This window comes from Nocardia sp. NPDC051990, from assembly GCF_040680755.1.
GTDB lineage: Bacteria > Actinomycetota > Actinomycetes > Mycobacteriales > Mycobacteriaceae > Nocardia.
On the sequence record NZ_JBFAXH010000004.1, the window covers coordinates 1 to 115,343 of the forward strand.

A 115,343-nucleotide genomic window follows, 5' to 3' on the forward strand; every position below is an offset into this window, starting at 1 on the left:
GAGTTCGCGGCCCGTCTCGCGTCCGAGTCGTCGAAGCGCATGCGCCGCAGGCGCGAGTCTCGACGGCTCGGACGCGAGACAGCAGGGGGCCGCGAACACGCCGCGCCCGCGCGGCAAATCCAACACAGCCCGCGCGGCCAAAAACCAGTAGCCTCTGGGCGTGTCTACTGGTCGCCCCGAAGGCTCCACTCCCGCGGATGAACGGCCGGTTTCGCTATCGACGGCGCTGCGCGAGAGTCCCGGCGTAGTGCGTTTGGCGCTGATCCGCTTTACCGGTCAGTTCGGTGACGGCATGTTTCAGGCGGCGCTGTCGGGTGCCATTCTGTTCAACCCGGAACGGGAGACCGATCCGCTCGCCATCGCGGCCGCATTCGCGGTCTTGTTGCTGCCGTATTCACTGATCGGGCCGTATGCCGGTGCGCTGCTGGACCGCTGGGATCGGCGGGCGGTGCTGCTGGTGGCCAATGTGGTGCGGGCGGTGCTGATCGGTGCGGTGGGCGTCGGGCTGTTGGCAGTCAGTAGTGCGACACCGTTGTTGTTGCTCGCGCTCGCCGTTGTCGGGGTCAGCAGGTTTGTGCTCGCTGGCGTGTCCGCGGCGCTGCCGAGGGTGCTCGATCCGCACTGGCTAGTGCCCGCGAATTCGGTGCTCGCCACGGTGGCGTCCGGATGTGCCGGTGTCGGTGCCGCCGCCGCGGTCGCGATCATCGGATGGATCGGCGCGGGTAATTTCGCGTCGGCAGTCGCGGTGGCTATCAGTGCTGTGTGGTCGGTTTGCGGTGCGGTATTCGCGGTGGGATTCGGGGCCGGGGTGCTCGGTCCGGCGCCGGGGACCGCGGCGCGCGAAAGTACGGTGCACGCGATCGCGACCGGTCTGCGTCACGGTGCGGCCGCGGTCTGGGGAGCGGTTCGGGTCACCACCGCGATGATCGGCATCGGCACACATCGGATCGTATTCGGCACCAATACGCTGATCATGGTGCTGGTCCTGCGACAGGCGCCCGTCGACGGCGGTGGTGCGAATACCGGGCTGACCCGGTTCGGGCTCACTATCGGCTGTACCGCGGCGGGGATGCTGGTGGCGGCGGTCGTAGCACCGGTGTTGATTCCGCGGCTCGGCCGGTCGCGCACGGTGGTGCTCGGGCTGTTGACCGCGACCGTGGTGCAGTTGGCGCTGGTCACGCCGACCGCGATCGCGACGGCGGGGACCGCGGCGCATCGGGCGCATCAATTGCTGCTGGTCGCGGCATTCCTGTTCGGGCTCGCCGGGCAGACCATCAAACTGACCGGCGATGCGTCCATGCAGATGGATATCGATGACACCAGGCGTGGTCAGGTATTCGCATTGCAGGACACCGTATTCAATATCGCGTTCGTCCTGGCGATCGCGCTCACCGCATTGGTTATCCCGGCAGATGGGCGGTCGATCACGGTGGTGCTGGTCGGCGCCGGAATCTATTGCGCGGGAGTAGCGGCCATTGCCGTGAACAATAGACGCGCGCCGGTCACTCGCTGAACGGCCGTGTCGGGTAGCCGGATTCATCGCCCGACCAGGTGCGATGATCCCGCAGCGCGGCGGCCTGTTCGATCGGGGCCGGCTCCGACCAGCGCGAATCCGGTGTCGGCTCATCGTTATCGGACAAGGCCGCGCCGAATTCGTTGGCGGCGAGATGGTCCGGCTCCGGCTCGGTGCGCTCGATCCAGGCCAACTGTTCGCTGCCCGCATCGTCCGGGCTGCCGGTGATCTGGTGATTCCAGGTGCCGTTGCCGGTCGGATCGGTGAAGAAATGGTCGGGCACACCGTCATCGTCGAGATCCAGCCCGGCCACATCGGCAATGCCGGTGCCGTGCGAATCCCACAGCACGTCATCGACCAGGCCATCGCCGTCGAAGTCGAGTGCCACCGCGTCGTTCATGCCGGACCCGGATAGATCCAGATCCGCCGGACCGGTCCAGACGTGCACCGTGCCGTCACCGGTCCCGAATACGTACTCGATCTCGTTCATATTCGTTTGGACGCGACTGCGCACCGTCCGGTTCCACCCCCAGCGCGATTCGGTCGGGTAAGTTGATCTCCCATCGACCCGAATCGACAGGGAGTCAACCAGGGATGGGATTTCGGCCGAGCGGTACGCGCGTGTACGCGTCGGCGGCCAAATATCCCTGTGCGCCCGCAATCCTCGGTGTACTGCTGGCCGGTGCACTGACTGTACCGACTCCCGTCGCGCAGGCCGCACAGCATCCGTGGGCGCCGCCGCCGATGAACAGTTGCGGCGAGATCGGATTCGACCCCTTGAACCGGGAGCCGGACCCGAACGCACCGCCGCCTCCGCCGCTGCCCCAGCTGCCGCCGCAGATCGATATTCCGGTGCCGGTTCCCGAGATCACGCCGGTTCCGGTCCCTGATCCGCCGCCGGACAACACCCGGATCGATCCGGAGCCGCTGCCGACCGACCCGTGCCGCAACCCGTGCCCGGATATCCGGGATACGCCGAAACCGCCGGATCCCGCCACCGATCCGGACCCGAAGGGCGCGCCCGACACCGGGTCGCGCTCCGGTTCCGGATCCGGATCGAGCTCGGGTTCCGCCGCGATCCGCCTGCCGCGCATAGAAATCCGTCCGGAGATCGAACCCATTCCGATCCCGGTGCCCGGCGGCGAGGTACCCGAACCGCAACCCGCGCCGCCGCCGGTCGTGCACCCGGCCGAACCCGGAACGCTGACCGCCGCCATTGCCCCACCGCTGGTGGAGTCGGTGGCCCTGGTCGGTCAGGTGACCGGGCACGGTTCGGCGAACCGCACCGATATGCGCTGGCAGGTCGACGGCACCGACCTCGGCATCATCTGGGAGACCAAACCGGGTGAGGTCGCCGTGGCCTTCGGCGACACCTTCGGCGATGGTTGGACCAGTGGTGGCGTTGGCGGACCCGACTGGCGTAGCAATGTGCTCGGCTACAGCACCGACCGCGACCTCTCCGACGGCCTCACCATCGACACCATGGTGCAGGACAGCCGTTGTCACGCGACCGAACTGCTGTCCAGTCGCAAGATCAAGAACTGGGAGACGACCACCATCCCGACCTCCGGGTTCGCGATCGGACAGCGCCAGTTCATGAGCTATATGTCGGTGAACCACTGGGGCCGCATCCCCGGTCTGTGGTCGACCAATTACGGCGGGCTCGCCTACTCCGACGACAACGGCCGCACCTGGGTCAAGGATCAGTACGCCAGGTGGGACAACGTCTTCGGACTCGGCCGGTTCCAGGTGGCAGCCATGGTGCCGCAGGGCGATTACGTCTATATGTTCGGCACGCCCAACGGCCGGGTCGGCGTAATCGGTCTGGCCAGGGTGCCGAAGACGGAGGTGCTGAACAAGTCCGCCTATCAGTACTGGGTCGGCGGCACCTGGGCACCCGCGGCCGAAAACCAGGCCACACCGTTGGTTGTCGGTATAGCCAGCGAGTTGTCGGTGCGCTTCGACTCCGGCACCGAACAGTGGCAGATGGTTTACCTGGATTCGGCGCGTGGTGCGATCGTGATGCGGACCGCGGCGAGCCCGCAGGGCGCCTGGACCGATGGTGTCGCGCTGGTCTCGACCGACGACTATCCGAAGGCCTACGGCGGCTTCATCCATCCATGGTCGACCAGCGAGGATCTGTACTTCACCATCTCGGCGTGGGATAGCTACAACGTGTATCTCATGCACGCGAAACTCGATCCGCCGCACTGATCGGGCCCGGATCCGCGCCTACGGTGATTCGGTATGGTGCGGATGTGATCGACCAGCGCATACGCATCCCACACCGGCGGCTCCGGTGACCGGCGCGCCCGGGCCGGGCTGGCAGTTCTGGATCGATCGGGGCGGCACCTTCACCGATGTGGTGGCCCGACGCCCCGATGGCACACTCGTCACACACAAGCTGCTCTCGGAGAATCCGGCGCGCTACGCCGACTCCGCGGTGGCGGGCATTCGCGAAATCCTCGCCGACGCGGGCGGCGCCGCCGCGATCGATGCCGTCCGGATGGGTACGACGGTCGCGACCAACGCGCTGCTCGAGCGCAAGGGGGAACGCACGGTGCTGGTCATCACCCGTGGCTTCCGTGACGCACTGCGCATCGCCTATCAGAATCGGCCGCGGATTTTCGCGCGGGAAATCGTGCTACCGGAGTTGTTGCACGAGCACGTGATCGAGGTGGACGAGCGCGTCATGGCGGACGGCACGGTGCTCGCAGCACCGGATCTCGACGCCCTCGCCGCAGAACTGAAGCCGCTGTACGACAGCGGTATTCGTGCCATCGCCGTCGTCTGCATGCATTCGCATCTGTATCCGGAGCACGAACAGGCGATCGGCCGGGTCGCCGCCGCGATCGGATTTCCGCAGATCTCGCTGTCCAGCGAGGTGAGCCCGCTGATGAAACTGGTGCCGCGCGGGGATACCACGGTGGTGGACGCCTATCTCTCGCCGGTGCTGCGCCGCTATGTCCAACAGGTCGCCGACCAACTCACCGGCGTGCGGCTGATGTTCATGCAGTCCAATGGCGGACTCACCGAGGCCGGACAGTTCCGCGGCAAGGACGCCATCCTGTCCGGTCCGGCGGGCGGCATCGTCGGCATGGTGCGGATGTCCGAACTCGCCGGATTCCACCGGGTCATCGGTTTCGATATGGGTGGAACCTCCACGGACGTATCGCATTTCGCTGGTGAATACGAGCGGGTGTTCATCACGCAGATCGCCGGTGTCCGGTTGCGCGCGCCGATGCTCGATATCCATACCGTCGCGGCGGGCGGTGGTTCGATCCTGCACTTCGACGGCAGCCGCTACCGCGTCGGACCCGATTCCGCGGGCGCGGCACCCGGACCGGCCTGTTATCGCGGCGGCGGGCCGCTGACCGTCACCGATGCCAATGTGATGCTCGGCCGCATCCAATCCGCACATTTTCCGCGGGTTTTCGGACCGGACGGCAATGCGCCGCTCGATGATGCGCTGGTGCGCGAGCGATTCGTGGAACTCGCGGCCGAAATCACGAAGAGCACCGGCGACGATCGCACCCCGGAGCAGGTCGCCGAGGGCTATCTCGACATCGCGGTCGCCAATATCGCGGCCGCCGTCAAGCGAATCTCGGTGCAGAAGGGCCACGATGTGACCCGGTACGCGCTGACCACCTTCGGCGGCGCGGGCGGCCAACTCGCCTGTAAGGTGGCCGATTCCCTCGGCATTCGCACCGTGGTGGTGCCGCCCATGGCCGGTGTGCTCTCGGCCCTTGGAATCGGTCTCGCCGATACCACCGCCATGCGCGAACGTTCGGTGGAGTTGCCGCTGCGCGATGAGTCGATGGACCGTGTCGTCGAGATCGCCGATGATCTGGAGGCCGTCGCGCGCGCCGAACTACTCGGTGAGGACGTGCCGGCGCACCGGGTGCGTATCGCGCGGCGCGCCCAGCTGCGCTACGACGGCACCGACACGACGCTCACCATCGAACTCACCGAACCGGCACGGATGGCAGCGGATTTCGTCGAACGCCACCGCAGCACCTACTCCTTTGTACTGGACCGCCCGATTGTGATCGAGGCGCTTTCGGTCGAGGCGACCGGACTGACCGAACCCCCCGATCTCGCCGACCTGGCCGGGCCGCCCGCGACCGCCGGCGAACCGGAAGCGGTGCGACTGCATACCGGTGGCGCTCTGCGCGAGGTATTCCTTTATCGGCGTGCGGAATTGGTGCCAGGTCGGGCGGTGCGCGGGCCTGCGATCATTACCGAGGCCAACTCGACCACAGTCGTCGACAACGGCTGGCATGCCGTGGTGAACGACCTCGGACATCTGATCATGGAACGGGTCGAGGCCGCGGCCGGACCGGAGGCCGGCGCTGTGTCGATGGGGGTGTCCGCGGAACCCTCCGTGGTTACGCAAGCTACCTCCTCCAGGACCGTCGCTCCCGCCACCGAAGCGGATCCGGTACTGCTCGAGGTTTTCAACAATCTGTTCATGTCCATCGCCGAGCAGATGGGCGCGCGTCTGGAGTCGACCGCGCAATCGGTCAATATCAAAGAGCGCCTGGACTTCTCGTGCGCACTCTTCGATCCCGACGGCAATCTCGTCGCCAATGCCCCGCATATTCCGGTCCATCTCGGCTCGATGGGCACCAGCGTCAAGGAGGTCATCCGGCGCAGGCAGGCCGAGGGCATGCGCCCCGGCGACACCTATGCGGTCAACGATCCCTACCACGGCGGCACCCATCTGCCCGATGTCACGGTGATCACGCCGGTCTTCGACACCACGGGCACCGAAATCCTCTTCTATGTCGCCTCGCGCGGCCATCACGCCGAGATCGGCGGTATCGCGCCGGGTTCGATGCCGGCGAACAGCCGTCGCATCGAGGAGGAGGGCGTCATCTTCGACAACTGGCTGCTCGTCGAGGACGGCAGGTTCCGGGAGAACGAAACGCTGCGATTGCTGACCGAGGCGCCGTACCCGTCCCGCAATCCGGCCACCAACCTCGCCGATCTGCGCGCCCAGATCGCCGCCAATGCCAAGGGCGTCGAAGAAGTACGGAAGATGATCGGGCACTTCGGACTCGATGTCGTCGAGGCGTATATGCGGCATGTGCAGGACAACGCCGAGGAGTCCGTACGGCGCGTCATCGATGCGCTCGACGACGGCGAATACGCCTATGTGACCGATCTGGGTGCGACCATTTGCGTTCGGGTCACCGTGGATCGGGAAAACCGCAGCGCCACCATCGATTTCAGCGGCACCTCGGCGCAGCTCGACGGTAACTTCAACGCGCCGTACGCCGTTGCGAACGCGGCAGTTCTCTATGTCTTCCGCACCCTGGTCGCCGACGATATCCCGCTCAACGACGGCTGTCTGCGACCACTGCGGATCATCGTGCCGCCCGGTTCGATGCTCGCGCCCGAACCGCCCGCCGCGGTCGTCGCGGGCAATGTCGAAACCTCCCAGGCGATTACCGGCGCGCTGTACGCGGCGCTCGGGGTGCAGGCCGAGGGTTCTGGCACGATGAACAACATCACCTTCGGCAATGATCGCAGCCAGTACTACGAGACGATCGGATCCGGATCCGGCGCGGGCGACGGCTTCGACGGCGCGCCGGTGGTCCAGACCCATATGACCAACTCCCGGCTCACCGATCCGGAGGTGCTGGAGTGGCGGCTACCGGTGCTGCTCGAGGAGTTTTCGGTACGCGCGGGCAGCGGGGGCACCGGTCGATGGCGCGGCGGTGACGGTGCGGTGCGTCGGCTGCGGTTCACCGAAGCGGTAGCGGTCTCGACGCTGTCGAGTCACCGTCGGGTGCCGCCGTACGGCATGGCGGGCGGCGCGCCCGGTGCACTCGGACGTAACCGGATCGAGCGTGTCGATGGCACCGTGCAGCACCTGCGCGGCGCGGATTCGGCGCACCTAGAGCCCGGGGACGTGCTGGTCATCGAGACGCCCGGTGGTGGCGGATACGGGAACTGAAAGCCCGATGCCGCCTACGACATCATGGACGACGCCCCCGCTCAGCTTCCGCGGACACGTCCGGCTGGTCGCCGAAACCTTCGGCACGCCAAAGCCATTGACCGTGCACGCCTGGATGATGCGGCCCATGGCGGAACTCGGGTGGACAGCGCACTATCGGTCCTGCGCGGATGACTGAAGGCGTTTGCCGCCACCCGGCACAGCCAGCCGTACACCAGCCCAGCTCGTAGCGGTAACGCCAGCTCAGACTATGTCCTGCGCCGACGCGGCTGGGCCGAATCGGGCGGCGACCAGCGGATCAACACGGGTAGACCTGAACCTCCGCCGCCTTGACCGCGAAATACACCGAACGGCCAGGAGCCAGGTCGAGCTCGGCGGCGGCCGCCGGGGTGACATCGGCGACCAAACCGGCAGAGCCGTCCGGTCGATTCGTCGCCTGCACGCGAATGATCCCACCACGATCGGTGAGTTCCGCGATCTGGACACCGAAGGTATTGCGCGCGCTGCCTTCCGGCGCTGCCCGATGCACCGATACCGCGGTGGGGGAGAAGACCGCCGCGGCCCGCCCGTCCGGCGGCCAGGCGTCTTCGGCCCGACCGTATACCGCCACGTCCTCGGCGAGCACCACGCCCTCGCGCTCGGCACTGCCCGCACCGGCCGTACCGACGATCAGATTGACCCCGGCGATGCGAGCCGCGAAGGCGCTGCGGGGCCGCGCCAGAACCGTTGCCACCGGACCGGATTCGACCACGCGACCCGATTCGATCACCAGCAGCCGATCGGCCAGGGTCAACGCGTCGATGATGTCGTGGGTGACCAGCATCGCGCCGCGCCGCGCACCATCGCCCGGTGCGCAAAGCACCCGGCGCAATAGCGCCCGCATGGCAGGAGCCACCGCCACATCCAACGCCGCCATCGGTTCGTCCAGCAGCAGTAATTGCGGATCGACCGCCAAGGCCCGCGCCAACGCAACCCGCTGTGCCTGCCCACCCGACAGTTCACCCGGCTTGCGCGCGGCCAACTCCACCGCGTCGACAGCCGTCAGCCACTCCAGCGCGACCGCACGCGCGGCCCGCGCCGACAACCCACCACTGCGCGGTCCGAATGCCACATTCTGCGCGACGGTCAGATGCGGAAATAGCATTGCCTCCTGTGCGAGTAGCGCGACGCCGCGCCGATGTGGCGGCACCGCAATGTCTTTCGCGGTATCGGTCAGCACCCGGGTGGCGAGTCGCACCCGTCCCGCATCCGGTCGCACCAGGCCGGCCACGACCTCCAGCAAGGTCGACTTCCCCGCACCGTTCGGTCCGAGGACCGCGAGCACCTCACCATCGGCCATGTCGAATTCCACGTCGAAATCGCGGTCGGCCAGTCGCGCCGAAACCGCGAGTCCGGACCCCTCGGCCACCGTCGATACCGGCGACTCGCGACGCGCATTCGCGCGCCGCAGATACCGCATCATCGGTCGACCGCCGCTCGACGACCGCACACCGAGGAGATCGGGTATCTCATCGCCCCCACCAGCCCGGTATTCGCACCATGCGCAACGACCCGTGAGATTCGACCAGCGCGCATCACCGATCAGTCCCCGCAACCAGCTCGGGCGGTGCCGCGCGGTTGTTCAGCGAACTGCTCCGCAGCACCGTCCCCGGCCCTGGCATCACCCCTGACCTGCGGTAAGCGATGAGCACGATCAACACGGCAACGACAACCAGCACGAATGAAAGCGCCACCGCCGCGGCCGGATCCGCCTCGCGTTCGAGGTAGATCTCCAATGGCAAGGTGCGGGTACGCCCCTGCAGACTGCCCGCGAAGGTGATAGTCGCACCGAATTCGCCCAGGGCACGGGCGAAGGCCAGTACCGCACCGGAAATCAGCGCGGGGCGCAGCAGGGGAAGGGTGACTCGCCAATAGACCGTCGTCGGACCGGCACCGAGTGTCGCGGCGATCTGTTCGTAGCGCGACCCCGCGGTCCGCATCGCCGCCTCCAGCGTGAGCACCAGAAACGGCAATGCCACAAAGGTCTGGGCAAGCACCACGGCCGTCGTACTGAAGGCGATGTGGATTCCGGCCACCTCCAGATGCTTGCCGATCAATCCTTTCCGACCGAACGTGTACAACAGCGCGATGCCACCGACCACCGGCGGTAACACCAAGGGCAGCAACACCATTGCCCGCAACAGCGGCAGCCCGCGCCACGTTCCCCTGGCCAGTACCGCGGCCATCGGCACCCCGAGCACCAGACACAGCACCGTGCTCGCGAGCGCCGTGCGCAGGCTCAACCACAGCGCGTCCTGGGATGCCTTCGTACTCACCGAATCGAAGAAGCGCGACCATTCGACGCCATAGGCCAACGCGAACAAAGGCACCACGACCAGCGCGAACCCGGCCGCGGCGGGCAGCAGCAGCCAGCGCGGCAATCCGGTGGTCACCGATCGTCGGCGCATCACGGTGCGCCGAATCCCGCTCCCGCCAACGCTTCCCGGCCCTTCGGCCCGGTCACCAGGCTCTCGAAATCATGCGCCAGCTGCGCATGTTTCGAATCCGCGAGTACCGCGATCGGATACGTATTGACCGCCGCGGCCGCCTCCGGCATCGGCACCATGGCCACCTTCGCACCCGCTGACGCCGCATCGGTCACGTACACCACACCGGCATCGGCCTGCCCGGAAGTGACCTTCGCCAGCACATCGGTCACCGACGATTCCTCGCTCACCGGCGCGAGCGATACCCCGGCGGAATCGGTGACCTTCTTGGTGGCCCGCCCGCATGGCACCTGCGGCGCGCAGACCACGAGCTGCAAACCAGGCTGTGCCAGATCCCGCAGTCCGGCAAGGTGTTTCGGATTCCCAGGTGCCGTCACAATGGTCAGCACATTGGTGGCGAAGTTCCGCGTCGGCTCGGTAATCCGGCCCGTGTCGACCGCCTTCGCCATCGTCACCGGATCGGCCGCGGCGAAGATATCGGCGGGCGCGCCCTGCGAGATCTGCGCGGCGAGATCCGAGGAGCCCGCAAACGAGAATTCCACTTTCGAGCCCGGATGCGCCGCCTCGAACTGCTGGCCGAGCCCGGTGAACACCTGCTTCAACGAAGCGGCAGCGAAGACCGTCACGGTCCCGGAATCCGTACTCGCACTATCACTTTCACCGGATCCGCAACCGGCCACGAGCAGCACCGCCGAAATCGAGGCAAGTGCGGCAAGTCTCAGTCGGCGGCCGTTTCGACCACGACCGTGGTCGCCTTCACACTCGCCATGGCGACACTGCCCGGCTCCAAACCGAGTTCGCGCACCGCCTCGCTGCTCATCAACGACACCACTGTGAACGGTCCGCATTGCATCTCCACCTGAGCCATGACCGTATCGGCCACCACACGGGTGACCAATCCGGGAAACCGATTGCGTGCCGAACTGGCACTTCCGAGGCGAGTCCGGGGGGTCCGAGCCTGCTCGACAGCCAGGGCCGCGAGTTCCCTGCCCTCGATCACCAGACGACCGGAGGCATCCTTATCCGCCGCCAGCACGCCGGAATCGATCCAGCGCCGCACGGTGTCATCGCTGACCCCCAGCAGTTCGGCCGCATCACGTATCCGGAGAGTCGCCATCCGGTCAGCATAGTTCCGCAAATACGGACAGACCAAGCAATTCTATCCGTATCTACGGATGAAGTCGGCATCAACCGAGGCACGTCATTCCGTGGATACACACGATTGCCCACTGTGCGACCGTGGTCGTGTTCATCGACGCCAAGTACGCTCGGACAATCATGGCCACGTACTTCGATCCGATGTCATGGTCACCGATGCGGGCCGTCGACATGGGTAAACGCCTCTTCGATCAATCACTGCTCGAGCAGTGGCTCGCCTACACCACCGCCTGGGTGGACCCATTGGCCGACTTCGGCGCGGGCACCGTGACCGCGCTCATGCCGGACGTGCTGATGACCGTGCTCAGCGAGGGCATTCTCAGCCGATTCGGCGGCCAAGAGGTCAGCGCCACCCTGCTCGGCCACGATCTGCACGCGACCTTGCGGGTGCTGAAGGTGCGTAGGCGCGGCGCGCATTTCCAGACCAAGACCGTGCTGTCCCGGCTGCACTGGGACGATTACGCGATCGAGCAGGTCACCGTGACCGCACACGGCGTCCGGCTGGTGCCCGGCGTGCCGACGAAGGCGCGGGCGCAACAGCTGGACCTGACCGGAACGGTCGCCACCGAGGCGCTCGTCGGCTGGCTCGATACCCAGCAGCGCGATTGGAAGCTCGGCGTGGACGCGAGCGGATTGATCCGAGCGAAGCATCGAAAACGCCCGATCAGCGTGCTGCTGGAGGCGCAGGTGCGCGACAACCTGCTCGCTGTCGATATCCACCGGGCGAACTGGCTGGGCATCCGGATCCCGCGCATGCTGGTGACCGCGCCGCCGATCCTGCTGGATCGGCTGCCGTACGACGCGCACATCGTGCACGCCACCTGCGAAGGTGATCTGGTCCGGTTCCGAGTAGAGCTGCTGGGCATCACCGGATCGTTCGATTTGGCCCAGATCCGCTCGGCCATTGTGGCGGGCACCACACTGGTCATCTTCTGATCGACCGGCGAACTCCGTTCAGACCTGGGTTTTCCACCATTCCAGCAGCGCGGCCTCGGCCTCATCCCTGGTGAGCGGTCCGCGATCCAGGCGCAACTCCTTCAGGAATCGCCAGGCCTTGCCGACCTCCGGACCTGCCGGAATGCCGAGCAGTTCCATGATCGCGTTACCGTCCAGGTCCGGACGTACCCGATCCAGATCCTCTTGTGCCAGCAGTCCGGCGATCCGCGTCTCCAGCTCGTCATAGGTGCCGCGCAGTGCGGCGGCGCGACGCTTATTGCGGGTGGTGCAGTCGGCGCGGACCAGTTTGTGCAGCCGTGGCAGCAGGTCACCGGCATCGGTAACGTAGCGTCGCACCGCCGAATCGGTCCACTGGCCCTTGCCGTAGCCGTGAAAACGCAAGTGCAGGAACACCAGTCGCGCCACGTCCTCGGTGAACTGCTTTGGGTACTTGAGCGCGCGCATCCGCTTGCGCACCATTTTCGCGCCGACCACCTCATGGTGATGGAAGCTGACCCCACCGCCCGGTTCGTTGCGCTTGGTATCGGGCTTGCCGATGTCGTGCAGTAGCGCGGCCCAGCGCAGCACCAGATCGGGATCGCCCTCTTCCAGGTCGATGGCCTGCTGCAACACGGTCAGCGAATGCCAGTAGACATCCTTGTGCTGGTGGTGCTCGTCGATCTCCAGCTTCATCGCGGGCACCTCGGGCAGCACCAACTGGGCCAGACCCGTCTCGCACATCACATTGACGCCGTCGATCGGATGCGCGGAGGCGATGAGCTTATCCAGTTCGGTACGCACCCGCTCCGCGGTGATCCGCTCGATCTCACTTGCCATCGCGACGATCGCCGCGCGCACCCGCGGCTGTAGTTCGAAGCCGAGCTGCGCGACGAAACGCGCCGCCCGCAGCATCCGCAACGGATCGTCGCTGAACGAATCCTCCGGCGCCGCCGGTGTATCCAGCCTTCCGGCCAGCAGCGCATCCATCCCGCCGAGCGGATCGACGAACTCCAGCGACCCATCGGCCCCGATCTTGACCGCCATCGCATTGACCGTGAAATCACGCCGCACCAGATCACCCTCGAGCGAATCACCGAAGGTGACCTCGGGATTGCGCGACACCCGATCATAGGTATCGCTGCGGAAGGTGGTGATCTCCAATTGCTGATCGGCCTTCGACGCACTCACCGTGCCGAATGCCAACCCACCGGTATCCCACAGATGATCGGCCCACCCCCGCAACAACTCCTGCACCTGCTCCGGCCTGGCATCGGTGGTGAAATCCAGATCCGTGCCCAACCGTCCGAGCACCGCATCCCGCACACTGCCCCCGACCAGGTACAGCGCAAACCCCCGCGCGGCGAACAATTCGCCCAACGGCGTCAACACATCGGACAACCGTCCCAGCGTGACCGCGGCCGCGGCCAGCAATCGGGTACGTCGATCCAACGCTGCATCCTCGGACTTGGGCGAAACCACGAAGTAGCAGCTTACCGAGCCCACACAACCGATATTCCAGCGCAGCCGGACAGCCTGCGCATCCACCTACCGGGACGTCCTGCGCACCTCCCTATATGCACCTCCCTATATATGGAACGCATTTGGCACAAGCCGAGCTGATAACACCACGCAACCACGACGGAGCGGGTCTTACGAGCGAGGAGTTCGCGGCGCGCCGGAGGCACGGCAATTCAGCACAGTAGGATTGCGTGGTGTCTCCGGCCGATCGCGCGAACAGTCGACGCCGCCAGCCCCGGCGCCGCGGTTCGGCCGCCAACGCGGCAAAACCGCGCATGCGCACGGTACGGGAAACCTCGGCGGGTGGACTCGTTGTCGACGGGTTGGACGGGCCGAGCGATAAGCGCAGCGCGGCGCTGATCGGGCGAACCGATCGGCGTGGCAGACTGCTGTGGTCGCTGCCCAAGGGACATATCGAAGAGGGGGAGACGCCCGAGCAGACCGCGATCCGGGAGGTCGCCGAGGAGACCGGAATCAATGGGATCGTGGTCGCCGAACTCGGCAGCATCGATTACTGGTTCGTCACCGAGGGTCGCCGGGTACACAAGACCGTGCATCATTATCTGCTGCGCTCCATCGGTGGTGAGCTCTCCGACGCCGACGTCGAGGTCACGCAGGTCGCGTGGGTTCCGTTGAGCGAGTTGGACTCTCGGCTCGCCTATGCCGACGAGCGGCGCCTGGCCGAAGTGGCGAACCGGATGATCGACCGGATGGAGACCGGCAAGCGATGACCCAGACTTTCCGGCATCGCGCAGCGATTCCGTGGGGGGTGGTGGCCGGGCGACGGGTGGCCCTGTTCCGGATCATCGCGACGGTCCTGACCATTCTCGGCTCGGCGACGGCGGTTCCGGTCTTGCTCGCCCAGCCCGTCGCCGCCCAGCCGACGACGCCGAATAGTTCGTCGTCGCCGAAATTCCTGAAGCTGACCCTGGATTCGGTGAATCCGTCCGCGGTGACCACCACCAGCGATCCGACGCTGACGGTCGCGGGCACCGTCACCAATATCGGCGATCGGGTGGTGCAAGACATCAGCGTCCGTATCCAGCGGGCCGCCGCGGTGTCGACTCCGAGCGGGCTGCGCTCGACCCTGCGACTGGACCAGGTCAATTACGACCTGACCGGTCCGTTCGAAGATATCGCCGATCGGTTGAGTCCCGGCCAGCGCAAACAGTTCACGATCAGCATCCCGTTGCGCTCCAACAGCGGTACGGCGGCGCTCGATATCACCAAGCCGGGCGTTTATCCGTTGCTGATGAACGTCAACGGGGAACCGGCCTATGGCACCCAGGCCCGCCTCGACGACGCGCGGTTCCTGCTTCCGGTGCTCGGCGTGCCAGCCACCGTCGACGGTAGTTCGCCGGTACCCGCCGCCCCCGATACCCCGGTGGCGACAACTCTGCTGTGGCCGCTGGCCGACCGTCCCCGGCTGGTCGCAGGGGTCACCGGGCCACTCAACGGGAAAGCCGAGCTCACCGACGACGAACTGGCCGCATCGCTGGGCAAGGGCGGGCGGCTGGATCAATTGCTCGGGGCCTTGGAATCGGTGCTCGGCACCAACCAGGCCAGTCGTGATCGGACGCTGACCTCGGCGGTCTGTGTCGCGATCGATCCCGATCTGTTGATCACCGCACAGGTGATGACCAAGGGTTATCGCGTGCTGGCCAGCCCTTCCGATCCGGACGGTGCGACCAGGGCGGGCACCGGCGCCGATCAGGCTCGGACCTGGCTGGACCGGTTGCGCGCGGTCGCCGCGTCGACCTGCACGGTCGCGCTGCCGTTCGCGCAGGTCGATGTCACGGCACTGGCCGCCGTCAACGATCCCGAGCTGTCCACCCGGGCGCTGAACGAACCCGCCGAGATCGTCGATTCGATTCTGGCCACCAAGTCGGTGCGCGGGGTGAGCATCCCGGATTCCGGCAGTATCGATGACAGCGCGGGAATGTTGTTGCGCGGCCACGGATTCGGGACCGCCGTACTGGCCGATACCGGTGCCGTCCCGCTCGGCACCGCCGGTACCTGGACGGATTCGCAGCCGATAACCACCGGACGCGGCGGCATCGGTAGTCAGAGCACCGCCAACCAGAGCAGCTCGAGTCCGCCGCTGCCAGAGACGAGCACGCCGGATGTGGTCCGGCTCGCCGAGATCGCCCCGGTGCCCGTCACCGCGGTGCAGACACCGGAACCGCAGACCAGCGCGACACCGACCCCGTCCGCCACCAGTACACCGACCACAAGCACGTCCGCCCCGACCACGAGCCCGGCGCCGGCCAGCGCCCAGACCGCGCCCACCGATCCGGCATTGCACGCGGCGACCTTCGATATCTGGTCCGCGACCGCCCTTGCCGCGGTCGGCTCCAACCCGCCCACCCCGTCTTTCACCCCGGCACACGTCCGCTACGACGTCACCAACGACTCCAGGATGGCCCGCCTACAGGACGCACTCGGCGCCATCACCTGGACCGCGTTGAACCCGGAGCCGAACCGCCCGCGCTCGCTCTTACTGGCTCCGCCGCAGCAGTGGAGCGCGAACCGGGAAGAGGCCACCGCGATCCTGAAACAGGTCGACCTGCTGCTGCGCAATAACCTCGCGACTCCGCGTACGCTCCCCGAACTGGTCACCGAATCGCCCGACCCACAGCCCTACGAACCCGACTATCTGCCGCAGGCCGCGCACGACGCGGTATCGGAGAGTTTCCTGCTGCCGGTCCACGACCAGGCCCGCCGGATCACCGATCTCATGCGCTCGCTCGTCGAGGTGCCCGCGGCCGAGCCGTCACCGAATCAATATCTGACCCCGCTGCGCGACGATCTGCTGCGCGTGCTCACCCTGTCGGACCGGCGCTCCGGCGATTCCGCACAGCCGGATACCTATGCCCAGCGCCGGCTCGACCAGACGACCCGCACATTGGACCGGCTCTACGGTTCGGTCACCGTGCTGCCGCCCGGTGGGGTGTACACCTTGGCCTCCGAACAGAGCCCATTGCTATTGGTCGCGCGCAACAATCTGCCGGTCGCCATCCGGGTGCGGTTCCGGATCGAGGCGCCGACGGAGACAAAGATCACCGATCCGGGTGAAGAGACGCTGCCTCCCACCGGAAGTCGGTCGTTCCAGATCCCGACCGAGGTCACCGACAGCCGTAACCTGGTCATTCCGATCTCCCTTACCACGTCAGACGGTGTCCCACTCGGCAATCCCACCTCGGTCTCGGTGCGTTCGAACGCATACGGTCAGACCTTGGCAATAATTACGGCGTGTGCCGGAATACTGCTGCTCCTGTTGGCCGGGCGCCGGTTGTGGCGTCGGTTCCGCGGACAGCCGGATCCGGCCGACGAGGGTTTCGATCCAGGCACCCGGCGCCGGGTGAACAGGTACCGACGTGCGCGCAGGCGCGTACTACAGCAGGAGCAGCAGGAGGTGGGATGAGTACGAGGACACCTCGCTCGTGCTCGGCTGTCGTCGCTGTGTTCGTTCGGTCGCCCGGCAAGCAGTCGGCCGCCGCCGATCGATACCGACCCGGCACCCACTCATGGCATCGTGGAGGACAATCGCGTAACACCGTGGACGGCATCGGCCCGGCGACGGGGGCTGGCATGGCGCAGGAGGCACGATGAGCGACGATGAACTATCGGCTCATCGGCAACCACCTGTTGATCGGCCCGACGGACCCCCGGTCCGCCGGGCGCCTTCGGCACCATGGGAACGCCCGCTCGCGCAGCCACCGGCAGAACCGGAGGACGCGGAGATGACTCCCGAGGCACGTTTCGGTGATTCACCGCGCGTACCGCAGGTGAGCCGTCCCGGTCAGCCGCAGCGACCGATGCCGCCGCCCCGTCCGACACCGCGCGTCTCGCAGCCGCCCACCGGTCCGATGGCGCCGCCCTCCGGCGCATTGCCCAGGCAACCTGCGCCGCAGCGACCGGCACCGCGTCCCCAGCACTATCCAGACCCGCAGCAATATCCCGAACCCCGGCCGCATCCAGGTCAGCAATCGCATCCGGGCCAGCGCCAATACCCGGTGTCGCCGCAACAGCCCGGTCCGGCTCGGCCGCGGCCGATGCCGTCCGGCCAGCCGATACCGGGACCGCCGGGCGCACCGCCTCGGGTCCCGCCCCAGCGTTTCGCGCCGCCGCCGAACTATCAGGCGCCGCGACCGAGCTATCAGACGCCACCGCCACAGCCTCCGGTGACGCGGCATCCACCGATCGAACGACAGCGGCCGGTAGAGCATCAGCAACCCGTCGAACGGCGGCAACCGGTAGCACGACAGCACCATCCCGCTCCTCGGGAAGGGGCCAAGCCGCGTACCCAGGAATGGCCCGCCGCACCCGCATCGGGCGCGGTCGCCACCGAAACCAAACAGAACGCGGGTTCGCGCCTGCTGCGCGACTCCGGATCTATCGCGATCGCCACCCTGATCAGCCGCGTCACCGGCTTCGGCAAACAGCTGTTGCTGCTGACCGCGCTCGGCCCGGCCGTCGCCAGTGCCTACACCTCGGCCAACCTGATCCCCAATATGATCACCGAGCTCGTTCTCGGCGCGGTGTTGACCGCGATGGTGGTGCCGACATTGGTGCGCGCCGAACAGGAGGACGAGGACGGCGGCGTCGCATTCACCCGTAGGCTGGTCACCGCCGCCTTCGTAGTACTGGCCGCGGCCACACTCTTCGCGGCGGCGGCGACGCCGCTGCTGGCGACCCGGGTCTTCGTCTCCTCGGACGGCAAGGTCAATACCGAACTGACCACGGCGCTGACCTATCTATTGGTGCCCGCCATCCTGTTCTACGGCATGTCGGCGCTGTTCACGGCGATTCTCAATACCCGCCAGAACTTCAAACCCGGGGCCTGGGCGCCGGTACTGAACAACCTCGTCGTGCTGGTCGTGCTCGGTCTCTATGCCCTCACACCGGGCGAGATCACGCTGGATCCGGTTCGGATGAGCGATCCGAAACTGCTGGTCCTCGGCGGCGGCATCACCCTCGGTGTGGCCACCCAGGCGCTGACCCTGTTGCCCGCGATCAAGCGCAATCAGATCGATCTGCGGCCGCTGTGGGGTATCGACGCGCGACTCAAGCAGTTCGGCAAGATGGGCTCGGCCATCATCCTGTACGTGGTGATCAGCCAGATCGGTCTGATCGTCTCGAATCACATCGCCTCGACGGCGGATGAGGCGGGCCCGGCGATCTATACCAACGCCTGGCTGCTGCTCCAGCTGCCCTACGGCGTACTCGGCGTCACGCTGCTCACCGCGATCATGCCGCGGTTGAGCCGCAACGCGGCCGCCGATGACACACCCGCGGTCGTGGACGACCTGTCCGTCGCGACCCGCTTGACGATGATCGCCCTGGTTCCGGTGGTCACCTTCTTGACGCTGGCCGGTCCGCAGGTCGGCGAGGCGCTGTTCGGCTATGCGCGGTTCACCGGCGACGCCGCACGGCTCGGCACCGCGGTGAGCTGGTCCGCCTTCACGCTGATTCCGTACTCCCTTGTGCTCATCCATCTGCGCGTGTTCTACGCCAGGGAGCAAGCATGGACGCCGACCTGGATCATCCTCGCCATCACGACCATCAAGATCGTGTTCTCGGCACTGGCGCCGGTGCTGGCGAGCGACAGCGGTCAGGTCGTGATCATCCTCGGTGTCGCGACCGGACTCGGCTTCCTGGCCGGTGCCGTCATCGGCGGCTATCTGCTGCACCAGAGCCTCGGCGATCTACGCATGGTCAATGTCGGACGCACAGTGACCCGCGTTCTGCTCTCCTCGATCGCGGGTGGCGCGGTCATGCTGATCGTGGACAAGGTGCTCGGCATCGACCGGCTCTCCGGCGGCCCTGGCTCGCTGATCCGGGTGATCATCTCAGCCATCGTGATGTTCGCGGTCGCCTTCGGGCTGATGCGCCTGGCCGGCATTCCGGAGATCGTCGCGATCACCGTCGCCATCTCCCGGCGCCTCGGCTTCACCCCGCCCGCCCCCGATCTCGACCTCGAGGGCCCGGTCGAGGACGAGTACGCGACGCAGGTGTTCCGGCGGCCCGAACCGTATGTGGCATACCCTGGTTTCGACCCGTACATGGATGCCCAAACCATGGTGCTACCCGTGATCCGAGCTCATACCGTTGACAGCACCGGTATGGGTGAGTTCCCGTACCCTGTTCGGCAGAGAAGCACAGGTGGCGAGTTCGCCGAAACTTCGACATATCAGGGCGAAGGAGGAACGAGGGTGAGCGACGACGCGGCGCTGGGCGGCGTCCCAGCCGCCGAATCTGCTACGACCAAGGCAGGCGGGCTCTCCACAGATGTTCCGCCCGCCGGGGAGGCCTCCGATCCCGCGTACGCGAATCAGGGTGCCGATAGCGGTCCGCCGGAGCACGATTCGGCGGACGGATCCGGTGAGCAACCGCTGGAGGCCCCGCAGCGCGATCCGATGTACGACACCGGGATGATCCCGATCCCGCCGCAGCTACCGCCGATGGACGATGCGGGCCGAAGAACGCCGCGCGGCCCCAAGCTGCTTCCGGGCGCTTCGGTAGCGGGCGGCCGTTACCGGCTGCTCGCGAGTCACGGCGGATCCCGCGGACTCAGGTTCTGGCAGGCGCTCGATATCAAGCTCGACCGCGAGGTCGCACTCACCTTCGTCGATGCCGATCAGAAGGCCACCGACAACTCCGGTCACGACGGTCCGCAGGCCATCCTGTCGCGCACACTGCGCCTGGGCCGGATCAACTCGCCGGGCTTGGCCCGCGTGCTGGATGTGGTGCGTGGCAGCTCCGGCGGCATCGTGGTGGCCGAGTGGACGCCGGGCCGGTCGCTGCGTGAAATGGCCGAAACGGTGCCATCGCCCATCGGTGCCGCCCGCGCCGTCCGGGCGCTGGCCTCGGCCGCCGAGCTGGCGCACCGCGGCGGTGGCTCGCTATCCATCGACCATCCGGATCGGGTCCGGATCAGTGCCACCGGTGATGCGGTACTCGCATTCCCTGGCACGCTGTCCGATTCCGACGCGCAATCCGATGTGCGCGGCCTCGGCGCCATGCTCTACGCGCTGATCACTGCCCGCTGGCCGATCCGCGCTGGTGGCATGACCGGCAACGCCGCTACGGTCGGCGGGTTGCGGCTCGCCGATTTCGGTTCCGATGGCACCCCCGTCGAACCGCGGCAGATCCGGCCCGAGGTGCCGTTCGAGATTTCGGCGGTCGCGGTCCGTTCACTGGAATCGAATAAGGGTGTGCGCACCGCGGCGACCGTGCAGCATGTGCTCGAACAGGCCTCGGTGGTCGATCAGAAGACCGATTTCATCCCGGTGCTTCGCCTCGGTCAGCGTCCGCCGAGCAGCGTCGAGGAATCGCTCGCGGATCCGGAATTGCTTGCGGCGGAACGGGAACGCTCGCAGCGGATGATGTGGATCATGGTCGGGCTCGGCATCCTGGCCGCACTTGTGGTCGGCATCATCATCTGGTGGATGGTCAGTGTCTTCGCACCGAGCGCCTCGAACGCACCGCTCAATGAGCAGCGCAATATCGGTCTCACCACGAACAGCTCACCTGGGCCCGCACCCACCTCTGTCGGCACGGCGGATACGGCCGCGAGCGGGGTGCCGGTTCCGGTGACGAGCGTGTCGGTCTTCTCCCCGGAGGGCACTCCGGACAATGTCAGTGGTACCGGTGCGGTGCTCGATCACGATCCGGGCACCGTCTGGCGCACCGATCAGTACTTCCAGCAGTTCCCGGCGCTCAAGAAGGGCGTCGGGCTGCTGGCCACCCTGCCGAGTCCGGCCAAGCTGACGAGCGTCTCGATCGAATCGCCGAGTCCGGGCACCTCGGTCGAGATCCGCACTTCGCCGACGGCCGCACCGACCCTGGACCAGACCCAGCTGATCGGCTCGGCCCGATTAGAGAACGGCATCACCGAAATCCCGGTCCACGGCGATCAGGCGGCCCGCTATGTACTCGTCTGGATCACCGGACTCGGCAATTCCGGTGGGCAGTTCCAGACGTCGATCGCCGAAATCCGCTTCGACGCCGCGGCTTGACCGCTCTGGCGAGTATTCGGACCGAACACCAAGCGCAGCTGGGGCCGCATTCAGGTCCTAAGTGAAGTGCCCGTTGACTTTTGGGCTTGCTCGACGAGTTACCAATGTTCTTGCGAATGTTCTCGCATCGCGCCCGCCGGTGTCGATTCCCCGGGCATACCGCACCGATTCAGCCCTGACTGGTCTGGTTGCTGTCAAATCTTTACTGACGATATGATCTAGCCGCGCTCTCACAGCAGGGGGAGCCCCCCGGGTTCTGGTTTTTCGATCCTGGATGCTGCGAAATTCGATGGTGGTCGCTCATGTCCGTCGTCGCCGTGAGAGCTGTCCAAGGGGTTGGTTTTGCCGTCCGAACTGAACGAGGATTCCCACCGGGGGAAGTCACGGCCTGTTGCGTTCGACGAGCGTTCTTTCGTGCCCGACGAGCTCACCGATGTCGAATTGCTGCAGGCCCATGTCCGCGGTCAGCGGCATGCCTTCGCCGAGTTGCTGCGCCGCCATAACGACCACCTCTGGCAGACCGCCCTGCGCACCTCCTATACCCGCGAGGACGCGGCCGATTCACTGCAGGACGCCCTGCTCTCGGCACACCGGACCGCGGCCACCTTCCGTGCCGAGGCCGAGGTGCGCAGCTGGCTGCACGCCATTGTGGTGAACGCCTGCCTGGACCGGATCCGGCGCAACAAGACCCGCCGCGCGGTACCGCTGTCGCCGGAGACCATGCCGGAGCCGAAGGACACCAGGGACGATATCGCCGAACTGGAAATGTCCCTCGTCATCGACCGCGCGCTGTTCACGCTGCCGGAGGAGCAGCGGGCGGCGCTCGTCGCGGTGGAACTCGAGGGGCGTAGTGTCGCGGAGACAGCCGCGCTGCTCAACGTTCCGGAGGGCACCATCAAGAGCCGATGTGCGCGGGGTCGGCTGCGGCTTCAAGAACGTTTGGAATTTCTGCGTGATCCGGGGAACCGGAAGTAGCTGTGATGCGTCATTAATAGTGACGGACAACCAGACGATATACAGCAGTGCCCGTGATGTGCGGTGGGCATCTACTCGAGAACCCGGAGGTGCGATGGCGACGCAATCCGTTCCGCAGCCTCCGTTCTCGCCCGAACTGCTCGCCGATCTGCACGCCGACAATCTGGCGCCGGAGCTGAGTGAACAGTTATGGCCGGTGGTTCGCAATGATCCGGATGCCCTGCGGTTCCTGAACTCGCTCGATGACGTCAGCGCCGAACTACGCGCGCTCGGCCGGGACGAGCGTGTCATCCACGCCATGCCCGCCGATATCGCGGCACGGCTGGCGGAGTTCGTCGAAGGTCTGGATGCGGCGTGGGAGCCCAGCGAGCGGGTCGCACCCCTCCATCGACTGCCCTCGGTCACCGCACGGCCGGAATCAACGGCCACGGTGTGGCCCGAATCCGCCGATGACGCAACGGATTCCGAACCGGTGAACCCCACACCCGGCACCGCTTCCATCCCGCTGCCGCAACGCCGTACCCGCGCACTCCGCTGGCTCGCCGCCGCGGCTGCCGTGGTCGCGGTCGCGGCCAGTGTCGCGGTCGTTGTGGACGCACTGCGCGGGCACGAGGTGTCCCCCAGCGCCCAACCGAGCACCGGCAATGTCCAACTCGGTGACGAACTCGACACCACCGTCGCACTGAGTGCCCTGGGTCGCAATGACGTCACCGGCGCACTCGGCGCGCCAACGGCCCTGAACCGCTGCGTCCACGCCAACGGCCTGGACCGCACCGTCCTCGGCTCGACCAACACCACCTTCCAAGGCAAGGACGCCGTGTTGATCCTGCTCACCGGGCCGCGCCCACACAAGATCACCGCACTGGTCGTCGGAATCGGTTGCGGCGGCGACGATCCGCAGCGGTTGGCACTCACCGATATCGGTTGACGAGTGGGCGGCTCCTCCGCCTCCTCGAACCTGCGCCGGCACCGTGGGGTGCGCCGAAGCTATGTTGCCGACCGGCGGTTCAGCCGTGGACAGTGCTGGACGTACCCCGTTACCCCCGTACATCCGAAATCAGCGTGTGGATGGCTGACAGCCGATCGTAGGAAGCGGGCGCGAGCGCGGGAACATCTGCGTTTACCCTGTTGTTGACCGACACGTCTAATGAATCTCCCTCGGAAGGGTCACATGAGCAACGCAGTTCGCGACTTGATCATCGTCGGCTCCGGACCCGCCGGCTACACCGCCGCCGTCTACGCAGCCCGCGCCGAACTCCAGCCCCTGCTGTTCGAGGGCACCCAGTTCGGCGGTGCACTGATGACCACCACCGAGGTCGAAAACTTCCCCGGTTTCCGGGCCGGCATCATGGGCCCGGATCTGATGGAGGAGATGCGCGAACAGGCCAAGCGGTTCGGCGCCGATATCCGGACCGAGGATGTGGACGCCATCGACCTGACCGGCCCGATCAAGACGGTTACCGTCGGTGACGAGACGTACCAGGCCTACGCCGTAATCCTCGCCATGGGCTCGGCAGCGCGCTATCTGAACGTCCCGGGTGAGCAGAAACTGCTCGGCCGCGGTGTCAGCGCCTGCGCCACCTGTGACGGCTTCTTCTTCAAGGGCCAGGACATCGTCGTGGTCGGCGGCGGCGACTCCGCGATGGAGGAGGCGACCTTCCTCACCAAGTTCGCCAACACAGTGACCATCGTGCATCGGCGCGAGGAATTCCGCGCCTCGCGCATCATGCTGGAGCGCGCCAAGGCCAACGAGAAGATCAAGTTCGTCCTCAATGCCGAGGTCGCCGCGGTCAACGGCGATACCGGCGTGACCAGCCTGACCCTGCGCGATACCCGCACCGGCGAGACCTCCGAGCTGGCCGCGACCGGCCTGTTCGTGGCGATCGGTCACGACCCGCGCAGCGAGCTGGTCAAGGATCAGGTGGCGCTGGACGACGAGGGCTATGTGCAGGTGCTGCACCCCTCGACCGCCACCAAGGTGCCCGGTGTCTTCGCCGCGGGCGATCTGGTCGACCACACCTACCGCCAGGCCATCACCGCCGCGGGCACCGGCTGCCGGGCCGCAATCGACGCCGAGCGCTGGCTGGCCGAACAGGGTGACATCACCTCGAACACCCTGGATCACGCCGGCAACTCGATTGCCGTGCCCGCCAACTGATCTCATCATTTTTGCACTACCCGCGGCGTGAGCGACGGGCCCGGAGGCAGTAGCTTGCGTGACCACGGAGGGCCCCGGGAGCGCCGAAGTTCAACAAAGGAGATACCCATGTCCGAAAACACGGTCACCGTGACCGACGCGTCCTTCGCCGACGATGTGCTGCTCAGTGCGAAGCCCGTACTCGTCGACTTCTGGGCCGACTGGTGCGGCCCGTGCAAGATGGTCGCCCCGGTACTGGAGGAGATCGCGGGCACGCACGCGGATAAGCTGACCGTGGCCAAGGTGGATGTGGATGCCAATCCGGGCGTCGCCCGCGATTATCAGATCCTCTCGCTGCCAACTATGATGCTGTTCTCCGGTGGCAAGCCGGTCAAGCAGATCGTCGGCGCAAAGGGCAAAGCCGCCCTGCTGCGTGAACTCGACGGCATTATCTGACGTATTCGTCAAAGGAACGCCGTCATTCGACGACGCGCCGTAGGATGCCTGGACGCCGGGAATTGCTGAATTCCGGTCCGGGTCTGAGACAATCGACCGACCTCCGGTCGTGCGACGGTGTGAGCCTTCGCATGAGTGGGTACCCGGGTGGACGGAAGGAAAGGGCTCTCACGCATGCACCGACTTCGTCACGGCGATACCGGTCCAGCCGTCGCCGAGGTTCGGAGCACCCTGGCAAGTCTCGGGTTTCTGCATACGCACTCCGCCGCAGCAGATCACGCTGATGCGCGAGAGTACTGGATGGACACCGACGCTTCCTTCGATCGCCAGCTCGACTCGGCGGTTCGCGCCTTCCAACAGCACCGCGGACTGCTAGTCGACGGGGTCGTCGGACCGGCTACCTACCGTGCGCTCAAGGAAGCCTCCTATCGCCTCGGTGCCCGCACGTTGATCTACCAGCTCTCCGCGCCGCTCTACGGCGACGATGTGGCAACGCTGCAGCGCAGGCTGCAGGACCTCGGTTTCTACGTGCACCGCGTCGACGGTTACTTCGGCCCGCACACCCATGAGGCGCTCACCGCATTTCAGCGGGAGATCGGCTTGGCGGCGGACGGCATCTGCGGTCCGGATACGCTGCGCTCGCTGGAGCTGCTCGGGGCGCGCGTCACCGGAGGCAATCCGCATCGCATCGCCGAGGAAGAGGTCGTGCACCGGGCCGGGCCGCAGCTCACCGGCAAGCGGATCGTCATCGATCCCGGCCTCGGCGGCCCGGATAAGGGCTTCGCGGTGCCGACCGAGTACGGCGATGTCTACGAGTCGGAGATCCTCTGGGACCTGGCCAGCAGGCTGGAGGGCCGAATGGCCGCCACCGGCATGGAAACCTTCCTGTCGCGGCCGTGGGGCGCCAATCCGACCGATGCCGAGCGCGCCGATACCTCCAATGCCTTCGACGCCGATCTGATGATCTCGCTGCGGTGTGCGACCAATCCGAGCCCGTCCGCGAACGGTGTCGCGGGCTTCCACTTCGGCAACTCGCACGGGTCGGTATCGATGATCGGCCAAGTGCTCGCCGGCTTCATCCAGCGTGAGGTGGTTGCGCGAACTTCGTTGCAGGACTGCCGAACCCACTCGCGCACCTGGGATCTATTGCGGCTCACCAAGATGCCGACCGTCCAGGTCGATATCGGTTATCTCACAAACGAATACGATGCATCGGTTCTCACCAACCCACGGATGCGCGATGTAATCGCCGAGGCGATCCTCATCTCGGTGAAGCGGCTGTATCTGCTCGGCCAAGACGATCAGCCAACGGGCACATACACTTTCGCTGAACTATTGGCCGAGGAAATGGCTGCTGCCGACCGGATGTAGCGAACTTCCTTCTGAATCAATAGATTACGAACAACCAATACTTCCGATACGAATGCGCTCCTGCCGACGAAACTGTCAGCAGGAGCGCACCGTTATCTGTGCTTGGTCTCAGGGAGCTCCGACGCGGAAGGGAACGGTCAGCGAGGCCGCGGCCAGTAGCTGATCGAGCGCGCGCTCCACATCTTCCTTCCAGCCGTGATCGGAGTTCAGTTCCAAACGCAGCCGGGGAAAACGATGATGCGGCGCCACCACTTCGAAGCCCACGTCCTCCAGGAAGTCGGCCTCGATCATGCAGGTCTCCGGCGAACATTCGGTCGCCTTACCGGCCGAGGCCACATCCCGGATCGGTGAGCCGATCCGCTCCATCAACCGCATCGAGCCGAGCGAACGGTCCGACATCGCGGTCGCCGGGGGATCGGTGCGAATCCCGAAGGCCTCCAATGCGCGGACGCCGCGACGCACCAGATCGGCCACCACAGCCGTAATGAGGCGATGGGCTATGTCGGCATCCTGGTAGGGGAATTCGGCCCGCAGCGTGGTCAGCAAGACCGCGTCCGGGCTGACCGGCGATGTGGGGAAGAGGCCGGCACGCGGTACGGTGCTCGGTGGCGAGTACAGCGCACACCCCGCGACATTGCCGTCCACGTTCGCGACCTGACCGCACGAACCCCACTCCAGCATGACCGTGGAGAGCCAGGCCTCCTTCTCGAAGACTGGATCACTGAACTCACGGGAGGTCGCGGCCACGGCCGGATCGATCTCCCAGAACACGCAACGCCGCGCATGCGCGGGTAGCTTATCGAGTCCGCCCAGGGTTAGTGCTGTGACGCTGGTCGACACCGCTCTGCTCAGCCTCCAGCTATCCGATTCATCCACGCTCACGCTGCATTCACTCGCCAGCAAGAATAAGCGATCAAAGCGAACCCGCCTCATTCCACGTCGCTGTGCTGTTGCTAAGAAGCCGCGCCGTAGGCCGTTTCCGCGCCGTCACAGTGACGTTTCGACGCCGGACCGGTTGCCTACTGGAAACACACGGCTATTTTGCCACTTCTTTCACTTGCCGAGCTGCTGCTGCTCCATCATGCCTACGATGCGTTCGAGGTCTTCGACCGAACCGAATTCGACAACGATCTTGCCCTTCCGCTTGCCGAGGCTCACGGTGACGCGCGTGTCGAATGATTCCGACAACCGCTCGGCCACATCCTGCAAACCCGGCATATGAATCGGCTTGCGCCGGGGTGCGGGGGGAGCGGCCGTATCCGGATCCCGGTTTGCCAGGGTGACGGCTTCCTCGGTGGCCCGGACCGACAATCCCTCGGCGATGATGCGGGCGGCGAGTACCTCTTGAGCGTCGGCGCCTGCCTCGAGGCCGAGCAGCGCGCGAGCGTGTCCGGCGGAAAGTACGCCGGCCGCGACCCGGCGCTGCACCGGGATCGGCAGTTTCAACAGGCGAATCATATTCGTCACCACCGGTCGGGATCGACCGATTCGCGTGGCCAATTCCTCATGGGTGACATCGAATTCCTCGAGCAGCTGCTGATAGGCCGCCGCCTCTTCGAGCGGGTTCAGCTGCACCCGGTGGATGTTCTCCAGCAGGGCATCCCGCAGCATCGCGCCATCCGCGGTCTCGCGGACAATGGCCGGAATGGCCGCGAGTCCGGCCTCCTGGCAAGCGCGCCAACGACGCTCGCCCATCACAATCTGATACTTGTCCACCCCCGGCTCCAGCCGACGCACCACGATGGGCTGCATGAGGCCGAATTCCTTGATGGAGTGCACCAACTCGGTGAGCGCGTCTTCTTCGAAAACATGTCGCGGCTGCTTAGGATTCGGCTCGATCTGCTCCGGCGGAATTTCCCGATAGGTCGCACCACCATCCGACAGCTGCTCATCGTTGGGGTCAGGGACCCGGTGCAGGAAGGCGGAAGCCGGCTGCGGTCCGATCGGATCGATGCCGATGACGACATTGGCTGCGGCACTGCCGAGTCCCGGTGTGGCACCGAGCCCTGGTGTGGCCGCCGGCCCCGTCGGAATCAACGCGGCAAGTCCGCGGCCTAGCCCGCCCTTCTTCGCCTGAGTCATCGGTTACCGACCCTTTCCTCGTTCGTCACTGCGCGCGCTCTGCCGCACCCGGCCGAACAACCGGCCGCGCAGCCATCTCGCGACCGGCGTCCAGATAACTCATCGCACCCCGGGAGCCTGGATCATAATCGAGCACCGTCATGCCATAGCCCGGCGCTTCGGAGACCTTCACACTGCGGGGGATGACCGACTTCAACACCACATCACCGAAGTGCCCACGTACCTCCTCGGCGACCTGGTCGGCCAACTTGGTTCGACCGTCGTACATCGTGAGAATCACCGTCGACACATGTAGTTCGGGATTCAGATGCGCTTGCACCAGACCGATATTGCGGAGCAACTGCCCGACACCCTCCAGCGCGTAGTACTCGCACTGGATCGGGATCAGCACCTCCTTGGCCGCGACGAGCGCATTGACGGTGAGCAGACCGAGCGACGGCGGGCAGTCGATCATGACGTAATCGATGTCGTACCCAGCGATATTGGCCTCCTGGATGGCGGCCTTGAGCCGCCCCTCCCTGGCCACCATGGAAACCAATTCGATCTCGGCGCCGGCCAGATCGATGGTCGCCGGAATGCACAGCAGGCGCTCGCTATGCGGACTCCGCTGAATCGCATCCCGCACCGACACCTCGCCGATGAGGAGTTCATAACTCGACGGGACACCCGAGTGATGTTCGACGCCCAGGGCGGTGCTGGCATTGCCCTGAGGATCGAGGTCGATCACGAGAACCGTCATCCCGGTATGCGCCAGGGCGGCCGCGAGATTCACGGCGGTTGTCGTCTTACCGACGCCCCCCTTTTGATTGGCGATGGTGATGATCCGTTGCTCGCGCGGTTTCGGCACTGTCACCTTTCCTGGATGCAATATCTGGCTTGCACGTTGGGCTTCGGCCGCTATCGGGGTCTCGCTCGGGGAGATGTGCCCGAACGGTGTGCTTCCAAATGCCTCCGCATCGAAGGTGCTGGAGTCCAGCATCCCCGGCACGCGCGACGCTGTTTCCCGTGAAACATTCGCCGGACCGCTCGACATAGACAGCTCCTAACGCGAGAACCTCAGATCACAAGCGCCCGACCGAATTCGACGCCGTGTCATCACTAGCCGTGTCGGATCGAACTTGATGCTCAATCGGAACCGCGGCGCCCGATCGACCGAGCGAAGCTCTTGCCGCTGCGGCACCCACATCCCTCCGTGGCACCAACGCTCACGCCCGACGCCCACTAGCTTGCCAGTACTCAGCGCGATAAGAAAGCTGAATCGCGGCATCACGCAAAGGACACGCAAATCAGCACCGAATCGCGTTGCCACGAACAAGATTGACGGACTCGATTCGCTGTTTCACATGAAACATGAAGTCCCGGACCGACACCGAAGTTCTGTTTCACATGAAACATCGAATATGGCCCGAGGGAGCGAGCGGCCCACGTCGGGCGCTCTCGCATCCAATGAGCCTGGCGGAATGGAGATCATCGTGTTCCCCATCCACGGGCATCGGATTCGAAACGTCACGTGAAGTTTCGCGTTTGCAGCCCGCCGAGATGCAGGCGCTCAGAAGCGTCGTTTCACATGAAACATTGTCGCGAATCGGCCACTGCTACTTTGACTTCCGCGTCGACCTGCCGGCCCGACGCGACGGACGTTCGGCGCGCGGCAACCGCTCCGCGCTAATCACCAGGGTCGGGGTGGAGACGAGTCCGGCACCGCATTCCAGCACGGCCGCATTCCCCGCGCCCGCCTTCGTCAATTCCTCGCCATCGCGCTCGAGTTCCTCGGCCGCGCTGATTCCCTTCAGCGCGAGCATCCGTCCATGATCACGCAACAAGGGGACGGACCATTGCGCCAACTTCGCCAGCGGGGCGACCGCGCGAGAGGTCACCACATCCGCGCCGCCGGCTTCCTTCAGCACGCCCGACTGCTCCGCCCGACCGCGGACCACGGTCACATCGAGTCCGGCCGCCTCGATGAATTCGCTCAGAAAGATGGTGCGGCGCAACAGCGGCTCCACCAAGGTGATCCGAAGATCGGGACGCGCGATCGCCAGTGGAATTCCAGGCAGTCCGGCACCGCTGCCGATATCGACAACAGTGGTGCCCTCCGCCATCAACTCACCGACCACCGCACAGTTGAGAATGTGCCGATCCCATAGCCGCGGCACCTCACGGGGACCGATCAGTCCGCGCTCGACGCCGGCGGCGGCGAGGGCGGCACAGTACCGACGCGCGAGATCCAGCCGGTCTCCGAATACCACCGTGGCCGCGGCCGGGGGCTCCAGCTCATTCGGCAACGCGGTGATGCCGCCGAGATCTCGTTCCACGTGAAACATCCTTTCGAACTCGAGTCGATCAGTGTGGCGATGGGGCCAGGAGCAGGGGAGCGCATCCGAGACATGAAAAGGGCCTCCAGTCCGAAGACCGGAGGCCCTAATCCAATCACAGTGCGCGATTCAGGCAGGCACCACGACAACGTGCCGATTCGGCTCGACGCCCTCGCTCTCGCTGCTGACACCATCGACGGCGGCGACCGCGTCGTGCACGATCTTCCGCTCGAACGGAGTCATCGGCGCTAACGGCTCCGGCTTACCGGATTCCAGCACTCGCTGCGCGGCGGCGGTGCCGAGCGCACTCAACTCGGAGCGACGCTTGGCGCGCCAGCCCGCCACGTCGAGCATGAGCCGACTGCGCACTCCGGTGGCCTGCTGCACGGCGAGGCGGGTCAGCTCCTGCAGCGCGTCGAGCACCTCGCCATCGCGGCCGACCAGCTTGGAGAGATCACGGCCGCCATCAATGCTCACGACGGCGCGGTCGCCCTCGACATCGAGATCGATATCGCCGTCGAAGTCGAGCACATCGAGCAACTGCTCGAGGTAGTCGCCCGCGATTTCGCCCTCTTCGATGAGAGCTTCCTCGGCATCGTTCGCAGCGTCGGTGGAGTCGGCCCCCGCATCGGCTTCGCGACCGTCCGCATCGTTCACCATCGTCGTCGTCGCCACAGTGGCGTCCCCTCCGTCGGTTTCAACAGTCATTTGATTTCCTCTTCATCTGCTCATCGCGCGCGACCGGCGACCAGCGCCAATCGGAGAACGCGAACAGGGTTGCTCAGAGATCCCGCAGGCGCGCTGAGGTGTCAGCGCCGTCGCTTCTGGTTGGGGCGCCCACGGTTGCCCGGTCGCTTCTGCCCGCCGGAGCGCCGCTGTCCCGCCTTGGTCGGCGACTTCGCGGTGCCATTGGTCGACGGTGCCGCGTCGACCGCATCTACGGCATCGGCATTCGCATCGACCGGTGTCGCGTCGGAGGGTGACTGCTTCTTCTTGACATTGACCGGTTTCGCACCAGGCTTGGGCGCGTTCTGTGCGCGCTGCTCCAGCTTCTGCTGCTTCTTGATTTCCTCTTCCTTCGCCATACGGCCGAAGACGAGGTGCTGCTGTCCGTAAGTCCAGATGTTATTGGAGACCCAGTAGAGCAGGATCGCGATCGGCAGGAACGGACCACCAACGAGCACGCCGAGCGGGAACACCCACAGGGCGAGTTTGTTCATCATGGCCGACTGCGGGTTGGCCGCGGCTTCCGGACTCTGCCGGGCCACCGAGGCGCGGGCGTTGAAGTGCGTCGCCAGACCGGCGATCACCATGAGCGGGATGGAGACCAGTGCGATGCTCAGCTTGGTCGGCACGCCGCCGTAGTCGGCGAAGGCCTGCAGCTGACTCGGCGGGCTGGTGATGTAGGCCGAGATGGGGGCGCCGAGGATACGCGCGCTCAGGAAGGACTGGACGTCGACGGCGCTGAAGACGTAGTTCGGCGTATGCGCATTGTCGTAGACCGACATGCCGAGCTGGCCGATACCGGTGCCGGTGCGGTTGAACGAACGCAGCACATGGAACAGACCGAGGAAGACCGGCACCTGCGCCAGGATCGGCAGGCAGCCCATCAACGGGTTGAAGCCGTGATCCTTCTGCAGCTTCTGCATCTCGGTCGCCATCTTCTGGCGATCGTTCTTGTACTTCTTCTGCAGCTCCTTGATCTGGGGCTGCAGCTCCTGCATCTGCTTGGTGGTGCGCACCTGCTTGACGAACGGCTTGTAAAGCACCAAGCGCAGCGTGAACACCAGGAACACCACGGCCAGTGCCCAGGTGAGTCCGTTGTCCGCGCCGAACGCGAACCCGAAGACCCGATGCCAGAACCAGAGGATCCAGGACACCGGATAATAAATGAAGTCGAGCACGGCTCTATGCACTCCCGTCGTTCGTATCGCCGATCACCGCGCGCGGTGATCCTTTACAAGCGTGTGGCGCCGATGGCTGCTGGTCGGCGGCTGTCTCGTTCCGTTCGCGTGTTTTCCGCTCCGGAACGGGATCCCACCCACCAGGGTGCCAGGGTGCGCATTTCGCCAATCGCACGACCGTCAATCCGAGGCCGACGAACAGGCCGCGGGTGCGTAACGCGGTCACCGCGTACTCGCTACAGGTCGGGGTGAAACGACACACCGGCAGGCGCATGGGGGAGACATACGTCCGGTAGAGCTCGATCAGGAAGATCACCGTGTTCGCAGGTAACCGAGCAATGGTGGAGCGCGCACTCATCCCGCACCGGCCACGGTAGCCGATGGGCGGATGATATCGAGCTTGCGCAGCGCGCCACGCAGCTGGCGGAGCAACTCTGTCGAGTCGGTGGTCGCGGCGCCGGGCAATGCGCGGATGACGATATCGGCATCGGCGGGCAGCTCGGCGATCACCTGACCGCACATATGACGCAGGCGGCGGGCGACGCGGTGTCGAATCACCGCGTTGCCCACCGCCTTGCTGACTATCAATCCGAACCGCGGACCGCCCACGCGGACCAACGATCCGGCCTCTGCCGCATCGCTTCTTCGTCCACTCTCGCCCACAATTCCGTCATACCCGTGCATGAGCACGTGTACGACCAGATCTCGCCTCCCGATTCGCTGGCCGCGGCGCACCGTCCGGGAGAAGTCGGCACGATGATGCAACCGATACGGCTCAGGCAACACCGGAGCGTCCGAGAGCGAGGATCAGGCAGTGAGGGACTTGCGGCCCTTGCTGCGACGCGCGGACACGATGGCGCGACCAGCGCGAGTGCGCATACGGAGACGGAAGCCGTGGACACGCGCCCGACGACGGTTGTTCGGCTGGAACGTCCGCTTGCCCTTGGCCACGGTCGACACTCCTCCAGTAGGTGGGCCCCGTTCGGCGCCCAAAGCTTGTCAGTGATACGTCTTTGCGCGATGAATCACGAGGTGGTCATCATCGATGCGCGTCGGTCCTGGCGCACGAGGTCGATACGACCTGACACGGTCAGCACAGGACCGCCACCGCACCAAGGGGTGACTGTACGAGGGTACTGATCGGCAAAGTGCGGGTCAAACTCGGCCCATCCGTATCGTAGACTGCTCGAAACCGCCGCACCGGAGTCATCGCATCCTGGGTATAACCGTGAGTTCGTCCACACCCCGAGCCGGCGGCCGCCGCACCGGCCAAGGTGCATAGCCAGGGGATTGCTGCAGAACCGCAGGTCCAGGCCGTATAGCCGCAGAGCGCAACCTCGTTTCACATTTCCCCAGGGTTCTCCACATCTGTGGATAATTGTGTGGAAAGACCCCTGAAGTGGCATATTCGTAGGGCCGACGGTGCCACGCCGCCGCCCGGATGGGGGACCTGGGCTGCGTCCGAACCGGTTACGGACGTACGCGGAATCACAAACATCGACTCAGCCATGGCCGATACTTCGCAGAATCCGACCGTCTGCTCCTATCGCCTACTTCCGGGGAGGAAACTGCATGGACGACGAGCAGAACGTGTTGGCCACCGTGTGGCCGGAGGTGGTTACTGAACTCACCACCGGCTCGGCCGATGGTGCCATCCCGCCGGTGTCCCGGGCCCAGCAGGCCTGGCTCAAACTGGTCAAGCCACTGACCGTGGCGCAGGGGTTCGCCTTGCTCTCGGTGCCTTCGTCGTTGGCCCAGGAGGCCATCGAACGCGATCTGCGCGAACCCATTCTGCGTTCGCTTGGCCGTCGTCTCGGTCCGCAGGTCGAGGGCCTCGGCGTCCGGATCGCGGCGCCGGCGAACCAGCCGACCGAACGTCTCGGCAATAATCCGCGCCACGCGCGTATGACAAGTCGGCCCGAGCGTGGCCGCGACAGCGGGCGCGGTCCGGCCGGCTACCCCGCGCCCGACTATCCCGGACGCAACGACTACGCCCCGCCGCGTTATGCCCAGCCCAGTGATTACCCGGCGGCGCCCGACTACCCGGCGGGATCGGATTACTCGGCGACACCCGACTACGAGCCCGCGCCCGAATACGCGAGCGCACCGGAGTACCTGCCGGTGCCCGGATACGAAGTGGCGGGGGGATACCCGACCGACGAGTACCCGCCCCGTGGGGACTATCCGAGCCAGACCAATGGCGAACGGCAGGAGCCGTCGCCCGCGCCCCGGCGCGAATCCGGACTCCCGCCGCGCCGCGATTCCATACCGCCCGGACAGGAGTCACTGTTCAATCCGGAGCCGGCACCGGAACCGGTACGGGCGCAGGGCCGGGCGCCGCTGCGGGAGGCGGCATCCGCGCGAGAATCCCGCCCGAGCAGCGATCCCGCCATCGCGGCCGCGCACGAATCGGTCCGCGAGCCGATCTCGGACAACTCGCACGATGACGAACCGGTCGTCAATGTCCGCAATTCGTGGCCTACCTACTTCACCAAGTCGCAGGAGAATCCGGCGCCGTCGAATTCCTCGGCGAGCCTGAATTCGAAGTACACCTTCGAGACCTTCGTCATCGGCGCGTCCAATCGCTTCGCGCACGCCGCGGCGGTCGCGATCGCGGAGGCACCCGCACGTGCCTACAACCCGCTGTTCGTCTGGGGTGCCTCGGGTTTGGGCAAGACCCATCTGCTGCACGCGGCCGGACACTATGCCCAGCGACTGTTCCCCGGTATGCGGGTGAAGTACGTATCGACCGAGGAATTCACCAACGACTTCATCAACAGTCTGCGCGACGACCGGAAGGTGGCATTCAAGCGCCGCTACCGCGAGACCGACATTCTGCTGGTCGACGACATCCAGTTCATCGAGGGTAAGGAAGGTATCCAGGAGGAGTTCTTCCACACCTTCAACACCTTGCACAACGCCAATAAGCAGATCGTGGTGTCCTCCGACCGGCCGCCCAAGCAGTTGGCCACGCTGGAGGAGCGGCTGCGGACCCGGTTCGAATGGGGCTTGATCACCGATGTGCAGCCGCCGGAGTTGGAGACGCGCATCGCGATTCTCCGCAAGAAGGCCCGGATGGACCGGCTCGACGTACCGCACGATGTGCTGGAGCTGATCGCCAGTCGGGTCGAGCGCAATATCCGCGAGTTGGAGGGTGCGCTGATCAGGGTGACGGCCTTCGCCTCACTGAACGGCCAGGCGCTGGACCTGCCATTGGCCGAGGTCGTACTGCGCGATCTCATGCCGGATACCGCGACGCTGGAGATCAATGCGGCGACGATCATGGCCGTCACCGCCGAATACTTCAACACCACGCTCGAGGAGCTGACCGGCCCGGGTAAGGCCCGGCCGCTGGCCCAGGCCCGTCAGATCGCCATGTATCTCTGCAGGGAACTAACGGATCTATCGCTGCCCAAGATCGGCCAGGCCTTCGGTCGCGACCACACCACGGTCATGTACGCGGAGAAGAAGGTGCGCAAAGAGATGACCGAGCGGCGCCGCGTCTACGACCAAGTACAAGAACTAACAGCCCGGATTAAACAGCGTTCGCGCTGACCAGCACTAACACCTCGGCACCGCCCCTGACCTGGGGCGGTGCTTTTTTGTGCCCTGTGGACTCCTCGAGGAATTCCTGTGGAGTCCTCGAGGAAACTCCGAGTTGTGCACCGGTTCGTCCACAGGCTGTGCGCATGATCGTGGATCCGTCGCTAACAGGGGTGGAATCAACAGAGTCCACAGCCATCGCAACACACAGGCCCTGACCAGCACCGGGCTCGGTCAGCGGCTTGTGGAATCCTCGAGGAGTCCCTGTGGAGTCCTCGAGGATTCCTCGAGCTGTCCACGATTCGGTGCACAGGTGTGAACAACCTGGTGAATCTGGTGGAACAACTCGAGGAGTGCTCGAGGATGAATGAGGAACAAATCCGCGACATCCACAACCCCTCTCCGTTCATCCTCGAGTCACCCAGTAGTCATCCCCACCGCACCACACCCCCGGACCTGCGGATTCGGCCGCAGTCCACAGATTCCACAGTGCCTACTACTACTTCAGTTCTTCTTCTTGAAGATCTCTCTTCAAAACAGGATGTGTGGAAAGTCGATCGGTGAGCATCGGCATCCGAACCACTCGCCGAGACAAGCAAGGAGAAGAGCGCAAAGACATCCGCGTGACCCACCCGCACCTGCTGTCCTTGCTCGATATTTCGGAGCGCGGTTCATGGGCGCTACACAGAACAACCGGAGGGTCGGGCTAGGTTCAGCTGGTCCGGACGAGTACGGTTCAATGTCGGTCGCCTATGCCAGACTGCAAGGCGGCAGGTACAGCACCCCCTTTTTCGAGAATCAACGCTGACGAGCCGACAGAGATCACGGAACCGGGAGAGGACAGATCGGGCGATGGAGCTGGCGAGTATGAAGTTTCGGGTCGCCCGAGAGGATTTCGCCGAGTCCGTTGCATGGGTGGCACGCAGCCTCCCGTCGCGGCCTCCGGTGCCCGTACTCGGCGGCGTACTACTCGTGGCGGGCGAGAACGGACTCACCGTTTCCGGCTTCGACTACGAGGTCTCCGCGCAGATGCGCGTCGCGGCCGAGGTCGCCGGCCCCGGCGAGGTGCTCGTCTCCGGCCGACTCCTCGCCGATATCACCAAGGCGCTGTCCAATAAGCCCGTCGATGTCGCCGTCGACGGCACCCGCGTGCTGATCACCTGTGGTAGCGCGAAATTCTCCTTGCCGACCATGCCGGTCGAGGACTATCCCCAGCTGCCCGAGGTGCCCCAGCAGACCGGGCAGCTGAGCGTCGATGTCTTCGCCGAGGCGGTCGGACAGGTCGCGGTCGCCGCGGGCCGTGACGACACCCTGCCGATGCTCACCGGTATCCGGGTCGAGATCGAGGGGCCGCAGGTCGTACTCGCGGCCACCGACCGATTCCGCTTGGCGGTCCGGCACATCGAATGGCAGCCCGCCCGCACCGATATCGAGACCTCGGTGCTCATTCCGGCCCGGACGCTGTCGGAGGCCGCGAAGACGCTCGGCCCATCGGATGCTCCCGTACAACTTTCGCTCGGCACCGGAAGTGGCGCGGACGGTCTGCTCGGCATCGTGAATGGGGGCCGTCGGACCACCACCCGACTGCTCGACGCGGAATTCCCCAAGTTCCGGCAATTGCTCCCCAAGGAGCACACCTCGATCGCCACCCTCCCGGTCGCCACGCTGACCGACGCCATCAAGCGCGTCGCGCTGGTCGCCGAGCGCGGTGCCCAGGTACGGCTGGAATTCACCGGCGAGGGGCTGCTGCTCTCGGCCGGCGGCGATGACGCGGGCCGTGCCGAGGAGTGGCTGGAGGCCGAGTTCCGCGGTGAGGCACTGACCATCGCGTTCAATCCGGGCTACCTCATCGACGGACTATCCGCGCTGCACGCCGATCGGGTCACCTTCGGCTTCACCACGCCGAGCCGGCCCGCGGTGCTGCTGCCTGCGAGCGACGAGGAACCCAAGGTGACGGAGTCGGGTGCGTTCGCCGCACTGGAGAGCCCGTACATCTACCTGTTGATGCCGGTTCGGTTGCCGGGCTGAGCATCGGCGCCGATGCGTTTTATCCACAGTCCGTCCACAGACAGTGGATGGACCACAAGATGTTGTGGTCTGCGCCCGATTCGTCGCCAACAGCGGCGAAAAACGGCAATGACGACGGCCGGAGCGGAGTAGACGGGTGTTCATCCGGACGCTGTCACTGCGCGACTTCCGCTCCTGGGAGCACGCCGAGCTCGAATTATCCCCAGGCCGAACGGTTTTCCTCGGGTCCAATGGGAATGGCAAAACGAACCTGCTCGAGGCGGTTGGCTACCTCGCCACTCTGGGCTCACACCGAGTCGCCGCGGACGCACCGCTGATCCGTATCGGCACCGAACGCGCCAGGATCGGCGCGACCGTCGTGAACGCGGGCCGGGAACTGCGCATCGATATCGAATTGAACCAGGGCGCCGCGAATCGCGCGCAGATCAACCGATCTCCGGTGCGCAGGCCGCGAGAAATCCTCGGCATTCTGCAGACGGTGCTGTTCGCACCGGAGGATCTCGCCTTGGTCCGCGGCGATCCGGGGGAACGGCGCCGCTTCCTGGACGAGTTGGGCACAGCCCGATTGCCGCGGCTGGCCGCCGTGCGCGCCGACTACGACCGGGTGTTGCGGCAGCGCTCGGCCCTGTTGAAATCCGCTGGGCGCCAGGCCCGCTCGAAGGCGGAACTCAGCACCCTGGACGTATGGGACGGACATTTGGCGACCCACGCCTCGGTGCTGCTCGCCCAGCGGCTGCGCTTGGTGCACGATCTATATCCCTATCTCGCACACGCGTACTCGTCGATCGCGCCCGAATCACGTCCGGCGACAATCGGCTACCGCAGCGCGAGCCTGCCGCCGGAGTTCCTGGATCCCGGGCGCGCACCGCAGCCCGATGACGTCGAGGCGCTCGAGGCGATCATGGTGCGCGAGTTGGCGGCGGCGCGGCCGAAGGAATTGGAACGCGGGGTCTGCCTGGTCGGTCCGCACCGCGACGAACTGGATCTGATGCTCGGCACCGCCCCGGCGAAAGGCTTTGCCAGCCACGGTGAGTCGTGGTCGTTCGCGCTGGCGCTGCGGCTGGCGGCCTTCGAATTGCTGCGCGCCACCGGCGCCGAACCGGTGCTGCTGCTCGATGACGTATTCGCCGAACTCGATCGTCGCCGACGCACCGCACTCGCCGAGGTCGCGGCCGGCGCCGAACAGGTGCTCATTACCGCCGCGGTCGCCGAGGATGTACCCGCGGAACTTTCCGCGGTTCCGCTGCGGGTGGAAACGAACGGCGGTGCGGACGGTCGGATCTCCCGGATCGTCGACCGGGAATCCGACGCCGCTACCGGTTGATCGGACCCGTCGGGTCCTGGCCCACGTCGTAAGATCAGCCGCGATTGCACAGTGACGCGTCGGCAACCGACGCGCGAACGGCTGCGGGGAGAGGCGGACCTGGTGAACGACCCAACAGCGTCGAATGCTTCCGCATCCGAGCCGGAACCGGAACTGCGCGGTATCGATCTGGCACGGCGCGCGCTCGAGGAGGCGCGGGCGGCTGCCAAGGCCAGCGGTAAATCGGTGGGGCAGGGCCGGGCATCGCCGCGTCGGCTGCGCACCGGAGCCCGCCGCCGCACCGGCTGGTCGGGCGCGCGGCCCGATGACCGCGACCCGCAACTGCTTTCGACTCTGGCCGGCGCCATTGCGAAGAACCGGGGCTGGTCGGCCAAGGTCGCCGAGGGCATGGTGTTCGGCCGCTGGGCCGGTGTGGTCGGCGAGGACATCGCCTCGCATGCGATTCCGGTGACATTGAAGGACGGCGTGCTGAGCATCACCGCCGAATCCACGGCGTGGGCCACTCAACTGCGCATGCTGCAGGGCCAGATCCTGGCGAAGATCAATGCGGCGGTGGGACAGGGCGTCGTCACATCCTTGAAGATCGCCGGTCCGGCGGCACCGAGCTGGCGCAAAGGGGAGCGGCATATCAGAGGCCGAGGTCCGCGGGATACCTACGGATAAGCGGCGGTCGGCGACGCATCGATCAGTTTCACGTGGAACGCCGCGGGCCGCGAGCCATGGAGTCCGCTCCGTAGACTGAAATATGCAGTGGGCCGCGGCGCGCGTGGCCACGATTGCGACTCCGCCTCACAGGTAACTCTCAGGCCAAATCTGATGGACTCAAAGGGGTTGAAGGCGGAACCGACCCGCGATCGACCGATTTCTCTCAGCCACGGAGCCGTTAGGGGTGTCGTAGGTGCATTGTGGCTTGGGTCTACCAGTAGGATGGTGGCGTAACTAGCGGCGAACTTTCGGCGCGTTCCGTACAGCTCGCGCGTGGACCCGTACTTCACGACCAGAAATCTGAAACCCGGGCCCCACGTCTGCTGTCCGATCGCTGCGCCAAGGATCAGCAAGTAAGGAGAGCTACCGACCAGTGGCTGCCAAGGACTCCAACGCATCGAGCTCGACCAACGCGACGTCGGGCAAGCAGGACTACGGTGCCTCCTCCATCACCGTTCTGGAAGGCCTGGAGGCGGTTCGCAAACGCCCGGGCATGTACATCGGCTCCACCGGCGAGCGCGGCCTGCATCACCTGATCTGGGAAGTCGTCGACAACTCTGTCGACGAGGCGATGGCCGGCTATGCGAGCAAGGTCGAGGTGACCCTGCTCGCCGACGGTGGTGTCGAAGTGGTCGACGACGGCCGCGGTATCCCGACCGATATGCATGCGCAAGGGGTGCCCACCATCGAGGTGGTCATGACCCAGCTGCACGCCGGTGGCAAGTTCGACGGCGAATCCTATGCGGTGTCCGGCGGTCTGCACGGTGTCGGCATCTCGGTGGTGAACGCGCTGTCCACCCGACTCGAGGCCGACGTGAACTACGGCGGTTATCACTGGACACAGGAATACAAGGACGCGAAACCCGGCAAGCTCATCCAGGGCGAACCGACCAAACGCACCGGTACCACCATCCGGTTCTTCCCGGACCCGGACATTTTCGAAACCACCACCTTCAGTTTCGAAACGGTCGCGCGTCGCTTGCAGGAGATGGCGTTCCTGAACAAGGGGCTCACCATCACCCTCACCGATCAGCGAGTGCATCAGGGCGATGTCACCGATGAGGTGGTCAGCGAAACCGCAGAGGCGCCCAAGCACCTCGACGAGGGTGCCCCGGCCGCCGAGCCGAAGGTGAAGGCCCGGACCTACTACTACCCGGGTGGCCTCGAGGACTTCGTCAAGCACATCAACCGCACCAAGCAGGCGATCCACAACTCGCTGGTCTCCTTCACCGGTAAGGGCACCGGTCACGAGGTCGAGGTGGCAATGCAATGGAACTCGGGTTATTCCGAGTCCGTCCACACCTTCGCCAACACCATCAACACCCATGAGGGCGGTACCCACGAGGAGGGCTTCCGCGCGGCGCTCACCACGGTGGTGAACAAGTACGCGAAGGATAAGAAGCTGCTCAAGGAGAAGGAGGGCAACCTCACCGGTGACGACATCCGGGAGGGGCTGGCCGCCATCGTGAGCGTGAAGATCGCCGACCCGCAGTTCGAGGGCCAGACCAAGACCAAGCTCGGCAATACCGAGGTGAAGTCGTTCGTCCAGCGGACCTGCAACGAGCACATCTCGCACTGGTTCGAGGCCAATCCCGCCGATGCGAAGACAATTGTGCAGAAGGCGGTTTCGTCCGCGCAGGCCCGCGTGGCGGCGCGCAAGGCCAGGGAGTTGGTTCGGCGCAAGTCCGCCACGGATATCGGCGGCCTGCCCGGCAAGCTGGCCGACTGCCGGTCCAAGGATCCGAGCAAGTCCGAGATCTACATCGTGGAGGGCGACTCCGCCGGTGGCTCGGCAAAATCCGGCCGCGACTCGATGTACCAGGCGATCCTGCCGTTGCGCGGCAAGATCATCAATGTCGAGAAGGCCCGCATCGACCGCGTCCTCAAGAACAACGAGGTGCAGTCGATCATCACCGCCTTCGGCACCGGCATCCACGATGAATTCGATATCGCCAAGCTGCGGTATCACAAGATCGTGCTGATGGCCGACGCCGATGTGGACGGCCAGCACATCTCGACCCTGCTGCTCACGCTGCTGTTCCGCTTCATGCGGCCGCTGGTGGAGCACGGGCATGTGTACCTCGCGCAGCCGCCGCTCTACAAGCTCAAGTGGCAACGGTCCGATCCGGAGTTCGCCTACTCCGATCGCGAGCGCGACGGCCTGCTCGAGGCAGGTCTCGCCGCGGGCAAGAAGATCAACAAGGACGACGGTGTCCAGCGCTACAAGGGTCTCGGCGAAATGAACGCCAAGGAGCTGTGGGAGACCACCATGGATCCCTCGGTGCGGGTGCTGCGTCAGGTCACCCTCGACGATGCCGCCGCGGCCGACGAGCTGTTCTCGATCCTGATGGGTGAGGACGTCGAGGCACGCCGCAGCTTTATCACCCGCAATGCCAAGGACGTTCGCTTCCTCGACGTGTAACCGGCGTGACGCGTAATTCCACGTCCGGTGCCAAAGGAGACTTTTAGATGACTGAAACCACCCTGCCATCCAGCGGCGGAGCGGGTGACCGGATCGAGCCGGTCGATATCCAGAACGAAATGCAGAGCAGCTACATCGATTACGCGATGAGCGTGATCGTCGGCCGCGCGCTGCCCGACGTCCGCGACGGCCTCAAGCCGGTGCATCGCCGCGTGCTCTACGCGATGTACGACAACGGCTACCGGCCCGACCGCGGCTATGTGAAGTCCGCCCGTCCGGTCGCCGAGACCATGGGCAACTACCACCCGCACGGTGACGCCTCGATCTACGACACCCTGGTCCGCATGGCCCAGCCGTGGTCGCTGCGCTATCCGCTGGTCGACGGCCAGGGCAACTTCGGCTCCCGCGGCAATGACGGCGCGGCCGCCATGCGGTACACCGAATGCCGCCTGACCCCGTTGGCCATGGAGCTGCTGCGGGAAATCGACCATGAGACGGTCGATTTCACGCCGAACTACGACGGTCGCTCACAGGAGCCGACGGTTCTCCCCAGCCGGGTGCCCAACCTGTTGATGAACGGCAGCAACGGCATCGCGGTCGGTATGGCGACCAATATCCCGCCGCACAACCTCAATGAGTTGGCCGAGGCGATCTACTGGGCGCTGGCGAACTACGACGCCGATGAAGAGGCGACCCTGGCCGCCTGTATGGAACGAGTCAAGGGTCCGGACTTTCCGACCCACGGCCTCATCGTCGGTAGCCAGGGCATCCAGGATGCCTACACCACCGGTCGCGGTTCGATCCGGATGCGCGGTGTTGTCGAGATCGAGGAGGACAACCGCGGCCGCACTACGATCGTCATCACCGAGCTGCCGTACCAGGTCAACACCGACAACTTCATCAACTCCATTGCGGAGCAGGTGAAGGACGGCAAGATCGCGGGCATCTCCGATATCCACGACGAGTCCTCGGATCGCGCGGGTATGCGGATCGTGGTCACCATCAAGCGCGACGCGGTCGCCAAGGTGGTGCTGAACAACCTCTACAAGCACACCCAGCTGCAGACCAGCTTCGGTGCCAATATGCTCTCGATCGTCGACGGCGTGCCGCGCACGCTGCGCCTGGATCAGATGATCCGGCTCTACGTCGAGCACCAGTTGGAAGTCATCGTCCGGCGTACCAGGTACTTGCTGCGCAAGGCCGAGGAACGGGCCCACATCCTGCGCGGTCTGGTCAAAGCACTGGACGCGCTGGACGAGGTCATCGCGCTGATCCGGCGTTCGGCCAATACCGACACTGCGCGCACCGGCCTGATGCAGTTGCTGGATATCGACGAGATCCAGGCCACCGCCATCCTCGATATGCAGCTGCGCAGGCTGTCGGCCCTGGAGCGGCAGAAGATCGTCGACGAGTTGGCCAAGATCGAGGCCGAAATCGCCGACCTCAAGGACATTCTCGAAAAGCCGGAGCGGCAGCGCGCGATCGTGCGTGACGAACTGGCCGAGATCGTCGAGAAGTACGGCGACGAGCGGCGCACCAAGATCGTGGCCAATGACGGCGATATGGCCGATGAGGATCTCATCGCCCGCGAGGATGTGGTCGTCACCGTCACCGAGACCGGTTACGCCAAGCGCACCAAGACCGACCTGTACCGCAGCCAGAAGCGCGGCGGTAAGGGTGTGCAGGGTGCGGGCCTCAAGCAGGACGACATCGTCAAGCACTTCTTCATCAGCTCCACGCACGACTGGCTGCTGTTCTTCACCAATAAGGGCCGGGTGTACCGAGCCAAGGCCTACGAACTGCCCGAGGCCAGCCGGACTGCGCGCGGTCAGCACGTCGCTAATCTGCTGGCGTTCCAGCCGGATGAGAAGATCGCCCAGATCATCCAGATCAAGGGTTACGAAGATGCGCCCTACCTGGTGCTCGCCACCAAGAACGGCCTGGTCAAGAAGTCGAAGCTGTCGGATTTCGATTCCAACCGCAGTGGCGGCATCGTCGCGGTGAACCTGCGCGACGACGACGAATTGGTCGGCGCCGTACTGTGCTCGGCCGATGACGATCTGCTGCTGGTCTCGGCGCGCGGCCAGTCGATCCGCTTCTCCGCCACCGATGAGGCGCTGCGTCCGATGGGCCGCGCCACCTCCGGTGTGCAGGGCATGCGGTTCAATGCCGACGATGAACTGTTGTCGCTCAATGTGGTTCGCGCCGATACCTATCTGCTCGTCGCGACCTCCGGCGGTTATGCCAAGCGGACCGCGATCGAGGAGTACACCCCGCAGGGCCGGGGCGGTAAAGGCGTATTGACTATTCAATACGACATCAAGCGTGGCACCCTGGTAGGTGCCCTCATCGTCGACGACGAGGATGAGTTGTATGCGATCACGTCCGGTGGTGGCGTTATCCGGACGGCGGCCAAGCAGGTTCGTAAGGCTGGACGACAGACCAAGGGCGTGCGATTGATGAACCTTGCCGATGGCGATACGTTGCTTGCTATCGCGCGCAATGCCGACGAACCCGATCCTGATTCGATCGTCGGCGGAGACGGCGACACCGGTTCCTCTGAGCAGTAACCCCACAGCGGCGGCAACGAACGGATCTAAGGATTCCCATTGACCACGAATCAGCCGAACGACGAGCGGCACCAGACGAACGGTGTAACCGAACGGATCGCACCGTCACCGATTCCGCCGCGGCCGATCCCACGGCCGGTCGCATCGGCCGAGAACGGCCAGCCGAGTGGCCCGCAGGGAGGTGCCCAGCCGCACGAAATGCACAGCCAGCCAGGCGAAGTCGCGTTCAACGCGCCGGAGTCCAACTCGGGTGCCGCCGAGCGCCCGGCTCGGCCGGGTAACTCCGGCGAGTCGGCCGCTCCGGAGGCGGGCGACCGCTCGGCATCGAACGGCGGCGGTCAGTCGCCCTTCCAGGAGGGCTGGTCGCAACTGCCGCAGCGGGAGCCGCAGTCGAACCTGTACCGCCCTGGGCAGTCGCCGGTGACCGGTCGCCCGAATTCCCCGGGTGGTGGACTCGGTGGTGGGCTCAGCGGTGGCGGCCTCGGTAGCGCCGGTCTCGGTAGCGCCGGTCTCGGTGGCGGCAATGCCCGCACCACCGCGGATCTCGCGGCCAAGGCGGCGCGCAAGGAAGCGGCGATGGTGAAGTCCGTCGGCATCGACGGACCGACCCGTAGCATCGCGCGCCCGGAACTGATCAAGGACATGCCGGACCTGTCCGAGATACGGCACCCGCTGCCGGTCGAGACCCCGGGCCCGAAGGCCGCCGCACCGGTCTCACCCGCGGTTCCGGTCACCGTCGCGGCGGCCGTCGCCACGGGTGAGCCATTGCGGGCCACCGTGCAGATTCGCCGGATCGACCCATGGTCGACCCTGAAGATCTCGCTGGTGATCAGCGTGGCCATGTTCTTTGTGTGGATGCTCGCGGTCGGTCTGCTCTACATCGTGCTCGAGGGCATGGGTGTGTGGGAGCGGCTCAACAGCACCTTCACCGATATGGTCTCCTCCGACAGCGGCTCAGTCGGTTTGGTCGACGCCGGTTCGGTATTCGGCTATGCGGGTGTCATCGGGCTGATCAATGTGGTGCTTTTCACCGCATTGTCGACCGTTGGTGTCTTCATCTACAACCAGTGCTGTGACCTCGTCGGCGGTATCCAGGTAACCCTGGCCGACCCCGACTAGAACGGCGTCGACGCGGCAGGTCCCCGTCCTCTCGTAGGGCGGTGACCGGCCGTTTTGGTTAACGGCGGGCGGGTAAGGTAATCTCGTGCCTCGGTTCGGTTAGCAGCTCCGGCAGGTATCCGAACGAGAATTAGGGGCCTATAGCTCAGGCGGTTAGAGCGCTTCGCTGATAACGAAGAGGTCGGAGGTTCAAGTCCTCCTAGGCCCACTCCCGGACATCACAAGTAGGGTGGGATTCATGAAAATTCTTCTCACGGTCGGTCTCGTAGTCGCGGTTCTCATCGGGATCACCAAGCTGCGCAAGCGCGACGATGCGGACCTGTGGCACGAAGTCACTACCCGCTGAACTGTCTTCGGACAGTAGGGAATTCGGGGCCTTAGCTCAATTGGCAGAGCACTGCCTTTGCAAGGCAGGGGTTAGGGGTTCGATTCCCCTAGGCTCCACCACGAAGACACAGGCGGGGCAAGATCGATGATCTTGCCCCGCCTGTGTCACATCCGGTTCACAAATCGAATCTGAGAGGATTCGCCGCCTGACTGAATAGGTCGCGTGCCCGGCGGGTGATGTTTTCTAGACCAACTCAACCTCGTCGAATCCGACGGTCAGGCTGTGGCGCCGCTCTCGCAGCACGCCTCCTTCGCGGTGGACAATGCCCTCGCCGAAGTCGATGCGCAGCTCGGCGCGACGGGCGTTGACTTCCCGCACGACCCCGCAGATTCCGCTGAACGGTCCCTCCGGGAAGTAGACGACATCACCCGGTCCGTATTCGGTAAACCCCACGCCGCCACAGTAATCCAAGTCAACGATCTTCGGCCGCAGGTAGCGCTGAGGTCACCTCCCGCTCATCTGCCGCCTGGCGCGCGGTTCGGAGGTCGACGTGCCTCAGCCAAAGATCAACTAGCTGTTGTTGGACAGGACATTGTTGACGGTCGCCGATAGGCAGGGGCGCAGCCACCAATGGCGTCGGGTCAGTGGTCCTGCACTGAAGGCGTGGGGCGGGGACATCTCGCGGCACCATAGAGAGACGGCCTGTTACTCTTGCGCCATGCGTTGGCAGCAGCGATTTAGCGACCCCCGGCCGGATGGCGGCCGCGGGGTCCTCGACGTGCGCCAATAGCTCACCGGGTCTCCGCAGGCACGGCCGGGGGAAGTTCTCATCCTTCGCCGGCCCGAAACCTTCTTGGAGACCCTGCCATGGCTCATGCCGACTACCTCACCCCCGAACAGCTCTGTCGTGCACTCAATTTGCGCGATCTGACCGATCCGGCTCAAGGCGACCACGCAATCCAGGCACTTCTCGACGCGGTCGTCACCGCATTGCGAACCGCATGGGGCAGCACAGTTCGATACGTGCGCAACTCGCCCATCGTGCCGGTGCGCGAGAACTACGACCGCCTCGGCTACGACCTCGGCGACGTCACCCGTGCCCGTCGCTACACCCGCTACATCAGTCCGACGGTGATGCTGCGCAGCCACATGAGCGCGGAGCTCCCCACTGCCATCGGGGACTACGCGAACCGCGCCGACATCGACGAGCTGATCGTCGCGCCGGGCTTGGTTTACCGGCGGGACGCGGTCGATCGCAACCATGTCGGCGAACCTCACCAGGTGGACCTCTGGCGCCTTCGCAGCATCCGTGACACCGGGGACGGCGACATTCTCGAGATGATCGGCCTGCTGGTCGACGCCATCCTTCCGGGTGCGGACTGGATGGTCACTGACGTCGAGCATCCGTACACCGTCAGAGGGCGTCAGATTGACGTGCGCCACAACGGCCAGTGGCTGGAGCTCGCTGAGTGCGGGCGCATCCATCCCGATGTCCTGCACGGCTCGGGCCTGGATCCGGACCGCTGGTCGGGTCTGGCGCTCGGCCTGGGGTTGGAGCGTGCGCTGATGCTGCGAAAGTCGATCCCTGATATCCGCTACCTGCGAGCCAAGGATCCTCGGATCGCTGAGCAGATGTTGACGTTGGAGCCCTGGCAGCACGTCTCTCCTCTGCCGTCGGCCAGACGCGACATCTCCGTGGTCGTCGCCGACGACGAGGACGATGAGACGCTGGGCGACCGAATCCGCACCGAGCTGGGGGCCGACGCGGACGTTGTCGAATCGGTCGAGCTGCTGAGCCGCACTCCCCACGAGTCTCTACCTGATACCGCACGGTCACGCCTCGGCACCCGCCCCGGCCAGGTCAACCTGCTGCTGCGGATCGTCCTCCGGCCGATCGACCGCACCCTCACCTCGCGCGAGGCCAACGCAATCCGCAACACGATCTACCGCGCCGTGCACGAAGGACCAGTGATGGAGCTGATCTGAGCGAGAGGGGCGACGAAAGAAACGCCATGAATCCACACGTTCATCGCAATGCACAACGTCCTGGCCTCGTACAACTGACCGTCGCCTTGTCCGGATGCCGAACCGGGCCCCTCCTGGTCGGGTAGACATCGGCACTATGGGGTGCGCCAGAGGGCGGCAGGCACTAGACCACAGAGAACTGTGGCTCGTCGAGGCTGTGGGCTCCGCCCCAGGTGGTTGTCCCGTCGGCGGCGTTGTCCTTTGTGGTGGTGGAGAGTCGGACGAGGAGGGTGGTGAGGTCGCGGATCGCCAGGTCGGCTCGTTGGCCGGTACGTCACGTGACATTGCCGGGATGCGGCAATAGTGCGGTGGCATGCTTCCATGCGGGCCAGGGCGCCGCCTGTCCGGCGCCGCGCCCGGCCACGGGCTCCTCATACCTCGTTCGTCTGTCCGCACGGTGAGGCTGGTCCCTCGGTTGTGGTCGCGTGGATGTTTGGTGGATCGGCACTTGGTGGGCACAGCGGGCTACCGGGCGCTAGACCATTGAGAACTGTGGTTTATAGAGGTTGCCAGGCTTCGTCCAGGGGGTGTGCCCCGTCGGCGGCGCTGTTCTTTGTGGTGGTGGAGAGGCGGACGGGGAGGGTGGTGAGGCCGCGGATCAGCAGGCTATTTCGCCAGGTCAGCTCGTGTGCCGGTGTGTCGAGTGACATTGCTGGGATACGGGCCAGTAGGCGCGTGAGTGCGATGGTTGCCTCCATGCGGGCCAGGGCGGCGCCGATGCAGTAGTGGATGCCATGGCCGAAGGCGATGTTGCGGTTGTCGCCGTGGTTGGGGTCGAAGCGGTCGGGTTCGGTGAATCGCTTCGGGTCGCGGTTGGCTGCTGCGATCGAAATAATGATGAATTCGCCCGCATCGATGTCTTGATCTCCCAAGGTGATCGGGGCGGTGGTGTAGCGGGCCGTGCCGAAGTGGACCGGGCCCTGGTAGCGCAGGGTCTCTTCGATGAAGCCGGGAATTTTGCTCGGGTCCGCACGCAGGTGGTCGGCCGCTCGCGGGTCGATCAGCAGCTCGTGCAACGCGTTGCCGATCAGGTTGACCGAGGTCTCATGGCCGGCGGTCAACAGCAGGAACAGCATGGATATGAGTTCTTGCTGGTCGAGCCGGTCATTGTCGTCCTTCGCGACAATGAGCTCCGAAAGCAGGTCGTCGAGGGGGTTTTGGCTGCGCTCGGCGATCAACTCCGTCAGGTAGGTGAAGAATCTCACACCGGTGCTGGTGCGCTCCTCGATGTCGGCCGAGTCATCGACAAGGACTGCCGTCCAGGCGCGGAATTCGTCCTTGTCCGCGTCCGGCACCCCGAGCAATTCGCAGATCACCGAGATCGGGACCGGGAATGCATAGCTGTCCAGCAGGTCGGCGGACTCGCGGGTGGTCAGGTCATCCAGCAGCGCGTCGGCGATCTGCTCGATTCGAGGTCCGAGATCCCGGATGGCGCGGCTCGCGAACGCCTTTGCGACCAGGCTGCGCAGGCGGGTGTGCTGCGGCGGGTCGGCGAAGAGCATGTTGTCGTTGATGGCGCCGTTGTACCGGCCCTCTGCGCCGTGTTCGGCCATGACAGCCTGTCCCTGCGGCGAGCCGATCTTCTTGCTGATGGTCGGCTCGACGAAGGCCTGCTTCGCCACCTCGTGATCGACGATCATCCAGCCGAGCACCCCCTCCAAGCGGACACGATGGATCGGGCCGCGCTTACGCAAGGTCGCGTAGACCTCGTGCGGGTGTTGGTGGAACTCGTCGGTCAGCTCGAGGATCTCGTCCGCGGCCTTCATGAGCGACTACCGACCGTTGACGCACCGTGCGATGCTGAACAAGAATCCAAATAGCTCATTGTTCGTACATCCTTTCCAGGTGGGAACGGTTGCGCCCTTCGCATTCCTTGGATGTAATGTGCATCAACAGCTTCGAATGGTGTGATGCGCGGTGGCGGGTCGCTGCTCGGATAGTGCGGGTGTCCGCCAAGTGGGCGGACGGCCAACGCATGGAGCTCTGCGCGTAATCGACTAAGCCTGCATCGAACAAGGTCGAGCGAGGTGCGAACCCAGAGAATGCCATCTTTGCACAGGTTCGCCGTCGGCGGGCGGAAATCCGGACCGATTCCCGGCCTGATTCACAGGGTGACCGAGGCTCGCTTCAACTGGGTGAGCATCGTTTCATCGGGCCAGAAGCGGGCCTCGAAGCGGATGGGGGACATGGCGGGAATCAGTGTGAGGCCGGTTATTTCGAGGGCTGCGGTGAGCGGGACCGTGCAAAAGGGAACGGCATTGTTGTCGGCGTCGGTGCTGGCGAAGCTGATGTAGTCGGCGGCCGGGAGCAGGTAGTCGACGCTTTGGCCCCAGACGGTGTAGGTGAAGGGGTGGGTATCGGTGCCTGCCAGCTTTATCTCGCCGACGATGGCCATCTCCAGGTCGTAGCGGGTGAATTCGAGGTCGCGTTGGAGCGCCCGGTTGAGCCAGTGGGCCTGGACGGCGTATTCCCACATTGCCAGGCGGTATCCCGCGCGGACGGCGGTTCGATGCTGTTCGTGTCGGCCCGCGCGGTCGAAGGAGACGACGGTGTCGTCCGCGTCGAGGGTGTAGCACTGGGGCGAGAGGCGATGGCGTGCGTCCACATACTGTTGCTCGACCTGGCGGTAGATGCGGGCGAGCAGGTGTGGGATATCGGGGACCACGATCAAGGTGTCGATATCGGGAATGAAGACAACAAGGCGGCCGGCGTAGCGCCGGCTGAAGCTCGCCAGCCAACCCGGGGCGAGCGGCCAGGAGGTGAGGTAGGCGCTGCCATCGCGATCGGTGCGGGTGAGGATGGCGTTGCCGCGTGGATCATGGGGCTGCACAAGGGATTCCAGATTTTCGCGGGCGGCCGCGAAGACCTCGTCGGCCGAGACCGACCAGAGTGCCAGGGTCGAGTAGTTGATGACCGATCGCGCATCCGGCAGGTCGATCGCGACCAATTCGTCGACGAACGGGAAGGCGGGGCGGCTGAGGAACCGGGTGTCGATCTCGGCGGCCTCGGGCCAGCGGTGCAGCAGATCGTCTCTCGCTGCCTGCTTATAGGTCGTCGGACACAGAATCGGCCGCAATAGCGGCCGGACTTCGGCCCAGGTGCCGTGTTGTGCAAGTGCCGAAAGGTGATCCGGCGGTGGATCATCGAAACTCCCCACCGCACAACCGCATCCGTCGCCTCGACGGTGCGCACAAGGGTCAGCTCGTCGCGGGCGGTCCGTGGCGGTCCAGGTGCAGGTAGGTGTAGAAGGTAGTGATCAGGCACACCACGGTGGCGGCGATGAGCATGGCCCAGCCCGCGACGATCTGGCTCAGCAATCCGCCGAGCAGCGCTCCCGTGCAGAAAGCGGCATAGAGCAGGAAGTAGCCGAGCCAGTCGGCGTAATCGCCACCGCTGATATGGCGTTCGATGCCCTGGGCCATTTTGACCAACGTGCCGGTGACGTAGCTGAGCGGAACAGAGACCTCGCCGTCCTTGACGAATGAGGTGTTGAGGGCGCCGACGCCGAAGGTGACGAACAGGATGGGGATGAGGTCGATATTGGTGACATTCGTTGCCCAGTAGCCGATGCCGTCCACCAGGGATGCGATGGCGAGGCTGAGCGTAGTGAGCAGGGTCGGGCCGTGCGGATGGCCGGACCAGTAGCGCCTGCGGCACCAAGACGCCACCACTACGCCAGCGAGGAACGAGAGCAGCAGCAGCGCCGCGGCGATGGCGAGATGGGGTTCGCCGTGGAAGTAGCCGAGCACGCCGCGTTCGGTATTGCCGGTCATGAACGTCACGAAATAGCCCTCAGTATGCATGAAGGCCGCGGCTCCGATGAGACCGGCCAGTGCGGCGAGTACCCACGACAACCGTGCCTCGGCGTTGTACAGCGCCTTTCGGCGCGCGAGATCCGGTTTCATCACTGGTCAGGCTCCTAATACGGGGATGGCGAGTCAGTGATACTTGGCGATCCTGAGATTCTGCTGCTGCATCGCCGACGTTGCGGATAACGATTGCTCGGTAGTTGCTGTTTTGCTGGGTGCTGGCCAGGTGCTGTTCTCGGTTAGCGTGCACGAGTGGACTCTGTGTTCGACTATCTGCTGACCGAGGCGCTCGATCCGACACCGCTCGAGTCGATCACCGACGCGTGGACGCGGCATCGGGCTGCCGCCGCGCGTTTCGACACCACGATCGATATCGCGATCGCCGGTGGATTCGGTGCGGACCGACTGGGTTTCGCATTCCTGTCCGGATATCAGCAGGCGCTGCGCGCGTTACTGCCCGAACTCCCGGCCGATGAGCTGGTCGCGGTCGCCGCGACCGAGGCGGGTGGCGCGCATCCGTCCGCGATCGCGACCGAGGTGACCGAGACCGACGGCGGTTGGCGGGTGAACGGCACCAAGACCTTCACCACATTGGGGATACTCGCGCGCCGGCTGTTGGTGATCGCCAGCACGGGCACGGTGGCCGACGGTCGGAACCGGCTGCGCGCGGTCCTCGTCGATGCGGCCCAGCCCGGTGTCGGTGCGACGAATCGGCCCCGGACACAGTTTGCCCCCGAAATCCCTCACGCATCCGTGACATTCACCGATGCGGCGGCCGAGCCGCTGCCCGGCGACGGGTATTCGGATTACCTCAAACCATTCCGCACCATCGAAGACGTCCATGTGCTCGCGGCCACGCTCGGCTGGTTGGTGCGGATCGGGCGCGCGTCCGGCTGGCCGCGGGCGACGCTACAGCGGATGCTCACGGCGGTGGCCTTCGTGCGCGGCCTCGATATGGATCGGCCGACCTCCCCAGGGGGACATATCGCACTGGGCGGCGTATACGCGTATTTCGAGCAGGTGCTGACCGAATTGGAGCCGCTGTGGGCACAGGCCGATCCGGTCGTTCGCGAGCGGTGGGAGCGGGATCGTCGATTGCTGGCGACCGCCGGAAAGGTTCGGGCACAACGGTTGACGGCAGCCTGGCTATCGGTGGGCGCTGCAGAGAATCCAACGGTGCCGACAGATAGCTGAGCCGGGGTGATCTGCCCCCGGAAATGGGGAGCGGGCCTCGGCGAAGGGGGGGAGTTAGCCGAGGCCCGCGTAAGGTCGGCCCGGGGGGGAGGGGCCGACGTGAATGATCCTACGCGATGATCCGGGATTGTGTGTGCGTGGGGATCGCCACTTTCCAAGATTTTTCGAGATGGCTCACCTGCGACGGGCGCGGGCACGGTCCGAATAGCCGGACCGGTCGGGTGTCGGCCTGTTCAGCGATTCTCTGACTGTTGTCAAAAATGTTGTCGCGCAGGGATTTACGGCTCGGGCTCGAACACGTAGCCCGGTCGAGATGAATGTGAAAACCATGCCGACCGGTTGCTGCCTGCCGAAGTCGCTGCTCGGGTCTGTCGTCCGTACGACAGATTCGGCCGGATTTGTCGCGTGTCGTTCGGGTGCGGGCATGTCGGGCACATGGATTCCGAGTACCGGCCGGGCCCGAATCGGGTAGTGCGCTACCCGCGATCGGACGGATACCGGGCGCGATGATCGAACCGGTCGCATCCCGATCCGGCACCCCCGAGCATCGCCGGAATGGGATGCGGCCGTTTGTGTTCGGTGGCTACTGGTGTCCGTCAATTTCGGGGCAAGCCCAGGTCGACGAAAAATCACCGGAAATTGTCGGTGCCCAGGGCAATACTGACTCGAGTACTGGTCACCTCGCCCGAGCGAGCGAACCTCAGGAGAAGTATGCCCGACGCAATCGTCGCCGAGGGTCTGGTCAAAAGATACGGCCAGCTGGTCGCCCTCGACGGACTCGATCTGGCGGTGCCCGAGGGCACCGTCACCGCGTTGCTCGGACCCAATGGTGCGGGCAAGACCACCACCGTCCGGGTGCTCACCACCCTGCTCATTCCGGATGCCGGCCGCGCGATTGTCGCGGGTATCGATGTGCTCCGCAATCCACAGGCCCTGCGCTCACGCATCGGCGCGTCCGGGCAATATGCTGCCGTCGACGAATATCTCACCGGATTCGAAAACCTGGAGATGGTCGGTCGGCTTTATCACATGGGCGTGCAACGCAGTAAGGAGCGCGCCCGGGAACTACTGGAGCGCTTCCGGCTCAGCGATGCCGCCGACCGACCGGTCAAGGGCTATTCGGGCGGTATGCGCCGACGGCTCGACTTGGCCGGCGCGCTGGTGGCCAATCCACCGGTGCTCTTCCTCGACGAGCCGACCACCGGGCTCGATCCGCGGGCGCGCCTCGACCTCTGGGATGTCATCGAGGAACTGGTGGCCGGTGGCACCACCCTCCTGCTTACCACGCAGTACATGGAGGAGGCCGACCGCCTGGCCGATGCCATCGCGGTGATCGACCACGGCAAGGTGATCGCCCGCGGCACCGCGGATGAACTCAAGACCCTGGTCGGCGGCGACCGCATCGAACTCACCGTCGACCACGCCGACAATCTCGCGGCCGCCCAGGAGGCGCTACAGGGTTTGGCGGATGGGGAGATCCATCTCGAACCCGGACTGCGCCGGATCATCGTTCCGGTCAGCGACGGATCGCAGGCGCTCGTCGCCGCCATCGGCCGGCTGAGCATGCACAATGTGCAGATCCACGATGTGGGTCTGCGTCGTCCGTCGCTGGACGATGTCTTTCTCACCCTCACCGGTCACGAGGCCGAGGAGTTGGTCAACGGCGATGGGCGCAATGGCGACAGACCCGCGGATCGGCTCGACAAACCCGCGGATCGGCTCGAAGTAATGCAAGGACGCAAGCGATGACCGCGGCGATCGTGCACACCGGAACAACCCGAATGCCGCTCGGCGAACGCCTCGTCATCGTCTGCACCGACAGCGTGACCATTGCCAAGCGGAATGTCATCAAGATCAAGCGCGTACCCGACGTGCTGATCTTCTCGACGCTGTCGCCGATCATGTTCGTGCTGCTGTTCGCCTATATCTTCGGCTCGGCGATCGAGGTGCCCGGCATGTCGGGCGGCTATCGGGAGTTCCTGATCGCGGGCATCTTCGCGCAGTCGGTGGTGTTCGGCGCGACGTTCACCGGATTGGGCCTGGCCGAGGATATGCAGAAGGGCATTATCGACCGGTTCCGCTCGCTGCCGATGGCGCCCTCGGCCGTGCTGGTCGGGCGCACCATCAGCGATGTGGTGATCAATGTGGTCAGCCTGGTGGTCATGTCGCTGACCGGTTATGTGGTCGGCTGGCGGATTCGCGGATCATTGCTCGACGCGGTTCTCGCTTATGTGCTGTTACTGCTGTTCGCGTACGCGATCTCCTGGATCATGGCCGTGGTCGGCCTACTGGTCCGCGCGCCCGAGGTCTTCAACAATGCCAGCTTCATGGTGATCTTTCCGCTGACATTCCTGGCCAACACCTTTGTGCCGCTCGAGAATCTGCCGACGGCGCTGCGAGTATTCGCCGAATGGAATCCTGTGTCGGCGGTCACCAAGGCGACTCGCGATCTATTCGGCAATACCAATCCGATGACACCGAAATCGGACGCCTGGTCCATGCAGCATCCGGTGGCAACCACGCTGGCGTGGGTGATGATCATCCTGCTGGTGTTCATCCCGCTCGCGCGGCGACAGTACAAGCGCACCGTCAGCCGCTGACCGTATCCGAGCGGCCGTCAGCGACCGTTGTCCGCGCCGGCGTCCGCCAATGGGGTCGGCGCGGAACCGTTGCGGGAGTATCCGATTCGCGGCGGCGCCGGTGCCGGCTCCGGCGGTTGTGGGCGCTTGCTGCGGACCAACCAGGCCGCGCCACCGGCCAGTGCGACGACGACCGTGGCGATCAGTCGGTTACGAGAACGTGTGGAGGTGAGTAGGCGCCCCAAGGTCATGGCACAACTGTGGCACATACCCGAGCATCACGCAGTAGGGCTTGTCCGCCTGGCCTTAGGCGCCAGACTCGAGTGCCATGAGATCAGCGTTGGCGACCACCGGTACCGATGGAGTTCAGTCAGCCCGTCCCTGACGAGTTACCCATGTGCCCGCGAGATCAGTTTTTCCGGTGCGCAGAATCGGTGATCCCTGCGTGCCGAGGGACCGGTGTGGCGAGCATGGATGTCTCGCTGGCTAGCATGACGGTGTGACCTCACCGAATCAGACCGCCGTGGCCACGTTGCACACCAACCACGGCGATATCAAGATCTCGCTCTTCGGTAACCACGCCCCGAAGACGGTGCGGAACTTCGTCGGCCTGGCCGACGGATCGGAACCGTACAAGACGGAGAACGCCAGCGGCGGCACCTCCGGTCCCTTCTACGACGGCGTGCGCTTCCACCGGGTGATCGACGGGTTCATGATTCAAGGTGGTGACCCGACCGGCACCGGACGCGGTGGACCCGGCTACGAATTCGGCGACGAATTCCATCCGGAGCTGCGCTTCGATCGCGGCTACCTGCTTGCGATGGCGAATGCGGGACCGGGCACCAATGGTTCGCAGTTCTTCATCACCGTCGGCCCGCAGCCGCATCTGAACCGCAAGCACACCATTTTCGGGGAGGTCGTAGACCCCGATTCGCGCAAGGTCGTCGATGCCATCGCGACCACGCCGACCGATCGCAACGACCGTCCCAAGGAAGCCGTCACCATCTCCAAGATCACTATCGAATAATCCGATGAATGCTCAACCGCCCGCACCGACGTGCGTCCGCCACCCCAATCGTCCTACGGGCCTGGCCTGCACAAGGTGCGGGCGGCCGGCCTGTCCGGAATGTCTGCGACCCGCGGCGGTCGGACAGCACTGTGTCGACTGTGTCCATCAGGGGCAGCGTGCGGTCCGGCCGGTGCGAACCGTCGCCGGTGCGCAGATGGCGCGTACCCCGATTCCGTATGTCACCTACGCGCTGATCGCGCTGAGTACGATCGTCTTCGCGGTCACCGCGGGGCAATCGAAGAGTCTGCTGGAGAACACCGGGCATTCGGCGCTGTACATCGACTGGGTGCTGTATCCGCCCGCGGTGGCGCACGGTCAATATGTGCGACTGGTCGGATCCGGTTTCCTGCACTACGGTCCGATCCACCTGCTGCTCAATATGTTCGCGCTGTACGTGGTCGGCCGCAGTGTCGAGCCGGTGCTCGGACGGGTGCGCTATCTAGCGGTCTACCTGGTGTCACTGCTCGGTGGTTCGGCCGCCGTCATGGTTTTCGCGAAGGACACCCTGACCGCGGGCGCATCGTGTGCGGTGTACGGACTGTTCGGCGCGATTACCGTGGTCCTGATCCGGGTGCGACAGAATCCGAATCAGATGTTGATCCTCATCGGCATCAATGTCTTCATCAGCTTCTCGCTGCCCGGTATCTCATTGGCCGGACACCTCGGTGGACTCGTCGCAGGCACTCTTGCCGCACTCGGAATTCTGTTTCTGCCGCAGTGGTTGCGCGCGAAATCGCAAGAGAACGCACGGCTGATCGGGTGGGCTGCCGTAGCCGCCGTCGGTGTGGCGGCACTTGCCGTCATCGTGGCCGCGGCGATAACACTGCGGTAGATGCTTCACGTGAAACGTTGCCGCCGCGCACATCCGGCGCGCGGCTAATGCGCCAGTCCGTGTGCGACAAGGGATTCGAAGACCTCGTCCGGACTGGTGCCGAGGTCCCATCGGCCGAAGATCAGCAGGCGTTCGTCGCCGTGGTGCTCGACATCGATTTCGAGCATGGGATTCTTGCGACCGAGGCGGCGATAGCCGACGACTCGGGCCCGGATTATCTGATCGCGGGTGTACTCGGTTGGCCCGGTGAGGGTGCGAATCACCAGCCGCGGCGGTGGGTCGGCGGTGATGCTCAGGCGTGGGCGCTGTCGGAATCCGAGTCCGGCCAAGGCGAGCAGGCCGACCGCCGCCAATCCGATGAGCAGGCGACTCGGTCCGTCCTTGGCGAGGATGGCGGTACCGGCCAGCACCACGCCACCGATGGTGACCGCGATGAGCGCTGCTATCGGCGTGGTCCAGGTGGTGCGTGGTTCGGGAAACGGATCAGGCGAATCGGATTCGGGATCCACGTGTCACTTTCCCCAATCGTTCCTCGAGTTGTCCACACGGTTATCCACAGGTGTGCATGAATGACACGTCTGTGATCCCACCGCTACCGACTGCTTGCAAGGTCGCTCGAAAGACCCAGCTATTGCCCGGGTCAACGCCACCGCATGGTCATGATCAGGCCGATGACCATCAGACCGAAGCCGATCAGGAAGTTCCACGCCCCGAGATCCGCCATCCAGGTGATCCGGTCGTTGGCCAGGTAGTAGACGAGCAGCCAGACCAGCCCGGCCAGCATGAAGCCGAGCATGATCACGACATACCAGACAGGGGACGGACCCGCCTTCACCTTGACCGGCGTGCGGCTGGCGGGATTGATCGTGTAGTCAGTCTTCTTACGGACCTTGGACTTGGGCATGTCGTCCTCGTGTTCGGCGTTCAGGTCGGTACCGGCGGGCGGGTTCGGTTGAATTATGGCCGAGCTCGCGCACCACAGAACCCGATCCGGCGGAAGCCGAGACGGTCCGGGTGAGGGCTCAGGTCCCCTCCGGTCTGTCTCTAGGCTATCCCAACTGGTAATGCGCGCGACGGTCCGCCGGGTGGCCACGTAATCTCGACAGCATGCGTGTACTGGTCGTCGACAACTACGACAGCTTCGTGTTCAACCTGGTGCAGTACCTCGGCCAGTTGGGCGCCGAGGCCGTGGTCTGGCGCAATGACGACCCGAGGCTAGCCGATGTGGACGCGGTCGTCACCGAATACGACGGCATTCTGATCAGCCCCGGTCCTGGCACTCCCGATCGGGCCGGGGCGAGCCTCGACCTGGTACATGCCTGCACCCGGCACGGCATTCCGCTGCTCGGGGTATGCCTCGGCCATCAGGCCATCGGCGCGGCGTTCGGCGGCACCGTGACTCGTGCGCCGGAGCTGCTGCACGGCAAGACGAGCTCGGTCTTCCATCTCGGCGTGGGCGTGCTGGCCGGTCTGCCCGACCCGTTCACCGCGACCCGATACCACTCGCTCACCGTCCTCGAGCACACCCTGCCCGCGGATATCGAGGTGATCGGGCGCACCGAGTCCGGGATCGTGATGGCCATGCGGCATCGGACCCTGCCGATCCATGGCGTGCAGTTCCATCCCGAATCGGTGCTGACCCAGGGCGGGCACCGGATGTTGGCGAACTGGCTGGAGGTATGCGGCGAGCGTCCGTCCGAGGGGCTGGTGGAGATGCTGGAGGCGGAGGTTGCGGCACTGGTGACCCAGTGACGCGACGACCCTATGTCCTGCTGTCCGTCGCGGTCAGTGTCGACGGATATATCGATGATGCCAGTCCGCAGCGGCTGCAGCTGTCCAATGCCGCGGATTTCGATCGGGTGGATCAGGTGCGCGCGGACTCCGACGCGATCCTGATCGGTGCGGAGACGCTGCGCCGCGACAATCCGCGGTTGCTCGTCAACAGTGCGAACCGGCGGGCCGCGCGCATCGCAGCCGGAAAACCGGAGTACCCGGTGAAGATCGCCGTGAGCGCACGCGGCGATCTGGATCCCGAGCTGCGGTTCTGGCAGTCCGGCGGCGAGAAACTCGTGTACACCACACACGCCGGTGCGGCCAAGCTCAGCGATCGGCTGGCGGGTCTGGCGGAAGTCGTCCCGCTCGGTGCCGATATCGACCTGGGTGCGATGCTCGACGATCTCGGTCGCCGCGGCATTGCCCGGCTCATGGTCGAGGGCGGCACCCGCGTCCATACGGAGTTTCTCTCGGCGGACCTGGCCGACGAATTGCAGATGGCGGTCGCGCCGATCGTCGTCGGACATGCCGCAGCGCCGCGCTTTCTCGGGCCCGCGAGCTATCCGGCCCGCAGGATGCACCTGGCTGATGTCACTCAGGTCGGTGATGTCGCATTGCTGCGCTACCTGCCGCGCGCCTGCGGCGGTACCTCCGAACAGACCGATATCCGATTCATGCGCCGGGCCATCGAACTGGCGCGGCTGTGCCCGCCGAGTCCGACCGCGTTCTCCGTAGGCGCGGTCATCGTTGCCGATGGTATCGAGATTTCGACCGGCTATTCGCGCGAGACCGATGAGAAGGTCCACGCGGAGGAGTCCGCGCTCGACAAGCTCGACGCGGACGATCCTCGGCTAGCCCGCGCGACGATTTACAGCACCCTCGAACCATGTTCCCAGCGCGCGACCGCGACCCGGCTGCCGTGCACCGACCGGATTCTGCGGACCGGGATTCCGCGTGTCGTCATCGCCTGGCGGGAACCATCGACCTTCGTGACCAACTGTGTCGGCGTGGAGCAGTTGCGCCTGCGCGGCGTCCAGGTGGTCGAATTGGCGGAGCTGGCCGAGGAGGCGATGTCGATGAATCGCCACCTCGATCTTTCCTGATCGGAGTCAGGGACGGACCGCGGTGACGAATTCGCCGGGCTGATTGTCGTCGAGGTGGCCGGTCAGGTCGGCCGGGCCCCGGGTTTCATGATGTCCCTGGCAGTGGTCATGGGGTTGCCTCCGGTTCCACGGTGGGTTGATGGGCAGCCCCTTCGCCCGCCCATCGGACCCGATGGTCCGCCTTCAAAGCGCTATCACGGCGGACCGAGGACGTAGGTGGTGATCGACACCATCCCGGTCTTCGCGATTGCCGATCCGGCCGCCGGCTGCTGGCTGACGATCCGGCCGACGGCGTTCGTATCGAAGGTGCCCTGGGTGGCTTGGGTTATCTGTGCCGAGGTGCCGGTCCATCCGGCCTGCCGCAGCTTTTCCACCGCCTGTGCCGCGGTCAGGCCGATCAGGCTCGGCATGACAATGTCGCCGCTGGAGACCTGCACGGTGACCGTTGATCCCTTGTCCGCGGTGGCGCCACCTGCTGGGGTGGTCGCGATCACCTCACCCTTGGGCTTCGAGGACGGCACCTCCTGAATGGTGATCTTGAATCCGGCGCTGTCCACCAGATTCGGCTGCGCGACGCTGATGTCCTGACCGATCACATTCGGCACTCGGATCTGCTCCGGCCCGGCGCCGAAGATCACAATAATGGCCCGGTCGATATCGACGCGGGAGCCGGCCGACGGATCGGTGCCGATCACCTTGTCCGTCTCCTGTGCACTCGACGGCTTGCGCTGCACATTCGAATCCATCCGCAAACCGCTGGCGTTCAGCTGCTGTTCGGCCTGCTCCTGGGTCATCCCGTCGAGTCGGGGAATCTGCACCTGCGCTGGTCCGGTGGAGACCTGGACGGTAATCGTGCTGCCCTTGTCGACCTGGGATCCGCCTAGCGGCTGGGTGGAGATGACATTGCCGGTGGCGACCTTGTTGTCCGCCCTCTGCTGGATGGCCACCGTGAAGCCGAGCTTCTGCAGTGAGTCCTGGGCCTGCTGCGCCGATTTGTTCGAAAGGTCGGGTATCGCGACCTGATCCGGACGCGCACCCGGTCCGATCAATACCCAGAACAGGGCGAACGCGACGATGACCGCCGCGGCGGCGCCGAGCGCGATATAGAGATTGCGCCGCGGACTCGCCGGTTCGGCGCGCTCTTGCTCGGCGGTGTCGTCATTGCGCTCGACGGTGCGGAAGCTGCGCGGTGCCGGTTCGTTCGAGCCGAGGATGGTGGTGCGGTCCTCATCGGTCATCACCATCGGCGCGCTGGGCTTCTGGCCGCCGAGCACCCGGATCAGATCGGCGCGCATTTCCGCTGCGGTCTGGTACCGGTTGGCCGGATTCTTGCTCATCGCCTTGAGCACAACCGAGTCCAGCTCGCGTGGCACTCCGTTGTGCACATGCGATGGCAGCCGCGGATCCTCCCGGACGTGCTGGTAGGCCACCGCGATCGGCGAGTCGCCGGTAAAAGGCGGCTCGCCGGTGAGGATTTCGAACAGCACGCAGCCGACGGAGTACACATCCGAGCGGGCGTCGACGGTTTCACCGCGCGCCTGTTCGGGCGAAAGATACTGCGCGGTACCGATGACGGCCGCAGTCTGGGTCATCGGGTTGGAGCTGTCGGCGATCGCGCGCGCGATGCCGAAGTCCATCACCTTCACCGCACCGGCTCGGTTGATCATGATGTTGGCGGGCTTCATATCGCGGTGCACGATTCCGGCCTTATGGCTGAAATCCAGTGCCGCACAGACGTCGGCGACGACTTCCATGGCCCGGCGCGGCGGCAGCGGGCCGTTGCCGCGCACGATATCGCGCAGCGTATCGCCGTCGACGTACTCCATCACGATGTACGGCAGCGGGCCGCCGTCCACCTCCGCCTCGCCGGTGTCGTAGACCGCGACGATGGCCGGATGGTTCAGGGCAGCGGCGTTCTGTGCCTCGCGTTTGAAGCGCAGATAGAACGTCGGGTCGCGGGCCAGGTCGGCGCGCAGCACCTTGATCGCCACGTCCCGACTGAGCCGTAGATCGCGCGCCTTGTGGACTTCGGACATGCCGCCGAACCCGATGATCTCACCCAGCTCGTAGCGGGAGGAGAGATTCTTCGGGGTCGTCATGGTTGTCCTTGCGGAGTAGCAGCGCCTGGAGTGGCCGAGGGTCCTCGGACACCGGGACTATCCGGAAATGGTAAATCGAGCGTAGGGAACCACGAGCCTCTGGTGGTGGTGGATGCACTCGATGTCTTCGACGACTTCGTGGTAGTCGGCGTCTGCGTTGTCGTCGTGGTCGGCGTCTGCGTAGTCGTAGTCGTAGTCGTAGTTGTAGTCGGCGCCGGTTCCGCGCTCGGCGGTGGTAGCGGGGCCGGTCTGGTCGCGGTGTCGACGGTCGTCGGTGGTTCGGTTGTCGTCGTGGTCGATGGCTGCGTGTTGACCGGCGGCGGCGCGATCTTGGTGGTGGTGGTGGGGCGCACGGTATCCGGATTGGTATCGCCGCCGAAGAGCAGCCACAAAACGAGACCGACGAGTAGCACCGCGCCAACGGCGACCGCCGCGCCGACCTTTTGGCCGGTGGTGAATTTCGAGGTCTCCGGATCGGGCGCCGGGTTGCCGCGGGTGGCACCGGAACTCATCACGGTCCTCGGCGCGGCGGGCGATTGTCTGGTCGGACCGGCGCCCGCCACACCCATCGGGGTGGCCGGGGTGTTGTACCGGACCGTCGGACCCTCGTGGTCGTGCGCCGGCAGAATCACCGTCGGGCCGGGCGGCAGCACCCGGGTCGCACCGGTCGCCATCGGTCCGCCGGTGGCAACCGGCGGTGGTGGGCGGCGTCCGGCACGCACAGCGGCGATGGCGTCGGCGAATTCGCCGCCGCTCGCGTAGCGCAGGGTCGGATCCTTGCCCATGGTGATCTCGATCAGCTCGCGCACATTGGGCGGCAGATCGGATGGCATCGGCGGCGGGGCCTCGCGCACATGTTTCATCGCGACGGTGATCGCGCCGTCGCCGCTGAACGGCCGCTGCCCGGCCAGTGCCTCATAGCCGACCACACCGAGTGCGTACACATCGCTGGCCGCGGTCGCGTCCTCGCCGACCGCCTGCTCGGGCGCGATGTACTGGGCGGTGCCCATCACCATGCCGGTCTTGGTCACCGGGGAGGCGTCGACCGCCTTGGCAATGCCGAAATCGGTGATCTTCACCTGCCCGGTGGGTGTGACGAGGATATTGCCCGGCTTCACGTCACGGTGCACGACACCGGCGGCGTGCGCGACCTCGAGTGCGCGACCGGTCTGCTCCAGCATGTCCAGACCCTGGGCCACCGAAAGCCGGCCCAGCCGGTTCAGCACCGTATTGAGCGGTTCGCCCTGCACCAATTCCATGACCAGATAGGCGGTTTCCCCGCCATGCGGATCCATGGTCTCGCCGTAGTCATAGATTCCGGCGATACCCGGGTGATTCAGCTGGGCCGTCGTCTTGGCCTCGCTGCGGAACCGATGCCGGAAGGTCGGGTCGGCCGAGAACTCGGATTTGAGCACCTTCACCGCGACCCGGCGGTCCAGCCGGGTGTCGAGTGCCTCCCATACCTGACCCATACCGCCCGTGGCGATCAGGCGTTGCAGCCGATATCGGTCGGCGATCATCGCGCCGTTGTTCAACATCCCGGCCCCCGTAAATCCACTCGCACGTTCATATCTCTCAGCGCCCTCGCAAACCGGCATCCAAGACCGCGCGGGCAATCGGCGCGGCCACTGAGCCACCAGTCGCGGCCAACGCCCGGTCGCCGCCGTTCTCCACGATCACCGCGATGGCGATCTTGGGGTTCTGTGCGGGCGCGAAGGCGATGTACCAGGCGTGTGGTGGCGTATTGCGCGGATTGCTTCCGTGTTCGGCGGTTCCGGTCTTAGAGGCGATTTGATACCGGGTCTGGCCGTGTCCGACGGTGTTGTCCTCCGACGCGATCATCAGGTTGGTCAGCGTTGACGCTACCTGGGCGCTGACAGCTTGGCCGACCGAGACCGGTTTATTTTTGGAAAGCTCGCTCAGATCGGGTCCCTGCAGTTGATCGACCAGGTACGGCTCCATGCGGACGCCGTCGTTGGCGATGGTCGCCGCGATGACCGCATTGTCCAGTGGGGTGAGTGCGACATCGCGCTGGCCGATGCTGCTCTGGGCCAATGCGGCATTGTCCGAAATCGTGCCGACGGTACTCTCCGCGACCGGAATCGGGATGTTACGGCGCTGGCCGATGCCGAAGGCGGCGGCCTCGTCCTTGAGTCTCGCGGCGCCGACCTTGAGGCCGAGTTCGACGAATGCGGTATTGCAGGATCTGCGGAATGCCTCGGTGAGCGTCGCGGTAGGGCCGCTACCGCAGGTGGTGCCGTTGTAGTTCTCCAGGGGGGTGTTGGTGCCCGGCAGCATGATGCTCGGCGCTGCGGTGAACTGGTCATCCGGGGTTGCGGTGCCGTTGGCCAACGCGGCGGCGGTGACGACCACCTTGAAGGTGGAGCCCGGTGGATAGGTCTGCGACACAGCACGATTCAACATGGGTTGGCGTTGGTCCGCACTCAGCTCTTCCCACGATTTGGTGCCCTGGGCGCCATCGTGCCCGGACAGCAGGTTCGGGTCGTAGCTGGGGGTGGACACCATGGTGAGAATCTTGCCTGTGCTCGGCTCGATCGCCACCACGGAACCGGTGAAACCCTTGGCGGTCAGCTGCTCGTAGGCGACCTGCTGCATCATCGGATCCAGCGTGGTGAGCACATTGCCGCCGCGCGGATCACGACCGGAGATCATATCGATCAGGCGGCGTCCGAACAGCGAATTGTCCGAACCGTTGAGCACCGTATCCTCGGCGCGCTCCAGCCCCGTGCTGCCGTACTGCATCGAGTAGAAGCCGGTGACCGGTGCGTAAGCCTCCGGATCGGTGGGGTAGGTGCGCAGATACTTGTAGCGGTCGTCGGTGGCGACCGAACTGGCCAGCACCGTGCCGCCCGCGGAGATCTGCCCGCGCTGGCGGGCGTATTCGTCGAGCAGCATGCGTGAGTTGCGTGGATCGGTGCGATAGTCGTCGGCCTTGATGACCTGCACATAGGTGGCGTTGAGCAGCAGCGCGACGATCATGAGCATCACCGCGACCGCGACCCGTCGTAGCGGTGTGTTCATTCCTGCGGCCTCGCTTCCGGTTTGCGCAGAAGCTCGGTGGTCGCATCCGCGATCGGGGCCACCGGATCCTTCTTGCGCACCGGCGCCGGGGCACGTGCCGCGTCGGAGACCTTGATCAGCAATGCCAGCAGCGCGTAGTTGGCCAGCAGTGACGAACCACCGTAGGACATGAACGGAGTGGTCAGACCGGTCAGCGGAATCAGTTTGGTGACACCACCGACCACTACGAACAGCTGGATCGCGATGGTGAACGCCAACCCGGCGGCCAGCAGCTTGCCGAAGCTGTCGCGCACGGCGAGCGCGGTCCGCAGCCCACGCACCACGAACACCAGGAACAGCAGTAGCACCGCGGCCAGTCCGAAGAGGCCGAGTTCCTCACCGATGGTGGTGATGATGAAGTCGGTTTTCGCGAAGGGCACCTGCGAGGGCCGCCCGCTGCCGAGGCCGGTGCCCGCCAATCCGCCGGTAGCCAGACCGAACAGCGACTGCGAGATCTGGTAGCCGGTGTTGTTGTAGTCCGCGAACGGGTGCAGCCAGGTCTGGGTGCGCACCCGCACATGGCTGAAGGCCTGGTAGGCGAAGAAGAATCCGATGGTCAGCAGCGCGCCGCCGATAATGAGCCAGCCGACCCGCTCAGTCGCGATATAGAGCATCACCAGCACCGTGCTGAAGATCAACAGCGAAGTGCCGAGGTCCTTTTCGAAGACCAGCACACCGATGCAGACGATCCAGACCACCAGAATCGGTCCGAGGTCGCGGGCGCGCGGGAACTCCATGCCGAGGAAATGCCGACCGGCTGCGGTGAACAGATCGCGCTTGGCGACCAACACCGAGGCAAAGAAGATGATCAGCAGGATCTTCGCGAATTCACCCGGCTGCACACTCAAACCGGGCAGCCTGATCCAGATCTTGGAGCCGTTGGTCTCCGAATACGCCCCGGGCAGCAACGCCGGAATCGCCAGCGCGACCAGACCGACCAGGCCCAGGGTGTAGTTGTAGCCGGCCAGCGTGCGGTAATCGCGCAGTACGACCAGGAGCGCGATGAAGATGATCATCCCCAGACCGGTCCACAGGATCTGTTGATTGGCGTCGGGGGAGGGGATCGGCCACGAGTTGTAGGCGGCGGTCTGCGCATCGGCGAGATCGAGCCGATGGATCAGTACCAGGCCGAGTCCGTTCAGCAGCGCGGCGATCGGTAAGAGGAGTGGATCGGCGAACGGTGCGAAACGCCGCACCGCGAGATGCGCCACCGCGAACAGGGCCAGGTAGGCGAGACCATACTTCGCGATATCCCAGGTGATTGATTGTTCCTGACTCGCCTCGACCAGGAACAGCGAAACGGTGACGATGCCGGTCGCACCGGCAAGCAGGACGAGTTCGGCATTACGCTTCGTCGATGGCGGCGGCGCTGGCGCGAATCCGCCGGGAGGACTGGGAAATGCCCCAGCCGACGATGATGCCGGAGCAGACATCAGTCCGTCACCCGGCAAGGCTCCCCCGCCGTCTGGGGGTTCGGCGACGCCGTCGCCGTCGGGGCCGGGGGCTTGGCATCTGGGCTCTTGGTCTCACCCGGCAGCGGTTCGGGTGCGGGCGCGCGGTTCTCGGTGGCCGGCGCGCCCGTCGTTGGCACGGGTACACCGGGCTGCGTTGGCGGTTCGCTCGGCGGAACGACGCCGGGCTGCGGCACCGACTCCTTGGCCGGGCACGCGGGCAGCAGTTCATTGCGGGCCAGCATCTGCATCTGCTTGCGCGCCTCGTCCAGCGAACCCGGCGGCAATCCCTTGTCCACCTGGTCGTGTCCGGTCTGCTTGAGATCGGACACCTCGAGCGCCGTGCATTTCGGCGGCAGCGTCTCGTCCGGCTGCTTCAGGGTGAGCGTGCCGGATGGGTCGACACAGCCGATCATCTCGACCTCGTGGATCGAATAACCCAGCACCGAACCCGGCAGCCCACGCATGATGACGACCTGGTTGTTATCCGCTCCGACGTAGTAGTTGCTGCGAATCATCTTGTAGCCGACCAGCAATCCGACAGCCGCGGCCACCACCAGGGCGACCACGAGCAGGATCCAGCGCAATCTATGTGACTTCTGCGGCGGCGGCGTCTCCGGTGCGGCGGCGGCCCGGCGCGGTTCGGCGCGCGGCGGACGCATCGCGGCGGCCCGGCCGGCGGCGGTATTCGGCGGCGGGGTGTCCTCGTCCTGGCCCGAGGCCGCGCCGGCCACGATCGGATGGCTCTGTCCGTAGTCCAGATCGATGACATCGGCGACGACCACTGTGACGTTGTCCGGACCGCCGCTGCGCAGGGCGAGTTCGATGAGCCGGTCGGCGCATTCGTCGGTGCTGCCCTCGCGCATGGTATTGGCGATGGTCTCATCGCTGACCACGTCGGAGAGTCCGTCGGAGCACAGCAGATAGCGATCGCCGGCGCGGGCCTCGCGCATGATCAGCGTCGGCTCGATCTCGTTGCCGGTGAGGGCGCGCATGATCAGCGAACGCTGCGGATGGGTATGCGCCTGCTCGGGCGTGATCCGGCCCTCGTCCACCAGCGACTGGACGAAGGTGTCGTCGCGGGTGATCTGGGCGAGCTCGCCACCGCGCAGCAGATATGCGCGTGAGTCACCGATGTGGACCAAGCCGAGTTTTTTGCCCGCGAACAGGATCGCCGTGAGCGTGGTGCCCATGCCGTCGAGTTCGGGCTCTTCCTCGACCTGATCGGCAATGGCGGCATTGCCCTCGTGGACGGCGGTGTTGAGCTTGCCGAGAAGATCGTCGCCGGGCTCGTCGTCGTCGAGATGGGCGAGTGCGGCAATCATCAACTGCGATGCCACCTCGCCGGCGGCGTGGCCGCCCATGCCGTCAGCTAGTGCGAGCAGCCGTGCGCCCGCATAGACGGAGTCCTCGTTGTTGCCTCGGACAAGACCGCGGTCGCTGCGCGCTGCGTAGCGGAGAACAAGTGTCACGATCGGAGCTCGATCACTGTTTTGCCGACACGGACAGGGGTGCCGAGTGGAACTCGGACTGCGGTGGTGACTTTCGCGCGGTCGAGGTAGGTGCCGTTCGTCGAGCCGAGGTCTTCGACGTACCAGTCGTCACCGCGCGGTGAGAGCCGCGCATGTCTGGTAGAGGCGTAATCATCGGTGAGTACCAGCGTTGAGTCGTCCGCACGTCCGATCAGCACCGGTTGGGTGCCGAGCGAGATGCGAGTGCCGGCGAGTGAACCTTGAGTCACCACAAGAAATTTGGCGCCCTTCTGGCCTCGGCTGAAAGAAGGCAGCACCGCGGAGCCGCGTGCGGCCCTGGGCTGGATCCGGATGCCGGATGCCGCGTAGATGTCGCTGCGCAGGGTGCGCAACACCGCCCACACGAATAACCACAACAGCAGCAGGAACCCCGTACGGGTCAATTGCAGGATGAGTCCCTGCACGGCGCTCCACCTCCTGTTCGACCGTGTACGTCGGTGCCCGTAGGTGCGGAGTTCGCCCCCACCGGCTTGCTGGTTTCGCGAGCCCCGGTCCTGGCGACGCGCGTGTATTCGCAGCATCATAGGGCCGTGGGTCGAGTTCGATCACGATACGGCCGCAAAATCCCTGTACGCCATGTCGTGACCTGCATCGCGAGCTTACGGGATCAGACGATACGGATCAGGATCTCGGAGTGCCCGGCGCGGATAACATCGCCGTCGGCCAACTGCCAGTCCTGAACCGGCGAGCCGTTGACGAGCGTGCCGTTGGTCGAACCCAGATCCGAGAGCATCGCGGTCTGCCCATCCCAGCGAACCTCGATGTGCCTGCGTGAAACTCCGGTATCCGGCAGCCGGAAGTGCGCGTCCTGACCGCGGCCGATGATGTTGCTGCCCTCGCGGAGCTGGTAGGTGCGGCCGCTGCCGTCGTCGAGCTGCAGCGTCGCGGAATAGCTCGAACCGGCTTGTGCGCCACCGCCATACGCGGGGGCTTGGTGGCCGCCCTGGGCGCCGTAGCCGGGCTGTTGCGAGTAGGCCTGCCCATAGCCGCCCTGCTCCTCGGGCGCGGCGTAGCCCTGCTCGCCGTAGCCTGGTTCCGCGTAGCCCTGTTCGCCGTAGCCGGACTGTCCGTAGCCCTGCTGCCCGTAGCCCTGCTGACCATAACTGCCCTGATCAGGGTAGCCCTGTTCGCCGTAGCCGGACTGTCCGTAGCCCTGCTGCCCGTAGCCCTGCTGGCCGTAGCCGGGCTCCTGGTAGGCCTGCTGTCCGTAGTCCCGGTCGGCGTAGCCACCCTGCTGCTGGCCGTAGCCGCCGCGATCACCGTAGCCCTGGCCGTAACCCGGATCCTGGTAGGCCTGCTGCCCGTAGCCCTGACCGCCCTGCTGGTAGTCGTAGCCGCTCTGATACTCGCCGTAACCCTGCTGTGAGTCCGGCGCCTGGTAGTCGGAGCCACCGCCGTAGGGTGCGCCGCCCCGGCCGTAGTCGTCGCGGTACGCACCGTTCGGCTGCCCGGGCCGCCCCGCAGGCGGCGGTGCGTACCCACGGTTGCGTGGATCGGACTCCGCGGGCTCACGGCTTGGGTCGTAGCCTGAGTTCTGCGTCATGGGGCCAGCTCCTGGTTGCGGGGGTGCAGGTCGTTGTGGCGTGGGTTCGGGGCTGCGAGCCGGGCTGGCTCTGCGGCCGATGTCGGGGTCGACCCGACCGCTCGCTCTGAACTGTCCGGTGTGCAGCGTAGGTGATGCCTCGAATGCCACGTGTACTTCGCCGTAGGTCTGCCAGCCTTGCTCGCGGATGTAGTCCTGAAGGTGTTTGGCGAACGCGCGGGTGGTGAGGTCGTGGTCGGCGTCGAGTTGTTGGTGATCAGAGGTGTTGATGGTGATCACATAACTGTTGGGCGCCAACAGATGTCCGCCACCCAGATCCTGGATGTTGTCGGCGGCCTCCTGCTTGAGTGCCGCTTCCACCTCCTGGGGAACGACACTGCCCCCGAAGGCTCTGGCGAACACGTCACCGACGGCGCCTTGTAGACGACGCTCGAATCGAGAAACGATGCCCATCTAGGCCTCCCTTCGGCGAGCGTCTGTGTTGATTCATAACAACGAGACACGCATATGGCGTGTCGCGTATCCGACCACGTTCATTGCATGATATCCACGATCGTCCACACCTGTAACTCCCCGAAGTCACCCTGGGTTCCCGTTTCTGTCCGAACCGCCCTCGAGTGCCGCCAACAGGCGATTTCGTGTCTCGCTGAACCGCGTGATACTGTCTCCCAGTCGCTCGGGCGAGTGGCGGAATGGCAGACGCGCTGGCTTCAGGTGCCAGTGTCCTTCGGGACGTGGGGGTTCAAGTCCCCCTTCGCCCACCAGTGTAGTACGCGGAAGTCGCAGGTCAGAGGGTGTTTTCTCTGGTCTGCGACTTCTTTCGTCAACAGGGTTTGTTGACCCGGATGTTGACGCGAATGTGTGCTGACGTGTCTGGATGTTGACGGGAGTGTCGGCGTTCTCCCTGGGCTATTGCTCCCCTTTCGGTCTGGGTTCTTGGTTTCCCCTGTATGACGGTGGTTTTGGTGGGTGCGGCCTGTGTGGGGGACTCGGGTGTGGGGTGAAGGGGGTCCTGAAGCACTCCCGACCCCCGTGTCTCGTTCAACTGACGTTGACAATGGCAAGCAGTAAGGCGCTAACGCTGCACCCAAGCGTGGGGTTGGCTCCAGCCGCGTTGATTCATGCGTTCGAAGTAGGCGTCTTCTTCACCGATGGTCCTGTAGACCGTCAAGTCCAGGTTGCGCATGGCCGTCCAGTTGCTATGAAGTAGCCGTATGCTTCCGGCTGCCCCGCTTTAATGCACCCTCATGCCGACTATCGGGCGGAAGTCACTGATCGAACTCGGTATCGTGAAGCGCTCGGTGGCGAATATGCCCACGGTGCGACGGTTCTGGATCGAATTCGATCCAGAACACGGATCAGTTCTCTGGTGGACCAGGCCGTACGCCGGTGTGACCGGCTTCGATGAGCAGGACTGCTTAGCGAGGGTGGCCGATCTTCTCCCCTCCTACGAGGAGTTGCCGCCTGTGCGTCGGATCACGGCCGACATCTCAGAGGTCACGGGAGGTGAGTCTTCAGCGAACCGGTGTCGGGTGAGGCGCCGGCGCAAGGTGAGGGACAGGTAGACCAGGGCGAGTAGGGCAGGGACCTCGATCAACGGTCCGACGACACCGGCCAGGGCCTGCCCGGACATCGCGCCGTAGGTGGCTATCGCGACGGCGATCGCGAGTTCGAAGTTGTTGCCCGAGGCGGTGAATGCCATCGTCGTGGTCCGCGCATACCCGAGCCCGAGCACCATGCCGAGGGCGATACCGCCGCCCCACATGAGCGCGAAGTAGATCAACAGTGGCACCGCGATCCGCACGACATCGAGCGGGCGGCCGGTGATCTGCTCACCTTGCAGCGCGAACAGGATCACGATGGTGAACAACAGCCCGTAGAGCGCCCACGGTCCGATCGCCGGCAGCAGCCGGTTCTCGTACCAGTCCCGGCCGCGGGCCTTCTCACCGTAACGGCGGGTGAGATACCCGGCGGCCAGCGGGATCCCGAGGAACACCAGCACCGACACCGCGATATCGACGGGTGAGGCCTCGATCGTGGTCTGCTCCAGGCCGAGCCATCCCGGCAGCACGGACAGGTAGAACCAGCCCAGGACCGCGAACATGAGCACCTGGAAGACCGAGTTGATCGCGACCAGGACGGCGGCGGCTTCGCGGTCGCCGCAGGCCAGATCGTTCCAGATGATCACCATCGCGATGCAGCGCGCCAACCCGACGATGATCAACCCGGTTCGATACTCGGGCAGATCCGGCAACAGCAGCCAGGCCAGGGTGAACATCAGCGCCGGGCCGACCACCCAGTTCAACAGCAACGACCCGAGAAGGAGTCGGTGGTCGCCGGTGACGGTGTGCAGGCGGTCGTAGCGGACCTTGGCCAGCACCGGATACATCATGATCAGCAGCCCGGCCGCGATCGGCAGCGAAATCCCCTCGACCTCGACCGCCGACAACGCTCCGCCCAGGCCGGGGACCAGGCGGCCCAGCGCCAGTCCCGCGGCCATCGCCACCCCGATCCAGACCGGCAGCAGCCGGTCCAGCATCGGCAACCGCGCGGCCGGCACCTGTACCGCGGTGCTCACTCCCGCCTCGCCTCGCTCTCACACACCCTGGTCATCGGTCGGCGGCCGGAGCGCAGCACGCGGTCTCGGACTCCCCGCGCCCGTCGGTGTCGCAGCAAGCCTGCACCGCCTCACCATCGGTGATCTCGGTGAACTGCGGGACGGTGCCGAAGGATTCGGAATCGGCGAGCACCGTGTAGACCTCCCACCGCTCCTGTCCGGGGCCGGTCACCCACACCTTGTCCTGGGTGGCGAAACAACACGTCGTCGCGATCTGCTCCTCGGTGAACAACCCTGCCTTCGACAGTCGGGCGATCTCGGCGTGTACCTGCTCCGATGAGTCGACCTCCACGCCGAGGTGGTTGAGGCTGCCACCGTGACCGGGGTTCTCGATGAGCACCAGCTTCAACGGCGGCTCGGTGACCGCGAAGTTCGCGTAGCCGGGCTTCACCTTGGCCGGTTCGGTACCGAACAGCCTCGAGTAGAACCCGACTGCGGCCTCCAGGTTGTCGACATTGAGGGCGAGCTGTATCCGGGACATAATGATCACCGCCTGTGTGACATATATCGAATGGCTTGGGGTGGCCAGTGTGCCACCTTTTCGACATAAGTCAATATCTGCCGTTAGGCTGGGTACATGCCCAAAGCGCTGCCCGTCATCGACATCACCGCACCCGTCTGCTGCGCCCCCGTGGCCGCCGGACCGGTCGACGACGAAGCCGCCCTGCACGTCGCCCTCCGGCTGAAAGCCCTCGCGGACCCGGTCCGGGTCAAACTCGTGTCTCTGCTGTTGGCCGACCCGGATGCCGGCCGCACCGGCGGTGACCTCGCCGCGGTGGTCGGGTTGTCGGAATCGACTGTCAGCCATCACCTGACCCAGCTCCGCAAGGCTGGGTTCATCGACTCCGAACGCCACGGCATGAGCGTCGTCCACCAGGCCCGCCGCGACGCCCTCGCCGCGCTGTGCACCGTCCTCGACCCCAACTGCTGCCGCTGACTCCCAGCAAGAGTCGATCAGCAAGAGCCCCCGAACTGCCCGGCGCTACTGCAAGGTGAACCCGCATCCGATTGCAGCAATAGCCGCATATCCAGGGCGAGCCGCAGCGAAAACCGTTCCAGAATCCCGGAACCCGCACAGACCCATCTCATTTCATTGCATTCTGCACCACCCGCATCGAAATGAAATGCATTGAAATGAAATGAAATTCAGTGAACACGGGTTATCGGCTGCGGGTCAAGGAAACGATCACTCAGAAGCCGGATGGGTTGTGGCTCGCGCTTTCCCGGCGTGACCAGTGCCTCGTCCGGATTGATTCCTGCGTGAGAATCCGTGCGGGGTGGTTCGGCCTTCAGCGGTGCGGGTGGGGGCGAGGTGGTAGGAGTCGGAACCAGTTTCGATGGTGCGGCCCGCCGGGGCGAGGTGATTGGGGAACGCAGCGCAGAGGTGCGGGTACTGCGAGCGGTCTCGGCGAGTGTCAGAGGTCATCGAGGGGAGCCCATGTCGGCGGTGTTGACCTCGAGAGTGCTCGAGCTTCTAGGTTCGCTGTGTTGTGACAAGCCGGGTGGAAGAGAAGCCGATGATCGACAATCCCGCGTTGAACTTGTTGGCGCGGTACGAGGATGCTTTCAACGCCAACGATGCCGACTCCATGAACGCGTTGTTCTGGGAGGACAGCACCTTCGTCAACTTCGGCGGCGCTCTGGTGACAAGTCGAGACGAGCTGCTCACCGAACAGCGTTTCGTGTTCGCTCCGGGTGGGCCGCTGCACGAGGTCAGCGTCGGGTACCAGCATGAGGTAACCATTGAGCTCACGCCCACGGTCGTACAGATCGTGGCACGGCAGCGCACTCGAGACAGCGTCGATCCGACGCACGATCCGATGCACGGCGTGATCATCCTGACCGTGGAGTTCCGCGACGGTGAAGGGCGAATCCGCACCGGGCAGAACACGCCCGTGAGCACTGGATAGCTGTTCTATTAGCACCACGTCGAGCAACGTACGGCAGGTAATCGGGTAGCCGGATCTTGGAGTTGACGGCGATGTCGCCTTCGGGATCCGGCATACGTGGTCCAGCGGCGGGCGCGGTAGCCCGAAGTTCACCAACTGATACCGCGCGCATCTCCTGAGCTGGGGAGCGGTTGTCGCGATCTACGTGTCTACCTCGGTGTATATCGACGGATGCGTCCTGGAGCGGCGGGTTGCCGGACGGTATAGTCATGAAGCGCTACACCTTGCGCCGACCTGATGCCGTCAACAACGCCGAAGGGACGAGATGCGCATGAGTACACGCAATACGACTAATTTGTTGGCGCAGTTGCACGCCGTCCTCGCTTTGACCAACACCGAAGTCCAAGTCGCCGACACCCGGATCGTGCAGGCCCGCACCGAGGCGGTGCGTCGTGTGTTGTCCGAGAACGCCGATGACGCCCGAGACCGTGCTCGTGCCATCGAGGCAGCCATCCGTGAACTGGGTGGTGTCCCGGAGATGGTTGCCCCGTTCGTGGGACGAGGCGCTGCTGCGGTCAAGGCTGTGGTCGAACAGGCCCAGCCGTTCGACGAGGCCCTGCTCGGTGACCTCGCCCTGGAACATCAGCTCCTCGACCGCGCCCGCTACATCAAGGCCCTGGCAACCACCACCGGGCATTCCGACGTCGTGGCGTTGGCGCAGGAGTTGATCGCCGCGCACACCGCGACCGTGGACTGGTTGACCACCGTCCTGGCCGAGGACGCCCTCGGCGGGCCGGCCGCACTGCGCCGCACCCCGCTGCAAGCAGCCACCGGGACCGCGGTGAAGTTGGTCAACCTTCCTGTCGCCTGGTCCGCGCGCAGCCTCGACCGAGCGCTGGACACCGTCCGTGCGACCCCGCCCGCGCTCGGCGAGCTGCTCGCCCAAAGCACGCGCGCCGGTGATGTCGCCGTCAAAACCCTCGCCGCCTCCCGCGACGCCGCCCTGGCCACCGCCGAGCAGGTCGCCCGCCGCGAGGGCGCCGACTCCGCAGCCGATGCCCTGCGCTCGATCCGCACCGCCACCGGCATCCTCGAACCCGACGAACTGCCCATCGCCGACTACGACGAGTTGAACGTCACCCAAGCCGTCGCCGCGGTCAAGGAACTCACCGAACCCACCGACATCCGAGCCATCGTCGCCTACGAGGAAGCCAACAAGAACCGCAACGGTGTCGTCTCCGCCGCCCAGACCCGACTCGCGGAAATCGCCCACGACATCGCCGGCCTCAGCTGAGGTCGGCGCTGCCCACACTGACGCGGATGCTAGGGGGCGGGATCGAGCAGCTGGCGGCCGTGCACGAGGCGGTGGCCGCCCCAACCGCCGCCCCCTTATCCAGCCGAACGCGGGTAACTAGCGATCGTCCAGCGACGGTAACACCGTTTCACTGATGATCAGCAGCACCGCGGCAGCGACGGGGATGGCGAGCAGGGCACCGACGATCCCGAGCAAGGCACCACCGAGTAGAACCGACACCACCGTCACCACCGCCGGGACCCGCACTGTTCTGCCGATGATTCTGGGCACCAGTACGTAGTCCTCGAACAACCGCAGGACGATGAAGAAGACGATGGTGGCCACCGTGACGGGTAGGGACACGGTGAGGGCGACCAGGGCCACGATGATTCCGGCCAGGGTGGACCCCACCACCGGGATCAAGTCCAGGACGGCAACCAGGACGGCCAGCAATAGCGGATAGGGCACGTCGAAGATCAGCAGCCAGATGAAGGTCAGCACCGCGGTTATCAGCGAAATGACCAGATTGCCCAGGATGTAGCCGCCGACTTTGACGAAGATCTCGTCGCCGATCAGGATCGCTCGAGGTCGGCGCGAGCGCGGAAACAGCCGGTAGATCGAAGTTCGAACCTGTGCGAAATTGGCCATGAAGTAGCCGGTGAGCACCGCGACGATCACCGTGCCGCTGACGATGCTGAATACGAGGCGGCCGGCGCCGAGGACACCACCGGCCAGTTTGGCGGGATCGGACCCGAGCCCTTGCTGGAGTCGGTCCTGCAGATGGAAACGAGTGTTGAGCGTGTCGATGAGTGGATATCGGTGCGCAAGGTGGTCGACGTAATCGGGAGCGTTGTGGACCAGCGCGCTGCCTTGGGTGACCAGCGGAGGTATCGCGGCCGCGAGGAACCCGGCCAGTAAGCCGATCGCGACCAGGAACACGGCGGTCACGGCGGCCCATCGTGGAAACCACGGCCGAACCAACCACGACACCACAGGTTCCAACCCTATTGCCAGGAACAACGCGATGGTGATCAAGACCAGCACTTGACTCACGGCAATCAGCGCTTGGATCGCGCCGTAGGTCACCGCCACTCCGGCCGCGCCTGCCATACCGATCATGAACGGCGATCGCGGATCGAATCGACGCCCCGGCTTGCCCAGCGGGTTCTGCGCCGAGCTGGCCCGCGCCGCCGCCGCTTCCGCGGTAATTATCGGTCCGCCTTCGTCGGGGGTGTGGGGTTGCGCGACCAGGTCCCTGTGGCCCTGCTCCGTCCTGTCGGGGGTTTGGCGCTCGTCGGGTTCTGGGTCGGTATCTTCATTCATGGCATCGACGCCTACGTGCACATGGGCTTAGCACCCGGGTAGCTCCGGGTCCTCTCCCTCATGCGGGCGGGACTCGAATCCATTCGCAGCGCTGCGATGTTCGTGTGCACCATGGTGACCGTTTCGAGTCGGACCGGTTTCATCGGAACCGCCACTCTTTCTCGACCTTTGCATGTCGACCTACCTACAGGCCGGTCCTGGAAACAGCCGCTCACCACGGTCGGATCGCCCCTACACCGACGGCGACGGCATGGTGCGCCTTTGTCTGGTCCGTACGTGTTCGGGAATGCGAATCCCTCGGGATCGATCTTGTCTCCATCTGCGCGACGATCCGCGCTCCGTGCGAACGTCTCAGGTCAAGGTTTGGCAATTCCACGACGGCGGACCACACCGAGCTGGGCTGTTCGTCCTGCTGGAAAAGTCGACTGACCCCCGTGACGCTCGCCGCCAGATCCGTGTCCATCATCGAACGCACACTTGCGGCCATCGCCACGGCCGCGGCTTCGGACATCGCAGGGACATCAGGAACCCGAGTACCCGGCGTTCGACCTCGGCCGAGTACGCAACTATGCCATTGCGAAAAGCCACGATATCGCCTGCGGTCAGTGACTGAGCGATGGGCACGCACCGTCAGCTCGCGCCGCTCGGCCTGCTCGGCGAGCTCAGCCGCTGCGTCCCTATCCGATCAGACGCGGCCGAGCGCTCGCGCCAGTTGGCCCTTGGTCATCTTCGAGCGGCCTTCGATATTGCACTTTTTCGCCTCGTTGTACAGCTGATCGCGGGTCGGGCCCTTCGGGCGATTGGTTCCCGACCGGAGACCACCACGCCGCTGCGGCGACATGTCCCGCACCGAGGTCCCACTGGCGGTATGGGCCTCGCCGGACTGAGCACGGTGCTTGTTCACCGTGCGCGCCGCGATCTCCTCGGCCCGCCGGCTGGACGCACCCTGCTCTTTCTCCGAATCCTTGATGTGCTCGAACTGCCGCTCCCTCTTGTCCGACCATGCCTTCGGCATGTCCATCACCTCCTATATCGCGAATACCCCAACCCAGCCGCCGAAACATCGGTACGCCACGCTCGGTTTCCGACATGCGAAAGACGAATCATGGGGTGACGAGCCGCCCACCCCGCGAATGGGCCTGCCGCCGTTGCCAGTCGTGCGGTGGCGAGCAAAACATGATCGAGTCGCAACTTCGGTAAACGGGGGGTGTGTACATCCTGGATCCCGAGGCGTCTACTGGAACATGCAGCACACGGTTGATCATTGGGTGCACGTTAGGACGCGCGGTGGCAATTGCGCGCATGACCGATACCAGCACGGGAGGGTTTCTGAGCCCCCCGAGTACAGCAGCGAAACCAGGTAGCTGGCCATGATTGTTCTTGGAATCATTCTTCTTGTCGTTGGATTCATATTCAGCATCCCGATCCTGTGGACCATCGGGATCGTGGTTCTCGTCATCGGGCTCGTGTTATTGCTGTTGGGGTCGACGGGCCGTGCCGTCGGCGGCCGACGCCATTACTACTGACCCTTCCGCTTTCGACGCTGAGCATGCTCAGCGTCGGCGGCAGCCGACCCCATGTCAGACCAGCTCCACATGTCATCCCTGCAACACCGTCGAACGGTCATGTGCGGCCCGACCCGCTCGAACTAGCACCGTCAACTCGGCGTGCTCAGCGTCTCGAGGGTGCGTTCTTGGCCAGACTTCAATGGGATGGCGGGATAGCCGCCGCGGTCGATCCGACGCTGCTGGGCCGTTATTACGAACGGTTCGCCGACCATACCGTGCAGGTCGGCGTTCGCACGATCTTCATGTCGGCCGGTGAGTCATTCGGCGACTGGTCTTCATCCGCTGGCGAATGACGCAATCTCGGTGCCCGGTGGTATAAACCGTGCCGACAACATCCGACCATCCATGAACACCGCCGCAACAAACCCACTAAAGAAGGCCTCATCGAGGGCCGATCGACCTAGTCCCCCGACGGGCGTACCAAACCGACCGCGAGCCCGCGCCGCCGCCCGCCGCGATTTGTTTTCGTACCGCCGATACCGCACGCGCGGTACCGGTGGTCAGGCCGAACGCTGATATTCGACAGGATTCGACTCCCTGCAGGCGACTGATCATTCGCGAACACAGAGTGACATACTTCGGAGGTGACCGAGTCTTCGGAACCGCCCACGCCTGTCGCGGCCGAAGGAGTTTTCGCCGCCGGGCAACGCCGGTATGTTGGCGGCTTCCGCTTTTGGTATGCGGACCAGCGCTGGGAGTGGTCCGACGAGGTTGCGCATATGCACGGTTACGAGCCGGGAGCGGTGACACCGACTACCGAGCTTTTGCTGTTGCACAAACATCAGGACGACCGCGCCCAAGTCGCCGATATCATCACCGCCGCGATACAGACCGGTGAGTCGTTCTCCAGCAGGCATCGTCTCATCGACACCGCCGGAAATGAACATCAGGTGATCGTTGTCGCCGATCGATTACTCGACGCCGCAGGCACATTGGTAGGTACAGCAGGTTATTACATCGACGTCACCGACACCCTCGCCGAACAGCGCCAGGAAATTCTCGACGAGGAATTGCCGGAAATCTTCGAGGCACGTGCGGTGATCGAGCAAGCAAAAGGCATATTGATGTATGTCTACCGGATCAATTCCGAGCAAGCATTCCGAGTGCTGCAGTGGCGTTCACAGGAAACCAACGTCAAACTGCGTGCCCTGGCGGCCGCGTTGATCACCGAACTCGATACGTTGCCGATGGGCCCACCGGCGATCCGAAGCCGGTTCGACCATCTACTGCTCACCGTCCACGAGCGGGCCCGAGTCGAAAATGCGTGACCCTTGGGCACCGTACGGAATTGATTACCCTGAAGCGCACTGCCGTCTGTCAGCCGATCGGCCGAGCCGTTGACATTGAACAACTTCGGGGTCGAGTTCACGGTACGTCCCGCACCAATGGCAATCGGTCGAGCCTCCCGCGCCGACTAGGCCACGCAGGACCATCGATTTGGGCGAAACAGGACGATGCCCTCCGATGTCGATGGCCAGACCTGGGTTGTTCGACCGCTTCGCCAGCGCCACTGAACGCCATCGCCGACACACTCGCTGACCTCACGAACGAACTCGGCAGTGACTACCCCGAACTCGGCAACCACCGCACACGCGGTCCACCGCGCTTATGATCGCCGATGCTGTGACGACGTCTCATCAGATTGACACCGTCGATGCTGCTTCCCCCAGGCAGACCGGTGAGTTGTCCACGGAAGAGGCCGAGCAAGCGCAGCAAGCGATCCTGGATCGCATGACCGGTCCGAGGTAGGCCCAATCGACCGGAAGGAGTGACTCACGTGGCCCGCGACACCATTTCCGACGGTTCCGACAATGCTCATTCGGCCTCGAGTGAAAAACCGGCCCTGACCGCGGCGCAAGCCGCCGCGGTGGCGATCGAACGCCTCGCGGAACTGACTTCGAACGAGATCCAGGGCGTCACGAGCCTGGAACCGACGGAGGATGGTTGGCTCGTGGAAATCGAGGTGCTCGAGGATCGCCGCATCCCCTCGTCGGCGGACATCCTGGCCCTCTACGATGTGGAGATCGATTTCGACGAGAATCTGCTGGCCTACCGCAGAACCAAACGCTTCGGCCGCGGCAGCACCGACATCGCCCCGAGGAATCAGCGATGACGGTGGTCGGAGGCGGTTCGTACGCGCCGCAGCTTTACGGGGGCGGGCAGTCCACCAACCTCGCCGACATCCTGGAGCGAGTCCTGGACAAGGGTTTGGTGATCGCGGGCGACATTCAAGTGAATCTCCTCGATATCGAACTGCTCACCATCAAACTAAGGCTGGTGATCGCATCCCTGGAGACGGCCGCGCGCTGGAACGGAAGGCACCGGACCTCGAACTCGAGAACCGGGAACTGCGAAACCGGATCGCCGAATTGGAGGCGGCGAACGACCGCCGTCAACCCATCGAACGCGGCCATGAGCGGAAGAAAGAACGACCGTGACCGGTGGTTTCGCAGTTTGGCTGTACGTCGTGGCGCCTCGCCACGATGGCGAGGCGCATCTGAGCGAGCTGGCCGGAGTTGCGGGCGAGCCGGTGCGGACGCTCGTCTCGGGCGACCTGACGGCAGTCGTCGGCTCGGTGCCGCTGGATGTTTTCGGGGAGCAACCACTACGCCGGAACTTCGAGGATCTGGACTGGTTGGAGGCGACGGCACGGGCACACGACGCGGTCGTGTCGGCCATGGTGCGCCGAGGTCCGACCGTCCCGCTGCGGCTGGCCACCGTCTTCCACGACGACAACCGGGTACGCGCGCTGCTTGATGAGCGGCGAGCGGACTTCGACGCGGCGCTGGAGCTGGTGCGCGGGCGTACCGAGTGGGGCGTACGAGGCTATGGCGATCGCGCTGCCCTCACCGCCGCCGTTGCCGAGGCCGAAGCCGCGGACAAAGCCATGACGCCAGGGGCCGCGTACCTGGCCCGGCGTCGCGCGCAATTGTCCGCACAGGAGACCATAGAACGCGAAGCGGCAGAGCGCGCCGAGGAGATTCACGCGCGTTTGGTTTATCACGCAGCGGCAGGACGACGTCAGCCGCTGACCGACCCGGCGGTAAGCGGCCGACGGGATTGGATGGTGCTGAACGGGACATACCTCGTGGACGACGACCGCACCGACGACTTCACCGCGACCGTCACGACGCTCGGCGCCGAATTTCCCGGCATCCGGCTCGAACTCACCGGCCCCTGGCCGCCGTATTCGTTCGCCGGCGTCCAACGAGGGCCGACATGATTCGGGCCGACCACACCGTCGACACCGACCGCCGCGTCGCGCTGGTCGACCTACTGGATCGGGTGCTGGCCGGTGGCGTGGTCATAACTGGCGACGTCAAACTCGCCATCGCTGACGTCGACCTGGTCCAGATCTCGTTACGAGCCCTCATCTCCTCGATCAGCACCCTGTATCCGCCGGTCGGGTCCGCGCCGCGCGATGTGCTGGAACCAGCCGATGACTGAATTCGGCGGCATCCCTCCACGAATCGACACCGATCCGGAATCCGTCGAGCGCGGGTTGGTCACCCTCGTCCTCACCTTGATGGAGCTCCTGCGGCAACTGATGGAGCGGCAAGCGCTACGCCGCGTAGACGCAGGTGATCTCACCGACTCCCAGATCGAACGCATCGGCACTACCCTGATGCTGCTTGAACAACGCATGGACGAACTACGTGACCATTTCGGACTCACTCCGGAAGACCTCAATATCGATCTCGGCCCTCTCGGCCCCCTCCTCCCTCACGATTCGATCGATCGCTCATACGAGTGACCATGACGGACAAATCGCTACGCGCATTACGCCTGTGTTTCCTCCCAGGTCGCGGGACAAGCTCGGCCGATCCGTGTGGCAAACACCTGGCAGCCATGACCTGGGGGCACCTCGCCGCAAGTTTCGTGTGGTTCAACGTGCTGGAGCGGGGTAAGCGGGCAGTATCAGCCGACTACGCGAATATGGGAGGTAAATGCTATGGCCGAGCACAAGAGTGGTCCCCGCGAAGCCGCCGAGGGCGTCGTCGAGGACGTCAAGGGAAAGATCAAGGAAGCCACCGGAGCCGTCACCGGCGACGATGATCTGCGAAATGAGGGCCGTGCGCAGCAGGACAAAGCCGAATCCCAACGCGATGCCGCACGCAAGGAAGCTGAGGCCGAGAAAGAGCGCGGCGAAGCAGCTGCGCACGAGGCGCGGCAGCGCACTCGTCAACACGACCGGTAACGACACCAGCTGCAGCGCTACAGGTCGCCGAGATCTGAGTCCGTCGGTAGCCGTTGTGCATAAGGGCACTGAACGGAATTGATTACCGCCGCGCCAGTTCGCGCCACGGCGGGTCCGTCGTGAGCTGGTCATCGAGGTTGATGCCCCAGCAGTCCGGCTTCGGCGAACTCAGTCAGCCAGCCTCGCATCGGCCACCAGCCCAGCGGCGGTAAAGCACGGCGTTGTCAAAGATTTCGGATTTCGGCAAGGTGTTCTACCGGTGGGATCCGCGCCGCTGGTTGTGGACCATTCGCGTGCGCCTTTGCTGGAAGCGTTGGCCGAGTATCACCACCTCGGCCGCTAATTGTGCAGCAGGACCGGCCGACGTTGATCCGGCGTATCGCCCTTGCACTTGGCCTCGATCGACCGCCACAGCCTCGCACGCGAGCTTGGCTTTCCGGCGATTCGTCCACGACGAAGTCGCCCAGGACGTGGTTTGGTCTTGGCCGACCCGCCGACCCGCCGACCCGCCGACCCGCCGACCCGCCGACCCGCCGACCCGCCGACCCGCCGACCCGGACCGGGTCTCAGCCTAGCCTTCGAACGGTCTTCGACATCGTCACCGTCTTGGCTCGAACGGGAGTCACCGCCGTGGTCGAGGCGGCGCTGCCGGGCAAGCACCAAGCCCCTGAAGTGCGAAGCAGTGATCATTTCGTGCGGTTGATGGCGTCTTTGGCGCGGTCCATCATGGCCGCGAATGGTCCGACGAGCAGATTGGCGCTCGCGGACTCGACGCCGGGGTGCGGATGTGTCGGCGCCATGGCCTCTGCGAATTTCACCGCCGTGCGGAGACGCGCCAGCTCGTCGGGTTCCAGCTCGGAACGCAACCGGTTGAACTCCTCGTGCTCCTCATGGTCGGCGTGTGCGATCACCCCGTCGCGCAGGGCCGCAAGCTTGGCGTCGAACTCGGGAGAATCGATATCAACCGCTTCGATATCGGCGAGCTGGCGCTTGGCTTTGTTCTCTTCCTCGAGACGCGCCTCGATGATGTCGGCGCCGTCGTGGACTTCTCGCCGGAAGCGCGGGTGGATGATTTCTTCCTCGGCGGTTTCGTGGACCGCCAGCAAGCGGCGCAGTTCGTAGAACTTCTGCTCCCGCTGTTCCGCCGTTGGGGCCTGCTGGACCTCGGCGAACAGTTCGCGGATGCGCATGTGCTGCTCGATCAGGAACGTGACGACATCATCGGTGGTGTTGATCGACGTTGCTTCCACGATCGTCTCCTTGGACACGTAGTACGGTCAGCGCGAATTGCGCTGCTGCGGCCTTACCCATGGAAGGAGACAGCAAACACATCGCGAGGCCGACCAACTGGTCTCCAGTGCCTCGGTCCGTTGTCCGGAGTCGCGGCTCGCGCCTGCGCATATCCGACCAGAAGTTCGTAACCCCGACGTGGCTTGACCGACAGGTGACCGGGTAGTTCCGGGCGGAAGAGACCAGTTGGAAGGGAGGGTGTATGGGGCAGGTTCCGCATTACCCGCTGTTCGTGGTCGTTACCCATGGGCTGAACATCCTGTTCGTCACCTTGCTCATGCGCTCAGGCGTCGAGGTGTTGTCGTCGATGCCGAAGCTGTACTGGAGCGATGGCTGTCCGTCAGGCCGGGAGTGGCTTCGGCTGTCCGGCAAGAACTTCGGCGCCGATTCGCGCCGGCCGTGGGTCTCGTTGGACGAAGAGGAGTCCTGGCATCCGGTTATCGCGCTGCCGGGGCGCAAAAATTTGGGTCTGGGGCGGATTCGGTGATCCGCCGATCCGGCCCGCGCGTTGGTCATCGACGAACTGCACGAGGCACTCGGCGAACTGGAGATCATGCTCGCCGACGGCGACGGGCCGGTCCACTGCTGGTGACCGCGACGGAACGCCTCGTTTTATGGTGTCGGCGCGTCCCACACCGGGAACCAGCGTTCGAGGTCCGGCTCGATCGGCAACTCGCCGGACAGGGCAGCACGGACCTGTAATTCGAGGGTGTTGTCACGGCGTCGTCCGGGCAGGGGTGCGAACGGATAGAACGTGCCGCGCTTGAACAGGTACACCAGACCGAGGCGATGCCGTGCCGGGACCCCGGGTCCGTCGAACCCGATGACAGTGCACAGCAGGTTCGGTCCGAAACCGTTATCGGACAGAGTGGAATTGATCGCATGCAGTCCGGTCACCAGGGCAGCCGGATCGGTTTCGTCCTGCCGGCAGACGATCCAGGTGTAGTCGTACTCGTCGCGAGTCACCGTGACGGTGATGCTCGGCTCCAGATGCAGCACGTCGAGGATCTCGTCCTGGGATCGCCGCGCACCGGCACCTTCGGCCTGCTCGAAGGCGACGGCACCGGCCCCGGTGGGCCGCAGATCGAGCGCCGCCTGCAGGGTGTAGGCCGCCGATGGGATCGCAAACAGTGCGTCCAGATTCGGCTGCACCGGCTTCGTGCGACCCAGCAGGGCATCGAAGAACCCCACCTGCCTCACCCTTGCGCGCCGAGTTCGGTGGCGATGCGGGCGAGTTGGTCGAGGCGCTGCTGCAGGCTGGGATGTGTCGACAGCAGCAGTGACAGGCTGGCACCGGCGCCGAGCGCGGGGGCGAAGAAGAACGCGTTGAAGGGCTGTTCAGCGCGCAGATCCCGGCTCGGGATGCGGGCGATGTCGCCACTGACCTTGGTCAGCGCCGAGGCGAGTGCGGACGGGCGGCCGGTGAGGATGGCGCCGGCACGGTCGGCGGCGAGCTCCCGATACCGCGACAGGGCGCGGATCAACAGGAAACTGACGGCGTAGACGACCGCCGACACCACCATCACTGCCAACACAACCAGGAATAGATTATCCCCGCGCCGGTCCCGCCCTCCGCCGCCGAACATGGTGGAGTACAGCGTGAACCGTGCCACGAGACCGGCGAGCACGCCCAGGAACGACGCGGTGGTCATCACCACCACGTCGCGGTGCGCGACATGTGAAAGTTCATGCGCCAGAACACCGTTGAGCTCGTCGGCATCCAGTCGACGCAGGATGCCGGTGGTCACGACGACAACCGCGCGGCGTGGGCTGCGGCCGGTGGCGAACGCGTTGGGCATGTCCATGTCGGCGATCGCGATCTGCGGTTTGGGCATGTTCGCCGTCGCGCACAGCCGGTCGATGACACCGTGCAGTTCTGGTGCCTGCTCGGGGGTGACGATGCGGGCGCGCATGGCATACAAGGCGATCCGGTCGGCGAACCAGAACTGCGCGAACAGCAGCACGCCCACGATCAACACGATCACGATCCACGACTTGATCAGCGCCACCAGTGCCGCGATGAATGCGACATAGATCAGTCCGAGCAGGAACATGGTCAGTCCCATGCGCGTGGTCAGCTGATGATCGGGGCGGAAACGAGTGCGCATGGCTATCCCGGGATCAGCCCGTCGTCGCGCAGCATCGCCCGAACTTCGGCCAGTTCGGTGTCCGCGGACGGCAATACCAGATCGGAGCTGACCAAGGCGTCGGCGGCGACCGGCGTGCCCCGGCGCCGGACCGCGTTGACCAGCTGCCGCAGCACACGTGCGAACGCGGCATCATCGCCGAGGGCGTCCGCGTGCAGCAGTTGGTCATCGAATTCGTTGAGTTCATCGACCTCGGTGTCGCCGAGGGTGTACTGGCCCTCGCCCAGGATGCGGATGATCATGACCCGGACCTTTCATGCGTGGGTGCCTCGAGGGCTGGGCCGACCGCGTTCTTCAGTTGTGCCAGTTCGGCATCCACGCTGCTGCCGCGTCCGGCGTCCAGTGCGGCCTGGATGTCGTCGCGCTGTCCGGGCACCACGGTGGCGTCGTCGAGTGCGCCGGAGGCGATCAGTTCGTCGAGCGCGGCCGCCCGCGAGGTCATCTGCGCCGTCTTGTCCTCGGCCCGTTGGATCGCCAGCCCGACATCGCCCATCTCCTCGGAGATGCCGGTGACCGCCTCGCTGATCTTGCTCTGGGCTTCGGCGGCGGTGTAGGTGGCCTTGATGGTTTCCTTGCGGGTGCGGAATGCCTCCACCTTCGCCTGCAACCGTTGTGCGGCGGTGGTGAGTTTGGTTTCCTGTGCTGCGAGGTCGTCATACTGCGGCCGCAGCTGTTCGATCTGGGCGAGTGTGGCCGCGCGGCGGGTCAGTGCCTCGCGGGCCAGGTCGTCGCGGCCCTGGGTCACGGCTTGCTGTGCTTGGCCCTGCAGCTTGTCGGCGGCGGACCGCAGCTGGTTCTCCTGCAGTTCGATGCGCTTGCGGCTGGTGGCCACATCGGCCAGACCACGCCGCACCTGGGCGAGCATCTCCAGCTGCCGCTGATACGAATAGTCCAGGACCTCGCGCGGGTCCTCGCTGCGGTCGAGGATTTTGTTCGCCTTCACCCGGAACAATATGGCCAGACGTTTGCTGATACTCATGACCGTCCACCCTCTCGTGCGGTTGCCTCGATACCTCCCACCGTCGTCGCCGGGTGCCCGACCGTGCTAGGGCCTTATGTGCCCTTGGACCGGGTCCTCCGTCAGCTCATCTGGTTCTTGGTTCATCCCAGCCCTCATCGCAGTGCGCGTGGTTGGTGTTCGAGCGGCGATGCCGGCCAGGCGGAGGTGGGTGGCTGTCGTTCGTCGGCTGGATCGCGGTCGGGTCCGATCTAGCCACATGAGCTATCGGGTGCACGAAATTTCACCCAGTTCCGCCGATGTGTGGTAGCCGTCGCAGGACCGCCGAACTCCAACCTCCCGCAATACATTTGAGCCGATTCCATACGACTCGGTCGGCACACCTGCCTCAGTCGTCAACCCGTCCGTGCGGCCGAGGGCGGTAATGCGGTCGATTTCCTGGTCGCTCAACTTCTTGCCCGAGCATCTGCTGTGATCGACCATGCCGGTGAACTCTGGCTCACTGCCCGGTCGCCGACCGGTGTACGACGGTGGCCGGGAACTTCTTCCACGATGTTCCATCCGGTGCCGACGTGTACGTGCTTTCGCACATCCTGCACGACTGGGACGACGAGGAGTGCCGCACCATCTTGCGCACCTGCGCTGCTGCGATGACCACCGCGAGCCGGCTGCTGATCGTCGAAGCGGTCCTGCCCGACAACGACGGCACCGCGCATCCCGCGCGGATGTTGGACCTTGTCATGCTCGCCGTCCTGGCCGGCCGAGAACGCACTCTCGGGGAGTACCAGCGGATACTTCACCCCGCAGGCCTGCGACTCCAGCGAGTGTCGTCGACCGGTTCCTCGGTGAGCGTGCTGGAATGCGTCGTCGTCTAGTGGTGGTGGATATGGGCGGCTCAGGCCCGGGCCCACCCGCGAAGGCGACGGTCACACCTCTTCTTCCTCCCCGGCCGCACCGGTGACGCCATCATCGAATACCTGATCGGCATGATGGTCCTCGACGGCGTTGCTCGCAATAGCTTCACATGGCGCTGTAATGGTCGGCGATCTCGTCACTGGTGGTGAGCCATATGCCCGGATGGTTCGCCACATAGGCCAAGGCCTGCTCCAGATATTTGATGCGGAAGGCTTGGCCGATGACAAAGGGGTGCAGCGCGAGAGCCATGACGCGGCCGCTGTCGGCGGACTCCTCGTAGAGCCGGTCCAGTTGGTCCTTGACGATCTGCACGAAATCCGCACCGCGCAAACCGGTTCCGAGGAACAGGCTGTTGTCGTTGAGTTCGACCGAGTACGGAACGCTCAGCAGTCCTGGCACAGTGAGCCGATACGGCTGATCGTCATTGGTCCAGTCCAGGATGTATCCGAGGCCGAGCTCGGCCAGCAGTTCCGGGGTGTGGAAGGTCTCGGTGAGCGCGGGACCCATCCAGCCGTGCGGACGGCGGCCGGTCGCGCGTTCGATGGTTTCGACGATATCGGTGAGGTAGGCGCGCTCGTCATCGACAGACATATCGGCCTGGAAGATCGAATTGTTCTTGCCGTGCGCCAACCAGCTCCAGTTCCGCTCCCGCCCGGCGGCGATGATCTGCGGATTATGGTGTGCGACATCGGAGTTGAGCAGGGCGCTGGCGCGGATGCCGAACTTGTCCAGCGCTTGGATGACCCGCCAGATGCCGACTCGTGGGCCGTAATCGCGCCAACCGTAGTTCAGCGGATCCGGGGTGAGGGCGGCGGTGCCGGGGAAGATGCTGGTCGAGGGCCGGTCCACCTGGTAATGCTCGACATTGAGCCCGACGTAGAACGCGACGCGGGCGCCGTTCGGCCAGTGAATCGGTGCGCGGTCGACGATCGGGTTGTAGTCGAAGAGTGCGTTGTCCATGCCGTCTATGTTGGAACCATCACATACATGTGAAGGTCAAGGTGGAATCCAATGCGGATCGGAGAACTGTCGGAGCGCACTGGCACCTCGCGGCGGCTACTGCGCTACTACGAGGAACAGGGCCTCATCGCTGCCGACCGCTGTGCCAACGGCTATCGCAATTACGACGACCGCTTCGTCGACCGAGTTGGGCAGATCCGCGGCCTGCTCGATGCAGGCCTGCCGACCCGCATCATCAAACAGATCCTGCCCTGCCTGGACAAGCCGCGCACCATCTACTTTCCGGACGCGACCCCGGAAATGCTGGCCACCCTGGAACGCGAACGCGACCGCATGTCCGACCGCATCCGCTGCCTGTCCCGCAACCGCGACGCCATCGCCGAATACCTCGAGGCAGTCCGCACGAACGTATGCTCGAATGGCGCTTCGCACACCGGCCCGTCCGTACCGGATCCGCGCCACAATTCTGACCAGCGGATTCTTCGAGAACCTGTTGACTCCCAATGAGAACCTGTTCTAATTTTTGGCATGCGTAGATTTGACGGCCGTCGCGTATTGGTCACCGGGGCGGGATCGGGTATCGGGCAGGGGATTGCCCTGCGGCTGCTCGATGAGGGGGCGACGCTGGTCGCCGCCGATATCGATGCGGCCGGCCTGGAGAGCACCGCGACGAAGGCAGGGGATGCGGCCGAGCGGCTGCGCACCGTGCAGGTGAATATCGCCGATATAGAGTCGGTGCGCGCTGCGACGGGTGAGGCGGTCGAATTCCTCGGCGGTCTGGATGTGCTGGTGAACGCGGCGGGCATTCTGCGGCCCGCGCGCACCGATGAGATGCCGCTCGAGGTATGGAATCAGGTGATCGGGGTCAATCTCACCGGGACCTTCCTGATGACCCAGAGCGCGTTGCCCGCACTGTTGGAGACCGGTCACGGTGTTGTGGTGAATCTCTCGTCGACCGCGGCCTTCAGTGCGGCGCCCTATCTGGCGTCGTATGCCGCGTCGAAGGGTGGGGTGAACGCCTTCACCCACGCGATCGCGCTGGAGTACGCCAAACAGGGGTTGCGCGCGGTGAATATCGTGCCCGCGGGCATCACCAGTGGGATCACCACCAAGTCCATCCTCGATCAGCCGGAGGGTTTCGACCCGAAGCTGTTCTCGCGCTTGACCGGCTGGCTCAATGGCGGTGCGCTCGGCAGTCCGGAGGATATCGCCGGTGTGGTCGCCATGGTCGCCTCCGACGACGGCCGCTATATGACCGGCACCGAGATCCGCGTCGATGGTGGGGCCCTGATGTAGTCAGGCAGGGAGCGCGACGAGTAGGTGATGCGGAATCGGCGGGTTGGGCGCTTGGCGATTGTCGACGGTGCAGCCCGCGCCCTCCAGCGCGGCAATCACCTCGGCCACCGGCCGCAGTGTGAAACCGTGTGCGGTGAACGGCATTTTCGCCATCGCGTCCGGATCGCCGAATACCGACGACCATGCGGCCACCGGGACGGACGACGTGTGCGAGTTCGGCGCAGGCGGCGGCCAGATCCGGCACGAAGTAGATATTGACGGTGATCGCGGCATCGGCCAGCGGCAGCTCGGTCATCGAGCCTTGCGCGAGTTGCATTCGGCCCGTACCGATTTCCGCGGCGAACTTCGATTTCGCCCTGGTCGACTACTCATGCCGCCATGCTAGCCACCGCCCAATTTGGATCATCTCCGTTTCGAATACTGTTTCCGGTCAGCTGGCATCGGATTCGATCGAAGGCATCTACCGAAAGCTGACCTCCGATGCGACGTCGACCACCGGCGGCTCCATCTACACCGTGACCCGGGTCGGACTCGACATCACGACCCCGCTCGACAGCTAGCCGTTCACCGTCGTAGATCCCGATATCGGCGCCGTGATTTCGAATCGTCCGCTGGCCGGAACCGTCGTCGACGATCCGCTACAGATCTCACCGCTGATCACGCAAGACCGCAAGATTCTGCAGGGCTCGATCACCGGAATCCTGCGCGTCAGCTGAAGTCGGGGGCATTCGGTCCGGTTGCCAAACCCCGCTCGACGACCGCGAGAGCCCGGTGGATCGCCTTATCCCGTGCGGCATCGTCGAGGTCGGCGAGTACACCATCGATGATCAGTGAAGCCATGCCGTGCACGGTCGACCAGGCGGCGTACTCGGCATCCGGCCGGTCCGCGGGATCGAGGAAGCCGACGTCGACGAGTTCGTCCAGGACGCTGGCCAGCAGATCGAACGCGGGCGATGGCGCCATGTCGCCGCAGAAGGCGGTGCGGAACAGGCCGGGTTCGCGCATCGCGAAGCTGATGTAGCCCCGGCCCACCGCGCCGAGCCGGGTGATCGCATCCGCGTGCGGTGCCAGGCTCGCCATCGCCTCCGCCATCGCGCCGAACAGGGTCTGCTGGGCTTGGCCCTGCGCGGCGTTCAGCAACTCCTCGTGATTGGTGAAGTGCCGATAGGCCGCGGTCGGCGTGACGCCGACATGCCGGGCCGCCGCGCGCACGGTCACCGCCTCCGGCCCACCGCTCTCGGCGAGTTCGGCGGCGGCGCGCACCAGGGCATTGCGCAGGTCGCCGTGGTGGTAGCGGCCGTCGCGAGAGGAGCGCTTCGTTGCTGCTTCCGAATTTGTCATCACTTTGATGTTGACACCCGCACACATGATATGGCAAGTTAACACCCGTAAAGTTTACGTATGACAACATGCCCGATCGGAGACTCGATATGTTCGAAAGACTCGGCAGCTTCGTTGTCCACCGCGCCCGCTGGATCCTGGTCGTCGGCGTGCTCGCCCTCATTGCGGGTGGTGTCGTCGGCGCGACTGCCTTCAGCAAGATGCAGCCGGGCGGCCAGCAGGATCCCAATGCCCAATCCAGTGCCGCGGTAACTCGATTGGCCGATAAGTTCGGCGCCGATACCGACTACGTCTTCCTGGTCGAGGCGAAACAGGGGACGGTCGACGGTGCCGCGGTCGCCACCATCGGCCGCGATCTGGCCCGTCGGCTCGCGGCCGACCAGCGCCTGACCGATATCGTCTCGTATTGGGATACCGGATCCCCGGCCATGCGCTCCGAGGACGGGACCGCGGCCGTCGTCCTGGCGGGCAACGTCGACAAGGACGTCACCGATAAGGAGAAGTCCGCCGCCCCGATTGTCGAGACCTACCGCACCGACGGTCCGGTCGCTCAGATCAAGGTGGGCGGCGGCACGGCGATCTTCCACTCGATCATCAAGCAGATCGGCAAGGATCTCGGTCTCGCGGAAGCCGTTGCGGTACCGCTGATTCTGGCGCTGCTGGTGCTGGCCTTCGGCAATGTGGTCGCCGCGCTGCTCACCCTGGTGGTGGGTGGGATCGCCATCCTCGGCACCTTCACCGAACTCTCGATCCTCGGTTCCGTGACCGATGTGTCGATCTACGCGGTGAATCTGACCACCGGACTCGGACTCGGCCTCGCGGTGGATTACGGCCTGTTGATGGTGAGTCGCTTCCGTGAACGCCGCGCGGCCGGAGCCGAACCCGGCGATGCGGTGATCGCGGCCGTATCGACGGCCGGGCGCACCATCGCATTCAGTGCGGCCACCGTGGTGGCGGCTTTGTCCGCGCTGGTCATCTTCCCGCAATACTTCCTGCGGTCTTTCGCCTACAGCGGCATCGGCGTCGTCGCCATCTCCGCCGTCGCCGCGGTGGTGGTATTGCCCGCGCTGCTCGCGGTGCTCGGCGTGCGTACCGATGCGTGGCGGGTGCCCGGTGTGCGCGGGATCCGCGGTGACGCTACGCCGTTCTGGGCCGCAGTGGCCGGATTCGCGATGCGTCGGCCGCTGCTTGCGGGTGTCCCGGTGGTTGCGGTGCTGCTGCTCGCCGCCGCGCCGCTATTGCATGTGCAGTTCGGCACGCCCGACGATCGGGTGCTGCCGACGAGCACCGAGGTGCGTCAGGTCGGTGCAGCGATGCGCGACGATTTCGGCGGCGGCGATCTCAACGCACTGTCGGTGATCACCGAAACCGGCGTTGCCGCCGCGCCGCTCGCGGATTACGCGCGCACGCTGTCCCGGGTCGAGCACGTCACCCAGGTCGAATCGAGTGCGGGCACCTTCGTCCACGGCGAGTTGGCGGCGAACACACCCGCCGACGCCCGGTTCGCCCGACCGGATGCACAGCGCCTGACCGTACTCACCGATCTGGACCGCAATTCGTCCGCGGCCCGCGATCTGGTCGATCGAGTGCGTGCGGCACCCGGTCCGGCAGGGGCCCATGCGCTGGTCGGTGGACAGATGGCCGAATTGCGCGACAGCCTCGCATCGATCGGTGCGAAACTCCCGATCGCCATCGGGTGGATCCTGGCCACGACCTTCGTACTGCTGTTTCTGTTCACCGGCAGCATCGTGCAGCCGCTGCGCGCACTGATGTCGAATGTGTTGAGCCTGGCCGCCACGCTCGGGCTGATGGTGTTCATCTTCCAGCAGGGGCATCTGTCCGGACTGATCGGATTCACCCCTGCGCCGCTGGATATTTCGATGTTGCTGTTGCTGTTCTGCATCACCTTCGGACTATCGATGGACTATGAGGTCTTCGTGGTCAGCCGGATCAAGGAACTGCACGATCGCGGTGCGTCCACGAAGGAAGCCGTTATCGAGGGGCTGGCCCGCACCGGGCGCTTGGTGACCACCGCGGCGGCACTGATTTCGATCAGTTTTCTGGCCTTCACCAGCAGTGATGTCCGGTTCATCCAGTTCTTCGGACTCGGCGCGGGCCTGGCGATTCTGATCGACGCGACGCTGGTGCGCGGCGTGCTGGTGCCGGTGGCGATGCGACTGCTCGGGCGGGTCGCGTGGTACGCCCCGACACCGTTGCGGTTGGCGCACCGGCGGTTCGGTCTGGCCGAAGCCTGAGACGTCCGATATGCGGCCCCGCCCTACCAGTACGGGGCCCGCTTTCGGCTGCCGCAGTGTCGTTTTCGTCCGATTCGGCGCGACCGAACAGGGAGGGTGGCGGAAATCACAGCGTGCATCATGGTTGCGGTCGTGGTGCTGACGGCGATGCGATCCGGTACACCAGCGACCACATTGCCGCAACTGGTTAATCATGATCTTGACCGGATGTAAGTCCACCACGGAGCGTTACGACTAGGTGTCTATCACGTTTATAACGCTGTAAACCAACCTGAAGTTTCTTTTACCGTATCCAACTATCAGCAACACCCATTGCCGAGCGATGAATGCCCAGGTCCAAGCGGCATTGTTGGGCCATTGGGGGCTCTATGTGGGCAATGCAGCTAATCGCTCGAAGAATGTTTGTCGCCGACCCGTGGTTTCCCGATTGTGATCGGGGATTGCATGCCGAAGGTCCATTCCGGGGCTGGTCTTACCTGCCCGAATCGCATGCCAAAAGTTTGCTGGACGACTGAAAAACGATGTGCCCGCATGGGTTTGCTGGGGCGCTGCTTTATACGCCTGACCTCGGCGGGGAGGGTTGCGTCGGGGTAACGATTGTGTAGAGTTGACGGTAACGCTGGCCGCAGCTGAGCTGGACTCGCTGCGGCCAGCGGAATTCAATCAGGGGACTTCGAAGAACATCCGTGACGTAGCGTTGCTACCGATTGCCCGGCCCCATTTCACCTACCGTGTGCTCGGCGTTGTCTGCCACCGCTGTTCGAGATCCTCTGGGCGCCACCGAATCCCAACGCCGCCGCAGTGCGGGCGTCCTGTTCGAGTGCGGCCCGGCGACCCACCACGAAGACGTAGCCGAGAAACAATGCCTCCGCGACGAATCCGATGCCGACCTTCACCGGCACCGGTACCGAACTCGGTGTGACGAAGCCCTCGAGCAGCCCGCAGACGAGCAGCACCACGACCAGACCGAGCGCGACCGTTGCGGCGGCCCGGCCCTGGCGTGCCACCGCGTCCAACCGACTCGACCGTCCCGGATCGATCAGCGTCCAGCCCAGCTGCAGTCCCACCCCACCCGCCACGAAGACCGCGGTCAGCTCGAGCGTGCCGTGCGGCAGGATGAATCCGAAGAACGCGTCGAGCCGACCGGCATCGGCCATCAACCCGCCGGTCACCGCCGTATTGAGCGCATTTCCGAACAGCAGGTACACCGCAGGCAGGATCAGCACCCCGGTGAACAGCACCATCGCGGTCACCCAGGCGTTATTGGTCCATACCTGCGCGGCGAACGCGTCGTGCGGATGTTCGGAGTAGTAGGTCTCGAATTCGCCGCCGGGTGCGGTGAGCCAGTCGTTGTGATCGGAGATGCCGAACAGATCGCGCGCCGAACCGGACCCGGCGATCCAGACGGCCAGACCGGTGGAGACGATGATGAAGACCGCCGCCACCGCGACCCACCACGGCCACGCCCGATACAGCGTCGCGGGGAAGCGGTGCGTGAAGAACCGGCCGACCTGGCGCCACGCATCGCCCTGGGTGCCGAGCACCCGGCCGCGGGCCTTGGTGAGCAGGGCGCTGAGTCCGGCGATGAGTTCCGGATCCGGACTGTGCGCTTGCAGCCGCGCCAACTGCTGTGAGGTGCGCCGGTACAGCGCGACCAGTTCGTCGGCTTCCGCGCCGCTGAGCTTGCGCCGTCCGGCCAGATAGGCCAGTCGGTCCCATGCCCCCCGCTGTGCATAGCTGTAAGCATCTACGTCCATTGGTTGCCTCCCATACCGCCGGTCGGAAGAATGCTATCGACATGGCTGAATTCACCACCGGCGAAGCGGTCGCACTCGAGCTGGCCATCGCGCGGATCCCGAGCAGGGCCACCGCGTTCCTCTTGGACGTGCTGGTGCAATTCGTGCTGGGCAGCATGCTGATGCTCGGACTCGGCGTGGTACTGGGCTACTCCGGCGCGGACGCCGCGTGGTACAGCGCGGCGGCGGTCACCACGATCGTCGGGACGCTCGTCGGCTATCCGGTGGTCTGCGAAACCCTGATGCGCGGACGAACCGTCGGCAAGCTCGCGCTCGGACTGCGGGTGGTGCGCGGCGACGGCGGGCCGATCGATTTCCGCCATGCCCTGACCCGCGGTCTGGCGGGTGTGATCGTCGACTTCTGGATGTTGGGCGCATTCGGTGCCGTCGGGGTGATCACCTCGATGTGCTCGCCGAATGCGCGCCGGGTCGGCGATGTGCTCGCGGGCACCGTTGTGGTGCACGGTCAGCGCCGCGTGCCCTTCCCACTGCTGGCCGTCGCGCCGCCCTGGCTGGTCGCCTGGTCCGGACAGTTGGACCTGTCCGGCATCACCGAGGATCTCGCACTCGCGGTGCGCCAGTACCTGTCTCGCATCAATACCCTGAGCCCCGCCGCCCAGGCGAGCCTCGGTCACACCCTGCTCATTGCCGTATGTGACCGCCTGCAGATCCCGGTACCGGCCGGCTACCCACCGGTCCAGATCCTCGGCGCGGTCATCGCCGAACGCCAACGCCGCACCCTCGCCCCGATCCGCACTCCGATGGTCATGGCGGGCTCGCGCCCGATGCCGATCGCCCGCGCGAGCTGAATCTCGGCCCGTACCACGGCCGAGGCACCATGCCCGGCGACGGGAACACGAACTCACATAGTGCCGGACTGTTTGAGCTCGAGGTATTCGTCGGCCAGCGCCTCGGGGAGGCGGTCCGGGGATGCCGCGACGACGGCAATGCCCATGCGGCGCAGGGACTCCTGGACCAGGGCGCGTTCGGCGATCAAGGATTCTGCGGCGGCCGCCGGATAGAGGTCGGCGAGGGTGTCGCGTTTGGTGGCGGCCGCGGCGACATCGGGATCGGTGACCGAGACGATCAGGACGCGGTGGCGTTGGGCCAGCGTCGGCAGGACCGGTAGCAGGTTCTCTTCGACGGCTGCCCCATCCAGACTGGTGAACCAGACCACCAGGCTGCGTCGGCGGGCGCGTTGGATGGCGGCGCGCACCAGTCCCGCACTGTCGGTATCGACCAGCGCGGGGGTGACGCCCGCCATGGCGTGCATGAGTTTCAGTTGCAGGCGGCGGCCACCGGCCCCGCGAACCTCGGTGCGGACCTCGCGGTCGTAGGCGAGCAGATCCACCGAATCGCCGGCTGCGGCTGCCAATCCGCCGAGCAGAAGGGCGGCCTCGATACTCGCGTCCAGACGGGTGCCCGTGCCGACGCGACCCGCGCTGATACGGCCGGTATCGAGCATCATCAACATGTGCCGGTTGCGTTCCGGACGCCAGGTGCGCACCAGCACATCGGTGGCGCGGGCGGTGGCGCGCCAGTCGATAGCCCGCACATCGTCACCGGCGACATATTCCCGGAAGGAATCGAATTCGGTGCCCTGACCGCGCATATTCGCGACATTGCGGCCCTCGAGATGTTGCAGCCGTTTGACTTTCGAGCGCAGCAGCCGTTCGCTGTGGAATTCAGGCAGTGCGCGCACGCGCGCGGGCACGCTGTGGCGGCTCTGCCATCCGGCCATACCGAGCACCCCGAACAAGCGCACCGTCACCGGACCGGCGACCCGATCCCCGCGATAAGTCGGGGTCAATGTGGTGTGCACACGGATCCGGGTGTTGGACGGCACATCCAGTCGGTGCGTGCGGGTTTCGGCGCAAGCACTGCCGGGCCAGTCGTCCCACAGCCGTCCACGCACCGTCCTGGTTCCATTGTTCACCACGCCGAGTTCGACCTCGGCGCTGCGGCCGAGCCGGATCACGGTCAACGAATCCCTGGTCAGGGTCAGGTCGCGCGCTCGCGCCACCGTGCCGAGATCGGACAGCACAAGGGCGGCAAGCACACTCGTCATGAGGACGACACCGAGCCACGACGGCATGACAAAAGCGACGAACAGCGCGACCGCCGCCGCCGTCAGGGCAAGCCGACCGGTAACGACCATGAGCTACACCGGAACCGGAACCGAAAGCAGCAGTGACGACATGACACCCTCGGTCGTCACACCGTCCAACTCTGCCTCGGGCCGCAGCTGCAGCCGATGCCGAAGTACCGCGACCGCAACCGTTTTCACATCGTCCGGGGTCACGAACCCGCGCCCGTTCAGCCAGGCGAAGGCGCGCGAGGCCGCCATCAGGGCGGTCGCGCCGCGGGTGGACGCACCGTGTTGCACCGCGGAGGAGTTGCGCGTGGCCCGGCAGATATCCACCGTGTAGGCGAGCACCTCCGGACTGATGGTGACCTGGGCGATCGCCGCCCGCGCCGCGGCGATATGCGCTGGACCCGCGACCGGACGCAGGCCGGCCGCGGTGAGATCGCGCGGATCGAAACCGCCAGCATGCCGCTGCAGAATGCGGAATTCGTCGTCGCGGCCGGGCAATGGGATATCGACCTTGAACAGGAATCGGTCCAACTGCGCCTCCGGCAGCGGATAGGTGCCCTCCTGCTCGATCGGATTCTGGGTGGCGACCACGACGAACGGATCCGGCAGCGGCTGCGGCTTACCGTCCACTGAAACCTGCCGCTCCTCCATCGATTCCAGCAGCGCCGATTGGGTTTTCGGGGGCGTGCGGTTGATCTCGTCGGCGAGCAGCAGATTGGTGAAGACCGGGCCGTGCCGGAAGGTGAATTCGGTGGTATGCGGATCGTAGATCTGCGAACCGGTCACATCGCCGGGCATCAGGTCCGGGGTGAACTGGACCCTGGCGTGCTCGAGGTCGAGGGCCGTCGCGAGCGCACGGACGAGCAGTGTCTTCGCCACGCCGGGAACGCCTTCCAGCAGTACATGGCCGCGGCAGAGCAGGGCAAGCACCAGGTACATGATCGCGTTGTCGTTGCCGATCACTGCCTTGCCGATCTCGGCACGCAGTGCAGTGAATGCGGCGCCCGCCTGGTCGGCGGTGGGGGTGTGGTTGGTGTCCGTGCTGGTCATCCGACCTCCGCCTCTATCCATTCGAGTTGTGTGGCAACGAGTTGCAGGGTGTTCGCATCGGGCACCGGTCCGTACAGTGCGGCGCCGATCAGGGCCGGATCGGCCCTGATCCGTGCGGCGATGGTCGCGACAAGCCGGTCCGGCATGACATCGGTGTCGACGCCGAGCATCGGTCGAATACGCCGCAGGGTGGCGGCGCGCAGCCGGGTCGCGACATGTTCGTGGTCCTTCGAGCGCCGATAGAGCGCCGCCTGGCCGTCGAGCAGTTCGTTCGCGGCCACCTCGACCGGTCGCGGTTCACCGACCAGCGCACCGCGCCGACGCGCCCGCCACCACACCAGCACCGCCGCGGCGATGAGGAATTGCAGGCCGCCGAAGGCGACCGGTGCGGGCAGCCTGCCGAAGATGGAGTCCTCGCCGGCGCCGAAGCCGGAGTCGTCGCTGTTGTTATTCGGATGGTGCTCGGGTGGTTTGGTCGGCGGAATATCCGGCGGTATCGGCTTATCCGGCGCGGGCGCCGCGCACGAGTTCAGCACGGCGTACAGCAGTACTACCAGCGCGATAGCGGCGAGCAGCGCGGTCCAGAATTTCGGGTTGCGCAGCAGATCGGGCATTTGCGGAAGTTGTCTGCGGGCCTTGGTTTTCTCGGTGATCGTCGCTTCGACCGGTTCCGGTGCCGGCGGTGGGGCGCTGTGTGAGTAGCGGTCGGCATATTCGAGGCGGCGGTATTCGTCCTCGGTGGCGCGGCGGCCGCCATAGACGACCTCGTCGAAACTGTGTGCGGCCGGGTGTAATTCGCTCGCATCCTCGAGCGGCAGCGTGGTGGTCGCGTCGTCGGCGGTTTCCCGCGCGGTCCGCGAGCGGCGGACCTCCAGCATGCCGCGCTGTTCCAGGCCGCGCAGTACCGCGCGGAACCGCTCGCGTAGCGCGGTATCGAAATCCCGGTGCAGTGCGGCGTTTTCGGCGGCATCGCGGTGGGCGTCCGCGGGGCCGAGTCGGGGCGGTGGCGGGGCCGCGGGCTCGTTCGATGTTGGTTTGCCGAGGTCTGTCATTGTTTATCCGTCCCAGGGACCCGGATATCGAGTCCCTCGCGCCGGCAGCGGCGATCCACATACGAGACCACCCGTGTCGCCGACTCGACCACCTCACCGAAGGTGATGAGCAACAGCGCGGATGCGGAGAGCAGGACGATGACCTGCCAGCGATGGGTGCCGGTGAAATCCGACAGGTACCACGGAATGCCGAGCAGCGGCACGGCAACGAGGACGACGAGCGCGCGGCAGGCGAACCACAATCCGGTTATCGACGACTGCGCGCCCTCGACGAGCAGTTTCGAGCGCGCGACCGCACCGGCGTGTGTGGTCCGTTCGACGAAGATCACCGGCACCGCGACGAACCGCCCGGCCCGCAGATAGCCGAGCCAGATCAGTGCGAACGGATACGTGATGATCAGCGGGCTGCCGACTATCAGCACACCGATGCCGACCAGCGTGAACAGCACATGGAACGCCAACAGCGGTCCCGCGACGGCACCCACCCGGCCCAGCGCCGTGCGCCAGCCGATCGGCGATCCGGCGACCGTCGCGAGTCCAAGCGCGACCGTCATTCCGCGCAGCAGGAACCGCAGCAGCCAGGCGGCCACCGCCGTCGCGAGGATGACCGCCCATGCGGTGCCCGCGTCGGAGCCATCGGTCAGAGCGGAGATTCCGCCGGTGACCGCGACGACCAGCAGTTCGGCGAGGACGAGTCCGACTGTGGTCGTGCCGGCCAGCGCGACGACATTCGCCTGGATCAGCGCGAACGGCTCGTCGAGCAGTTCGCGGAAGCTCAGTGGGCGGATCGGCACCGTCGTTCCAGGGGAGGTTGGCACCGGTTCGTTCCCCACCCCGACGGCACCGGCCGGCTCGGCGGCTGGTGACACGCGGCCGAGTCTAGCGCTCGGTGACCTGGCATGCGGGGCGCAGCATTCGGATGGTGCGTCGGGTCAGCGCTCGAGCAGCCGGTCCACGACCTTCCGGTAGCGCGTTGGGTCGACCGGCGGGAGGTCGAGCAGCGCGCGCAGGTAGACACCGTCGCCGACCAAGCGGATGATGTCGGCCCACACCGGATCATCGATCTCCTTGTCCAGGCCGTCCGACCAGCCGTCCATCATGTCCGACAGCGCCTGCTTCACCTCATCGGTTTCCGGGCCGGACTTGGCATCGACGGTGCGCATGGCCGCGACCATCGAACGGTAGAGCGCCAATTCGAGCGCGTCGGAGGCATTGTTCGGATTCGGGGTCTGCAGATACCACTCGGTCACGGATGTGCCCTTGGCGACGGCGGCGCTGAGCTGTTGTTCGGCGCGTTCGCTCAGTCGCCGCACCAGACCGGCGAGCAGGGCGTCCTTGCTCTTGAAGTGGTAGAGCAGGCCGCCCTTGGAAATCCCGGCGGTCGCGGCGACATTGTCCAGGGTCACCTGGGACATGCCCTTTTCCAGCAGCAGGGTTTCGAGCGCGTCCAGGATTCGATCGCGGGTGTTTGCGGTCACCTGAGCCACTATACCGGCTGGACGGTAAAGGCAATTTACTGTACCGTCTGGACGGTAATAAACCCGAACGATGGAAGTCGACAAGGCGATGACCACACAATTCGAGAAGGACACCGAGGCCATGCCGCCGCGTGCGACGGCGCGTGATTGGGCTGGTCTGATGGTGCTGGCGCTGGCCCTGCTGCTGCTCGCCGTCGACGCGACCGTGCTCGATCTGGCGGTACCCGCGATCAGCGCGGAACTCGCGCCGACCACGCCGCAGCTGCTGTGGATCATCGACGTGTACTCATTCGTGCTGGCCGGACTGCTCGTCGTCATGGGCAATCTGGGTGACCGGATCGGACGCCGCAGGTTGCTGCTGATCGGGGCCGTCGGATTCGGTCTCGCCTCCGTACTCGCCGCCTGGTCGGTTAATCCGGAGATGCTCATCGCCGCCCGCGTGCTGCAAGGTGTCGCGGGTGCGACCCTGATGCCGGCGACGCTGGGTCTGATTCGGTCGATGTTCCTGGATCCGCGAGAGCGCACCGTCGCCATCTCGGTCTGGTCCGCGATGGCCGGTGGCGGTGCGGCGGCCGGTCCGCTGCTCGGCGGCTGGCTGCTCGAGCATTACTGGTGGGGTTCGGTATTCCTGGTGAATCTGCCGGTGATGCTGGTGCTGCTCGCGGTGGGGCCGATGCTCATTCCGGAATCCCGTGACCCGAAGCCAGGTCGCTTCGATCTCGCGAGTGCGGTGCTGTCCATGCTGGCGCTGGTGCCAGTGGTGTATGCGGTGAAGGAGTCCGCGGCACACGGTATGAGCTTGCGGCTCTTGGTGATCGGCGCGATCGGGGTAATCGCGGGTGCGCTGTTCGTGCGCAGACAGCGCGGCCTCGCGCATCCGATGATCGATCTGAAGCTGTTCGCATTGCCCAGATTCCGCACTGCGGTGCTCACCACGCTGCTCGCGGTATTCGCGCTTGCCGGTGTGCTGTTCTCCGGTTCGCAGTATCTGCAGTTGGTGCTGGGGCATTCGCCGATGCGGGCCGGACTGCTCCTGCTGCCGGGTCTCGCGGCCAGCGTGTTCGCCTCGCTGGCGGCGGCGTGGTTGGTTCGGGTACTGCGTCCCGGAGTGGTGCTCGGTGGTGCGCTGGTGCTCGCCGCGGTCGGTTCGGCGCTGTTCCTGTGGCTGAGCCCGGACGCGGCGACCAGCACGTTGCCGTTCATCCTCGGGTTCCTGTTCATCGGGGCCGGTGTCGGTGTGGCACTGACGGTTTCGTCCGATCTCGTGGTGAGTTCGGCTCCGGCCGAGCGGGCCGGTGCGGCCGCGGCGGTTTCGGAGACCGCCTACGAGACCGGCATCGCACTCGGAGTCGCGGTCCTCGGCAGCCTGACCATGGCGGTGTTCCGGGGTGGCCTCGACCTGTCCCAAGTACCGAGCACACAGACCGGCGCCGCCTCGGAATCTCTCGGCGGCGCCACCGAATTCGCCCGTCAGCTACCGCAATCGATGGCCGATGCATTCCTGACCTCGGTGCACGAGGCCTTCGTCTCGGGCGTGCACGTCGCGGCGATCGGCACCGCCGTAGTGCTACTGATCGCCGCGGTGGTGGCCTTCCGATTGCGGACGGCCCGCGCGTAAACCAGCGCAGCCGATGCGAAGTCATCACCGCTGTCGACGATCGCCCTACCGCACTTGCGGCCGACTCCGCCGCAGACCCGAGCAGCCAGGACCCCAGGCGCAACTGCCGTATCCGGCGCGCACCACCTGTTGGAAGGGCACCACAGCTGCGCCCGCCGAACAATGCCGTGATGCAGTGCGCGGCCATCGAGCCGATCGGCGGCAGCCGCCGCTGGAATCCGCCGCGGGATCTGCCGGTGACTGGTCAGTTGGCGGGCGGCAGACCGCGGTGGCCGGGCAGTTCGCTGCGGTGCTGGGCTGAGAACTCGTCGTGCCGCTCGGCTTGGGGCAGGCCGTAGCCCTGAGGTGCGGTGGTGTGTGGGAGGGCCGCGTAGCGGGCGTAGCGGGGGTCGTGGGTGTAGTCCGGGTCGACGACGGCGGCCGCGACGCGCTGGGCGTGCGAGGACCCAGGGGTTCCGGGCAATTGGTAGCCGGGAGGTGGGGGTTGGGCGTGCGAGTCCTGCGAGTCGACGGTCACATTGCGGGTGCGGCGCAGGGTGAAGGTGATCTCCTCGACCTCTTCGAATGCCTGGCGCGCGGTGCGCAGCGGGTAGGTGGCGGTATCGATCGCATTGGCGACGAATTCGGGCACCAGCGGGCGGAAGAAGCGGGCCGCGGTATCGGAGAACGGCACGGTGCCGATCAGCGGAAGTTCCAGGCCACCGCCCTTGGGGGCGGCCGAAGCGGTATGTGACACCACCGCGCCGGCGCTCACGGTGGCCGGAAGGTTGGGTGTCACGGTGCCATCCTGAGACACGGAGCTGTCCTCTGGGTCCCCAGCCGGTGCGACTGGGGGTTCGCCACGTCGACCCGGTTCCGAAACACCGATTTCCAACCCGCCGATGGCAACGATGATCCGGGTGCGCTGCCGCTCCCGATCGATGGCGGTATCGGCCTCGACGGCCAGTCGGGCGGCGGTCAATTGTTGTTCGGCGCGCAGATTTTCGGCCTCGGCCCGCACGTCGGCGTGCTTCATCGCGATGGCGGCCTCGACGCGGTCCTGCACGGTGTGGAAGGCCAGCCGCCGATCGAGTGAGGTCTCGCCGCGCCACCACCGCAGGATCAGCGGCAGCAGCGCGAGCAGGACGAAGGTGCTGATTGTCAGTACCCGAAGCAGGAATGCGCCCGCGGTGCCGGTGGTGTAGTCGTTCATGGCCAGCCAGCGCGCGCCGAGGCCGCGATCGGCAGCGGCGAAGGCGGCGGAACCGGCGGTGTCGACGGCCTTCTGGTCCTCGGTGATCCGCTGATCCAGTACGGCCGCCCGGTCCTGCGCGGCGGCCAACTGTTTGCGTACGGCGTCGAGCATCTCGTTGGCGGTCTGCGATTCGGGGCCGCGGCCCGGTACGCCGGTGATCCTGGTCTGCGGGCATTCCGGCGTCGGGTGATATTCGCAGCGTGCGATCACCAGCGCGTGGTCGATATCTGCCTGAGCCTTGGTAATCGACTGATCCACTGCGGCGCGATCGGCCTTGGCGCGGTCGAGTTCGGTCCGCGCGACGACCACGGCGGGTGCGGACTCGACCGCATGTTGGGCCTTCTCATCGAGCAGCCGATCGATGGTGTCGGCGTAGAGCACCGTCGAGGCGAGTTCGGCGACCAATATCCCTGCCACAACCGCGACGGCGATGCGTCCGGCGAGGCCGCGGCGATCCGGACCTCCGGCAGGTCGTGCGGTCGCCAAGGCGCGGGCTACCGCGCCGGCCAGCAGCGCGACGACCATCGCGACAAACATGATCGCGAATAGCGGCATGCCATCGGCCTCGGCGAGTGCGAGCGTGGTGACCGTTGTGGCCACCGCCGCGAACAGCAGTACGACGGCGCCGCTTACGGCATAACTCGCCCGCTCATGCGGGTAGTCGAGTTCTGTCCCCTGGTCGCGCCCGAGACCTCCACCGAGCCAGGTGAACAAGCCGGTGACTGTCATGGGATCCCCCGTCCTCTACATCCCAAGTCAAAGTGGCGGCCCGCTAGCGACTGCTTGCAGGTCGCTCGAAAAGACCTGCCGAACTGTCACAGATTCGTTGTCACAGCGTGACAGGCGCGAGCCCGACACACCGAGCACGGAGTCGGAGATGTGTTCAGGCTCACAGAATCCAGCTGCGTAGCGGGACTTGTGCCTCCGGTCACTCTTAATCTGGCATGGGTGACCGAATCGGTACGAGCCGGCGGACGAGGTGTTGCGAGTGTTTTTCCGAGGCTCGGCAATGGTTCTGGTGTGTACGGCGGCGGCCCTGTTGATGACCGCCCCCGATAGCCGCGCGCAAACGCTCGACGGCGATCCGGCCTTGGATGGCATCGTCGCGCTGGTGACCGAACGCCTGGATACCGCCGATGCCGTAGCCGCGGCCAAGTGGGCGACGGCCGCGCAGAACGGCGGCCGGCCCTCGATCGACGATCCGGACCGGGAAGCGCAGGTATACGACGCGATGGCGCGCCTCGGCGCCGACCGTGGGCTGCCGGAAAGCTGGATTCGTCAGGTGTTCTACGGGCAGATCGAGGCCAACAAAATCGTGCAGCGCGGCCTGGTCACCCGCTGGCGCTTCGATCCGACCGCGGCGCCGAGCGTGCCGCCCGAGTTGGCGTCCGTGCGTCCGGTGATCGACCGGGTGAATGCGGAAATCGTCGATCAACTCGTACTGCGCCGCGCCGAGCTCACCGGGCCGAACTGTGCCGTGCTCCTGGCGCCGCCGGTTTTCGGGGCACTCGCCTCCGGCCGCGATGCGCTGCACCAGACGGCGCTGGTCCGGGCCGCCGCCGCGCTGTGTGGCCCCTAGTGCTGCGAGCCGCAATTCTTCGGCACCGCGGGGGCGCCGAGGAAATGTGTTGTAAATCACTCGAGCGAAATTGCTGGAAATGTGCTGAATTCCACATCGGGCAAAAGAGTCCGGACGGTCGGATCGGGTTGTGTGCTTGTCACACCCCTATCGGAAATCTCTCATTCAGCCCGCTGGCCAGTTAGCCACCAGGAATCGGGTTTGCCCCGGTCGAAGCAGGGGAAATCCACATCGATGCAGGTGAGCGCCGGTTCTCGGCTGCGCTGTGCGCCGCGGCACGGGTCCTGGGCGCACATCCTCACTGGTTGGCACCCAGTGCCAAGGGGATCGATCGAATCGCGTTCGCTGCTTTACACTGGACGACGCGCACACGTGGAGGACGGATTGAAGAAGCCCAGCTAGACCTAGTTATTAGCACGACCTGACTTGGTTGGGCCCCGGACCTGACTTATCGTTTGCTCTTACGCCGAACACAGAATGTTCGGCAATAGCGCCCGCTCGGACTCGGCGAATCCGGTGCCCAAACCGCAGTGGGCGCACACCCGTGCGGAGGTAAGGAACACGTAAGCGTTCCGGTACCGACGAGCACCCCTACGTCATCGCGGCGGGTGGACAACTGGAGACGTGACTGCACGAAGAGAAGACCATCAGCGCGGCTGGTTTCGGAACGTACGGGCGCAGTCTTGACGGAGGCAATCGACGAAAGGCCCCTTCCCATAGGCCGATTAATCGAGGCCGACTTTCTTGAAGGCAGAGGCATGACGCAACTTCCTGGCCACAGGTCCCCTGGACCCATCGGGCTCTATGACCCGGCGAACGAGCACGACGCCTGCGGTGTCGCATTCGTCGTCGACATGCACGGCCGCCGCAGCCGCGACATCGTCGACAAGGCTATTACGGCTCTGTTGAACCTGGAGCACCGCGGTGCCGCGGGTGCCGAACCCAATAGTGGTGACGGCGCGGGCATCCTGATCCAGGTCCCGGACCGGTTCTTCCGCGCTGTGGTCGATTTCGAGTTGCCGCCGGAGGGCTCCTACGCCACCGGTATCGCCTTCCTCCCGCAGGCCCGCCGCGAGGCGACCAAGGCCGCCTACGGCCTGGAGCGCATCGTCGAATCCGAGGGCCTCGCCGTGCTCGGCTGGCGCGATGTGCCTACCGACGAGTCCACCCTCGGTGCGCTGGCCCGCGACGCCATGCCGACCTTCCGACAGATCTTCATCGGCTCGCCGAAGGGTTCGGCCGAACAGCTGTCGGGTATGGATCTGGAGCGTCGGGCCTACGTCGTGCGCAAGCGCGTCGAGCACGAATTGGGCAAGGCCGGTGCGGGTGAGGGCGCGGTCGGCAAGGAGTCGGTGTACTTCCCGAGCCTGTCCGGTCAGACCTTCGTCTACAAGGGCATGTTCACCACGCCGCAGCTGCGCGCGTTCTACCTGGACCTGCAGGACGGCCGGATGGAGTCCGCCCTCGGCATCGTGCACTCCCGGTTCTCCACCAACACCTTCCCGTCGTGGCCACTGGCGCATCCGTTCCGTCGGGTCGCGCACAACGGTGAGATCAACACCGTCACCGGCAACGAGAACTGGATGCGCGCCCGCGAGGCGCTGCTGCGCTCGGATGTCTTCGGCATCGACGAGGCGGGCAACAACCGCCTGCAGAAGATCTTCCCCATCTGTACCCCGGGGGCGAGCGATACCGCACGCTTCGACGAGGTGCTGGAACTGCTGCACCTCGGTGGCCGCAGCTTGCCGCACGCGGTGCTGATGATGATTCCCGAGGCATGGGAACGCAACGAGAACATGGACCCGCGGCGGCGGGCGTTCTACCACTACCACTCGATGCTGATGGAGCCGTGGGACGGCCCGGCATCGGTGTGCTTCTCCGACGGCACCGTGGTCGGCGCCGTCCTCGACCGCAACGGCCTGCGCCCCAGCCGCGTCTGGGTCACCGATGACGGTCTGGTCGTGATGGCCTCCGAGGTCGGTGTCCTCGATATCGATCCCGCCAAGGTGGTCAAGAAGGTCCGGCTGCAGCCGGGCCGCATGTTCCTGGTCGACACCTCGCAGGGCCGCATCGTCGGTGATGAGGAGCTCAAGAGCCAGCTCGCCGGCGAGCACCCATACCAGGAGTGGCTGGACGCAGGTGTCACCAAGCTGGTCGATCTGCCCGACCGACCGCATGTGCACATGTCGCATGATCGCGTGCTGATCCGGCAGCAGATCTTCGGATACACCAATGAAGAGCTGAACCTGCTGATCTCGCCGATGGCCAAGACCGGCGGAGAGGCGCTCGGTTCGATGGGCACAGACACCCCCATCGCGGTGCTTTCCGCGCGCCCCCGACTGCTCTTCGACTACTTCTCCCAGCTCTTCGCTCAGGTGACGAACCCGCCGCTGGACGCGATCCGCGAAGAAGTGGTGACCAGCCTGCGCCGGGCCATCGGCCCGGAGGCCGATCTGCTGCATCCGGGACCGGAGTCCTGCCACCAGATCACCATGCCGCAGCCGATTGTGGACAACGACGAGCTGGCCAAGCTCATCCACATCAACGACGACGGCTCGCATCCGGAGCTGCGCTCGGTGGTCGTACACGGTCTGTACTCGGTCAAGAAGGGTGGTGCGGGCCTGCGCAAGGCGCTCGAGGCCATCAACACCCAGGTCTCGGCCGCCATCGAGGGCGGCGCGCGGATCATCGTGCTGTCCGATCGCGAGTCCAATGAGAAGCTGGCGCCGATTCCGTCGCTGCTGCTGACCGCGTCGGTGCACCACCACCTGGTGCGCGAGCGCACCCGCACCATGGTCGGCCTGGTCGTGGAGGCCGGTGACGCCCGCGAGGTGCACCACATGGCCATGCTGGTCGGGTTCGGCGCGGCCGCGATCAACCCGTATATGGCCTTCGAGACCATCGAGGATCTGCTCGAGCGGGGCGGGCTCCAGATGCCGGGCAGCGCCGGCGATCTGGCCGCCGACTACCGCAAGGCGGTCGCGAACTACAACAAGGCCGCGAGCAAGGGCGTGCTGAAGGTGATGTCCAAGATGGGCATCTCCACCATCGCCTCCTACACCGGCGCGCAGCTGTTCCAGGTCATCGGCCTGTCGCAAGATCTGGTGGACGAGTACTTCACCGGCCTGCGTTCGCATCTGGACGGCATCGGCCTGGACGAGATCGCCGCCGATGTGGCGGCCCGGCACACCGTCGCGTTCCTGGAGAACCGCAACGAGCGCGCGCACCGCGAACTCGAGGTGGGCGGTGAATACCAGTGGCGCCGCGAGGGTGAGTACCACCTGTTCAACCCGGATACCGTCTTCAAGCTGCAGCACGCCACCCGCAGCGGTCAGTACTCGATTTTCAAGGAGTACACCAAGCTGGTCGACGATCAGTCCGAGCGGCTGGCCTCGCTGCGCGGCCTGTTCAAGTTCAAGACCGGTGAGCGCAAGCCGATTTCGATCGACGATGTCGAACCGGCCAGCGCCATCGTCAAGCGTTTCTCCACCGGTGCGATGAGCTACGGCTCCATCTCCGCCGAGGCGCACGAGACCCTCGCGGTCGCGATGAACCGCCTCGGCGGCCGCTCGAATTCCGGTGAGGGCGGCGAACATCCGGCCCGCTTCGAGGTCGAGGAGAACGGTGACTGGCGGCGTTCGGCGATCAAGCAGGTCGCCTCGGGTCGCTTCGGAGTCACCGCGCACTACCTGACCAACTGCACCGATATCCAGATCAAGATGGCGCAGGGCGCCAAGCCCGGTGAGGGCGGTCAGCTGCCCGCGCACAAGGTGTACCCGTGGGTCGCCGAGGTGCGGCACTCGACGCCGGGTGTCGGCCTGATCTCGCCGCCGCCGCACCACGACATCTACTCGATCGAGGATCTGGCGCAGCTGATCCACGACCTGAAGAACGCGAACCCACAGGCGCGGATTCACGTGAAACTTGTCGCAGAGCCCGGTGTCGGCACAGTCGCGGCCGGCGTGTCGAAGGCGCATGCGGACGTGGTGCTGATCTCCGGCCACGACGGTGGTACCGGTGCCTCGCCGCTGACCTCGCTGAAGCATGCGGGTGGTCCCTGGGAGCTCGGCCTGGCCGAAACCCAGCAGACGTTGCTGCTCAACGGACTTCGCGATCGCATCGTCGTGCAGGTCGACGGCCAGATGAAGACCGGCCGCGACGTGATGATCGCCGCACTGCTCGGGGCCGAGGAATTCGGTTTCGCCACCGCGCCGCTGGTCGTCTCGGGCTGCATCATGATGCGGGTCTGCCACCTCGATACCTGCCCCGTCGGTGTCGCGACGCAGAACCCGGTGTTGCGCGAACGTTTCACCGGCAAGCCGGAATTCGTCGAGAACTTCATGCTGTTCGTCGCCGAAGAGGTCCGGGAACTGTTGGCGGAGTTGGGCTTCCGCACCCTGGACGAGGCTATCGGCCGGGTCGATATGCTCGATACCTCCAAGGCCAAGGCGCATTGGAAGGCCAGCAAGCTGGACCTGTCGCCGATTCTCGACGATGTTGAGACGGCCTTCATGCGCCAGGACCGGTACTGCACCAAGACCCAGGACCACGGCCTGGACAAGGCACTGGACGTGCAGCTGATCGCGCAGAGCGCCGATGCGCTCGAGCGCGGTCAGGCGGTGAAGTTCGAAACCAAGATCACGAATGTCAACCGCACCGTCGGCACCATGCTCGGCCACGAGGTGACCAAGCTCTACGGTGGCGCTGGCCTGCCCGATGACACGATCGACATCACCTTCGCCGGCTCCGCGGGCAATAGCTTCGGCGCATTCGTGCCCGCTGGCATCACGCTGCGGGTGCACGGTGACGCGAACGATTATGTGGGCAAGGGTCTTTCCGGCGGCCATCTGATCGTGCGCCCGTCGCTGAACGCACCGGCCGAATTCGTCGCGGAGCAGAACATCATCGCGGGCAACGTGATCCTGTTCGGCGCCACCAGCGGTCGGGCACTCATCAACGGGGTGGTCGGCGAGCGGTTCGCCGTGCGCAACTCGGGCGCCACCGCGGTGGTCGAGGGCGTCGGTGACCACGGCTGTGAATACATGACTGGTGGTCGGGTGGTCATCCTTGGTGAGACCGGCCGCAATTTCGGTGCCGGTATGTCCGGCGGTGTCGCATTCGTCTACAACCCGAACGGCACCTTCGAGTCCAAGCTCAACCCGGAACAGGCCGGTGCGGTCGAGCAGCTCGCCGGTGACGACTTCACCTGGCTGCGCGACATCATCACCCAGCACCGTGATCAGACGGGTTCGGCCGTGGCCGAACGCATTCTGAGCGACTGGTCCCAGCAGGTGAACCACTTCGTGAAGGTTATGCCGCGCGAATACAAGAAGGTTTTGCTCGCGATTTCCGAGGCCGAGAAAAACGGCACCGACGTCGACGAGGCGATTATGGAGGCAGCACGTGGCTGACCCGCAAGGATTTCTGAAGCACACCCAACGGGAACTGCCGACGCGTCGTCCGGTCCCGCTGCGCCTGCTGGACTGGAAAGAGGTCTACGAGGGGGATTTCTCCCAGCAGACCCTGCAGACTCAGGCAAGCCGGTGCATGGACTGCGGTATTCCGTTCTGTCACAACGGCTGTCCGCTGGGCAACCTCATCCCGGAGTGGAACGACCTGGTCCACAGGGGCCAGTGGCGTGAGGGCATCGACCGGCTACACGCGACCAATAACTTCCCGGAGTTCACCGGGCGGCTGTGCCCGGCGCCGTGCGAGGCGTCCTGTGTCCTTGGCATCAACCAGGATCCGGTGACGATCAAGCAGGTCGAGGTCGAGCTCATCGAGAACGCCTTCGACGAGGGCTGGGTGACCCCGGTCTACCCAACCCGCCTCACCGGCAAGAAGGTCGCCGTGGTCGGTTCCGGCCCGGCCGGTCTGGCCGCCGCACAGCAGCTGACCAGGGCCGGTCACACCGTGACCGTCTTCGAGCGCGCCGACCGCATCGGTGGTCTGCTGCGCTACGGCATCCCGGAATTCAAGATGGAGAAGCGCTTCATCGACCGCCGTATCGCACAGATGGAGGCCGAGGGCACCATCTTCAAGACCGGGGTGAACGTCGGTGTCGACATCACCGCTGACGAACTGCGCGAGCGTTTCGACGCGGTCGTGCTGGCCGGTGGCGCAACCCTCGCGCGTGACCTGCCGATCCCGGGTCGGGATCTGGACGGTATCCACCAGGCGATGGAATTCCTGCCGTGGGCCAACCGGGTGCAGCTCGGCGACGAAGTCACCGACGAGCGCGGCCTGCCGCCGATCCACGCGAAGGACAAGAAGGTCGTCATCATCGGTGGCGGTGATACCGGCGCGGACTGCCTGGGCACCTCGCACCGCCAGGGCGCAGCCAGTGTGCACCAGTTCGAGATCATGCCGCGGCCTCCGGAGGAGCGTGCCTCCTCCACCCCGTGGCCGACCTACCCGCTCATGTACCGGGTCTCCTCGGCGCATGAGGAGGGCGGCGAACGCGTGTTCTCGGTGAACACCGAGCGGTTCGTCGGCAAGGACGGCAAGGTCACCGCGCTCGAGGCGCATGAGGTCAAGATGGTCAACGGCCGCTTCGAGAAGGTCGAAGGCACCGACTTCACCCTCGAGGCCGATCTGGTACTGCTCGCCATGGGCTTCACCGGACCCGAGAAGCCAGGGCTGCTCGAAGGTCTCGGCGTCGGCTACGACCAGCGCGGCAATGTCCAGCGCGATAGGAACTGGTCGACCAATATCCCCGGCGTCTTCGTCGCCGGCGATATGGGCCGCGGCCAGTCGCTGATCGTCTGGGCTATCGCCGAGGGCCGCGCCGCCGCGTCCGCGGTCGACAAGTTCCTCGAGGGCGAGACCGCGCTGCCCGCGCCGATCCTGCCGACGGCTGTCGCGCAGCGTTAGAACCTCTCTTACCGGAGCGGGAAGGGCGCCTGTGGATTTCGGTCCACAGGCGCCCTTTATTCGTGCATCGAGACTGCCGGCATTTGCCCTGCGTGCGTATTCGATCCTGTCCAGGCGCGCGCAACATTGCCGGGCGGAACCGATTTCAGCTAATCCCGGTGACGGGAATCGGACACTGCCGCGAGTTCGAATGGCGTCTGCCGTGGTGTTGCCTTATTGTGATCTGCGGCGTGGTACGTGATCTTGGGATGTGGGTTGCGACATGCATGTCGTGCCAGTGGGTCAGTCCTGGTGATCCGATGTGCACTGGATCGACATCTGCCGAGGTCAGCACGGTAAGCGAACAACCGGCTCTCGCAAGGGGCGATGTTTTGAACTGGAGCAATATGCAGTTGAAGAAGGTTGCCGCCGCCATCGGTGCGTGCGCGGCTGTTGCGTCCGGCGTAGTTCTGGGTAGCGGTTCGGTAACGGCCGATCCGGGCTGCCCGAGTCTCTATGTCGTGGCGGTGCCCGGCACTTGGGAGACCGGAAAGGACAAGACGCCGCAGCCCGGCATGCTGTCCGGTGTCACCAATAATCTGCCCCGGTCGGTGGACGTCGATTACGTGACATATGCCGCGACCGCATTCCCGTGGGAAGGCGATGTCTACGGCGCGTCCAGGAAGGAAGCGACCGACCGCGCCCGCGGCCTGACCACCGATATGGTGCAGCGTTGCGGTGGCACCAAGATCGCGCTCGTGGGCTACAGCCAGGGTGCGGATGCGGCGGGCGACCTCGCCGCCGAGATCGGCACCGGCCTGAGCCCGATTCCGGTGGACCGGATCGCGGGTGTCGGCCTGATCTCCGATCCGCGCCGCTCGCCCACCGACATCCAGGTCGGACCGGCCGCGCCGGGTGCCGGCGCCGGTGGCGCTCGGGTCGGCGGCTTCGGCTGGCTCAGCGATCGCACCCGCACCATCTGCGCGCTCGACGATCTCTACTGCGCCACCGCCACCGACGATTTCGTGACCCGGTTCGCCGGTTTCCTCGCGCAGACCTCGGAGGCGAATCCGGCCAACCTGTGGCGCTACCAGCTCGAGGCGGGCGCCATCATGAACGACCTGACGAACCTCGGCGGTATCCCGACGCTGCAGTCGCAGCTCACCGAGTCCGCCAATCAGCAGCGGGCGAAGGATCTGCAGCGGTTCTACAACTCGCACACGCATACGCTCTACGGCAGCTACCCGGTGGGCGACGGGCAGACCGCTATCTCCTGGATGCACAACTGGATCGCGGGCATGGCCTGATACCAGGTCCCGGACACAGAGCGAAGGCCACCTCTCCCGACGGAGGGGTGGCCTTTCGCTTTCTACGACCCGTGATCAGCCCGCGGAGCCGGTCGGCGGCTGGAACTGCTGGAAGGGCTGCGGTCCGGGGCCGAGGAAGCCATTATCCGGCCGCGGGAACCATGGACCTTGATCGTCACGTCCATCGCCGAGGCGGTGGTGATGGTGGTGGTGGTGACAGTCGATCTCGGTGCCTTGCAATGGAATCGGACCCGACACGGACTGCGTG

The 115,343-nt window shown here is 65.3% G+C and carries 100 protein-coding genes, 3 tRNA genes and 1 pseudogene (1 of these 104 running past the window's edge); 55 read left to right on the forward strand and 49 right to left on the reverse strand.

Translation table 11 applies throughout. The annotated features are described in order from the left end of the window. The first annotated feature begins 160 nt into the window (after window positions 1-160). Entirely contained in the window at window positions 161-1,513 is a 1,353-nt protein-coding gene (locus AB0L63_RS09115) for an MFS transporter (protein ID WP_364496944.1), read from the forward strand. Here AB0L63_RS09115 and AB0L63_RS09120 read toward each other — a convergent pair. Next, on the reverse strand, window positions 1,503-2,003 hold the full coding sequence (locus AB0L63_RS09120) for a hypothetical protein (RefSeq protein ID WP_364496947.1): 501 nt from the start codon (window positions 2,001-2,003) through the stop codon (window positions 1,503-1,505). The two genes, AB0L63_RS09115 and AB0L63_RS09120, sit on opposite strands and share 11 nt — an antisense overlap. A 104-nt stretch (window positions 2,004-2,107) precedes the next feature. Here AB0L63_RS09120 and AB0L63_RS09125 point away from each other — a divergent pair, with 104 nt between their 5' ends. After that, window positions 2,108-3,727 (forward strand): DUF4185 domain-containing protein, encoded by a 1,620-nt coding sequence (locus AB0L63_RS09125; protein ID WP_364496950.1) that lies wholly within the window; start codon window positions 2,108-2,110, stop codon window positions 3,725-3,727. Window positions 3,728-3,812: 85 nt separating this feature from the next. Then, a complete protein-coding gene (locus tag AB0L63_RS09130) occupies window positions 3,813-7,475 on the forward strand; it encodes a hydantoinase B/oxoprolinase family protein (protein ID WP_364496953.1) in 3,663 nt (1,220 codons plus the stop codon). 298 nt (window positions 7,476-7,773) lie between these two features. Here AB0L63_RS09130 and AB0L63_RS09135 read toward each other — a convergent pair whose 3' ends face one another. The 4 genes from AB0L63_RS09135 to AB0L63_RS09150 all read right to left on the reverse strand — a co-directional run bounded on the left by AB0L63_RS09135 (window position 7,774) and on the right by AB0L63_RS09150 (window position 11,078). Further along, window positions 7,774-8,937, reverse strand: a complete 1,164-nt coding sequence (locus tag AB0L63_RS09135) for an ATP-binding cassette domain-containing protein (protein WP_364496956.1) — start codon at window positions 8,935-8,937, stop codon at window positions 7,774-7,776. Between the two features lie 112 nt (window positions 8,938-9,049). After that, window positions 9,050-9,922 carry an ABC transporter permease gene (locus AB0L63_RS09140; protein WP_364496959.1) on the reverse strand — a complete coding sequence of 291 codons (873 nt, stop codon included), beginning with the start codon at window positions 9,920-9,922 and terminating at the stop codon, window positions 9,050-9,052. Beyond that, window positions 9,922-10,683: a molybdate ABC transporter substrate-binding protein gene (gene modA / locus AB0L63_RS09145; protein ID WP_364498124.1), complete on the reverse strand. Its 762-nt coding sequence runs from the start codon at window positions 10,681-10,683 to the stop codon at window positions 9,922-9,924. The genes AB0L63_RS09140 and modA overlap by 1 nt, the downstream gene beginning before the upstream one ends. Beyond that, a complete protein-coding gene (locus AB0L63_RS09150; protein WP_364496962.1) occupies window positions 10,680-11,078 on the reverse strand; it encodes a TOBE domain-containing protein in 399 nt (132 codons plus the stop codon). The genes modA and AB0L63_RS09150 overlap by 4 nt, the downstream gene beginning before the upstream one ends. Before the next feature lie 161 nt (window positions 11,079-11,239). On the opposite strand from AB0L63_RS09150, the gene AB0L63_RS09155 reads away from it, so the two are divergent. Further along, window positions 11,240-12,055, forward strand: coding sequence for a hypothetical protein (locus tag AB0L63_RS09155; protein WP_364496965.1), 816 nt, complete (start codon window positions 11,240-11,242; stop codon window positions 12,053-12,055). Window positions 12,056-12,073: 18 nt separating this feature from the next. Here the strand turns inward: AB0L63_RS09155 and AB0L63_RS09160 are convergent, their stop codons facing one another. Continuing rightward, entirely contained in the window at window positions 12,074-13,504 is a 1,431-nt protein-coding gene (locus AB0L63_RS09160; RefSeq protein WP_364496968.1) for a CCA tRNA nucleotidyltransferase, read from the reverse strand. Between the two features lie 263 nt (window positions 13,505-13,767). Between AB0L63_RS09160 and AB0L63_RS09165 the strand changes: the two genes are divergently transcribed. From AB0L63_RS09165 to AB0L63_RS09200, 8 genes are all read left to right on the forward strand, one after another. Then, complete coding sequence (locus AB0L63_RS09165) at window positions 13,768-14,304, forward strand: NUDIX hydrolase (RefSeq protein WP_062981726.1); 537 nt, start codon at window positions 13,768-13,770, stop codon at window positions 14,302-14,304. Continuing rightward, window positions 14,301-16,997, forward strand: a complete 2,697-nt coding sequence (locus AB0L63_RS09170; RefSeq protein WP_364496971.1) for a DUF6049 family protein — start codon at window positions 14,301-14,303, stop codon at window positions 16,995-16,997. The genes AB0L63_RS09165 and AB0L63_RS09170 overlap by 4 nt, the downstream gene beginning before the upstream one ends. A 184-nt stretch (window positions 16,998-17,181) precedes the next feature. After that, window positions 17,182-21,594: a lipid II flippase MurJ gene (locus tag AB0L63_RS09175; protein ID WP_364496974.1), complete on the forward strand. Its 4,413-nt coding sequence runs from the start codon at window positions 17,182-17,184 to the stop codon at window positions 21,592-21,594. Between the two features lie 414 nt (window positions 21,595-22,008). Beyond that, window positions 22,009-22,569 carry an RNA polymerase sigma factor SigM gene (gene sigM, locus AB0L63_RS09180; RefSeq protein WP_364496976.1) on the forward strand — a complete coding sequence of 187 codons (561 nt, stop codon included), beginning with the start codon at window positions 22,009-22,011 and terminating at the stop codon, window positions 22,567-22,569. Window positions 22,570-22,663: 94 nt separating this feature from the next. Next, window positions 22,664-23,497 (forward strand): hypothetical protein, encoded by an 834-nt coding sequence (locus AB0L63_RS09185; RefSeq protein WP_364496978.1) that lies wholly within the window; start codon window positions 22,664-22,666, stop codon window positions 23,495-23,497. 243 nt (window positions 23,498-23,740) lie between these two features. Next, window positions 23,741-24,727, forward strand: coding sequence for a thioredoxin-disulfide reductase (gene trxB, locus AB0L63_RS09190; protein WP_364496981.1), 987 nt, complete (start codon window positions 23,741-23,743; stop codon window positions 24,725-24,727). A 108-nt stretch (window positions 24,728-24,835) separates the two neighbouring features. Beyond that, window positions 24,836-25,162, forward strand: a complete 327-nt coding sequence (trxA, locus tag AB0L63_RS09195; protein ID WP_364496984.1) for a thioredoxin — start codon at window positions 24,836-24,838, stop codon at window positions 25,160-25,162. 174 nt (window positions 25,163-25,336) lie between these two features. After that, window positions 25,337-26,533: an N-acetylmuramoyl-L-alanine amidase gene (locus AB0L63_RS09200; RefSeq protein ID WP_364496987.1), complete on the forward strand. Its 1,197-nt coding sequence runs from the start codon at window positions 25,337-25,339 to the stop codon at window positions 26,531-26,533. 108 nt (window positions 26,534-26,641) lie between these two features. On the opposite strand, the gene AB0L63_RS09205 is transcribed toward AB0L63_RS09200, so the two are convergent. The 9 genes from AB0L63_RS09205 to rpmH all read right to left on the reverse strand — a co-directional run bounded on the left by AB0L63_RS09205 (window position 26,642) and on the right by rpmH (window position 33,785). Next, the gene (locus AB0L63_RS09205; protein WP_364496990.1) at window positions 26,642-27,373 is read right to left on the reverse strand and encodes a GNAT family N-acetyltransferase; all 732 of its coding nucleotides are present in this window, start codon (window positions 27,371-27,373) and stop codon (window positions 26,642-26,644) included. A 213-nt stretch (window positions 27,374-27,586) separates the two neighbouring features. After that, window positions 27,587-28,615 carry a ParB/RepB/Spo0J family partition protein gene (locus AB0L63_RS09210; RefSeq protein WP_364496993.1) on the reverse strand — a complete coding sequence of 343 codons (1,029 nt, stop codon included), beginning with the start codon at window positions 28,613-28,615 and terminating at the stop codon, window positions 27,587-27,589. A 25-nt stretch (window positions 28,616-28,640) separates the two neighbouring features. After that, window positions 28,641-29,648 carry a ParA family protein gene (locus tag AB0L63_RS09215; RefSeq protein WP_364496996.1) on the reverse strand — a complete coding sequence of 336 codons (1,008 nt, stop codon included), beginning with the start codon at window positions 29,646-29,648 and terminating at the stop codon, window positions 28,641-28,643. A 562-nt stretch (window positions 29,649-30,210) separates the two neighbouring features. After that, window positions 30,211-30,939 (reverse strand): 16S rRNA (guanine(527)-N(7))-methyltransferase RsmG, encoded by a 729-nt coding sequence (rsmG, locus tag AB0L63_RS09220; RefSeq protein ID WP_364496999.1) that lies wholly within the window; start codon window positions 30,937-30,939, stop codon window positions 30,211-30,213. Window positions 30,940-31,059: 120 nt separating this feature from the next. Beyond that, the gene (locus AB0L63_RS09225) at window positions 31,060-31,590 is read right to left on the reverse strand and encodes a protein jag (protein ID WP_364498127.1); all 531 of its coding nucleotides are present in this window, start codon (window positions 31,588-31,590) and stop codon (window positions 31,060-31,062) included. Window positions 31,591-31,739: 149 nt separating this feature from the next. After that, window positions 31,740-32,834, reverse strand: a complete 1,095-nt coding sequence (gene yidC, locus AB0L63_RS09230) for a membrane protein insertase YidC (RefSeq protein WP_364497002.1) — start codon at window positions 32,832-32,834, stop codon at window positions 31,740-31,742. A 4-nt stretch (window positions 32,835-32,838) separates the two neighbouring features. Beyond that, window positions 32,839-33,192: a membrane protein insertion efficiency factor YidD gene (yidD, locus tag AB0L63_RS09235; protein WP_364497004.1), complete on the reverse strand. Its 354-nt coding sequence runs from the start codon at window positions 33,190-33,192 to the stop codon at window positions 32,839-32,841. Then, the gene (rnpA, locus tag AB0L63_RS09240) at window positions 33,189-33,620 is read right to left on the reverse strand and encodes a ribonuclease P protein component (protein WP_364497007.1); all 432 of its coding nucleotides are present in this window, start codon (window positions 33,618-33,620) and stop codon (window positions 33,189-33,191) included. The genes yidD and rnpA overlap by 4 nt, the downstream gene beginning before the upstream one ends. Before the next feature lie 21 nt (window positions 33,621-33,641). After that, complete coding sequence (gene rpmH, locus AB0L63_RS09245; RefSeq protein WP_084483849.1) at window positions 33,642-33,785, reverse strand: 50S ribosomal protein L34; 144 nt, start codon at window positions 33,783-33,785, stop codon at window positions 33,642-33,644. A gap of 621 nt (window positions 33,786-34,406) precedes the next feature. Here rpmH and dnaA point away from each other — a divergent pair. The 10 genes from dnaA (at window position 34,407) to AB0L63_RS09295 (ending at window position 46,992) form a co-directional block, all read left to right on the forward strand. Continuing rightward, window positions 34,407-36,389 carry a chromosomal replication initiator protein DnaA gene (gene dnaA / locus AB0L63_RS09250; RefSeq protein ID WP_364497011.1) on the forward strand — a complete coding sequence of 661 codons (1,983 nt, stop codon included), beginning with the start codon at window positions 34,407-34,409 and terminating at the stop codon, window positions 36,387-36,389. Between the two features lie 840 nt (window positions 36,390-37,229). Further along, entirely contained in the window at window positions 37,230-38,405 is a 1,176-nt protein-coding gene (gene dnaN / locus AB0L63_RS09255) for a DNA polymerase III subunit beta (RefSeq protein ID WP_364497014.1), read from the forward strand. 136 nt (window positions 38,406-38,541) lie between these two features. Further along, window positions 38,542-39,729 (forward strand): DNA replication/repair protein RecF, encoded by a 1,188-nt coding sequence (gene recF, locus AB0L63_RS09260; RefSeq protein ID WP_364497017.1) that lies wholly within the window; start codon window positions 38,542-38,544, stop codon window positions 39,727-39,729. A gap of 102 nt (window positions 39,730-39,831) precedes the next feature. Further along, complete coding sequence (locus AB0L63_RS09265) at window positions 39,832-40,392, forward strand: DUF721 family protein (protein WP_364497020.1); 561 nt, start codon at window positions 39,832-39,834, stop codon at window positions 40,390-40,392. Between the two features lie 415 nt (window positions 40,393-40,807). Further along, window positions 40,808-42,856, forward strand: a complete 2,049-nt coding sequence (gene gyrB / locus AB0L63_RS09270; RefSeq protein WP_364497023.1) for a DNA topoisomerase (ATP-hydrolyzing) subunit B — start codon at window positions 40,808-40,810, stop codon at window positions 42,854-42,856. 47 nt (window positions 42,857-42,903) lie between these two features. Beyond that, window positions 42,904-45,426 carry a DNA gyrase subunit A gene (gene gyrA / locus AB0L63_RS09275; RefSeq protein ID WP_364497025.1) on the forward strand — a complete coding sequence of 841 codons (2,523 nt, stop codon included), beginning with the start codon at window positions 42,904-42,906 and terminating at the stop codon, window positions 45,424-45,426. Between the two features lie 39 nt (window positions 45,427-45,465). Then, entirely contained in the window at window positions 45,466-46,545 is a 1,080-nt protein-coding gene (locus AB0L63_RS09280; protein ID WP_364497028.1) for a DUF3566 domain-containing protein, read from the forward strand. 134 nt (window positions 46,546-46,679) lie between these two features. Beyond that, window positions 46,680-46,753, forward strand: a tRNA-Ile gene (locus tag AB0L63_RS09285). A 30-nt stretch (window positions 46,754-46,783) separates the two neighbouring features. Next, window positions 46,784-46,891, forward strand: a complete 108-nt coding sequence (locus tag AB0L63_RS09290; protein ID WP_364497031.1) for a DLW-39 family protein — start codon at window positions 46,784-46,786, stop codon at window positions 46,889-46,891. A 25-nt stretch (window positions 46,892-46,916) separates the two neighbouring features. After that, window positions 46,917-46,992 (forward strand) — tRNA-Ala (locus AB0L63_RS09295). A gap of 124 nt (window positions 46,993-47,116) precedes the next feature. Here the strand turns inward: AB0L63_RS09295 and AB0L63_RS09300 are convergent. Continuing rightward, window positions 47,117-47,326 carry a hypothetical protein gene (locus AB0L63_RS09300; protein WP_364497034.1) on the reverse strand — a complete coding sequence of 70 codons (210 nt, stop codon included), beginning with the start codon at window positions 47,324-47,326 and terminating at the stop codon, window positions 47,117-47,119. Window positions 47,327-47,740: 414 nt separating this feature from the next. Between AB0L63_RS09300 and AB0L63_RS09305 the strand changes: the two genes are divergently transcribed. Next, entirely contained in the window at window positions 47,741-48,859 is a 1,119-nt protein-coding gene (locus AB0L63_RS09305; protein WP_364497037.1) for a hypothetical protein, read from the forward strand. A 536-nt stretch (window positions 48,860-49,395) separates the two neighbouring features. Here AB0L63_RS09305 and AB0L63_RS09310 read toward each other — a convergent pair. The 3 genes from AB0L63_RS09310 to AB0L63_RS09320 form a co-directional block, all read right to left on the reverse strand. Next, on the reverse strand, window positions 49,396-50,664 hold the full coding sequence (locus tag AB0L63_RS09310; RefSeq protein WP_364497040.1) for a cytochrome P450: 1,269 nt from the start codon (window positions 50,662-50,664) through the stop codon (window positions 49,396-49,398). Window positions 50,665-51,002: 338 nt separating this feature from the next. Continuing rightward, complete coding sequence (locus AB0L63_RS09315; protein ID WP_364497043.1) at window positions 51,003-52,055, reverse strand: hypothetical protein; 1,053 nt, start codon at window positions 52,053-52,055, stop codon at window positions 51,003-51,005. Window positions 52,056-52,095: 40 nt separating this feature from the next. Beyond that, window positions 52,096-52,803 (reverse strand): YoaK family protein, encoded by a 708-nt coding sequence (locus AB0L63_RS09320; protein WP_364498129.1) that lies wholly within the window; start codon window positions 52,801-52,803, stop codon window positions 52,096-52,098. 156 nt (window positions 52,804-52,959) lie between these two features. Between AB0L63_RS09320 and AB0L63_RS09325 the strand changes: the two genes are divergently transcribed. From AB0L63_RS09325 to AB0L63_RS09335, 3 genes are all read left to right on the forward strand, one after another. Then, window positions 52,960-53,901 carry an acyl-CoA dehydrogenase family protein gene (locus tag AB0L63_RS09325; RefSeq protein ID WP_364497046.1) on the forward strand — a complete coding sequence of 314 codons (942 nt, stop codon included), beginning with the start codon at window positions 52,960-52,962 and terminating at the stop codon, window positions 53,899-53,901. A 711-nt stretch (window positions 53,902-54,612) separates the two neighbouring features. Continuing rightward, window positions 54,613-55,650, forward strand: coding sequence for an ATP-binding cassette domain-containing protein (locus AB0L63_RS09330; protein WP_364497049.1), 1,038 nt, complete (start codon window positions 54,613-54,615; stop codon window positions 55,648-55,650). 32 nt (window positions 55,651-55,682) lie between these two features. Beyond that, entirely contained in the window at window positions 55,683-56,501 is an 819-nt protein-coding gene (locus tag AB0L63_RS09335; protein ID WP_364498133.1) for an ABC transporter permease, read from the forward strand. 17 nt (window positions 56,502-56,518) lie between these two features. Here AB0L63_RS09335 and AB0L63_RS09340 read toward each other — a convergent pair whose 3' ends face one another. Continuing rightward, a complete protein-coding gene (locus AB0L63_RS09340; protein ID WP_364497052.1) occupies window positions 56,519-56,731 on the reverse strand; it encodes a hypothetical protein in 213 nt (70 codons plus the stop codon). 248 nt (window positions 56,732-56,979) lie between these two features. Between AB0L63_RS09340 and AB0L63_RS09345 the strand changes: the two genes are divergently transcribed. Next, window positions 56,980-57,507 carry a peptidylprolyl isomerase gene (locus tag AB0L63_RS09345; protein WP_364497055.1) on the forward strand — a complete coding sequence of 176 codons (528 nt, stop codon included), beginning with the start codon at window positions 56,980-56,982 and terminating at the stop codon, window positions 57,505-57,507. A 4-nt stretch (window positions 57,508-57,511) separates the two neighbouring features. Next, window positions 57,512-58,381, forward strand: a complete 870-nt coding sequence (locus AB0L63_RS09350; RefSeq protein ID WP_364497059.1) for a rhomboid family intramembrane serine protease — start codon at window positions 57,512-57,514, stop codon at window positions 58,379-58,381. A gap of 44 nt (window positions 58,382-58,425) precedes the next feature. Here the strand turns inward: AB0L63_RS09350 and AB0L63_RS09355 are convergent, their stop codons facing one another. Continuing rightward, complete coding sequence (locus AB0L63_RS09355; protein ID WP_364497062.1) at window positions 58,426-58,890, reverse strand: PH domain-containing protein; 465 nt, start codon at window positions 58,888-58,890, stop codon at window positions 58,426-58,428. 131 nt (window positions 58,891-59,021) lie between these two features. Continuing rightward, entirely contained in the window at window positions 59,022-59,285 is a 264-nt protein-coding gene (gene crgA / locus AB0L63_RS09360; protein WP_364350815.1) for a cell division protein CrgA, read from the reverse strand. 203 nt (window positions 59,286-59,488) lie between these two features. On the opposite strand from crgA, the gene AB0L63_RS09365 reads away from it, so the two are divergent. Together AB0L63_RS09365 and AB0L63_RS09370 are read left to right on the forward strand one after the other, a co-directional pair. Continuing rightward, window positions 59,489-60,133 (forward strand): aminodeoxychorismate/anthranilate synthase component II, encoded by a 645-nt coding sequence (locus AB0L63_RS09365; RefSeq protein ID WP_364497065.1) that lies wholly within the window; start codon window positions 59,489-59,491, stop codon window positions 60,131-60,133. After that, entirely contained in the window at window positions 60,130-61,257 is a 1,128-nt protein-coding gene (locus AB0L63_RS09370; RefSeq protein ID WP_364497068.1) for a dihydrofolate reductase family protein, read from the forward strand. The genes AB0L63_RS09365 and AB0L63_RS09370 overlap by 4 nt, the downstream gene beginning before the upstream one ends. Before the next feature lie 194 nt (window positions 61,258-61,451). Here the strand turns inward: AB0L63_RS09370 and pknB are convergent, their stop codons facing one another. From pknB to AB0L63_RS09405, 7 genes are all read right to left on the reverse strand, one after another. Beyond that, window positions 61,452-63,356, reverse strand: a complete 1,905-nt coding sequence (pknB, locus tag AB0L63_RS09375) for a Stk1 family PASTA domain-containing Ser/Thr kinase (RefSeq protein ID WP_364497071.1) — start codon at window positions 63,354-63,356, stop codon at window positions 61,452-61,454. Next, window positions 63,353-64,894, reverse strand: coding sequence for a protein kinase (locus AB0L63_RS09380; protein WP_364497074.1), 1,542 nt, complete (start codon window positions 64,892-64,894; stop codon window positions 63,353-63,355). Before AB0L63_RS09380 ends, pknB begins: the two co-directional genes overlap by 4 nt. 37 nt (window positions 64,895-64,931) lie before the next feature. Further along, window positions 64,932-66,398 (reverse strand): penicillin-binding protein 2, encoded by a 1,467-nt coding sequence (locus AB0L63_RS09385; protein ID WP_364497077.1) that lies wholly within the window; start codon window positions 66,396-66,398, stop codon window positions 64,932-64,934. Further along, window positions 66,395-67,870 carry an FtsW/RodA/SpoVE family cell cycle protein gene (locus AB0L63_RS09390; RefSeq protein WP_364497080.1) on the reverse strand — a complete coding sequence of 492 codons (1,476 nt, stop codon included), beginning with the start codon at window positions 67,868-67,870 and terminating at the stop codon, window positions 66,395-66,397. Before AB0L63_RS09390 ends, AB0L63_RS09385 begins: the two co-directional genes overlap by 4 nt. Then, on the reverse strand, window positions 67,870-69,360 hold the full coding sequence (locus tag AB0L63_RS09395; RefSeq protein ID WP_364497082.1) for a protein phosphatase 2C domain-containing protein: 1,491 nt from the start codon (window positions 69,358-69,360) through the stop codon (window positions 67,870-67,872). Before AB0L63_RS09395 ends, AB0L63_RS09390 begins: the two co-directional genes overlap by 1 nt. Continuing rightward, window positions 69,357-69,824: an FHA domain-containing protein gene (locus AB0L63_RS09400; RefSeq protein ID WP_327094791.1), complete on the reverse strand. Its 468-nt coding sequence runs from the start codon at window positions 69,822-69,824 to the stop codon at window positions 69,357-69,359. Before AB0L63_RS09400 ends, AB0L63_RS09395 begins: the two co-directional genes overlap by 4 nt. A gap of 203 nt (window positions 69,825-70,027) precedes the next feature. Continuing rightward, window positions 70,028-71,416 (reverse strand): DUF3662 and FHA domain-containing protein, encoded by a 1,389-nt coding sequence (locus AB0L63_RS09405; protein WP_364497086.1) that lies wholly within the window; start codon window positions 71,414-71,416, stop codon window positions 70,028-70,030. 225 nt (window positions 71,417-71,641) lie between these two features. On the opposite strand from AB0L63_RS09405, the gene AB0L63_RS09410 reads away from it, so the two are divergent. Next, window positions 71,642-71,727 (forward strand) — tRNA-Leu (locus AB0L63_RS09410). A 683-nt stretch (window positions 71,728-72,410) separates the two neighbouring features. On the opposite strand, the gene arsB is transcribed toward AB0L63_RS09410, so the two are convergent. After that, window positions 72,411-73,502: an ACR3 family arsenite efflux transporter gene (arsB, locus tag AB0L63_RS09415; protein ID WP_364498135.1), complete on the reverse strand. Its 1,092-nt coding sequence runs from the start codon at window positions 73,500-73,502 to the stop codon at window positions 72,411-72,413. A gap of 70 nt (window positions 73,503-73,572) precedes the next feature. Continuing rightward, on the reverse strand, window positions 73,573-74,061 hold the full coding sequence (locus AB0L63_RS09420) for an ArsI/CadI family heavy metal resistance metalloenzyme (protein WP_364497089.1): 489 nt from the start codon (window positions 74,059-74,061) through the stop codon (window positions 73,573-73,575). 96 nt (window positions 74,062-74,157) lie between these two features. Between AB0L63_RS09420 and AB0L63_RS09425 the strand changes: the two genes are divergently transcribed. The 3 genes from AB0L63_RS09425 to AB0L63_RS09435 all read left to right on the forward strand — a co-directional run bounded on the left by AB0L63_RS09425 (window position 74,158) and on the right by AB0L63_RS09435 (window position 76,763). Next, window positions 74,158-74,517: an Rv2640c family ArsR-like transcriptional regulator gene (locus AB0L63_RS09425; protein ID WP_364497092.1), complete on the forward strand. Its 360-nt coding sequence runs from the start codon at window positions 74,158-74,160 to the stop codon at window positions 74,515-74,517. Between the two features lie 580 nt (window positions 74,518-75,097). Beyond that, window positions 75,098-75,490, forward strand: a complete 393-nt coding sequence (locus AB0L63_RS09430) for an SgcJ/EcaC family oxidoreductase (RefSeq protein WP_364497095.1) — start codon at window positions 75,098-75,100, stop codon at window positions 75,488-75,490. 310 nt (window positions 75,491-75,800) lie between these two features. Next, window positions 75,801-76,763 carry a ferritin-like domain-containing protein gene (locus AB0L63_RS09435; protein WP_364497098.1) on the forward strand — a complete coding sequence of 321 codons (963 nt, stop codon included), beginning with the start codon at window positions 75,801-75,803 and terminating at the stop codon, window positions 76,761-76,763. Between the two features lie 117 nt (window positions 76,764-76,880). On the opposite strand, the gene AB0L63_RS09440 is transcribed toward AB0L63_RS09435, so the two are convergent. After that, window positions 76,881-78,086 carry an AI-2E family transporter gene (locus AB0L63_RS09440; protein WP_364497101.1) on the reverse strand — a complete coding sequence of 402 codons (1,206 nt, stop codon included), beginning with the start codon at window positions 78,084-78,086 and terminating at the stop codon, window positions 76,881-76,883. A gap of 685 nt (window positions 78,087-78,771) precedes the next feature. Continuing rightward, window positions 78,772-79,101, reverse strand: coding sequence for a plasmid stabilization protein (locus AB0L63_RS09445; protein ID WP_364497103.1), 330 nt, complete (start codon window positions 79,099-79,101; stop codon window positions 78,772-78,774). A 355-nt stretch (window positions 79,102-79,456) separates the two neighbouring features. On the opposite strand from AB0L63_RS09445, the gene AB0L63_RS09450 reads away from it, so the two are divergent. From AB0L63_RS09450 to AB0L63_RS09490, 9 genes and pseudogenes are all read left to right on the forward strand, one after another. Further along, complete coding sequence (locus AB0L63_RS09450; protein WP_245672648.1) at window positions 79,457-79,612, forward strand: DUF6131 family protein; 156 nt, start codon at window positions 79,457-79,459, stop codon at window positions 79,610-79,612. A gap of 167 nt (window positions 79,613-79,779) precedes the next feature. After that, complete coding sequence (locus tag AB0L63_RS09455) at window positions 79,780-79,947, forward strand: hypothetical protein (RefSeq protein WP_364497106.1); 168 nt, start codon at window positions 79,780-79,782, stop codon at window positions 79,945-79,947. A 291-nt stretch (window positions 79,948-80,238) separates the two neighbouring features. Beyond that, window positions 80,239-80,922 carry a PAS and ANTAR domain-containing protein gene (locus AB0L63_RS09460; RefSeq protein WP_364497109.1) on the forward strand — a complete coding sequence of 228 codons (684 nt, stop codon included), beginning with the start codon at window positions 80,239-80,241 and terminating at the stop codon, window positions 80,920-80,922. A 509-nt stretch (window positions 80,923-81,431) separates the two neighbouring features. Further along, window positions 81,432-81,767 carry a gas vesicle protein GvpO gene (gene gvpO / locus AB0L63_RS09465; protein WP_364497112.1) on the forward strand — a complete coding sequence of 112 codons (336 nt, stop codon included), beginning with the start codon at window positions 81,432-81,434 and terminating at the stop codon, window positions 81,765-81,767. Beyond that, a pseudogene (locus tag AB0L63_RS09470) lies at window positions 81,764-82,092 on the forward strand (gas vesicle protein). The gene gvpO and the pseudogene AB0L63_RS09470 overlap by 4 nt, the downstream one beginning before the upstream one ends. Window positions 82,093-82,112: 20 nt before the next feature. Beyond that, window positions 82,113-82,877: a GvpL/GvpF family gas vesicle protein gene (locus AB0L63_RS09475; protein ID WP_364498137.1), complete on the forward strand. Its 765-nt coding sequence runs from the start codon at window positions 82,113-82,115 to the stop codon at window positions 82,875-82,877. Continuing rightward, complete coding sequence (locus AB0L63_RS09480) at window positions 82,874-83,101, forward strand: gas vesicle protein (RefSeq protein WP_364497115.1); 228 nt, start codon at window positions 82,874-82,876, stop codon at window positions 83,099-83,101. Before AB0L63_RS09475 ends, AB0L63_RS09480 begins: the two co-directional genes overlap by 4 nt. Continuing rightward, window positions 83,094-83,408: a gas vesicle protein K gene (locus tag AB0L63_RS09485; RefSeq protein WP_364497118.1), complete on the forward strand. Its 315-nt coding sequence runs from the start codon at window positions 83,094-83,096 to the stop codon at window positions 83,406-83,408. The genes AB0L63_RS09480 and AB0L63_RS09485 overlap by 8 nt, the downstream gene beginning before the upstream one ends. A 198-nt stretch (window positions 83,409-83,606) precedes the next feature. Continuing rightward, window positions 83,607-83,852, forward strand: a complete 246-nt coding sequence (locus AB0L63_RS09490; RefSeq protein ID WP_364497121.1) for a CsbD family protein — start codon at window positions 83,607-83,609, stop codon at window positions 83,850-83,852. 686 nt (window positions 83,853-84,538) lie between these two features. On the opposite strand, the gene AB0L63_RS09495 is transcribed toward AB0L63_RS09490, so the two are convergent. Further along, the gene (locus AB0L63_RS09495; RefSeq protein WP_364497124.1) at window positions 84,539-85,102 is read right to left on the reverse strand and encodes a hemerythrin domain-containing protein; all 564 of its coding nucleotides are present in this window, start codon (window positions 85,100-85,102) and stop codon (window positions 84,539-84,541) included. Between the two features lie 242 nt (window positions 85,103-85,344). Between AB0L63_RS09495 and AB0L63_RS09500 the strand changes: the two genes are divergently transcribed. Beyond that, window positions 85,345-85,629, forward strand: coding sequence for a hypothetical protein (locus AB0L63_RS09500; RefSeq protein ID WP_364497127.1), 285 nt, complete (start codon window positions 85,345-85,347; stop codon window positions 85,627-85,629). 125 nt (window positions 85,630-85,754) lie between these two features. On the opposite strand, the gene AB0L63_RS09505 is transcribed toward AB0L63_RS09500, so the two are convergent. From AB0L63_RS09505 to AB0L63_RS09520, 4 genes are read right to left on the reverse strand one after another with little or no spacing between them, the layout of a single operon-like run. Next, window positions 85,755-86,333, reverse strand: coding sequence for a hypothetical protein (locus tag AB0L63_RS09505; RefSeq protein WP_364497130.1), 579 nt, complete (start codon window positions 86,331-86,333; stop codon window positions 85,755-85,757). 5 nt (window positions 86,334-86,338) lie between these two features. Continuing rightward, complete coding sequence (gene htpX, locus AB0L63_RS09510) at window positions 86,339-87,250, reverse strand: zinc metalloprotease HtpX (protein ID WP_364497132.1); 912 nt, start codon at window positions 87,248-87,250, stop codon at window positions 86,339-86,341. Window positions 87,251-87,252: 2 nt separating this feature from the next. Next, window positions 87,253-87,531: a hypothetical protein gene (locus AB0L63_RS09515; RefSeq protein WP_364497135.1), complete on the reverse strand. Its 279-nt coding sequence runs from the start codon at window positions 87,529-87,531 to the stop codon at window positions 87,253-87,255. Continuing rightward, window positions 87,528-88,268, reverse strand: a complete 741-nt coding sequence (locus AB0L63_RS09520) for a PspA/IM30 family protein (protein ID WP_364497137.1) — start codon at window positions 88,266-88,268, stop codon at window positions 87,528-87,530. Before AB0L63_RS09520 ends, AB0L63_RS09515 begins: the two co-directional genes overlap by 4 nt. A 473-nt stretch (window positions 88,269-88,741) precedes the next feature. On the opposite strand from AB0L63_RS09520, the gene AB0L63_RS09525 reads away from it, so the two are divergent. Then, window positions 88,742-89,122, forward strand: a complete 381-nt coding sequence (locus tag AB0L63_RS09525) for a methyltransferase (protein ID WP_364498140.1) — start codon at window positions 88,742-88,744, stop codon at window positions 89,120-89,122. 145 nt (window positions 89,123-89,267) lie between these two features. Here the strand turns inward: AB0L63_RS09525 and AB0L63_RS09530 are convergent, their stop codons facing one another. Further along, window positions 89,268-90,122 carry a polysaccharide deacetylase family protein gene (locus AB0L63_RS09530; protein WP_364497140.1) on the reverse strand — a complete coding sequence of 285 codons (855 nt, stop codon included), beginning with the start codon at window positions 90,120-90,122 and terminating at the stop codon, window positions 89,268-89,270. Between the two features lie 51 nt (window positions 90,123-90,173). Here AB0L63_RS09530 and AB0L63_RS09535 point away from each other — a divergent pair, with 51 nt between their 5' ends. Together AB0L63_RS09535 and AB0L63_RS09540 are read left to right on the forward strand one after the other, a co-directional pair. Then, the gene (locus tag AB0L63_RS09535) at window positions 90,174-90,629 is read left to right on the forward strand and encodes a MerR family transcriptional regulator (RefSeq protein ID WP_364497143.1); all 456 of its coding nucleotides are present in this window, start codon (window positions 90,174-90,176) and stop codon (window positions 90,627-90,629) included. 21 nt (window positions 90,630-90,650) lie between these two features. Continuing rightward, window positions 90,651-91,418: an SDR family NAD(P)-dependent oxidoreductase gene (locus tag AB0L63_RS09540; RefSeq protein WP_364497146.1), complete on the forward strand. Its 768-nt coding sequence runs from the start codon at window positions 90,651-90,653 to the stop codon at window positions 91,416-91,418. Here AB0L63_RS09540 and AB0L63_RS09545 read toward each other — a convergent pair whose 3' ends face one another. Then, the gene (locus tag AB0L63_RS09545; protein WP_364497148.1) at window positions 91,419-91,610 is read right to left on the reverse strand and encodes a hypothetical protein; all 192 of its coding nucleotides are present in this window, start codon (window positions 91,608-91,610) and stop codon (window positions 91,419-91,421) included. It lies immediately after the preceding gene. Window positions 91,611-92,011: 401 nt separating this feature from the next. On the opposite strand from AB0L63_RS09545, the gene AB0L63_RS09550 reads away from it, so the two are divergent. Further along, window positions 92,012-92,134: a hypothetical protein gene (locus AB0L63_RS09550; RefSeq protein WP_364497150.1), complete on the forward strand. Its 123-nt coding sequence runs from the start codon at window positions 92,012-92,014 to the stop codon at window positions 92,132-92,134. On the opposite strand, the gene AB0L63_RS09555 is transcribed toward AB0L63_RS09550, so the two are convergent. After that, a complete protein-coding gene (locus tag AB0L63_RS09555) occupies window positions 92,127-92,759 on the reverse strand; it encodes a TetR/AcrR family transcriptional regulator (RefSeq protein ID WP_364497152.1) in 633 nt (210 codons plus the stop codon). The two genes, AB0L63_RS09550 and AB0L63_RS09555, sit on opposite strands and share 8 nt — an antisense overlap. 68 nt (window positions 92,760-92,827) lie before the next feature. Between AB0L63_RS09555 and AB0L63_RS09560 the strand changes: the two genes are divergently transcribed. Then, a complete protein-coding gene (locus AB0L63_RS09560; RefSeq protein WP_364497155.1) occupies window positions 92,828-95,014 on the forward strand; it encodes an MMPL family transporter in 2,187 nt (728 codons plus the stop codon). A 722-nt stretch (window positions 95,015-95,736) separates the two neighbouring features. Here AB0L63_RS09560 and AB0L63_RS09565 read toward each other — a convergent pair. Further along, window positions 95,737-96,771, reverse strand: a complete 1,035-nt coding sequence (locus AB0L63_RS09565) for a stage II sporulation protein M (protein ID WP_364497158.1) — start codon at window positions 96,769-96,771, stop codon at window positions 95,737-95,739. 41 nt (window positions 96,772-96,812) lie between these two features. On the opposite strand from AB0L63_RS09565, the gene AB0L63_RS09570 reads away from it, so the two are divergent. Then, window positions 96,813-97,619, forward strand: a complete 807-nt coding sequence (locus AB0L63_RS09570) for an RDD family protein (protein WP_364497161.1) — start codon at window positions 96,813-96,815, stop codon at window positions 97,617-97,619. A gap of 53 nt (window positions 97,620-97,672) precedes the next feature. Here the strand turns inward: AB0L63_RS09570 and AB0L63_RS09575 are convergent, their stop codons facing one another. The 5 genes from AB0L63_RS09575 to AB0L63_RS09595 form a co-directional block, all read right to left on the reverse strand. Continuing rightward, window positions 97,673-98,968, reverse strand: a complete 1,296-nt coding sequence (locus AB0L63_RS09575; RefSeq protein WP_364497163.1) for a DUF58 domain-containing protein — start codon at window positions 98,966-98,968, stop codon at window positions 97,673-97,675. 3 nt (window positions 98,969-98,971) lie between these two features. After that, a complete protein-coding gene (locus AB0L63_RS09580; RefSeq protein ID WP_364497165.1) occupies window positions 98,972-99,955 on the reverse strand; it encodes a MoxR family ATPase in 984 nt (327 codons plus the stop codon). Next, window positions 99,952-101,007, reverse strand: a complete 1,056-nt coding sequence (locus tag AB0L63_RS09585) for a DUF4129 domain-containing protein (protein ID WP_364497168.1) — start codon at window positions 101,005-101,007, stop codon at window positions 99,952-99,954. The genes AB0L63_RS09580 and AB0L63_RS09585 overlap by 4 nt, the downstream gene beginning before the upstream one ends. After that, window positions 101,004-101,876: a hypothetical protein gene (locus AB0L63_RS09590; protein ID WP_364497171.1), complete on the reverse strand. Its 873-nt coding sequence runs from the start codon at window positions 101,874-101,876 to the stop codon at window positions 101,004-101,006. The genes AB0L63_RS09585 and AB0L63_RS09590 overlap by 4 nt, the downstream gene beginning before the upstream one ends. Before the next feature lie 63 nt (window positions 101,877-101,939). Next, window positions 101,940-102,485: a TetR/AcrR family transcriptional regulator gene (locus AB0L63_RS09595; protein WP_364497174.1), complete on the reverse strand. Its 546-nt coding sequence runs from the start codon at window positions 102,483-102,485 to the stop codon at window positions 101,940-101,942. 88 nt (window positions 102,486-102,573) lie between these two features. On the opposite strand from AB0L63_RS09595, the gene AB0L63_RS09600 reads away from it, so the two are divergent. Then, window positions 102,574-104,103 (forward strand): MFS transporter, encoded by a 1,530-nt coding sequence (locus AB0L63_RS09600; protein WP_364497176.1) that lies wholly within the window; start codon window positions 102,574-102,576, stop codon window positions 104,101-104,103. 244 nt (window positions 104,104-104,347) lie between these two features. Here AB0L63_RS09600 and AB0L63_RS09605 read toward each other — a convergent pair whose 3' ends face one another. After that, complete coding sequence (locus AB0L63_RS09605; RefSeq protein ID WP_364497179.1) at window positions 104,348-106,066, reverse strand: DUF4407 domain-containing protein; 1,719 nt, start codon at window positions 106,064-106,066, stop codon at window positions 104,348-104,350. Between the two features lie 280 nt (window positions 106,067-106,346). Here AB0L63_RS09605 and aroQ point away from each other — a divergent pair, with 280 nt between their 5' ends. The 4 genes from aroQ (at window position 106,347) to AB0L63_RS09625 (ending at window position 115,075) form a co-directional block, all read left to right on the forward strand. Next, a complete protein-coding gene (gene aroQ, locus AB0L63_RS09610) occupies window positions 106,347-106,916 on the forward strand; it encodes a gamma subclass chorismate mutase AroQ (RefSeq protein ID WP_364497182.1) in 570 nt (189 codons plus the stop codon). A 758-nt stretch (window positions 106,917-107,674) separates the two neighbouring features. Further along, complete coding sequence (gene gltB / locus AB0L63_RS09615; RefSeq protein WP_364497185.1) at window positions 107,675-112,327, forward strand: glutamate synthase large subunit; 4,653 nt, start codon at window positions 107,675-107,677, stop codon at window positions 112,325-112,327. Next, the gene (locus AB0L63_RS09620) at window positions 112,320-113,789 is read left to right on the forward strand and encodes a glutamate synthase subunit beta (protein WP_364497188.1); all 1,470 of its coding nucleotides are present in this window, start codon (window positions 112,320-112,322) and stop codon (window positions 113,787-113,789) included. Before gltB ends, AB0L63_RS09620 begins: the two co-directional genes overlap by 8 nt. 386 nt (window positions 113,790-114,175) lie before the next feature. After that, on the forward strand, window positions 114,176-115,075 hold the full coding sequence (locus tag AB0L63_RS09625) for a cutinase family protein (protein WP_364498142.1): 900 nt from the start codon (window positions 114,176-114,178) through the stop codon (window positions 115,073-115,075). Between the two features lie 75 nt (window positions 115,076-115,150). Here AB0L63_RS09625 and AB0L63_RS09630 read toward each other — a convergent pair whose 3' ends face one another. Continuing rightward, a protein-coding gene (locus AB0L63_RS09630) for a hypothetical protein (RefSeq protein WP_364497190.1) crosses the window boundary here: on the reverse strand, window positions 115,151-115,343 show its 3' portion. It continues 113 nt past the right edge of the window; the window shows 193 of its 306 coding nt (coding positions 114-306); its start codon lies off the right edge, out of view; its stop codon occupies window positions 115,151-115,153.

Coding starts and splice junctions, on each gene's coding strand:
- AB0L63_RS09120 (WP_364496947.1), bottom strand. CDS start 2,003: ATGAACGAGATCGAGTACGTATTCGGGACCGGTGACGGCACGGTGCAC.
- AB0L63_RS09125 (WP_364496950.1), top strand. CDS start 2,108: ATGGGATTTCGGCCGAGCGGTACGCGCGTGTACGCGTCGGCGGCCAAA.
- AB0L63_RS09135 (WP_364496956.1), bottom strand. CDS start 8,937: ATGATGCGGTATCTGCGGCGCGCGAATGCGCGTCGCGAGTCGCCGGTA.
- AB0L63_RS09140 (WP_364496959.1), bottom strand. CDS start 9,922: ATGCGCCGACGATCGGTGACCACCGGATTGCCGCGCTGGCTGCTGCTG.
- AB0L63_RS09150 (WP_364496962.1), bottom strand. CDS start 11,078: ATGGCGACTCTCCGGATACGTGATGCGGCCGAACTGCTGGGGGTCAGC.
- AB0L63_RS09155 (WP_364496965.1), top strand. CDS start 11,240: ATGGCCACGTACTTCGATCCGATGTCATGGTCACCGATGCGGGCCGTC.
- AB0L63_RS09170 (WP_364496971.1), top strand. CDS start 14,301: ATGACCCAGACTTTCCGGCATCGCGCAGCGATTCCGTGGGGGGTGGTG.
- AB0L63_RS09175 (WP_364496974.1), top strand. CDS start 17,182: ATGAGCGACGATGAACTATCGGCTCATCGGCAACCACCTGTTGATCGG.
- AB0L63_RS09185 (WP_364496978.1), top strand. CDS start 22,664: ATGGCGACGCAATCCGTTCCGCAGCCTCCGTTCTCGCCCGAACTGCTC.
- trxB (WP_364496981.1), top strand. CDS start 23,741: ATGAGCAACGCAGTTCGCGACTTGATCATCGTCGGCTCCGGACCCGCC.
- trxA (WP_364496984.1), top strand. CDS start 24,836: ATGTCCGAAAACACGGTCACCGTGACCGACGCGTCCTTCGCCGACGAT.
- AB0L63_RS09200 (WP_364496987.1), top strand. CDS start 25,337: ATGCACCGACTTCGTCACGGCGATACCGGTCCAGCCGTCGCCGAGGTT.
- AB0L63_RS09210 (WP_364496993.1), bottom strand. CDS start 28,615: ATGACTCAGGCGAAGAAGGGCGGGCTAGGCCGCGGACTTGCCGCGTTG.
- AB0L63_RS09215 (WP_364496996.1), bottom strand. CDS start 29,648: ATGTCGAGCGGTCCGGCGAATGTTTCACGGGAAACAGCGTCGCGCGTG.
- rsmG (WP_364496999.1), bottom strand. CDS start 30,939: ATGTTTCACGTGGAACGAGATCTCGGCGGCATCACCGCGTTGCCGAAT.
- AB0L63_RS09225 (WP_364498127.1), bottom strand. CDS start 31,590: ATGGTGAACGATGCGGACGGTCGCGAAGCCGATGCGGGGGCCGACTCC.
- yidD (WP_364497004.1), bottom strand. CDS start 33,192: ATGAGTGCGCGCTCCACCATTGCTCGGTTACCTGCGAACACGGTGATC.
- dnaA (WP_364497011.1), top strand. CDS start 34,407: ATGGACGACGAGCAGAACGTGTTGGCCACCGTGTGGCCGGAGGTGGTT.
- dnaN (WP_364497014.1), top strand. CDS start 37,230: ATGGAGCTGGCGAGTATGAAGTTTCGGGTCGCCCGAGAGGATTTCGCC.
- gyrA (WP_364497025.1), top strand. CDS start 42,904: ATGACTGAAACCACCCTGCCATCCAGCGGCGGAGCGGGTGACCGGATC.
- AB0L63_RS09290 (WP_364497031.1), top strand. CDS start 46,784: ATGAAAATTCTTCTCACGGTCGGTCTCGTAGTCGCGGTTCTCATCGGG.
- AB0L63_RS09305 (WP_364497037.1), top strand. CDS start 47,741: ATGGCTCATGCCGACTACCTCACCCCCGAACAGCTCTGTCGTGCACTC.
- AB0L63_RS09310 (WP_364497040.1), bottom strand. CDS start 50,664: ATGAAGGCCGCGGACGAGATCCTCGAGCTGACCGACGAGTTCCACCAA.
- AB0L63_RS09320 (WP_364498129.1), bottom strand. CDS start 52,803: ATGAAACCGGATCTCGCGCGCCGAAAGGCGCTGTACAACGCCGAGGCA.
- AB0L63_RS09330 (WP_364497049.1), top strand. CDS start 54,613: ATGCCCGACGCAATCGTCGCCGAGGGTCTGGTCAAAAGATACGGCCAG.
- AB0L63_RS09335 (WP_364498133.1), top strand. CDS start 55,683: ATGCCGCTCGGCGAACGCCTCGTCATCGTCTGCACCGACAGCGTGACC.
- AB0L63_RS09340 (WP_364497052.1), bottom strand. CDS start 56,731: ATGACCTTGGGGCGCCTACTCACCTCCACACGTTCTCGTAACCGACTG.
- AB0L63_RS09350 (WP_364497059.1), top strand. CDS start 57,512: ATGAATGCTCAACCGCCCGCACCGACGTGCGTCCGCCACCCCAATCGT.
- crgA (WP_364350815.1), bottom strand. CDS start 59,285: ATGCCCAAGTCCAAGGTCCGTAAGAAGACTGACTACACGATCAATCCC.
- AB0L63_RS09365 (WP_364497065.1), top strand. CDS start 59,489: ATGCGTGTACTGGTCGTCGACAACTACGACAGCTTCGTGTTCAACCTG.
- pknB (WP_364497071.1), bottom strand. CDS start 63,356: ATGACGACCCCGAAGAATCTCTCCTCCCGCTACGAGCTGGGTGAGATC.
- AB0L63_RS09380 (WP_364497074.1), bottom strand. CDS start 64,894: ATGTTGAACAACGGCGCGATGATCGCCGACCGATATCGGCTGCAACGC.
- AB0L63_RS09385 (WP_364497077.1), bottom strand. CDS start 66,398: ATGAACACACCGCTACGACGGGTCGCGGTCGCGGTGATGCTCATGATC.
- AB0L63_RS09390 (WP_364497080.1), bottom strand. CDS start 67,870: ATGTCTGCTCCGGCATCATCGTCGGCTGGGGCATTTCCCAGTCCTCCC.
- AB0L63_RS09405 (WP_364497086.1), bottom strand. CDS start 71,416: ATGGGCATCGTTTCTCGATTCGAGCGTCGTCTACAAGGCGCCGTCGGT.
- arsB (WP_364498135.1), bottom strand. CDS start 73,502: ATGCTGGACCGGCTGCTGCCGGTCTGGATCGGGGTGGCGATGGCCGCG.
- AB0L63_RS09420 (WP_364497089.1), bottom strand. CDS start 74,061: ATGTCCCGGATACAGCTCGCCCTCAATGTCGACAACCTGGAGGCCGCA.
- AB0L63_RS09425 (WP_364497092.1), top strand. CDS start 74,158: ATGCCCAAAGCGCTGCCCGTCATCGACATCACCGCACCCGTCTGCTGC.
- AB0L63_RS09430 (WP_364497095.1), top strand. CDS start 75,098: ATGATCGACAATCCCGCGTTGAACTTGTTGGCGCGGTACGAGGATGCT.
- AB0L63_RS09435 (WP_364497098.1), top strand. CDS start 75,801: ATGAGTACACGCAATACGACTAATTTGTTGGCGCAGTTGCACGCCGTC.
- AB0L63_RS09440 (WP_364497101.1), bottom strand. CDS start 78,086: ATGAATGAAGATACCGACCCAGAACCCGACGAGCGCCAAACCCCCGAC.
- AB0L63_RS09445 (WP_364497103.1), bottom strand. CDS start 79,101: ATGCCGAAGGCATGGTCGGACAAGAGGGAGCGGCAGTTCGAGCACATC.
- AB0L63_RS09450 (WP_245672648.1), top strand. CDS start 79,457: ATGATTGTTCTTGGAATCATTCTTCTTGTCGTTGGATTCATATTCAGC.
- AB0L63_RS09480 (WP_364497115.1), top strand. CDS start 82,874: ATGATTCGGGCCGACCACACCGTCGACACCGACCGCCGCGTCGCGCTG.
- AB0L63_RS09485 (WP_364497118.1), top strand. CDS start 83,094: ATGACTGAATTCGGCGGCATCCCTCCACGAATCGACACCGATCCGGAA.
- AB0L63_RS09490 (WP_364497121.1), top strand. CDS start 83,607: ATGGCCGAGCACAAGAGTGGTCCCCGCGAAGCCGCCGAGGGCGTCGTC.
- AB0L63_RS09500 (WP_364497127.1), top strand. CDS start 85,345: ATGGGGCAGGTTCCGCATTACCCGCTGTTCGTGGTCGTTACCCATGGG.
- htpX (WP_364497132.1), bottom strand. CDS start 87,250: ATGCGCACTCGTTTCCGCCCCGATCATCAGCTGACCACGCGCATGGGA.
- AB0L63_RS09515 (WP_364497135.1), bottom strand. CDS start 87,531: ATGATCATCCGCATCCTGGGCGAGGGCCAGTACACCCTCGGCGACACC.
- AB0L63_RS09520 (WP_364497137.1), bottom strand. CDS start 88,268: ATGAGTATCAGCAAACGTCTGGCCATATTGTTCCGGGTGAAGGCGAAC.
- AB0L63_RS09530 (WP_364497140.1), bottom strand. CDS start 90,122: ATGGACAACGCACTCTTCGACTACAACCCGATCGTCGACCGCGCACCG.
- AB0L63_RS09535 (WP_364497143.1), top strand. CDS start 90,174: ATGCGGATCGGAGAACTGTCGGAGCGCACTGGCACCTCGCGGCGGCTA.
- AB0L63_RS09540 (WP_364497146.1), top strand. CDS start 90,651: ATGCGTAGATTTGACGGCCGTCGCGTATTGGTCACCGGGGCGGGATCG.
- AB0L63_RS09555 (WP_364497152.1), bottom strand. CDS start 92,759: ATGACAAATTCGGAAGCAGCAACGAAGCGCTCCTCTCGCGACGGCCGC.
- AB0L63_RS09560 (WP_364497155.1), top strand. CDS start 92,828: ATGCCCGATCGGAGACTCGATATGTTCGAAAGACTCGGCAGCTTCGTT.
- AB0L63_RS09565 (WP_364497158.1), bottom strand. CDS start 96,771: ATGGACGTAGATGCTTACAGCTATGCACAGCGGGGGGCATGGGACCGA.
- AB0L63_RS09570 (WP_364497161.1), top strand. CDS start 96,813: ATGGCTGAATTCACCACCGGCGAAGCGGTCGCACTCGAGCTGGCCATC.
- AB0L63_RS09575 (WP_364497163.1), bottom strand. CDS start 98,968: ATGGTCGTTACCGGTCGGCTTGCCCTGACGGCGGCGGCGGTCGCGCTG.
- AB0L63_RS09580 (WP_364497165.1), bottom strand. CDS start 99,955: ATGACCAGCACGGACACCAACCACACCCCCACCGCCGACCAGGCGGGC.
- AB0L63_RS09585 (WP_364497168.1), bottom strand. CDS start 101,007: ATGACAGACCTCGGCAAACCAACATCGAACGAGCCCGCGGCCCCGCCA.
- AB0L63_RS09600 (WP_364497176.1), top strand. CDS start 102,574: ATGACCACACAATTCGAGAAGGACACCGAGGCCATGCCGCCGCGTGCG.
- AB0L63_RS09605 (WP_364497179.1), bottom strand. CDS start 106,066: ATGACAGTCACCGGCTTGTTCACCTGGCTCGGTGGAGGTCTCGGGCGC.
- aroQ (WP_364497182.1), top strand. CDS start 106,347: ATGGTTCTGGTGTGTACGGCGGCGGCCCTGTTGATGACCGCCCCCGAT.
- gltB (WP_364497185.1), top strand. CDS start 107,675: ATGACGCAACTTCCTGGCCACAGGTCCCCTGGACCCATCGGGCTCTAT.
- AB0L63_RS09625 (WP_364498142.1), top strand. CDS start 114,176: ATGCAGTTGAAGAAGGTTGCCGCCGCCATCGGTGCGTGCGCGGCTGTT.